General features: G+C 58.7%; 109 protein-coding genes and 2 tRNA genes (2 of these 111 only partly in view). 73 read left to right on the forward strand and 38 right to left on the reverse strand.

The window, feature by feature from the left end; genetic code table 11:
* Positions 1-1,001: the 5' portion of an ABC transporter substrate-binding protein gene (locus tag V8G57_RS01815; protein ID WP_342827946.1), read on the reverse strand. 112 nt of this gene lie to the left of the window's left edge; only the first 1,001 of its 1,113 coding nucleotides appear in the window; its start codon is at positions 999-1,001; the stop codon falls past the left edge of the window.
* A 161-nt stretch (positions 1,002-1,162) separates the two neighbouring features.
* Here V8G57_RS01815 and V8G57_RS01820 point away from each other — a divergent pair, with 161 nt between their 5' ends.
* The 4 genes from V8G57_RS01820 to V8G57_RS01835 all read left to right on the forward strand — a co-directional run bounded on the left by V8G57_RS01820 (position 1,163) and on the right by V8G57_RS01835 (position 4,566).
* Positions 1,163-1,624: a hypothetical protein gene (locus V8G57_RS01820; RefSeq protein ID WP_342827947.1), complete on the forward strand. Its 462-nt coding sequence runs from the start codon at positions 1,163-1,165 to the stop codon at positions 1,622-1,624.
* A gap of 253 nt (positions 1,625-1,877) precedes the next feature.
* A complete protein-coding gene (locus V8G57_RS01825; protein ID WP_092392150.1) occupies positions 1,878-2,645 on the forward strand; it encodes a GNAT family N-acetyltransferase in 768 nt (255 codons plus the stop codon).
* On the forward strand, positions 2,642-3,526 hold the full coding sequence (locus tag V8G57_RS01830; protein WP_092392152.1) for a UDP-2,3-diacylglucosamine diphosphatase: 885 nt from the start codon (positions 2,642-2,644) through the stop codon (positions 3,524-3,526). The genes V8G57_RS01825 and V8G57_RS01830 overlap by 4 nt, the downstream gene beginning before the upstream one ends.
* On the forward strand, positions 3,508-4,566 hold the full coding sequence (locus V8G57_RS01835; RefSeq protein ID WP_092392154.1) for a glycosyltransferase family 4 protein: 1,059 nt from the start codon (positions 3,508-3,510) through the stop codon (positions 4,564-4,566). The genes V8G57_RS01830 and V8G57_RS01835 overlap by 19 nt, the downstream gene beginning before the upstream one ends.
* Before the next feature lie 119 nt (positions 4,567-4,685).
* Here the strand turns inward: V8G57_RS01835 and V8G57_RS01840 are convergent, their stop codons facing one another.
* Positions 4,686-5,498 (reverse strand): outer membrane protein assembly factor BamD, encoded by an 813-nt coding sequence (locus V8G57_RS01840; protein ID WP_092392156.1) that lies wholly within the window; start codon positions 5,496-5,498, stop codon positions 4,686-4,688.
* A 56-nt stretch (positions 5,499-5,554) separates the two neighbouring features.
* Here V8G57_RS01840 and V8G57_RS01845 point away from each other — a divergent pair, with 56 nt between their 5' ends.
* A complete protein-coding gene (locus V8G57_RS01845) occupies positions 5,555-6,595 on the forward strand; it encodes an RluA family pseudouridine synthase (RefSeq protein ID WP_092392158.1) in 1,041 nt (346 codons plus the stop codon).
* Between the two features lie 46 nt (positions 6,596-6,641).
* A complete protein-coding gene (gene pgeF, locus V8G57_RS01850; protein ID WP_342827948.1) occupies positions 6,642-7,409 on the forward strand; it encodes a peptidoglycan editing factor PgeF in 768 nt (255 codons plus the stop codon).
* A gap of 10 nt (positions 7,410-7,419) precedes the next feature.
* On the opposite strand, the gene V8G57_RS01855 is transcribed toward pgeF, so the two are convergent.
* Entirely contained in the window at positions 7,420-7,686 is a 267-nt protein-coding gene (locus tag V8G57_RS01855) for a hypothetical protein (RefSeq protein ID WP_092392162.1), read from the reverse strand.
* A 67-nt stretch (positions 7,687-7,753) separates the two neighbouring features.
* Here V8G57_RS01855 and phaC point away from each other — a divergent pair, with 67 nt between their 5' ends.
* From phaC to V8G57_RS01885, 6 genes are all read left to right on the forward strand, one after another.
* A complete protein-coding gene (gene phaC, locus V8G57_RS01860) occupies positions 7,754-9,532 on the forward strand; it encodes a class I poly(R)-hydroxyalkanoic acid synthase (protein WP_342827949.1) in 1,779 nt (592 codons plus the stop codon).
* Between the two features lie 82 nt (positions 9,533-9,614).
* Positions 9,615-10,355 carry a 3-ketoacyl-ACP reductase gene (locus V8G57_RS01865; protein ID WP_092392166.1) on the forward strand — a complete coding sequence of 247 codons (741 nt, stop codon included), beginning with the start codon at positions 9,615-9,617 and terminating at the stop codon, positions 10,353-10,355.
* A 185-nt stretch (positions 10,356-10,540) separates the two neighbouring features.
* Positions 10,541-11,104, forward strand: a complete 564-nt coding sequence (gene phaR, locus V8G57_RS01870; RefSeq protein ID WP_014005763.1) for a polyhydroxyalkanoate synthesis repressor PhaR — start codon at positions 10,541-10,543, stop codon at positions 11,102-11,104.
* 101 nt (positions 11,105-11,205) lie between these two features.
* Positions 11,206-12,597 carry a 30S ribosomal protein S12 methylthiotransferase RimO gene (gene rimO, locus V8G57_RS01875; RefSeq protein ID WP_342828055.1) on the forward strand — a complete coding sequence of 464 codons (1,392 nt, stop codon included), beginning with the start codon at positions 11,206-11,208 and terminating at the stop codon, positions 12,595-12,597.
* The gene (locus V8G57_RS01880; protein ID WP_342827950.1) at positions 12,594-13,031 is read left to right on the forward strand and encodes a hypothetical protein; all 438 of its coding nucleotides are present in this window, start codon (positions 12,594-12,596) and stop codon (positions 13,029-13,031) included. The genes rimO and V8G57_RS01880 overlap by 4 nt, the downstream gene beginning before the upstream one ends.
* 14 nt (positions 13,032-13,045) lie before the next feature.
* On the forward strand, positions 13,046-14,209 hold the full coding sequence (locus V8G57_RS01885; RefSeq protein ID WP_342827951.1) for a cystathionine beta-lyase: 1,164 nt from the start codon (positions 13,046-13,048) through the stop codon (positions 14,207-14,209).
* Between the two features lie 97 nt (positions 14,210-14,306).
* Here V8G57_RS01885 and V8G57_RS01890 read toward each other — a convergent pair whose 3' ends face one another.
* The 4 genes from V8G57_RS01890 to mfd are packed head-to-tail and all read right to left on the reverse strand — an operon-like array spanning position 14,307 to position 19,608.
* Complete coding sequence (locus V8G57_RS01890; protein ID WP_342827952.1) at positions 14,307-14,861, reverse strand: GNAT family N-acetyltransferase; 555 nt, start codon at positions 14,859-14,861, stop codon at positions 14,307-14,309.
* Positions 14,858-15,220 carry a DUF4870 family protein gene (locus V8G57_RS01895; RefSeq protein WP_092392172.1) on the reverse strand — a complete coding sequence of 121 codons (363 nt, stop codon included), beginning with the start codon at positions 15,218-15,220 and terminating at the stop codon, positions 14,858-14,860. Before V8G57_RS01895 ends, V8G57_RS01890 begins: the two co-directional genes overlap by 4 nt.
* 42 nt (positions 15,221-15,262) lie before the next feature.
* The gene (serB, locus tag V8G57_RS01900; RefSeq protein WP_342827953.1) at positions 15,263-16,120 is read right to left on the reverse strand and encodes a phosphoserine phosphatase SerB; all 858 of its coding nucleotides are present in this window, start codon (positions 16,118-16,120) and stop codon (positions 15,263-15,265) included.
* 50 nt (positions 16,121-16,170) lie between these two features.
* Positions 16,171-19,608 carry a transcription-repair coupling factor gene (gene mfd, locus V8G57_RS01905; RefSeq protein ID WP_342827954.1) on the reverse strand — a complete coding sequence of 1,146 codons (3,438 nt, stop codon included), beginning with the start codon at positions 19,606-19,608 and terminating at the stop codon, positions 16,171-16,173.
* Between the two features lie 134 nt (positions 19,609-19,742).
* Between mfd and ispD the strand changes: the two genes are divergently transcribed.
* On the forward strand, positions 19,743-20,441 hold the full coding sequence (gene ispD / locus V8G57_RS01910) for a 2-C-methyl-D-erythritol 4-phosphate cytidylyltransferase (RefSeq protein ID WP_342827955.1): 699 nt from the start codon (positions 19,743-19,745) through the stop codon (positions 20,439-20,441).
* A 25-nt stretch (positions 20,442-20,466) separates the two neighbouring features.
* On the forward strand, positions 20,467-20,952 hold the full coding sequence (gene ispF / locus V8G57_RS01915) for a 2-C-methyl-D-erythritol 2,4-cyclodiphosphate synthase (RefSeq protein WP_342827956.1): 486 nt from the start codon (positions 20,467-20,469) through the stop codon (positions 20,950-20,952).
* Between the two features lie 89 nt (positions 20,953-21,041).
* Here ispF and V8G57_RS01920 read toward each other — a convergent pair whose 3' ends face one another.
* Both V8G57_RS01920 and ompR read right to left on the reverse strand, forming a co-directional pair.
* A complete protein-coding gene (locus V8G57_RS01920; RefSeq protein ID WP_342828056.1) occupies positions 21,042-22,382 on the reverse strand; it encodes a sensor histidine kinase in 1,341 nt (446 codons plus the stop codon).
* Between the two features lie 46 nt (positions 22,383-22,428).
* Positions 22,429-23,184, reverse strand: coding sequence for an osmolarity response regulator transcription factor OmpR (gene ompR, locus V8G57_RS01925; RefSeq protein WP_092392704.1), 756 nt, complete (start codon positions 23,182-23,184; stop codon positions 22,429-22,431).
* Positions 23,185-23,354: 170 nt separating this feature from the next.
* Between ompR and V8G57_RS01930 the strand changes: the two genes are divergently transcribed.
* Positions 23,355-23,645, forward strand: a complete 291-nt coding sequence (locus V8G57_RS01930) for a hypothetical protein (RefSeq protein ID WP_144736194.1) — start codon at positions 23,355-23,357, stop codon at positions 23,643-23,645.
* Positions 23,646-23,841: 196 nt separating this feature from the next.
* Here V8G57_RS01930 and V8G57_RS01935 read toward each other — a convergent pair.
* A tRNA-Arg gene (locus V8G57_RS01935) sits at positions 23,842-23,918 on the reverse strand.
* A 281-nt stretch (positions 23,919-24,199) separates the two neighbouring features.
* Here V8G57_RS01935 and V8G57_RS01940 point away from each other — a divergent pair.
* The 5 genes from V8G57_RS01940 (at position 24,200) to V8G57_RS01960 (ending at position 28,608) form a co-directional block, all read left to right on the forward strand.
* Entirely contained in the window at positions 24,200-24,742 is a 543-nt protein-coding gene (locus tag V8G57_RS01940; RefSeq protein ID WP_342827957.1) for an iron transporter, read from the forward strand.
* 50 nt (positions 24,743-24,792) lie between these two features.
* On the forward strand, positions 24,793-25,125 hold the full coding sequence (locus V8G57_RS01945; protein WP_342828057.1) for a cupredoxin domain-containing protein: 333 nt from the start codon (positions 24,793-24,795) through the stop codon (positions 25,123-25,125).
* Between the two features lie 45 nt (positions 25,126-25,170).
* Complete coding sequence (locus V8G57_RS01950) at positions 25,171-26,001, forward strand: FTR1 family iron permease (protein ID WP_342827958.1); 831 nt, start codon at positions 25,171-25,173, stop codon at positions 25,999-26,001.
* A gap of 61 nt (positions 26,002-26,062) precedes the next feature.
* Complete coding sequence (locus tag V8G57_RS01955; protein ID WP_342828058.1) at positions 26,063-27,415, forward strand: 4Fe-4S binding protein; 1,353 nt, start codon at positions 26,063-26,065, stop codon at positions 27,413-27,415.
* 173 nt (positions 27,416-27,588) lie between these two features.
* The gene (locus V8G57_RS01960; RefSeq protein ID WP_342827959.1) at positions 27,589-28,608 is read left to right on the forward strand and encodes a bile acid:sodium symporter family protein; all 1,020 of its coding nucleotides are present in this window, start codon (positions 27,589-27,591) and stop codon (positions 28,606-28,608) included.
* 12 nt (positions 28,609-28,620) lie between these two features.
* Here the strand turns inward: V8G57_RS01960 and V8G57_RS01965 are convergent, their stop codons facing one another.
* The 3 genes from V8G57_RS01965 to V8G57_RS01975 all read right to left on the reverse strand — a co-directional run bounded on the left by V8G57_RS01965 (position 28,621) and on the right by V8G57_RS01975 (position 32,817).
* Entirely contained in the window at positions 28,621-29,670 is a 1,050-nt protein-coding gene (locus V8G57_RS01965) for an NADP(H)-dependent aldo-keto reductase (protein ID WP_342827960.1), read from the reverse strand.
* A 174-nt stretch (positions 29,671-29,844) separates the two neighbouring features.
* Positions 29,845-31,137, reverse strand: coding sequence for an MFS transporter (locus tag V8G57_RS01970; RefSeq protein ID WP_342827961.1), 1,293 nt, complete (start codon positions 31,135-31,137; stop codon positions 29,845-29,847).
* Positions 31,138-31,227: 90 nt separating this feature from the next.
* On the reverse strand, positions 31,228-32,817 hold the full coding sequence (locus V8G57_RS01975) for an ABC transporter substrate-binding protein (protein ID WP_342827962.1): 1,590 nt from the start codon (positions 32,815-32,817) through the stop codon (positions 31,228-31,230).
* A gap of 341 nt (positions 32,818-33,158) precedes the next feature.
* Here V8G57_RS01975 and V8G57_RS01980 point away from each other — a divergent pair, with 341 nt between their 5' ends.
* From V8G57_RS01980 to V8G57_RS02030, 11 genes are all read left to right on the forward strand, one after another.
* On the forward strand, positions 33,159-33,362 hold the full coding sequence (locus tag V8G57_RS01980) for a cold-shock protein (protein ID WP_014005790.1): 204 nt from the start codon (positions 33,159-33,161) through the stop codon (positions 33,360-33,362).
* A 272-nt stretch (positions 33,363-33,634) separates the two neighbouring features.
* Positions 33,635-34,792, forward strand: coding sequence for an ABC transporter substrate-binding protein (locus V8G57_RS01985; protein WP_092392198.1), 1,158 nt, complete (start codon positions 33,635-33,637; stop codon positions 34,790-34,792).
* A 142-nt stretch (positions 34,793-34,934) separates the two neighbouring features.
* Positions 34,935-35,825, forward strand: a complete 891-nt coding sequence (locus tag V8G57_RS01990) for a branched-chain amino acid ABC transporter permease (protein WP_092392200.1) — start codon at positions 34,935-34,937, stop codon at positions 35,823-35,825.
* 2 nt (positions 35,826-35,827) lie between these two features.
* Positions 35,828-37,810, forward strand: coding sequence for a branched-chain amino acid ABC transporter ATP-binding protein/permease (locus V8G57_RS01995; RefSeq protein WP_092392202.1), 1,983 nt, complete (start codon positions 35,828-35,830; stop codon positions 37,808-37,810).
* Position 37,811: 1 nt separating this feature from the next.
* Positions 37,812-38,537, forward strand: a complete 726-nt coding sequence (locus V8G57_RS02000) for an ABC transporter ATP-binding protein (protein WP_342827963.1) — start codon at positions 37,812-37,814, stop codon at positions 38,535-38,537.
* A 191-nt stretch (positions 38,538-38,728) separates the two neighbouring features.
* Positions 38,729-39,514: an N-acyl amino acid synthase FeeM domain-containing protein gene (locus V8G57_RS02005; protein ID WP_342827964.1), complete on the forward strand. Its 786-nt coding sequence runs from the start codon at positions 38,729-38,731 to the stop codon at positions 39,512-39,514.
* 138 nt (positions 39,515-39,652) lie between these two features.
* The gene (locus V8G57_RS02010; protein WP_342827965.1) at positions 39,653-42,640 is read left to right on the forward strand and encodes a putative bifunctional diguanylate cyclase/phosphodiesterase; all 2,988 of its coding nucleotides are present in this window, start codon (positions 39,653-39,655) and stop codon (positions 42,638-42,640) included.
* 45 nt (positions 42,641-42,685) lie between these two features.
* Positions 42,686-43,285 carry a LysE/ArgO family amino acid transporter gene (locus V8G57_RS02015; RefSeq protein WP_342827966.1) on the forward strand — a complete coding sequence of 200 codons (600 nt, stop codon included), beginning with the start codon at positions 42,686-42,688 and terminating at the stop codon, positions 43,283-43,285.
* Positions 43,286-43,365: 80 nt separating this feature from the next.
* The gene (locus V8G57_RS02020; protein WP_092392710.1) at positions 43,366-43,677 is read left to right on the forward strand and encodes a Dabb family protein; all 312 of its coding nucleotides are present in this window, start codon (positions 43,366-43,368) and stop codon (positions 43,675-43,677) included.
* A gap of 9 nt (positions 43,678-43,686) precedes the next feature.
* Positions 43,687-44,115 (forward strand): PaaI family thioesterase, encoded by a 429-nt coding sequence (locus V8G57_RS02025; protein ID WP_092392212.1) that lies wholly within the window; start codon positions 43,687-43,689, stop codon positions 44,113-44,115.
* Between the two features lie 22 nt (positions 44,116-44,137).
* A complete protein-coding gene (locus V8G57_RS02030; protein WP_186450412.1) occupies positions 44,138-44,563 on the forward strand; it encodes a GNAT family N-acetyltransferase in 426 nt (141 codons plus the stop codon).
* Positions 44,564-44,567: 4 nt separating this feature from the next.
* On the opposite strand, the gene V8G57_RS02035 is transcribed toward V8G57_RS02030, so the two are convergent.
* Genes V8G57_RS02035 through ygfZ form a run of 4 tightly spaced genes read right to left on the reverse strand, consistent with a single transcriptional unit; the run spans position 44,568 to position 48,161 of the window.
* A complete protein-coding gene (locus V8G57_RS02035; protein ID WP_342827968.1) occupies positions 44,568-45,995 on the reverse strand; it encodes a CoA transferase in 1,428 nt (475 codons plus the stop codon).
* Positions 45,996-46,037: 42 nt separating this feature from the next.
* On the reverse strand, positions 46,038-46,829 hold the full coding sequence (locus tag V8G57_RS02040; protein ID WP_342827969.1) for an NRDE family protein: 792 nt from the start codon (positions 46,827-46,829) through the stop codon (positions 46,038-46,040).
* On the reverse strand, positions 46,820-47,113 hold the full coding sequence (locus V8G57_RS02045; RefSeq protein ID WP_092392218.1) for a DUF4936 family protein: 294 nt from the start codon (positions 47,111-47,113) through the stop codon (positions 46,820-46,822). Before V8G57_RS02045 ends, V8G57_RS02040 begins: the two co-directional genes overlap by 10 nt.
* A 7-nt stretch (positions 47,114-47,120) precedes the next feature.
* A complete protein-coding gene (gene ygfZ / locus V8G57_RS02050) occupies positions 47,121-48,161 on the reverse strand; it encodes a CAF17-like 4Fe-4S cluster assembly/insertion protein YgfZ (protein WP_342827970.1) in 1,041 nt (346 codons plus the stop codon).
* Positions 48,162-48,257: 96 nt separating this feature from the next.
* Here ygfZ and mltG point away from each other — a divergent pair, with 96 nt between their 5' ends.
* The 15 genes from mltG (at position 48,258) to V8G57_RS02125 (ending at position 69,458) form a co-directional block, all read left to right on the forward strand.
* Entirely contained in the window at positions 48,258-49,265 is a 1,008-nt protein-coding gene (gene mltG, locus V8G57_RS02055; RefSeq protein WP_342827971.1) for an endolytic transglycosylase MltG, read from the forward strand.
* Between the two features lie 79 nt (positions 49,266-49,344).
* The gene (tmk, locus tag V8G57_RS02060) at positions 49,345-49,971 is read left to right on the forward strand and encodes a dTMP kinase (RefSeq protein WP_342827972.1); all 627 of its coding nucleotides are present in this window, start codon (positions 49,345-49,347) and stop codon (positions 49,969-49,971) included.
* Positions 49,968-51,011: a DNA polymerase III subunit delta' gene (locus V8G57_RS02065; RefSeq protein WP_092392226.1), complete on the forward strand. Its 1,044-nt coding sequence runs from the start codon at positions 49,968-49,970 to the stop codon at positions 51,009-51,011. Before tmk ends, V8G57_RS02065 begins: the two co-directional genes overlap by 4 nt.
* A 20-nt stretch (positions 51,012-51,031) precedes the next feature.
* Entirely contained in the window at positions 51,032-51,412 is a 381-nt protein-coding gene (locus V8G57_RS02070) for a PilZ domain-containing protein (protein WP_092392228.1), read from the forward strand.
* Positions 51,413-51,437: 25 nt separating this feature from the next.
* Entirely contained in the window at positions 51,438-51,959 is a 522-nt protein-coding gene (locus tag V8G57_RS02075) for a GNAT family N-acetyltransferase (RefSeq protein WP_342827973.1), read from the forward strand.
* A gap of 80 nt (positions 51,960-52,039) precedes the next feature.
* Positions 52,040-52,624, forward strand: coding sequence for an RdgB/HAM1 family non-canonical purine NTP pyrophosphatase (rdgB, locus tag V8G57_RS02080; RefSeq protein ID WP_342827974.1), 585 nt, complete (start codon positions 52,040-52,042; stop codon positions 52,622-52,624).
* Complete coding sequence (hemW, locus tag V8G57_RS02085; protein ID WP_342827975.1) at positions 52,621-53,877, forward strand: radical SAM family heme chaperone HemW; 1,257 nt, start codon at positions 52,621-52,623, stop codon at positions 53,875-53,877. The genes rdgB and hemW overlap by 4 nt, the downstream gene beginning before the upstream one ends.
* A 92-nt stretch (positions 53,878-53,969) precedes the next feature.
* Positions 53,970-54,059: transfer RNA gene (locus tag V8G57_RS02090), tRNA-Ser, on the forward strand.
* Positions 54,060-54,498: 439 nt separating this feature from the next.
* Positions 54,499-57,144 carry a two-partner secretion domain-containing protein gene (locus V8G57_RS02095; RefSeq protein ID WP_342827976.1) on the forward strand — a complete coding sequence of 882 codons (2,646 nt, stop codon included), beginning with the start codon at positions 54,499-54,501 and terminating at the stop codon, positions 57,142-57,144.
* A 6-nt stretch (positions 57,145-57,150) separates the two neighbouring features.
* Positions 57,151-58,938, forward strand: coding sequence for a ShlB/FhaC/HecB family hemolysin secretion/activation protein (locus tag V8G57_RS02100; RefSeq protein ID WP_342827977.1), 1,788 nt, complete (start codon positions 57,151-57,153; stop codon positions 58,936-58,938).
* Between the two features lie 33 nt (positions 58,939-58,971).
* On the forward strand, positions 58,972-59,862 hold the full coding sequence (locus V8G57_RS02105) for a peptidyl-prolyl cis-trans isomerase (RefSeq protein WP_342827978.1): 891 nt from the start codon (positions 58,972-58,974) through the stop codon (positions 59,860-59,862).
* A 15-nt stretch (positions 59,863-59,877) separates the two neighbouring features.
* Entirely contained in the window at positions 59,878-60,048 is a 171-nt protein-coding gene (locus V8G57_RS02110; RefSeq protein ID WP_342827979.1) for a hypothetical protein, read from the forward strand.
* Between the two features lie 54 nt (positions 60,049-60,102).
* The gene (locus V8G57_RS02115) at positions 60,103-60,231 is read left to right on the forward strand and encodes a hypothetical protein (RefSeq protein WP_342827980.1); all 129 of its coding nucleotides are present in this window, start codon (positions 60,103-60,105) and stop codon (positions 60,229-60,231) included.
* Positions 60,232-60,348: 117 nt separating this feature from the next.
* Positions 60,349-68,793 carry a two-partner secretion domain-containing protein gene (locus V8G57_RS02120; protein ID WP_342827981.1) on the forward strand — a complete coding sequence of 2,815 codons (8,445 nt, stop codon included), beginning with the start codon at positions 60,349-60,351 and terminating at the stop codon, positions 68,791-68,793.
* A complete protein-coding gene (locus V8G57_RS02125) occupies positions 68,790-69,458 on the forward strand; it encodes a hypothetical protein (RefSeq protein WP_342827982.1) in 669 nt (222 codons plus the stop codon). Before V8G57_RS02120 ends, V8G57_RS02125 begins: the two co-directional genes overlap by 4 nt.
* A 776-nt stretch (positions 69,459-70,234) precedes the next feature.
* On the opposite strand, the gene V8G57_RS02130 is transcribed toward V8G57_RS02125, so the two are convergent.
* The 5 genes from V8G57_RS02130 to V8G57_RS02150 form a co-directional block, all read right to left on the reverse strand.
* Entirely contained in the window at positions 70,235-70,987 is a 753-nt protein-coding gene (locus V8G57_RS02130; protein WP_342827983.1) for a DUF2894 domain-containing protein, read from the reverse strand.
* The gene (locus tag V8G57_RS02135; RefSeq protein WP_342827984.1) at positions 70,980-71,630 is read right to left on the reverse strand and encodes an OmpA family protein; all 651 of its coding nucleotides are present in this window, start codon (positions 71,628-71,630) and stop codon (positions 70,980-70,982) included. Before V8G57_RS02135 ends, V8G57_RS02130 begins: the two co-directional genes overlap by 8 nt.
* Positions 71,630-73,798, reverse strand: coding sequence for a DUF802 domain-containing protein (locus V8G57_RS02140; RefSeq protein ID WP_342827985.1), 2,169 nt, complete (start codon positions 73,796-73,798; stop codon positions 71,630-71,632). Before V8G57_RS02140 ends, V8G57_RS02135 begins: the two co-directional genes overlap by 1 nt.
* On the reverse strand, positions 73,795-74,541 hold the full coding sequence (locus tag V8G57_RS02145) for a DUF3348 domain-containing protein (RefSeq protein ID WP_342827986.1): 747 nt from the start codon (positions 74,539-74,541) through the stop codon (positions 73,795-73,797). The genes V8G57_RS02140 and V8G57_RS02145 overlap by 4 nt, the downstream gene beginning before the upstream one ends.
* Before the next feature lie 480 nt (positions 74,542-75,021).
* Positions 75,022-75,402: a hypothetical protein gene (locus tag V8G57_RS02150; RefSeq protein WP_342827987.1), complete on the reverse strand. Its 381-nt coding sequence runs from the start codon at positions 75,400-75,402 to the stop codon at positions 75,022-75,024.
* A gap of 227 nt (positions 75,403-75,629) precedes the next feature.
* Between V8G57_RS02150 and V8G57_RS02155 the strand changes: the two genes are divergently transcribed.
* Together V8G57_RS02155 and V8G57_RS02160 are read left to right on the forward strand one after the other, a co-directional pair.
* Positions 75,630-75,914: an HU family DNA-binding protein gene (locus tag V8G57_RS02155; protein ID WP_342827988.1), complete on the forward strand. Its 285-nt coding sequence runs from the start codon at positions 75,630-75,632 to the stop codon at positions 75,912-75,914.
* A gap of 56 nt (positions 75,915-75,970) precedes the next feature.
* The gene (locus tag V8G57_RS02160) at positions 75,971-76,726 is read left to right on the forward strand and encodes a septal ring lytic transglycosylase RlpA family protein (RefSeq protein WP_342827989.1); all 756 of its coding nucleotides are present in this window, start codon (positions 75,971-75,973) and stop codon (positions 76,724-76,726) included.
* 61 nt (positions 76,727-76,787) lie between these two features.
* On the opposite strand, the gene V8G57_RS02165 is transcribed toward V8G57_RS02160, so the two are convergent.
* Positions 76,788-77,033, reverse strand: coding sequence for a GlsB/YeaQ/YmgE family stress response membrane protein (locus V8G57_RS02165; protein ID WP_342827990.1), 246 nt, complete (start codon positions 77,031-77,033; stop codon positions 76,788-76,790).
* Positions 77,034-77,279: 246 nt separating this feature from the next.
* Between V8G57_RS02165 and V8G57_RS02170 the strand changes: the two genes are divergently transcribed.
* From V8G57_RS02170 to V8G57_RS02210, 9 genes are all read left to right on the forward strand, one after another.
* Entirely contained in the window at positions 77,280-77,582 is a 303-nt protein-coding gene (locus tag V8G57_RS02170) for a hypothetical protein (RefSeq protein WP_342827991.1), read from the forward strand.
* A 100-nt stretch (positions 77,583-77,682) separates the two neighbouring features.
* Positions 77,683-78,369, forward strand: coding sequence for a YiaD family glycine zipper/OmpA-like lipoprotein (locus tag V8G57_RS02175; RefSeq protein ID WP_342827992.1), 687 nt, complete (start codon positions 77,683-77,685; stop codon positions 78,367-78,369).
* A 108-nt stretch (positions 78,370-78,477) separates the two neighbouring features.
* The gene (locus tag V8G57_RS02180) at positions 78,478-78,630 is read left to right on the forward strand and encodes a hypothetical protein (RefSeq protein WP_342827993.1); all 153 of its coding nucleotides are present in this window, start codon (positions 78,478-78,480) and stop codon (positions 78,628-78,630) included.
* A gap of 174 nt (positions 78,631-78,804) precedes the next feature.
* Positions 78,805-79,119 (forward strand): D-Ala-D-Ala carboxypeptidase family metallohydrolase, encoded by a 315-nt coding sequence (locus tag V8G57_RS02185; RefSeq protein ID WP_342827994.1) that lies wholly within the window; start codon positions 78,805-78,807, stop codon positions 79,117-79,119.
* A 42-nt stretch (positions 79,120-79,161) separates the two neighbouring features.
* Entirely contained in the window at positions 79,162-79,650 is a 489-nt protein-coding gene (locus V8G57_RS02190; RefSeq protein WP_342827995.1) for a hypothetical protein, read from the forward strand.
* A gap of 72 nt (positions 79,651-79,722) precedes the next feature.
* Positions 79,723-80,406, forward strand: coding sequence for a TetR/AcrR family transcriptional regulator (locus V8G57_RS02195; protein WP_342827996.1), 684 nt, complete (start codon positions 79,723-79,725; stop codon positions 80,404-80,406).
* Between the two features lie 57 nt (positions 80,407-80,463).
* Positions 80,464-81,252: a MipA/OmpV family protein gene (locus V8G57_RS02200; protein ID WP_342827997.1), complete on the forward strand. Its 789-nt coding sequence runs from the start codon at positions 80,464-80,466 to the stop codon at positions 81,250-81,252.
* A 258-nt stretch (positions 81,253-81,510) separates the two neighbouring features.
* Positions 81,511-82,176: a DUF3313 domain-containing protein gene (locus tag V8G57_RS02205; RefSeq protein WP_342827998.1), complete on the forward strand. Its 666-nt coding sequence runs from the start codon at positions 81,511-81,513 to the stop codon at positions 82,174-82,176.
* A 484-nt stretch (positions 82,177-82,660) separates the two neighbouring features.
* The gene (locus V8G57_RS02210) at positions 82,661-83,239 is read left to right on the forward strand and encodes a hypothetical protein (protein ID WP_342827999.1); all 579 of its coding nucleotides are present in this window, start codon (positions 82,661-82,663) and stop codon (positions 83,237-83,239) included.
* Positions 83,240-83,441: 202 nt separating this feature from the next.
* Here the strand turns inward: V8G57_RS02210 and V8G57_RS02215 are convergent, their stop codons facing one another.
* The 5 genes from V8G57_RS02215 to V8G57_RS02235 form a co-directional block, all read right to left on the reverse strand.
* The gene (locus tag V8G57_RS02215) at positions 83,442-84,092 is read right to left on the reverse strand and encodes a glycoside hydrolase family 19 protein (protein ID WP_342828000.1); all 651 of its coding nucleotides are present in this window, start codon (positions 84,090-84,092) and stop codon (positions 83,442-83,444) included.
* Positions 84,093-84,159: 67 nt separating this feature from the next.
* Positions 84,160-84,741: a DUF2589 domain-containing protein gene (locus V8G57_RS02220; protein ID WP_092392716.1), complete on the reverse strand. Its 582-nt coding sequence runs from the start codon at positions 84,739-84,741 to the stop codon at positions 84,160-84,162.
* 352 nt (positions 84,742-85,093) lie between these two features.
* Positions 85,094-85,633: a hypothetical protein gene (locus V8G57_RS02225; RefSeq protein ID WP_342828001.1), complete on the reverse strand. Its 540-nt coding sequence runs from the start codon at positions 85,631-85,633 to the stop codon at positions 85,094-85,096.
* 2 nt (positions 85,634-85,635) lie between these two features.
* On the reverse strand, positions 85,636-85,872 hold the full coding sequence (locus tag V8G57_RS02230; protein WP_342828002.1) for a hypothetical protein: 237 nt from the start codon (positions 85,870-85,872) through the stop codon (positions 85,636-85,638).
* 48 nt (positions 85,873-85,920) lie between these two features.
* Positions 85,921-86,442 carry a DUF2589 domain-containing protein gene (locus tag V8G57_RS02235; RefSeq protein ID WP_092392244.1) on the reverse strand — a complete coding sequence of 174 codons (522 nt, stop codon included), beginning with the start codon at positions 86,440-86,442 and terminating at the stop codon, positions 85,921-85,923.
* Positions 86,443-86,693: 251 nt separating this feature from the next.
* Here V8G57_RS02235 and V8G57_RS02240 point away from each other — a divergent pair, with 251 nt between their 5' ends.
* The 5 genes from V8G57_RS02240 (at position 86,694) to V8G57_RS02260 (ending at position 91,996) form a co-directional block, all read left to right on the forward strand.
* Positions 86,694-87,554 (forward strand): hypothetical protein, encoded by an 861-nt coding sequence (locus V8G57_RS02240; RefSeq protein WP_342828003.1) that lies wholly within the window; start codon positions 86,694-86,696, stop codon positions 87,552-87,554.
* Between the two features lie 93 nt (positions 87,555-87,647).
* Complete coding sequence (locus tag V8G57_RS02245) at positions 87,648-88,889, forward strand: TAXI family TRAP transporter solute-binding subunit (protein ID WP_342828004.1); 1,242 nt, start codon at positions 87,648-87,650, stop codon at positions 88,887-88,889.
* 53 nt (positions 88,890-88,942) lie between these two features.
* Positions 88,943-89,749, forward strand: coding sequence for a methyltransferase domain-containing protein (locus V8G57_RS02250; protein ID WP_342828005.1), 807 nt, complete (start codon positions 88,943-88,945; stop codon positions 89,747-89,749).
* A 101-nt stretch (positions 89,750-89,850) separates the two neighbouring features.
* Positions 89,851-91,368 carry a transporter substrate-binding domain-containing protein gene (locus V8G57_RS02255; RefSeq protein ID WP_342828006.1) on the forward strand — a complete coding sequence of 506 codons (1,518 nt, stop codon included), beginning with the start codon at positions 89,851-89,853 and terminating at the stop codon, positions 91,366-91,368.
* On the forward strand, positions 91,355-91,996 hold the full coding sequence (locus V8G57_RS02260) for a polar amino acid ABC transporter permease (protein WP_342828007.1): 642 nt from the start codon (positions 91,355-91,357) through the stop codon (positions 91,994-91,996). The genes V8G57_RS02255 and V8G57_RS02260 overlap by 14 nt, the downstream gene beginning before the upstream one ends.
* Positions 91,997-92,130: 134 nt before the next feature.
* Here the strand turns inward: V8G57_RS02260 and V8G57_RS02265 are convergent, their stop codons facing one another.
* The gene (locus V8G57_RS02265) at positions 92,131-92,718 is read right to left on the reverse strand and encodes a hypothetical protein (RefSeq protein WP_139219963.1); all 588 of its coding nucleotides are present in this window, start codon (positions 92,716-92,718) and stop codon (positions 92,131-92,133) included.
* Between the two features lie 120 nt (positions 92,719-92,838).
* Here V8G57_RS02265 and V8G57_RS02270 point away from each other — a divergent pair, with 120 nt between their 5' ends.
* The 4 genes from V8G57_RS02270 to V8G57_RS02285 all read left to right on the forward strand — a co-directional run bounded on the left by V8G57_RS02270 (position 92,839) and on the right by V8G57_RS02285 (position 97,860).
* Positions 92,839-92,979, forward strand: a complete 141-nt coding sequence (locus V8G57_RS02270) for a hypothetical protein (protein WP_175500840.1) — start codon at positions 92,839-92,841, stop codon at positions 92,977-92,979.
* A 246-nt stretch (positions 92,980-93,225) separates the two neighbouring features.
* The gene (locus V8G57_RS02275; protein WP_139219964.1) at positions 93,226-93,753 is read left to right on the forward strand and encodes a winged helix-turn-helix domain-containing protein; all 528 of its coding nucleotides are present in this window, start codon (positions 93,226-93,228) and stop codon (positions 93,751-93,753) included.
* A gap of 244 nt (positions 93,754-93,997) precedes the next feature.
* Positions 93,998-96,415, forward strand: a complete 2,418-nt coding sequence (locus V8G57_RS02280; protein WP_342828008.1) for an alkaline phosphatase family protein — start codon at positions 93,998-94,000, stop codon at positions 96,413-96,415.
* 152 nt (positions 96,416-96,567) lie between these two features.
* Positions 96,568-97,860, forward strand: coding sequence for a cytochrome-c peroxidase (locus V8G57_RS02285; protein ID WP_342828009.1), 1,293 nt, complete (start codon positions 96,568-96,570; stop codon positions 97,858-97,860).
* Positions 97,861-97,905: 45 nt separating this feature from the next.
* Here V8G57_RS02285 and V8G57_RS02290 read toward each other — a convergent pair whose 3' ends face one another.
* Entirely contained in the window at positions 97,906-98,424 is a 519-nt protein-coding gene (locus V8G57_RS02290; RefSeq protein ID WP_342828010.1) for a thermonuclease family protein, read from the reverse strand.
* Between the two features lie 59 nt (positions 98,425-98,483).
* Between V8G57_RS02290 and V8G57_RS02295 the strand changes: the two genes are divergently transcribed.
* On the forward strand, positions 98,484-99,173 hold the full coding sequence (locus V8G57_RS02295) for a haloacid dehalogenase type II (protein ID WP_092392264.1): 690 nt from the start codon (positions 98,484-98,486) through the stop codon (positions 99,171-99,173).
* Between the two features lie 6 nt (positions 99,174-99,179).
* Here the strand turns inward: V8G57_RS02295 and V8G57_RS02300 are convergent, their stop codons facing one another.
* On the reverse strand, positions 99,180-100,934 hold the full coding sequence (locus V8G57_RS02300) for a chloride channel protein (protein WP_342828011.1): 1,755 nt from the start codon (positions 100,932-100,934) through the stop codon (positions 99,180-99,182).
* Between the two features lie 10 nt (positions 100,935-100,944).
* On the reverse strand, positions 100,945-101,352 hold the full coding sequence (locus V8G57_RS02305; RefSeq protein ID WP_092392268.1) for a MarR family winged helix-turn-helix transcriptional regulator: 408 nt from the start codon (positions 101,350-101,352) through the stop codon (positions 100,945-100,947).
* Positions 101,353-101,497: 145 nt separating this feature from the next.
* Between V8G57_RS02305 and V8G57_RS02310 the strand changes: the two genes are divergently transcribed.
* The 5 genes from V8G57_RS02310 (at position 101,498) to V8G57_RS02330 (ending at position 104,877) form a co-directional block, all read left to right on the forward strand.
* Positions 101,498-102,091, forward strand: coding sequence for a YdeI/OmpD-associated family protein (locus tag V8G57_RS02310; protein WP_092392270.1), 594 nt, complete (start codon positions 101,498-101,500; stop codon positions 102,089-102,091).
* Positions 102,092-102,255: 164 nt separating this feature from the next.
* Positions 102,256-102,789 (forward strand): sigma-70 family RNA polymerase sigma factor, encoded by a 534-nt coding sequence (locus V8G57_RS02315; protein WP_092392272.1) that lies wholly within the window; start codon positions 102,256-102,258, stop codon positions 102,787-102,789.
* Positions 102,786-103,541: an anti-sigma factor family protein gene (locus tag V8G57_RS02320; protein WP_342828020.1), complete on the forward strand. Its 756-nt coding sequence runs from the start codon at positions 102,786-102,788 to the stop codon at positions 103,539-103,541. The genes V8G57_RS02315 and V8G57_RS02320 overlap by 4 nt, the downstream gene beginning before the upstream one ends.
* Before the next feature lie 267 nt (positions 103,542-103,808).
* On the forward strand, positions 103,809-104,141 hold the full coding sequence (locus V8G57_RS02325) for a hypothetical protein (protein WP_342828021.1): 333 nt from the start codon (positions 103,809-103,811) through the stop codon (positions 104,139-104,141).
* 121 nt (positions 104,142-104,262) lie between these two features.
* On the forward strand, positions 104,263-104,877 hold the full coding sequence (locus V8G57_RS02330) for a glutathione S-transferase (RefSeq protein WP_092392279.1): 615 nt from the start codon (positions 104,263-104,265) through the stop codon (positions 104,875-104,877).
* 38 nt (positions 104,878-104,915) lie between these two features.
* On the opposite strand, the gene V8G57_RS02335 is transcribed toward V8G57_RS02330, so the two are convergent.
* The 3 genes from V8G57_RS02335 to V8G57_RS02345 all read right to left on the reverse strand — a co-directional run bounded on the left by V8G57_RS02335 (position 104,916) and on the right by V8G57_RS02345 (position 106,997).
* Entirely contained in the window at positions 104,916-105,059 is a 144-nt protein-coding gene (locus tag V8G57_RS02335; RefSeq protein WP_175500841.1) for a hypothetical protein, read from the reverse strand.
* 22 nt (positions 105,060-105,081) lie between these two features.
* Positions 105,082-105,438 carry a hypothetical protein gene (locus V8G57_RS02340; RefSeq protein ID WP_139219965.1) on the reverse strand — a complete coding sequence of 119 codons (357 nt, stop codon included), beginning with the start codon at positions 105,436-105,438 and terminating at the stop codon, positions 105,082-105,084.
* Positions 105,439-105,605: 167 nt separating this feature from the next.
* The gene (locus V8G57_RS02345; RefSeq protein ID WP_342828023.1) at positions 105,606-106,997 is read right to left on the reverse strand and encodes an MFS transporter; all 1,392 of its coding nucleotides are present in this window, start codon (positions 106,995-106,997) and stop codon (positions 105,606-105,608) included.
* Positions 106,998-107,123: 126 nt separating this feature from the next.
* On the opposite strand from V8G57_RS02345, the gene V8G57_RS02350 reads away from it, so the two are divergent.
* The gene (locus V8G57_RS02350) at positions 107,124-107,990 is read left to right on the forward strand and encodes a LysR family transcriptional regulator (RefSeq protein WP_342828024.1); all 867 of its coding nucleotides are present in this window, start codon (positions 107,124-107,126) and stop codon (positions 107,988-107,990) included.
* A 22-nt stretch (positions 107,991-108,012) separates the two neighbouring features.
* On the opposite strand, the gene V8G57_RS02355 is transcribed toward V8G57_RS02350, so the two are convergent.
* The 3 genes in view from V8G57_RS02355 to V8G57_RS02365 are tightly spaced (each overlapping or abutting the next) and all read right to left on the reverse strand, a layout consistent with a single transcriptional unit that may run on beyond the window.
* Entirely contained in the window at positions 108,013-109,095 is a 1,083-nt protein-coding gene (locus tag V8G57_RS02355) for a lipocalin-like domain-containing protein (RefSeq protein ID WP_342828026.1), read from the reverse strand.
* The gene (locus tag V8G57_RS02360) at positions 109,095-111,668 is read right to left on the reverse strand and encodes an FtsX-like permease family protein (RefSeq protein WP_342828028.1); all 2,574 of its coding nucleotides are present in this window, start codon (positions 111,666-111,668) and stop codon (positions 109,095-109,097) included. The genes V8G57_RS02355 and V8G57_RS02360 overlap by 1 nt, the downstream gene beginning before the upstream one ends.
* Positions 111,665-112,252: the 3' portion of an ABC transporter ATP-binding protein gene (locus V8G57_RS02365; RefSeq protein ID WP_254784852.1), read on the reverse strand. It continues 114 nt past the right edge of the window; only the last 588 of its 702 coding nucleotides appear in the window; its start codon lies beyond the right edge, outside the window; its stop codon occupies positions 111,665-111,667. The genes V8G57_RS02360 and V8G57_RS02365 overlap by 4 nt, the downstream gene beginning before the upstream one ends.

The following is a 112,252-nucleotide window of genomic DNA, read 5'->3' on the forward strand; positions in this document are numbered from 1 at the left end:
CCGGGAATGGCGTATTCGGCCTGGCCGGCGGCGCGTTTGCCGGCCGGCAGCAGGCGCAGCCATGATTTTGCCGCGGTAAATCCTTCCAGCGTCAATGCCGATACCGGCTCGTCGCGATACTTCCGCATCATGTTCAAATGTTCCAGCTGTATCGACGAGCTGCCGATGTTGGGGTTCGGGACGACTTGCGAGAACACCGTCCACTCCACGGCCTTGCCACCCGCCAGCTGGCGCAGCGTGGTCAGGTTGGTGAGGGACGAGCCGGCGACGAAGGTTTGCGGCGCCAGCTTGCGGAATTCTTTCAGGAATACCCCGGCATTCACGGTATCGGCGATCATGATCACGAACCCCGGTTTGGCGCTGGCCAGCTGCGCTGTTTCGCTGCGCATCCTGGCGAGATCGTTGCCGAGGTGGACCGTGCCGCTGAGCCTGATGCCGCTTTCCTTCATCTGTTCGGCCAGGCGCTGGTAAGCGTCGGCGGTGGCGGCCGATTCCTGGTACACCACGCCGACGTCCTTGATGCCGAGCTTGTCGAAATGGGAAAATATATGGCGGATTTCCTGCTGGTAGCTGGGCCGCCAGAACAGGATTTTGGCATCTTTCCGGTAATCGGCGCCGGCCAGCGGCGCGTACAGCGTCAGGCCGCTGCGCTTGAATTCGGCGGAATCCAGCACGGCCCGGGTGACATCGTCGCCGACGCCGCCGAACAGGTAAGAGACGTGGGCCTGGGTGATCAGTTCGGCGACCGCTTTCACCGCCTGGTCGGCCTGGCCGCGGTCGTCGCGCACCAGGTACTGGATGCGGCGGCCGTTGATCCCGCCTTTGGCGTTGAGCACGTCGAAATAGGTCTTGATGCCCGCCACATAATCGCGTCCGAGGTCGGCATTGGGGCCGGACAGGTCGATGGCCTGGCCGACCACGATGGCGTCGGCCGCCGCATTCGCCAGCAGCGGCAGGCACAGCGCAAGGCCGGCCAGATACTTGCACAAAAAGCGTTTCAAGTTTAAGTTCATCGGAAAGTCGAAATATGGCGGAGGAGGAGTCGCGATTCTGGTTGTAAATTGTGACGGCTTGATGAATTTGTTGTGTTTGTTGAAGCTGTTCTTGCCGACGATGGAATAATTGTATATATTATTTATACGATTTAATTTTGGAGAGTTGAATGGTTACCAGTAAAATTGTGAAACGTGTCGTCAAAAAGCCGGTTGCAGCGCCAAAAACCGTTGCCAAGGCCAAGCCTGTTGCGCGTCCAGCTGCCAAGCCGGCGGCAAAGCCTGCTGCCAAGCCAGTAGTGAAGGCAGCCGCAAAGCCTTTGCCTAAGCCCTTGCTGGCTACCAAGCCGGTTGCAGCCAAGCCTGCGCCAAGCATCAAGTCGCTGCCGGATTTGAAGGGCAAGGTAAAGAAAGCCAAGCTGGTGCGCGACAGCTTCACCATGCCGGCCGATGAATACCAGGTGCTGGGCGACGTCAAGAAAACATTCTTGAAAGCCGGCCTGGAAGTGAAGAAGAGCGAGCTGCTGCGGGTCGGCGTTGCCTTGATCCGCGAACTGGGCCTAGCCAACCTGAAGCTGGCCGTGGCCAGCCTGCCGCCGGTGAAGGCGGGCCGTCCGAAGAAGGAAAAATAAGACAGCCCGGCCGTACTGCGCAGTGCGCTGAACGGGGTCCGGATTTGTGCGATGGCGAAAGCCGGCGTGCAAATCCGGACCCCGTTTGCCTATGGGCGGCATGTGCGCGGCCTATCGAAAAACGGCGGCATCCAGATCGTTTCGATTGCATTTTCGACACTGTTGCTATGTCATAAAACCGAAATAAACCTGTCATTTTCTTGAAGTAATCCGTGGTTAGGCTTGTCATCGTCACAATCAGAAAGGACGATGAATGCAACTACTAACGAATCCTGGCGAAGCAAGTACGAGTGTTTCCAAGTTGACGGTTAGTCTTGCCAGTACGCCGGAAGAAGTACGCGAAGTGCAGCGTCTGCGCTATAAGGTTTTTATCGAGACGATGGGCTTGTCCGCGCTGGCCAATGCGGATGGCCTGGACAGCGATGAATTCGACTCTTATTGCGATCACCTGATCGTGCGCGACACCAACACCTTGCGCGTGGTTGGCACCTATCGCGTCATGAGCCCGCATGCGGCAAGAAGCATGGGGCGTTATTACTCGGAACAGGAATTCGACCTCGGTCGCCTCGACAACCTGCGCAGCAGCATTGCCGAAGCCGGGCGCGCCTGCATCGATCCCGAATACCGCAGCGGCAGCGTCATCATGCTGCTGTGGGCCGGCCTGGCGGCCTTCATGCGGCGCGAACGCTGCGACTACCTGATGGGCTGCGCCAGCGTCAGCCTGGCCGACGGCGGGCACAACGCCGCGGCCTTGTACCACAGCCTGGAGCCGGGCAATTTCGCTCCGGCGGAATACCGGGTCACGCCGCATGTGCCGTTTCCGGTCCATGAGCGTGAAGCCGGCCATGTGGCGCAGATGCCGCCGCTGCTGAAAGGCTATCTGCGCAGCGGCGCCTGGGTCTGCGGCGACCCGGCCTGGGATCCCGATTTTCACTCCGCCGATTTTTTCCTGCTGCTGCCCTTGTCCAAGCTGGACCAGCGCTATGCGCGCCACTATCTTAAAGAAACGAGGGCGACATGAAACCAGGTGAACAGTTTCTGGAAGCTGCGTTGTTTGGCGCAAATTCCGGCGCCGGCGTTAGCGCCGGCGCCGGCGCCAAGCGAGATCCGATCCGCTTTCGCACCATCTGGATTTCCGATGTCCACCTGGGAACCACCGGCTGCCAGGCTGCTCGCCTGCTGGAGTTTTTACGCGCGACCGAGTCGGACACCCTGTACCTGGTCGGCGACATCATCGACGGCTGGCAGCTGAAGCGCCGCTGGTACTGGGACCAGGTCCACAACAACGTAGTGCAAACGGTGCTGAAAAAAGCGCGCAAGGGAACCGAGGTGATTTTTGTGCCCGGCAACCATGACGAGGCTGTGCGCCAATTCATCGATCTGGACTTCGGCGGTATCCGGATTCGCGATGAATTGGTGCATACCACCGCGCAGGGGAAACGCATGCTGGTGCTGCACGGCGACCGTTTCGACGGCGTGATCGCCTGCGCCAAATGGCTGGCGTACGTGGGCGACAGCCTGTACACCGTGATCCTGAAATTCAACCAATGGTTCAACGGCTGGCGCGCACGCGCCGGCCTGCCTTACTGGTCGCTCTCGCAATACCTGAAGCTGAAGGTGAAAAACGCCGTGAACTACATTTCTTCATTTGAAGATGCCTTGGCGGCGGAAGCGCAGAAGAAGGGCCTGGACGGCGTCATTTGCGGCCATATCCACAAGCCGGAAATCCGCGACATCAACGGCATCACCTATTGCAACGACGGCGACTGGGTGGAAAGCCTGTCGGCGCTGGTGGAAGAAGCCAGCGGCGAATTGCGCCTGGTGACCTGGCAGGAAATCATGCAGCAAAAGAATCCAGTGTCCGGCAAGAAGGTTAAAGAATTATGCGAATTGCCATCGTAACGGACGCCGGGCAATCGCAGATCAACGGGGTAGTCAATACTTTGCGCGCCACCAGCGCATGCTTGCGCCATAACGGCCACGAAGTGCTGCTGCTGAGCCCCGACGATTTCCCGACTTTCGCCTGTCCCACCTATCCGGAAATCCGCCTGGCGCACAAGCCTTATGCCAGGATCGCGGCCAGCCTGAAGGCGTTTGGGCCCGACTGCATCCATATCTCGACCGAAGGGCCGATGGGCCTGGCCGCCAGGCGTTTCTGCCTGCGCCAGGGAATAGGCTTTACGACCGCCTACCATACCCGTTTCCCCGAGTACCTGAGCGCGCGTTCGATCCTGCCCAAGGCGCTGACCTACCGCTGGCTGCGCTGGTTCCACGGTCCTTCGAAAGCGGTGATGGTGCCGACGCCGCATGTGCTCAAGGAGCTGGAGCAGCGCGGCTTCCGCCATCTGGTGTTGTGGGGCCGAGGGGTGGATACCGAACGTTTCAAGCCGGTCGACGAGGACCACGCTTGCATCGTCCGCCCTTTGTACCTCTACGTCGGCAGGGTGGCGGTGGAAAAGAACATCGAGTCGTTCCTGCAGGTTGACCTGCCGGGCAGCAAATGGGTGATCGGCGACGGCCCGCTGCGCGAAGAGCTGCAGCAGCGCTATCCGGATGTGCAGTTCCTGGGCGCCAAGCCGCACCATGAGCTCACCTCGTATTACAACTGCGCCGACGTGATGGTGTTTCCCAGCCATACCGATACCTTCGGGCTGGTCATGGTCGAAGCCATGGCATGCGGGGTGCCGGTCGCCGCTTATCCGGTCGCCGGTCCGCTCGATGTGGTGGCGCACGGGCGCTCCGGGATACTGGACGAGGACTTGACCTCGGCTTGCCAGCGGGCCCTGGCGCTAGACCGGCGCGAGGTGCGGGAACATGCGCTGGAATATTCCTGGGAGTACGCCACGCAGCAGTTCCAGCAGCATCTGTTTCAGATCCATGGGGTGAAAGCGCGTCCCAATAATCTGCTGGCCGGCAGGTCGCGTCCCGCTTCCGGCCTTTGACAAGCCAAGCCGTTCAGGCAAGCAAGACTACTGGCTGGCGCGTGGCGACAAGCATAGCCTCAAAATAAAATGCCCCGCTTGGAAGAACGGGGCATTTTTATTTAGTGCGAGCCTGCCTGTTACCAGAATTTCCACCAAGGCGCTTTTACTACCTTGGTGCTGTCGGTGCCGGTACCGCCGACATACTTGCTGTTCGGGTAGGTTTTCTTCAGCACGCGCTCAGCGTCGTCATGCAATTGCGTCAGGCCCAGGGCTTCGTAAGACTGCACCATGATATGCAGCGCTTCTTCCACCGCCGGCGCATCGCGATATTGCTGGATGGCGCTTTGCGCGCGGTCGGCAGCCGCCACATACGCGCCGCGGCGGTAATAGTAGCTGGCGACGTGGACGTCATACTGCGCCAGCGCATTCACCAGGTATTTCATGCGCGCCAGCGAATCGGGGGCGTAGGTGCTCTCGGGGAAGCGGACCACCACCTGCTTGAAGGCGTCGAATGCATCGCGCGCCGCTTTCGGATCGCGCTCGGTGGCGTCCTCGCTCGACAGGAAGTCGAAAATGCTGATCTTGTCGTTGAAGTTGACCAGGCCGCGCAGGTAGTACATGTAGTCTACGTTAGGGTGGTTCGGATGCAGCTTGATGAAGCGGTCAATTGCCGCCAGCGCCTCAGGCTGTTCGCCTTGCCGGTAGTGGGCATAGGCGATATCCATCTGCGCCTGTTGCGCGTAGGTGCCGAACGGATAACGCGATTCCAGCTTTTCAAAGTACTTAATTGCCTTATCGTAGCCGCCGCTGTTCATTTCATCCTTGGCCTCCGAGTATAATCGGGGGGCGGACCAGTTTGCGGTTTCATCGACTTTGTCTGGCAATAAGCCACACGCAGATAAGGATAGAGCGAATGCGACAGCAGCTAGTTTTAAGAGTCTTTTTTGCATAGTGGTTTGCAAGATTGCGCGTATTTACGTGTATTAACAACGATTGATTATAGCTGATGGGACTTCAAGTGATGTCATTTACCAAGCCAAATTTGGCTGAAAGTCTGCCTGACGCTGATTTAGAGGCCGATATCGACTATGTCGACGACGGCGACGCGGCTACTGCCAGCGCGCCGATAGTACTGCAATTGACACCGGATGTGTGCGGCACGCGCCTGGATAAAGTAGTTTCAACCCTGGTGCCGCAATATTCGCGCAGCCGCATCCAGCAATGGATCGAAGCCGGGCACGTTACCGTCGACGGCAAGCCGGGCACCACCAAGATGACCACCTACGGCGATGAAACCGTGGTGGTGCTGCCGCAGCCGGCGCCCGACGAAAAGGCGTTCACGCCGGAAGACATGGCGCTGGATGTGGTTTACGAAGATGCGGCAATCATTGTCATCAACAAGCCGGCCGGCCTGGTGGTGCATCCCGCCGCCGGCAACTGGTCAGGAACCTTGCTCAACGGCCTGCTGTTCCGCTGGCCGGCATTGGCAGGAGTGCCGCGCGCCGGCATCGTGCATCGCCTGGACAAGGACACCAGCGGCCTGATGGTGGTCGCCAAGACGCTGGAAGCGCAGACCGACCTGGTGCGCCAGCTGCAGGCCCGTACCGTCAAGCGCCAGTACCTGGCGCTGGTGTGGGGCACGCCGCAGCTGAACGGAACCGTGGACAGTCCCATGGCGCGCCATCCGCGCGACCGCATCAAGATGGCGGTATCCGACAGCCTGATCGCCAAGCCCGCCATCACCCACTACCAGCGGCTGGCGACCGGCCTGCTGGAGCGGCGTCCGGTCAGTCTCATGGGTTGTCGCCTGGAAACTGGGCGTACCCACCAGATCCGCGTCCACATGCAGTCGCTCGGGTTTTCGCTGGTGGGCGACGCCTTGTACGGCAAACAACACCTGATGCCGGCTTTCCCGCGCCAGGCCCTGCAGGCGTCGCGCCTGGGCCTGATCCATCCGAGCACGGGTAAGGCTTGCGAGTGGCATGCGCCGCTGCCGGAGGATTTCGCCGCGCTGCTGGTGCGCGCCGGCATGAGCGTGCCGGAATGACGGTCGCGGTTTTGTGGACTAAACGGAAAGAAGGAGCCTTCGGCGCATGCAATTGATCATTCCGGACTGGCCTGGATTGCCGCCGAATATTGGCGCTTTTGCCACCTTGCGCGGCGGCGGCGCCAGCCAGGGGCCGTATGACGACGGCAACGGCGGCGGCGGCCTGAACCTTGGAAGCCATGTCGGCGACCTGCTGCCCACGGTCGAATCCAACCGTGCGCAACTGGATGTCTTGCTGCCGGCGTCGCCGCTGTGGCTGGCGCAAGTCCACGGCCATCATGTGGTCGACGCCGGCGCTGCCGTCGCCGGCGTCGAAGCGGATGCCGCCATTGCCACCCGGGCCGGCGTAGTGTGCGCAATACAGACCGCCGATTGCCTGCCGGTCTTGTTTGCCGATATGAACGGCGCCGTGGTCGGCGCCGCGCATGCCGGCTGGCGCGGACTGCAGGGCGGGGTGCTGCAAAATACCGTGGCGCGCATGCGTGCCGCCGGCGCCGGGCCGATTGCCGCCTGGCTGGGCGCGGCCATCGGCCCCGAACGGTTCGAGGTCGGCGCCGATGTGTTGGCGGCATTCGCCGACGCGGCGCCGGCTGGCCAGGCAAGGCAGCAGGCCGAAGCCTGCTTTGCGCCGATCGCACAGCGGCCGGGCAAATACCTGGCCGACATTTATCAGCTGGCGCGGCTTGCGCTGCGCGAGGCAGATGTGCAGAATGTTTACGGTGGCGGATTGTGCACGGTCAGCGACAGGAATTTTTATTCCTACCGCCGCGACCATGTGACCGGCCGCATGGCTTCGCTGATCTGGCTGAAATGACCGGCGTCGCTTATGGTTTGGCTGATTCCGGTTTTTCTTGCGAAGCAGGTGTCTCGGCGGTTGCGGCGGCGGCAGCTTTTTGCTGTGCCGCCAGCCTGTTAGAATTTTCAGTGCGCTGACGATTTCTCTTGCGTTTCGGCGTGCCCATCAGGTATAAAACAATTGTCAAAGGAAAAACACCGTACAGTAAAAAAGTCATCACGCCGGCAACTGGAGTAGCCTCTGTAATTGCCATCATGAAGACAACGTAAATCCATGCGATGGCGACGATATGCATTTGGTTCCTGCTCTAGAGTCAATCCGATAAAAGATACACGAAAATAAGCCAAAACAACGGTCACCGCATGAATACGCCTAATTTTTCCGTCTTCGATCCTGCCGCATTGTCGCAACTCTCGCAGCAATTCAGTCAAGCCTTCAATCCCCAGTTCCTCCAGCAGCTCGGCCATATAGCCGACCCCGGCATGTTCCTCGGCTTCAATCCAGCCGCGCAAAACCAGAACGGCGCGGCGGGTTTCGGCGAGCTCGGCATTTCGCTCGATCCGGCGGTGCTGGAAAAGCTGCAGGCGGAATACACGGAGCAGTTGTCCGCGCTGTGGAAGGACATGCTGGCAGCGCGCATACCGGCCATCGCCGACCGCCGTTTCAGCGCCGCGGCCTGGCATGACAATCCGCTGCATGCCTTCAATGCGGCGGCCTACCTGCTCAATGCCCACTTCCTGAACGCGATGGTCGAAGCGCTGGATGCGCCGCCCAAGCTCAAGCGCAAGATCGGCTTTACCGTACAGCAGATGATCGACGCCATGGCGCCTTCCAATTTCCTGGCGACCAATCCGGCGGCGCAGCAGAAAATTGTCGAAACCCATGGTGAAAGCCTGACCAAGGGCATCGCCCAGATGATCGCGGACATGCACAAGGGCCGGGTGTCGCAGACCGACGAGTCGGCATTCGAGGTCGGCAAGGACGTGGCCACCACCGAAGGCGCCGTGGTATTTGAAAACGACCTGTTCCAGCTGATCCAGTACACGCCGCTGACCGCCAAGGTGTACCAGCGGCCGCTGCTGATCGTGCCGCCTTGCATCAACAAATTCTATATCCTCGACCTGCAGCCGCAGAACTCGCTGGTGCGCTATGCGGTGGAGCAGGGGCACAGCGTGTTCCTGGTTTCCTGGCGCAACGCCGATGAATCGCTGGCGCATGCGACCTGGGACCAGTACATCGTCGATGGCGCAATCCGCGCGATCCAGGCGGTGCAGGAGATCAGCGGCCAGGACAAGATCAACACGCTCGGTTTCTGCGTCGGCGGCACGATCCTGTCGACGGCCCTGGCAAAGCTGGCGGCGGAAAAAAACAATCCGGTCGCCAGCCTGACCTTGCTCACTGCTTTCCTGGATTTCAGCGACACCGGCATCCTCGACGTATACATCGACGACCTGCAGATCCGCATGCGGGAACAGGCCATCGGCCAGGGCGGCCTGATGCCTGGACGTGAATTCGGTTCTGCGTTTTCCAGCTTGCGTCCCAACGACCTGCTGTGGAATTATGTCGAATCGAACTACCTGAAAGGCGAGCAGCCGACGCCTTTCGATCTGCTGTACTGGAATGCCGACAGCACCAATTTGCCGGGGCCGATGTTTTGCTACTACCTGCGCCACATGTACCTGGACAATTCGCTGAAGGAGGCCGGCACGCTGACGGTAGGCGGACAAAAGATCGACCTCGGCAAGATCGATGCGCCGGCTTTCATCTATGCCTCGCGCGACGATCATATCGTGCCCTGGACCTCAGCCTATGCCTCGGTTTCCCTGCTCAATCCCGGGAAGCCGAAACAGAACCGCTTCGTGCTCGGCGCTTCCGGCCACATCGCCGGCGTGATCAATCCGCCGGCAAAGAAGAAGCGAAGTTATTGGACCGGCAACGCCGCCGGCAAGGCAGGCGCCGTGGATGCCGAAGCATGGATGGCGGCGGCGGTTGAACATCCAGGCAGCTGGTGGACCGAATGGACCGGATTTTTATCCGAACATGCAGGAAAACAAGTGGCCGCGCCGCGCAAATTGGGAAATACTCAGTACAGCGTCATCGAACCTGCGCCGGGACGGTATGTCAAAGTCAGGGCAGAATAAAACACAGCGGGAAGACTGTCGGGGAAGTTGTAGTCACGAAGCAGATGGATTTTTTGAATCGTTTTTTTGAAGGAGACAAGAGATGGCAAAGCGAATCGTTTATGTGACAGGGGGAATGGGCGGCATCGGTACCCCAATTTGTACTCGTCTTTGCACAGATGGTTTTACCGTGGTAGCCGGCTGCGGGCCGAATTCCACGCGCAAGGATAAATGGCTGGCCGACATGCGCGCCAAGGGTTTCGATATCCATGCTTCGGAAGGCAACGTCTCCAACTGGGAATCGACCAAGGCAGCGTTCGACAAGGTCAAGGCGGAAGTCGGCGAAGTCGATATCCTGATCAATAACGCCGGCATTACCCGCGACGGCCAGTTCCGCAAGATGTCCAAGGCAGACTGGGATGCGGTCATCGACACTAACCTGAATTCGCTGTTCAACGTCACCAAGCAGGTCATCGACGGCATGGCGGACCGCGGCTGGGGACGGATTGTCAATATTTCATCGGTCAACGGCCAGAAGGGCCAGTTCGGCCAGACCAATTACTCGACCGCAAAAGCCGGCATCCACGGCTTTACCATGGCGCTGGCGCAGGAAGTGGCGACCAAGGGCGTTACCGTCAATACCGTGTCGCCGGGTTATGTCGGCACCGACATGGTGCGGTCGATCCGCCCGGACGTGCTGGAAAAAATCGTTGCCGGGATCCCGGTAAAACGCCTGGGCGAACCGGAAGAAATCGCTTCCATCATCTCCTGGATCGTGTCGGAAGAGGGCGGCTACGCCACCGGTTCCGACTTCTCGCTGAACGGCGGCCTGCATATGGGCTGATGCGGTTTCCCGCATGGATTGCGAATCCATGCGGGATATTGCACACGCTTGTTTGTACTGCAATGCAATAAAACTCCCTGCACTGTCTTTGCACATGCATATAATGAAGATGTACTGTAGCAAAACGTCGATTGCTAAAGTAACAAATATAAAATGCGTTATGGGCGCAGCAACCTGGGACTGAAATGACTACACCAAAAAAAATGTCTGAACGTTTGATCAAGAAGTATCCGAATCGTCGCCTCTACGATACGCAAACCAGTTCATACATTACCCTGACGGACGTCAAGCAGCTGGTGCTGGACAACGAAGAGTTCGTTGTGCTGGACGCCAAGACCGAGGACGACCTGACGCGCAGCATCCTGCTGCAGATCATCCTGGAAGAAGAGTCGAACGGCACGCCCATGTTTTCCAGCGCGGCGCTGTCGCAGATCATCCGCTACTACGGCCACGCCATGCAGGGCATGATGGGTTCTTACCTGGAAAAGAACATCCAGGCGTTCATCGATATCCAGAACAAGCTCACCGAGAATTCCAAGGGTTTTTACGAAGGCAAGCCTTTCAGCCCGGAAATGTGGGCGCAGTTCATGAATGTCCAGGGGCCGATGATGCAGGGAATGATGAGCAACTACATCGAACAGAGCAAAGGCCTGTTCATCCAGATGCAGGAGCAGATGCAAAACCAGACCAAGAACATGTTCGGCACTTTCCCGTTTGCACCGCCGCCGCCGGACAAGACAAAAAAATAATCATTGAGCAAGCCCCGCGGCAGGTTTTTACGAACCTTGCAGGGTAACCATGGCGGTGGAAGGGGTACAATAGCGACTTTGCTTTGACCCCATCTCCCGCCATGTCCAACGTCATCTCCGCCGCGCCAGCTGCACCGGCTGCACTAGCCGCCGCCCCTAAAGTCGGTTTTGTATCCCTTGGTTGTCCCAAGGCGCTGGTCGATTCCGAACAGATCCTGACCCAGCTGCGCGCGGAAGGTTATGAAACTGCCAAGTCGTACCAAGGCGCCGACCTTGTAATCGTCAATACCTGCGGTTTTATTGATGCCGCAGTGCAAGAGTCGCTGGACGCCATCGGCGAAGCGCTGAGCGAAAACGGCAAGGTCATCGTGACCGGCTGCCTGGGCGCCAAGAAGGATGCCGACGGCGACGACATCATCCAGAAGATCCACCCGAAGGTGCTGGAAGTGACCGGCCCGCATGCGGTCGGCGAAGTCATGTTTGCCGTGCACAAGCACCTGCCCAAGCCGCACGCGCCGTTCTTCGACCTGTTGCCGCCGCAGGGCGTCAAGCTGACGCCCAAGCATTTCGCTTACCTGAAAATATCGGAAGGCTGTAACCATCGTTGCAGTTTTTGCATCATCCCGTCGATGCGCGGCGACCTGGTGTCGCGCCCGATCGCCGACGTCATGCTGGAAGCCGAGAACCTGTTCAAGGCCGGCGTCAAGGAACTGCTGGTGATTTCGCAAGATACCAGCGCCTACGGCGTCGACGTCAAGTTCCGCATGGGTTTCTGGAACGGCAAGCCGGTCAAGACCCACATGACGCAGCTGGTCACGGCGCTGGGCGAACTGGCGGCCCAGTACGGCGCCTGGGTGCGCCTGCACTACGTTTATCCTTACCCGCACGTCGACCAGATCATCCCGCTGATGGCCGAAGGCAAGGTGCTGCCATACCTTGACGTGCCGCTGCAGCATGCCCATCCCGATGTGCTGAAGCGCATGAAACGCCCGGCCAGCGGCGAAAAGAATATCGAGCGGATCCAGGCCTGGCGCGCGATGTGCCCGGACCTGACCATCCGCTCCACGTTTATCGCCGGTTTTCCCGGCGAAACCGACGCCGAGTTCGAATACCTGCTGGATTTCCTGAAAGAGGCGGAAATCGACCGCCTCGGCTGCTTCGCCTATTCGCCGGTGGAAGGCGCCACTGCCAACGCCCTGGACAATCCGGTGCCGGAAGAACTGCGCGAAGAGCGCCGCGGCCGCGTGATGCAGCTGCAGGAGGAAATTTCCAAGAAACGCCTGCAAGCCAAGGTCGGCAAGACCATGCGCGTGCTGATCGATTCGGTCGACCGCAACGGCGGCGTCGGCCGCTCCAGCGCCGATGCGCCGGAAATCGACGGCGTGGTGTACGTCAAGCCGCCGTATGAACCGCACAAGAAGCTGGTGGTCGGCGAGTTTGTCGACGTCACCATCACCGCCTCCGATGCGCACGATTTGTGGGCCGCTGCATGACGGCAGGGAAGGTTGCTGTTGCGCTGACCTTGCTGGCTGGTTTTGCCGCCGCCCCGGTGCTGGCGGATAATCGAAATGCTGCTGGCGCGCCGGTAACCGCGGTTGCGGCGCAAGACCGGTTCGCCACGCCGCTGACCTTGCGCGGCACGCTGGGCGATGCGCAGATCGAAATGCATTTGCAGCAGAAACCGGATCCGAGCGAAGGCATCCAGGGCAGTTATGTGATTGCCGGCCAATCCGCTAAAATCCTGCTGGCAGGCGAATCGGACAATGCCGATATCCTCATGGAAGAATCCGTCAACGGCAAGGATGTTTCCGGCGAGTGGGCTGGCAAACTTGTCGGCAATACTTTCAGCGGCACCTGGTCCACTACCGACGATGCGGTGACCAAGCCTTTCGCCTTGACTGTCCAGGCTCCCAGAGCCGTCAAATAAAACCATCATTGAACATGGCAAAGAAGAATCCTCAAACCGCATTGATGCACAGCGACTACACCGCGCCGGCAGGTTTTGACGCTTTTCCGGTAGCGATCCACCACGCCTCCACCGTGCTGTTCAAGAATGTCGCGGCAATGCGCGCGCGCGAGTGGCAGGAAAAGAACAGTTATACCTACGGCCTGCACGGCACGCCGACTTCCTTCACGCTGGAAGCGCGCTTGGCGGAAATCGAGGGCGGCCAGCATTGCCTGCTGGCGCCTAGCGGGCTGGCGGCGATCACCATGGTCGACCTGGCCTTGCTGAAGAGCGGCGACGACGTGCTGTTGCCGGACAATGTGTACAACCCGAATCGCGAGCTGGGCAACTGGCTGTCCAAGGATTTCGGCATTACCGCTCGCTATTACGATCCGATGGCCGGCGCCGGCATCGCTGGCCTGATCCAGCCGAACACCCGCCTGGTCTGGACCGAGGCGCCGGGTTCGGTATCGATGGAAGTGCCGGACCTGCCCGCCATCTGCGCCGCGGCGCACGCCAAGGGCGTGCTGGTGGCGATAGACAATACCTGGTCGGCCGGCCTGGCGTTGCGCGCTTTTGACCTGGGCGTTGACATCGTGATGCAGGCGCTGACCAAATACCAGTCGGGCGGATCGGATGTGCTGATGGGCGCCGTGGTCACCCGGGATCCGGCCTTGAACCAGAAGCTGCAGCTCGCGCATATGCGGCTCGGTTTCGGCGTCGGCATGGATGACGCTTACCTCGTCTTGCGCAGCCTGCCGACCATGAAACTGCGCTTCGACGCGCACGACGCCGGCGCGCGCACGGTTGCCGCCTGGCTGCAGCAGCAGGCGCAGATCAGCCGGGTATTGCATCCGGCTTTTGCGGACTGCCCGGGACATGAAAACTGGAAGCGCGATTTCACCGGCGCGGGCGGCCTGTTTTCGGTGCTGTTCGATGCCCGCTATAGCGAAGAGCAGACCGACTGTTTCGTCGACAGCCTGAAACTGTTCAAGATCGGCTATAGCTGGGGCGGCGCCAACAGCCTGTGCGTTCCTTACCGGATCCAGGGCATGCGCAAGAACTGGCAAGACCAGGGCACGCTGGTGCGCTTCAATATCGGCCTGGAAGATCCGCAGGACCTGATTGCCGATATCGAGCAAGCTTTCAACCTGATGTAATGCTGTACGTGGCTAGGCCGCGACGATTTCAGCGAGCAAAAAAAATGCCGATCCAGACAGATCGGCTTTTTTTTCGCCTGCAGCTTGGGCCTGTAGTTCAGGTCAGCTGCTGACGCATATAAACGGCAGCGCCCTGATTTCCTTGCACTTGATAGCTGGCCAGGTTTTCCCTGGCGGGAGATGGCAGTGATTCTACAGCGGCATAACCTAGCGTTTCCCAGAATACCTGCGACCGTTGCACCGACACCAGCGCACTCCAGCCTAAACCATCTGCGCGCGCCTTTTCCAGTGCGGCGGCCGCCAGGGCATTGGCTGCCCGCCGGCCGCGCGCATCCGGTGCAACGGCCAGGTCATGCAGGTACAGGCAGTCGGGCGCCGCGGGAATCGTGAAGGGATGATCCAGCGCGGTGACGGCGTCCTTGCTTGAAGGGTAGCTGAACAGATAGGCGCCGGCGCCTTGCCCTGGTCCTGACCATATCCAGCAAGTCGCCGGGGTCAGGGCGAGGCGGGCGCGGAACACGGCTTCCGATTCCTGCATCGGTTCCGGATAGGATTCCGCCTGGATCCGCATGACGGCAGGAATGTCGCGATCAGACATCGCCCGCACCGCGCCATGGCTTGCCGCCGGCTGTTTTTTGCTAGATGGAGTCAAGCAGGCATTGCCTTGTTGTCATTCAAATCCACCAGGCCCTTGATCAGGCGATAGCCCTTCCACAGCCAGGCAATGCCCCAGACGGCGAAAGCCAGCGGGATGCCAAGCACGGTCAGGAACAGGGCGCCGCCGACCACCATCCACAGCAGATACCACCAGAACGAGCGGATTTGCCAGTTGTGGTGGCTGTACACAAAGGTGTCGGCCGCATCCGAGCGTTTGACATAGTTGATGATCAGGGGGATCCAGGACAGCGCTCCCAGGGAAAACAGCAGGCTGGCGGCATGAAACAGGTAGAGCCACCAGGCGAGATTTTTCTCGGAATGCAGCTTGCTATCGAAGACTAGTTCTTGGGCCATGACTGTCCTTTACGTTAAAAGAGGCGCTGGATTCTTCAGGAATTACGCCAATATAGGCAAGATGCCATCCAAACCGACAAAATTCAAGGCCACGCTCGCTTGCGCGCGCACCACAGGCTTGGCGCGGAAGGCTACCGACAGGCCGGCGATCTTCATCATGGCCAGGTCGTTGGCGCCGTCGCCCATGACAATCGCCTGGCTTGGCGCGATGCCCAGCTCGGCGCAAACGCGTTCGACCGTCGATTTTTTCTCCTCGGCGTTGACGATGCCGCCCAGCACTTTCCCGGTCAGCTTGCCGTCGACGATTTCCAGCACGTTGGAATGGCTGTAATCGAGTCCGAGAGCGGCCTTCATGTGATCGGTGAAGAACGTGAAGCCGCCCGACACCAGCAAGGTCTTGAGGCCGGCCGCCTTGACTGCCGCCAGCATGGTTTCCGCGCCTGGCGACAACTGCAGCCGTTCGTCCAGCACTCGTTGCAGCGCCGACGCATCCAGGCCTTTGAGCAAGGCCACGCGCCGGGTCAGGCTTTCATTGAATTCCAGCTCGCCGCGCATCGCCGCTTCGGTAATCGCCGAGACTTGCGGCTTCAAGCCTTGCATGTCGGCGATTTCATCGATGCATTCGATCGTGATCAGGGTCGAATCCATGTCCATCGCCAGCAACTTGAAATCATCCAGTTTCGGCGCCGCCGGCAGCCAGGCGCAGTCGATCCGGGCGCCGTAGCAGGCGGCGTCGATCAGCGTCTTCAGGTTTTCGGAATAGTCGACGCCGTCGCAACGCCAGGCATGGCGGCCGGCGCTGCTGATATCGGCCGCGGCAACGCCGGCCAGGTTGGCGATACGGTCGATGGCACTGCTGGTGCTACGTTCTGCGCCCAGGCTCTGCAAGATGAGATTCATGTGTCTGGTTTGGTTTCAGGAAAATTCAAATAAACGGATAGCGTACAAGATCATCCCGCCAAGGCCTTGATGGTGGCCTTGACCTGGATCAGGCGCGCCGCCAGGTCCGGCATGTTGACGGTGATGCGCAATTTGTCCTGGCCGTTGAGCTTGATATGGCGGTTCTTCTGGATCAGGTCGATGATGCGCATGGCGTCGATCGGCGGATTCGGCACGAACTGCAGCAGCGCCGAGTCAGTATGCGCATCGATCTTGACGATGCCTATCGATTTCGCGGCGATCCGCAAGCGATGGGTTTCGACCAAGGCCTTGGCCGGATCCGGCAGCTTGCCGAAGCGGTCGATCAATTCTTCCTGCAGGTCGTCGATCTTGTCCTGGCCGTCGCAATTGGCCAGCCGCTTGTAGATCGACAGCCGCTCGTGGACGTCGCCGCAATAATCGTTGGGCAGCAGGGCCGGCACGTGCAGGTTGATTTCGGTGGTGCTCGAAAGCGGCGCCGCCAAATCCGGCTCCTTGCCGTTCTTCAATGAGCGTACGGCTTCGTTGAGCATGTCGGAATACAGCTGGAAACCGATCTCGTGCATTTCGCCTGACTGGTTATCGCCCAGCACTTCGCCGGCGCCGCGGATTTCCAGGTCGTGCATGGCCAGGTAGAAACCGCTGCCGAGTTCTTCCATCTGCTGGATCGCATCCAGCCGGCGCTGCGCCAGCTTGGTCAGGCCCTGGACGTCATGCACCAGCAGGTAGGCGTATGCCTGGTGGTGCGAACGGCCGACGCGGCCGCGCAACTGGTGCAACTGCGCCAGGCCGAACTTGTCGGCGCGGTGCATGATGATGGTGTTGGCGGTAGGGACGTCGATGCCGGTTTCGATAATGGTGGTGCAGAGCAGGATGTTGAAACGCTGGGCCACGAAATCGCGCATGACTTTTTCCAGGTCGCGTTCATGCATCTGGCCGTGGGCAATGGCGATGCGCGCTTCCGGCAGCAGCGCTTCCAGCATCGCCTTGCGGTTCTGGATGGTTTCGACTTCATTGTGCAGGAAGTAGACCTGGCCGCCGCGCTTCAATTCGCGCAGGCAGGCTTCGCGGATCGTCGATTCGCCCTCGCTGCGGACGAAGGTCTTGATCGCCAGGCGCTTTTGCGGCGCGGTGGCGATGATCGAGAATTCGCGCAAGCCTTCCAGCGCCATGCCCAAGGTACGGGGGATCGGCGTTGCGGTCAGCGTCAAGACGTCGACTTCGGCGCGCAGCGCCTTGAGCGTTTCTTTCTGGCGAACGCCGAAGCGGTGTTCCTCGTCGATGATGACCAGCCCCAGGCGCGAAAACTTGATATCGTCGGACAGCAGTTTATGGGTGCCGATCACGATATCCAGGGTGCCGTCGGCCATGCCCTTGATCGCCTGCGTGACTTCCTTGCCGCTGCGGAAGCGCGACAGCTCCGCAATCTTTACCGGCCAGTCGGCGAAACGGTCGGCGAAGGTTTGCGCGTGCTGTTCCGCCAGCAAGGTGGTCGGCGCCAGGATCGCGACCTGCTTGCCGCCGAGCACGGCGACAAAGGCGGCGCGCAGCGCGACCTCGGTCTTGCCGAAGCCGACGTCGCCGCAGATCAGGCGATCCATCGGCTTGCCGCTGGTCATGTCCTTGATCACGGCATTGATGGCGGCAGCCTGGTCGGCGGTTTCTTCAAAGCCGAAACTTTCAGAAAAAGCCTCGTAGTCGTGCGCTGAATATTCGAACGCATGGCCTTGGCGCAAGGCGCGCCGCGCATACAGGTTCAACAGTTCGGCGGCGGTGTCGCGTACTTGCTGCGCAGCCTTGCGCTTGGCTTTTTCCCACTGGCCGGAGCCGAGCGCATGCAGCGGCGCATCTTCCGGCGAGGCGCCGGAGTAGCGCGAAATCACATGCAGCTGGGATACCGGCACGTAAAGCTTGGTGTCCTTGGCGTATTCCAGGTGCAGGAATTCGGTTTCGCCTTCGCCCAGGTCCATGCTGAGCAAGCCCATGTAGCGGCCGATGCCATGGTTGATGTGCACCACCGGATCGCCGATCTTGAGTTCGGACAGGTCGCGCACCATGGATTCGACCTGGGTGACGCCTTCCTGTTTTTTCTTGCCGATGCGGCGGCCGGAGCCGGCATACAGTTCGGTTTCCGTGATGAATGTGAATTGCGGCAATTCAAAGCCGGCATGCAAGGGCGCCACGCCCAGCATCAGTTTTTTGTCCGACGTGGTGAAGTCGGCGTAACCGTCGCACAGCGCCAGCGGCAGGTCGTATTCGTTGAAATACTGTTGCAAGGTTTCGCGGCGGCCATTCGATTCGGCGCAGATCATCACGCGCCGCTCGCTTTGCAGCAGGTAGGCGCGCAGGTTGGTCAGCGGGTCGTCGATGCGGCGGTTGACGGCGATATTCGGGATGGGCGCCGACAGTTCGGAAGCGGCGTCGCTGTGCTGGATCACCCAGCGGCCGTAAGGCTTGGCCAGGCTGAAAAAATTCTCGTCGGTCAGGAACAGCGCTTCCGGCGCCAGCAAAGGGCGCTCGCGGTCCGACTTCAGGAATCTGTAGCGTGACTGGGTGTCGCTCCAGAAACGCTGGATGGCGCCGTCGATATCGCCGACCAGGGCAAACATGGCGGTGTCCGGCAGGTACTCGAACAACGTCGCGGTGTCTTCGAAAAACAGCGGCAGGTAATACTCGATGCCGGCCGAGGCGATGCCGTTGCCGATGTCCTTGTAGATCGTGGAGCGCGACGGGTCGCCTTCGAACACTTCGCGCCAGCGGCTGCGGAAAACCGAGCGCGCCGCTTCGTCCATCGGGAATTCGCGGCCCGGCAGCAGCCTGACTTCTCTCACCGGATACATCGAACGCTGGGTGTCGGCGTCGAATGTGCGTATGGTTTCGATGGCGTCGCCGAACAGGTCGAGCCGGTACGGCAGCACGGATCCCATCGGGAAAATGTCGATCAGGCCGCCGCGCACCGAATATTCGCCGGGCGACATGACCTGGTTGACATGGCTGTAGCCGGCCAGGGTCAGCTGCGATTTCAGGCGCGCTTCATCCAGCGTCTCGCCTTGCTTGAAAAAGAAGGTGTAGCCTGCCAGGAAGGACGGTGGCGCCATCTTGACCAGGGCGGTGGTAGCGGGAACCAGCAGCACGTCGCATTGGCCGCTCTGCACCTCGTACAAGGTCGCCAGCCGCTCCGACACCAGGTCCTGGTGCGGCGAGAAGGCGTCGTAGGGCAGGGTTTCCCAGTCCGGCAGCAAGTGGCAGCGCAAGCCGTTGGGTTCGTCGCCGGCCTGGAACCAGGGGATTTCGGTGCGCAGCCGCTGGCCGTCGGTGGCGTCGGCCACGATCACCACCAGCATCCTTTGCTGCGCCTTGAGCGCCAGCGCGGCTTGCGCCAATGCATAGGCATCGGCCGAGCCGTGCAGGGCCGGCAAGACAAAACGGGATGCCGGCCTGGGCAGCAATTTTTCTAGATCAAAGGACATTGGGGCCTATTGTGCAAGCCTGCAAGCGTGTCGATAGTGGTCAAAAAAAGCCACAATACGCCTGATTTGACAGTTAAAATTCAGAGCCGCATTATAAACCACTGCCCTTAAACCGGATTCCCCCGAGATTGTGCATGAATTCATCCCGCTATTTTGCCCTGATTCCTGCCGCCGGCATCGGTGCCCGCATAGGCGCGGATATCCCTAAGCAATATATGCCGCTGGCTGGCCAGCCGATGCTGATGCATGTGCTGGACACGTTTGCCGCTGCCGGCGCAATCAGCCACGTGTTTGTCGTAGTCAGCGCCGATGACGGTTATATCGCCGACCTGATGGCGGCGGCGCCGCATCTGCAAGGACGGGTAACACTGTTGTTCCACGGCGGCGCCACGCGCCGGGACTCGGTGTTGAACGGCCTGCAAGCGATCCGCGAAGAGGTTGGCGACGACGACTGGGTGCTGGTGCATGACGCCGCCCGGCCGGGCCTGACCTGCGCCCTGATCGAGCGCCTGGTTGAAACCCTGCGCGACGACCTGGTTGGCGGTTTGCTGGCGTTGCCGGTGGTCGATACCCTGAAACGCGGCGACCAGAACGCACGCGTGGCCCAAACCGTGGAGCGCGCCGAACTGTGGGCGGCGCAGACGCCGCAAATGTTCCGCTACGGCCTGCTGCTGCGCGCCCTGACCCTGGCTGAAGCGGTTACCGACGAAGCCAGCGCGGTGGAGCAGCTGGGCCTGCAGCCGCGCCTGGTCGAGGGCAGTCCGCGCAATTTCAAGGTGACCTTGCCGCACGACGTGGCGCTGGCAGAGATGTTTCTAAAGGAAAAATTTTGAAGTCACCGAATTTGAAGGAGCACACATGAGCCAGCAGTTCCGCATCGGCCAAGGCTACGATTGCCACGCCTTGCAGGCTGGCCGGCCATTGATCATTGGCGGCGTGACGATTCCGCATAAAACCGGCCTGCTGGGACATTCGGATGCCGACGTGCTGCTGCACGCGGTCATCGACGCCTTGTTTGGCGCGGCGGCCCTGGGCGATATCGGCCGCCATTTTTCGGATACGGATGCGCAGTTTGCCGGCGCCGACTCCCGCAAGCTGCTGCGCGAAGCGGTACGGCTGATCGGGGACGCCGGCTACGTCGTCGGCAATATCGACTCGACCATCATCGCCCAGGCGCCGAAAATGGCGCCGCATATTCCACAGATGGTGGCGCATATCGCCGCCGATTGTGGGATTGCGGTCAACCAGGTCAATGTAAAGGCCAAGACCAATGAAAAGCTGGGTTACCTGGGCAGGGAAGAAGGGATTGCGGCGGAAGCGGTGGCTCTGCTGCTTGCGCGCTAGCCTGGGTGTAATAAACCTTTGGTTTTCAATAAACCCTAGGTTTTCAATAAACCCTAGGTTTTCAATAAACCCTAGGTTTTCAATAAACCCTAGGTTTTCAGCTGCAGCTCGATCTGGGTAGCCAGGCCGCCGCCTTCGCGGTTGCTCACGCGCAGCTTGCCGCCGTGCTGCTTGACGATGCGGCTGACGATCGCCAGCCCGAGGCCGGAACCGTTGGCTTGCCCGCGCGCCACGTCGAGCCGGGTGAACGGCCGCAGCAGGCGGTCTATCTCGCTGTCCGGCACGCCGTCGCCGTGGTCGGAAATGTTCAGGATGACCTTGTCGCCGCGGATCTGGCAGCTGATGTCGACCTTGGCGCAATCGTCGCCTTCTTTCTTGCCGTAGCGGCGCGAATTTTCTATCAGGTTGTTGAACACGCGCCGGAGTTCAGTTTCGTTGCCGGAAACGTGGACATTTGGCGTGATGATGGTCTGGATCCGGATGTCGGCATGGCGCGTAGCGGTTTGCACCACATTGTCGATCAGCGCGCTGAGGTCGATTTTTTCGAAGCTGCTGGTATCGGTCGGTTTTGCGTAGTGCAGGAACTGGCCGATGATGCCGTCCATCTGCGCCAGGTCGGATTGCATGCCGGTGCGCGCATCGTCGGACAGGTTCGCCATTTCCACTTCCAGCAGCATGCGCGCCAGCGGTGTGCGCAAATCGTGGGAAATGCCGGCCAGGATGATCGCCCGGTCCGACTCGATGCGCTGCAGGTCGCTCACCATCTGGTTGAAGCTGCGGTTGGCTTCTTCGATTTCAGTCGGGCCGGTTTCGGGCAGCGGCTCAGGCTGCAGCCCTTTGGCCACCGCGCGGGTGGCGGCGGTGAGGCGCGACAGCGGCTGGTTGATCAGGGTCGAAATGAACATCGCGCCCAGCAGCGACAGTACCAGTGCGACGCTGCCCCACTGCAGCCATTGCACACCCGAGCTGCGCTCGACCCGTTCGCTGTCGAGCATCAGCCAGTATTCGTCGCTGTCGATCTTGAAGCTGATCCAGAAGCCGCCGATGTCATTGACCTTGGAAGAAAACCTGGTCTGGTTGCCGAGCCTGGCGCGGACTTCCCGTTCCAGGTCGGGCATCAGGGCGTTGTCGGGCGGCGGCTCGATCCGGTCGGTATCTTCCAGCGGATAAATCCGGATGCCTTCATTGCTGGCCAGGTCGAACAGCAGTTCGCTGCGCAGGTCCGGCGCCGAATGGGTGAGGGCGGCGCGGGTAATGGTGACGATGGAGATGATCTGCGCGGCGATCTGCTGCGCGCGCGGGCCGCGCTCGACGATCTTGAAGCTGGCGACCCAAGTCACCATGCTGACCGTGATCAGGAAGGCGATCATGAAAAAGGTCCGCCACATCAGACCGCTTTTCAGCCAGGCCAGCCGGTGCGGAGTTACCATGTGGCCGGGCGTTGGCGAGGGAAGGACGATGCCGCGCAGACTGGCATCAGCGCGGTTGGCCTTCTGGGATAAAGACATAGCCGAGCCCCCATACGGTCTGGATGTAGAGCGGGCTGGCGGGATCCGGTTCGATCAGCTTGCGCAGGCGCGAAATCTGGACATCCAGGCTGCGGTCGAACACTTCGTATTCGCGGCCGCGCGCCAGTTCCATCAGCTTCTCGCGCGACAGCGGCTGCCGCGCGTGCCGCGCAAACACCTTGAGCACCGAGAATTCGCCGGTGGTGAGCGGGATCGATTCGCCGTTCTTTTTCAGCGTACGTGTGCCGAGGTCAAGGATGAATTCGCCGAACTCGAAAGACTGCGGCGTTTCCGATGGCGCGCCCGGCAGCTCGTCCGGCCCTTTGCGGCGCAGCACCGCGCCGATGCGCGCCACCAGTTCGCGCGGGTTGAATGGTTTGGGCAGGTAGTCGTCGGCGCCCATTTCCAGTCCGACGATGCGATCCACGTCTTCACCTTTAGCGGTCAGCATGATGATCGGCGTCTGGTCGCCGGCGCCGCGCAGGCGGCGGCAGATCGCCAGGCCGTCTTCGCCCGGCAGCATCAGGTCCAGCACCAGCAGGTCGTAACGCTCGCGTATCCACAGCTTGTTCATGGCCTGCGCGTTCTCCGCGGTGACTACCTGGAAGCCTTGTTCCGTCAGGTATCGCCGCAGCAGGTCGCGCAACCGGATGTCGTCGTCGACCACCAGGATTTTATGTTGATGGGCGCTGCTTGTTTGGTTTGAGGTGTTGATCGTATTCATGGTCATATGGTAACGTCAGAGTGCGCATCAAAAATACAGTTAAGACCCATGGATTACAAAGTGTTACACACTTTACTAAAAACGTCTTATGCCGGTTCATAGGGAAGCTTACACTTAATTCGTGATGATTAAGCCTTAACCGTAGTCCTGAATTCACAGAAGAAGTCCATATGATGACGATGTTCCGGAAAATCAGTGTCTGTTTATTGTTGCTGTCGGCAATGATGAGCGCCTCTGCACGTTCCGACCGTATGCCTGACGACCGCGGCGGCGACCGTCGCGCGCCGCCTCCTTCACAGTATGAACCGCGGCGCGGCCAGGCGCCGGATGAGCAATGGCAGAATCGCGGACGCGGCTCGGATCCCAATGAGGGACGCGGCCGGATGTCGCCGGACGAGCGGCGCGCCTTGCGCCAGCAGATCGACAGGGCCGGCCGGGATATTTATCCGCAGCGGCGCTGATATCGGCAAACAGGAAATGCCAGCTTGATGGCGCAGAGAACCGGTGATGAAGATCGCCGGTTTTTTATTGGGCGCTGCTTTTCTAAAATGGAGGGCAGGGGAAGGGAATGCCTGACGCAGTTTTGCGGGCAAATGAAAACCGGAGACGTAAACCAGAAAGGGGTTGCAAGATTTCTCTTGCAACCCCTCGTAATACTGGTGCGGCTGGCAGGAATCGAACCCACGACCCCTTGGTTCGTAGCCAAGTACTCTATCCAGCTGAGCTACAGCCGCGAAAAACAAAATTATATATTAGCTTTGTTAATTTTGGAAGAGGGAAATATCGTAAAACCTGATATTTCTTCTCGCTTACAGAGGTAAAACACTTTTTCTGCTTGCTCTCAACCAAGTCCGCTACTATGCCACAGACATTGTGTAATGGGAAGCTTTATTTGTGTTTTAGCTCAGGCTTTTTCGATTCCTTTTACTCCTCGCACCAGAGGGCGCAGCCGATTTCATCGAATGATATAATCAAACAATAATCATTATCATTTATATTGCGAAAGGTTGATTACATGAGTGTGAAATTGCTTACGGCGGCCGCGCTTGTTTCTCTTGGGTTTGCCGGCGCCGCAATGGCAGCCGAGTATCCGATCGGCAAGCAGCAGATCATGAACGGCCTGGAAATCGCTGCTGTATACCTGCAGCCGATCAAGATGGAGCCGGAAGGCATGATGCGCAAGGCGGAACTGTCTGACATCCACGTCGAAGCCGATATCCGCGCCGTCAAAGATAATCCGAACGGTTTTGCCGAAGGCGACTGGATGCCGAACCTGGTGATCTCCTACGAATTCACCAAGGCCGGTTCGAACCAGGTGATCAAGGGCGACATGATGCCGATGGTGGCCAGCGACGGTCCGCACTACGGCGATAACGTCAAGCTGGCAGGGCCGGGAAAATACACATTGAAAATGATCATTTCGCCGCCGTCGGCTAATGCCAGCGCGCATTTCGGCCGCCACGTGGACAAGGAAACCGGCGTCGGCGCCTGGTTCAAGCCGTTCACCGTGGTCAACGAATTCACCTTCGCCGGCGTCGGTAAAAAGGGCGGATATTAATGCAGGAGAAATGCGCACCCATGAAATTCTTGTCGCAGGCCGCGGCCAACATGGCGGGCAAAACACGCGGCTTATTGGGCGTCGGCCTGCTGCTGGCGGCAACGGTTTCGTTGGCTGCCGATCTGCCGACCTTCAAGCTGGAAATGAAGGACGGCGTCCTGAATCCGGCGCGGATCGCGGTTCCTGCCGGCCAGAAAATAAAAATCGAGATCCACAACACCGGGCAGTCGGCGGTGGAGTTTGAAAGCGTCCAGCTGCGCAAGGAAAAAGTGCTGGCGCCGGGCGCGCAGTCGTTCGTGGTGATTGCCCCGCTGCAGCCGGGCGAATACAAGTTCTTCGACGACTTCCATACGCAGGCGCAGGGTGCGATTGTCGCTAAATAAGAGGCCGCCGGCGGCGGTTGCAATAGTTTGATGGAGTAACAAGCGATGGGTCAGGTTTTGTTCATAGTCTGGCGCGAGAGCGTCGAGGCTTTGCTGGTAGTCGGTATCTTGCACGCGTGGCTGAAGAACGGCGGCGATGCTGCGCGCCGCGGCTTGCCGTATCTGTGGAGTGGCGTCGGCGTCGGCGTCCTCGGCGCGATCGGCCTGGGCGCGGCGCTGCTGGGTTTCAGCGAGCTGCTGTCGGGCGACGCCCAGGATTACTTCCAGATCGTCATGGTGATACTGGCAGCCATATTGATCGTGCAGATGGTGTTCTGGATGCGCAAGCACGGCCGCACGCTCAAGCGCGAAATGGAAACCTCGCTCAGCGCCAACCTGCAAAGCGCCAACTGGTGGGGCGTATTCGCGCTGGCGGCATTGGCGATCGCGCGCGAGGGCAGCGAAACCGTGATATTTCTTTACGGACTGGGGCTGGCGGACAAGGGCGATTCGGCCGGCGCAATGGTGCTGGCGGCGGCGCTCGGTTTTGCGCTGGCGTTCCTGACCTTCTATCTGCTGCAGCTCGGCGGCAAGATTTTCTCCTGGCGCCGTTTCTTCCAGGTCACTGAAATCATCTTGCTGTTCCTCGCCGCAGGCCTGCTGCTGACCGGCGTCGAACGCCTGATGTCGCTGGATATCATCCCGACGCTGGTCGACCCGGTCTGGGATAGTTCACGCCTGCTCGACGACACCACATCATTCGGCAACCTGGTTTCCACGCTGACCGGCTATCGCGCGCAGCCTGCGCTGATGAGCTTGCTGGTGTATGTGGCATATTGGGTGTGCGTATTGTTATTCCTTAAACGAGCCAGGCCGCAGCCGATCCCAGCTAAATAAACCAATGAATACTTGTGCCATTCCTCAAACGCAAACACGCCTCTCCCGCACCGCTGACTGGATGCGGGACCATGCGAAACTGATTCGCTGGGTGCAGTGGGGGATTGTGCTGGTGTACGGTTTCCTGATCCTGGTGCCGATCTTCTTGCCGTTGCCGGACGAGACCGCGCACATCTGGTCGAACCTGACCCTGGTCGCGCAATTCGCTTTCTGGGGCATCTGGTGGCCGTTCGTGCTGATCAGCATGGTGCTGATGGGGCGGGTCTGGTGCGGCGTGCTGTGCCCGGAAGGCGCGCTGACCGAGTTCGCCAGCCGCCATGGGCTCGGCAAAGCCATCCCGCACTGGATGCGCTGGGGCGGCTGGCCGTTCGTGGCGTTTGCGCTGACCACCATCTACGGCCAGATGGTGAGCGTGTATCAATATCCTAAAGCGGTGCTGCTGGTGCTGGGCGGTTCTACCGCCGGCGCCATCGTGGTGGGCTACCTGTATGGCCGCGACAAGCGTGTCTGGTGCAAATACCTGTGTCCGGTGAACGGCGTGTTCGGCCTGCTGGCCAAGCTGGCGCCGTTTCACTATAAAGTCAATGAAACCGCCTGGCGCGCTTCGTACGGCACCCACAGCCACACGCAAGGGCGCACCGTGATTCCTGTCAATTGCGCGCCGCTGGTGCCGTTGCGGGCCATGAAGGGCGCTTCCGACTGCCATATGTGCGGCCGTTGCAGCGGCCATCGCGACGCCATCGAACTGAGCTGGCGCGCGCCGGCCGAGGAAATCGTCGCGCATGGCGAGCAGCACAACAACCTGTGGGAAAGCGCCCTGGCCTTGTACGGCCTGATGGGGATCGCCATCGGCGCCTTCCACTGGTCGGCCAGCCCTTGGTTTGTGCAGGTCAAGCAAGCCATTGCGACCTGGCTGATCGACCGCGACATCATGTGGCCTTTCGATACCAGTGCGCCGTGGTGGGTGTTCACCAATTATCCGGCGCAGAACGATGTCTTCAGCTGGCTCGACGGCAGCCTGGTGGTCGCCTATATCCTCACCACCGGCCTGGTGCTTGGCACCGCGCTCACAGTATTGTTCGCGCTGGGCAGCCGTGCGCTTGGCAACTGGGACCGCAAGCGTTTCAACCACCTGGTGCAGTCCACCATCCCGCTGGCCGGCTGCGGCGTATTCGTCGGCTTGTCGGCCACCACCGTCAGCCTGCTGCGCGGCGAACACTTGCCGGTATTCTGGGCCAACGACTTGCGCGCCATCCTCCTGATCGCGACCACCTTGTGGAGCGTCTGGCTGGCCTGGCGCGTCACCGGCCGTTATACGGCTTCGCCGGTGCGCCGCCTGGCGAGCATGGCGCCGGTGATCGCCGGCCTGGCGCTGGTCAACTTTGCCTGGCTGCTGATGTTCTGGTTGTGGTGAATTCCCATCATTTGCCGGAATTTTGTCACGTACTGATCGATGGGCAGGTGGTTAGTGCGTAAAATGAGGGTTGTTGTCCCGTCTATATTTATCTTGCCGTTCTCCTCCACAGGGGTACGGCGACGGCGGCGGGGAAGCTTTCTTCAACTCTACGCGACTCTGCGTTTCTTATCATGGTCCGCCCACGCTTTTTACCCGACAACTTCACGTTGTTGCTGGTTACTACGGTTCTTGTCGCCAGTCTTTTCCCGGCCAAGGGCCAGGTCGCGGTCTCTTTCAACCTGATTACCACGCTGGCCATCGGCTTGCTGTTTTTCCTGCACGGCGCCAAGCTGTCGCGCGAAGCGGTGGTGCAAGGGGCGCTGCACTGGCGCTTGCACCTGACGGTGCTGCTGGCCACTTTTGCACTGTTTCCGCTGCTCGGGCTGGTGTTCAAGCCGCTGCTGCTGCCGCTGGTGACGCCTGACTTGTATCTCGGGATCCTGTTCCTGTGCACCTTGCCGTCCACCGTGCAATCCTCGATCGCCTTTACCTCGGTGGCGCGCGGCAATGTGCCGGCCGCCGTGTGCAGCGCATCCGCATCCAACCTGCTTGGCATTTTCCTGACCCCGGTGCTGGTCGGCCTGCTGGTGGTGACGCACAGCCAGGGCAAGGGTTCTTTCGACTCCATCCTGAATATCGTGATGCAGCTGCTGCTGCCATTTGTCGCCGGCCAGATCGCCCGCCGCTGGATCTGCAAATGGCTGGACAAGCACAAGATCATCCTGAAGATGGTGGACCAGGGCTCGATCCTGCTGGTGGTCTACACCGCCTTCAGCGAGGCCGTGGTGCAGGGTCTATGGCATGAGCTGCCGCCGCTGTCGCTGGTCGGCCTGATGCTGGTGGTGATGCTGCTGCTGTTCGTGATGCTGACCATCGCCACGCTGGCCAGCCGCCGCCTGGGCTTCAACAAGGAGGACGAAATCACGATCGTGTTCTGCGGTTCCAAGAAAAGCCTGGCGAGCGGCGTGCCGATGGCGAAAGTCTTGTTTGCCGGGCACACCGTCGGCATGATCGTCTTGCCCTTGATGCTGTTCCACCAGGTCCAGCTGATGGTGTGCGCGGTGCTGGCGAAACGCTATGCTGCGCGTCCGGTTGAAATCGTCGCCGGCGGCCCGGCGCCGGTCTGGTCTGACGTCAGCCCCGAGGACTGAGGCTGCTTTTATTCAGGGGGCTGGATTAGGCTGGCGCACGTGGATTGCTTCGATCTCGCGCAAGATATCGTCATTCAGGATGAGGTTGACGCTGTCGAGATTGCTTTGCAATTGCCCTAGCGTGGTGGCGCCGATGATATTGCTGGTCAGGAAACCGCGGCTGTTGACGAACGCCAGCGCCATCTGTGCCGGATCCAATCCGTGTTTTTTGGCCAGCGCAACGTAGTCGCCGACCACCCGGTTGACTTGCGGATTGGTATAGCGGCTGAAACGTTCAAACAAAGTCAGGCGGCCGCCGGCGGGCCGCGCGCCGTCCAGGTATTTTCCCGAAAGTACGCCAAAAGCCAGCGGCGAATACGCCAGCAGCCCGACCTGTTCACGGAACGCAAATTCCGAATGGCCGATTTCAAACGTGCGGTTGAGCAGGCTGTACGGATTCTGGATGCTGGCCACGCGCGGCAAATCGAATTTCTCCGAAGCCCGCAGAAACTCTGAAATACCCCATGGCGTTTCGTTCGAAATCCCGATTTGGCGCACTTTGCCGGCCTTGATGAAGTCCGCCAGGATGGCCAGCGTTTCTTCGATCGGCACTGTATCTTCGTCTGGAATATGGCTGTAGTTCAGGGTGCCGAAACAATTCACGCTGCGGTCCGGCCAATGCAGCTGGTACAGGTCGACGTAGTCCGTCTGCAGGCGTTCCAGGCTGCCGTGCAGGGCTTCCGTCAATCCCTTGCGGTCGAAATTGTTGATGCCGCCGCGCACATGGCGCGGGTTGTGCGGCTTGCGCGCCGGGCCGGTAGCCTTGGTGGCGATCATGACTTCGCTGCGCTTGCCGGATTTTTTCAGCCAGCTGCCGATATAACGTTCGGTCGAACCCTGGGTCTCGGCACGCGGCGGCACCGGATACATTTCAGCGGTGTCGATCAGGTTGACGCCATGCGCCAGCGCCAGGTCGATCTGCGCATGCGCTTCTGCTTCCGAATTTTGTTCGCCCCAGGTCATGGTGCCGAGCGTAATCAGGCTGACCTTGAGCTTGCTGTGTCCGAGTTCACGATATTGCATTGTCGCTTCCTTTGCGGCGGGCGCTAAAAATTGGTGATGACGATATGACGACCAGGACCGCCGGTGTGCGGCAGCCGCCGATCCACGCCTGGGTGCAGGGGAATTGCCGCGTGCTGCCGAGGGCTAAGAGTATAGCTGGATCGCCGTTTCGCTGCAGGCCGCGGCAGCCCGCAGTCAAGTAGCTGTTGGGGTTGCCGGCGACGGCGGGTGGTTCGGCGGATGCGGGGCCGCAGCCGGACTGGTCAGTTTGTCGAGGCCGAACAGGGTAGGGAACAAGCGTATCCACAGCAGCACCACGACCACCGTGCCGACGCCGCCCAGCAGCACCGCCGGCACCGGTCCCAGCCATGCCGCGGTGACGCCGGATTCGAATTCGCCCAGCTGGTTGGAAGTGCCGATGAAAACCGAATTGACGGCGCTGACGCGGCCGCGCATATGGTCCGGCGTTTCCAGCTGCACGAAAGAAGAACGCACCACCACGCTGATCATGTCGGAAGCGCCGAGCACAACCAGCGCCGCCAGCGACAAGACGAACGAACGGGACAGGGCAAACACGATAGTCGCCAGGCCAAACACGGCAACCGCAATGAACATGCTGCGGCCGACACGCCGGCTCAGCGGCCGCCGCGCCAGGAAGATCGCCGTCGACAGCGCTCCCACCGCCGGCGCCGAGCGCAGCAGGCCGAGGCCGAGCGGGCCGGTGGCGAGGATGTCATGCGCATAGATCGGCAGCAAGGCGGTGGCGCCGCCCAGCAGCACAGCGAACAAGTCGAGCGATATGGCGCCGAGGATCGCAGGCCGGCTCTTGATGAATGCAATCCCCGCCAGCAATGAACTGAGGGTGGCCGGTTCGCGCCGCGGCAACGCGCTTTCGATCCGGATCAGCGACACCAGCAGGCTGGCGCCGATGAACAGTGCGCTGCTGGTGGTGTACACCGCGCTTGGCCCCAGCACATAAATGAAGCCGCCCAACGCCGGGCCGATGATCACCGCCGTTTGCGTGGCCGATGCCGCCCAGGCGACGGCGCGCGGCAGCAGGCGTGCAGGCACCAGGCCGGGAACCAGCGCTTGCAATGTCGGCGATTCAAAGGCATGGGTCGCGCCGATCACAAACACGATGGCGAAAATGGCCTCCTTGTCGAGCCAGCCGTAGATGCTGCCGATGGCCAGCGCCGCCGCGGCCACGCCCTTGATGAACAGGCAGATGCGGGCGATCTTGCGGCGGTCGTAACGGTCGGCGACATGGCCGACCAGCAACGCCAGGAACAGGGCGGGCAGGAATTGCACCAGGCCCACCATGCCGAGGTCAAAAGCGCTATGCGTGAGTTGATACACTTGCCAGCCGACGGCGACGATCTGCATCTGGTTGGCGATGGTGGAGGCAACGCGCGCGCCCCAGAACAGCGTAAACGGGCGATGGCTCAGGACGGATTCGGATGCTGGACTGGCTGGGGCGGGGGCGGTCATGTGGCGTAGGAAAATCGGGGCAAGGCCATAGAATATGCTTTTCCCATAAAAAAAGCCGCTATCTGCAGCGGCTTTTTTCATGCGTGTGGCTTATTCGGGATGGAACTGGTGGGCGAAAGTAAATTCGTCGGTACGCGGCGTGTATTTGAGGCCCTTGCGCAGCGCCCATGTCGCGTACTGATGATATAGCGGGATCAGTGCGTAATCGTTGAGCGCCACCACGGCGCCCTGGCGCGCGAAATCCTCACGCTGTTTCTGGTCGACCGAACCCAATGACGATTGCACCAGCTGGTCCAGTTTCGGATTGGTGTATTTGCCCCAGTTCCATGAACCCCAGCCGGTATCGGGATTGGTGGTGCCGAGCAGGGTGCGCAAACCGAAATCGCCGGCCAGCGTGCCCCAGCCCAGCAAGGCGGCGCTGTACTCGCCCGCACGCGCCTTGCCGAAGTAGACTGCCAGCGGCAGCGTCTCGACCTTGGCCTGGATCCCGACCCGGTTCAGGAATTGGGCAACGGTCTGCACCACGCGCTCATCGTTGATGTAGCGGTTGTTCGGGCCATGCAGCGTAATCCCGAAGCCGTTGGGATAGCCGGCCGCCGCCAGCAGTTTCTTGGCGCCTTCAGGATCGTATTTTTCCACTTTCAGCGTATCGGCATAACCCAGGATGCCGGGCGCGATGATGTTCGATGCCGGCACCGCCAGTCCTTCCAGGGTGCGGTCAACCAAAGCCTGGCGGTTGATGGCCTTGGAAATCGCCTGGCGCACGCGCGCGTCTTTCAGCGGATTCTTGTCCAGCGGTTTGCCGGCCTTGTCGGTAATGTCCGGCGATTTGTCGCGCGACTGGTCCAGGGTCCAGAAGATAGTGCGCCAGGAAATCTTTTGCGCCAGCTTGAACTGCGGGTTGGTTTTCAGTTTGGCGAGGTCGGCCGGCGGTACGTTTTCGATGGCGTCGACTTCACCCGCCAGCAAGGCGGCCAGGCGGGCGCCGTCAGAGGTCAGGATGCGGAAGGTGACCTTGTCCCAGGCCGCTTTCTCGCCCCAGTAAGCATCGTTGCGCACCAGCTCGATACGGTCGCCGCGCTTGAAGCTGGCGAACTTGAAGGGGCCGGTGCCGACCAGCGCCTTGCCGCTGTTGAAATCGTCGGTGGTGGCGTTTTGCGCGGCTTTCTTGGAAACGATGAAGATGGTGCTGACATCCAGCGCCAGCGGCCCGTAAGGCGTGGCGGTTTTGAGGCGGACGGTATAGGGATCGACGGCCTGTTTGCTGACGATCTGTTTGGTGTAGCTGGTGAACGGCCCGGGGCTGTTGGTCAGCGTCGCGGGGCGGTCCAGCGAAAATACAACATCTTCCGCGGTCAGTTCGGAGCCATCGCTGAATTTGACGCCGCGGCGCAGCTTGAATTCCCAGGTGAGCGGATCAATTGCCGTCCAGGAAGTAGCCAGGCCCGGAATCAGGCGCCCGTTCGGGTCGACATTGACCAGCGCATCGAACAGGTGCGACGACAGCGAGATGTTCGGCGCAATGTTGTTGAAGTGGGGGTCAAGGGTCGAGACATCGGCAAACAGGCCGATTTTCAGGTCCGCAGCGTGGCTTGGCGCGGCGCTGAGCGCTACCGAGGCCAACGCGCCAAGGCCGGCAAAAGCCAGGCTCAGTATTTTCTTTCTTGAAAGCTGGAACATGCGATCTCCCAATCGTGATGAATAAGGCAAAAGCTGATTCTATGGGCGCTCACATAATTATCAAAACACAATAATTGCTTCCTGTTATGTGTTTTAGTTATATAGGGTAAAATGGGCGTCCCGAATCGCTGGCCCGGAACGGCAGATTGCGCAATCAAAAACGCAACTCTTTCCCTCGACGCAACTTTTATTTACGCCCCCGGTGTTTTAAATAAAATTATCGGTTATAATGCGACATCGTTTAAGATTCGAGCTAGTAGTGCAGTATTAGTCTGTCATTTCTTTCTTGCTTCAAACGATCTAACGGGCGACAGCCCAACTTAACTGAAATAGGAAATGTAATGGCAACTGGTATCGTAAAGTGGTTCAATGATTCGAAGGGTTTTGGTTTTATTACTCCTGACGAAGGTGGTGAAGATCTGTTCGCGCACTTCTCCGCAATCAATTCTTCCGGCTTCAAGTCGCTGCAAGAGAACCAACGTGTTTCTTTCGAAGTTACTGCCGGCCCAAAGGGCAAGCAAGCTTCGAACATCCAAGCTATCTAATATTAGATACGGCTTACTCAGTTGAAATAAACTGAGCATCGCAAAAATCCCTGGCTTGCCGGGGATTTTTTTCGTCTGTAGCAAACGCAGCGGCGACTATATAAAAGCGGAAAGAGGCGCCTTGTCAGGAAGCTGTAAGGGTGGCCTGAAATGCTGGGGTCGTCTGTATACCAGATGGCGGATATTGCAGTATGCTGGATCACCTTTTACTTAAGACAGCGCATTGGCGTCGATGCTGATGCCCATCCATATAAAAACACGGAGGAGACGACATGAATACAATAATCAAAACATGTGTGGCAGCGGCATTGGTCAGCTGGTCGCTGGCGGCAGGAGCGGCAGAGCCGATCAAGATCGGCGTCACGGGACCATTTACCGGCGGCTCCGCGCCGATGGGCGTATCGATGCGCGACGGCGTCAAGCTGGCGGTGGCGGACATCAACGCCAAGGGCGGCGTGCTGGGACGCCAGCTGCAGCTGGTCGAGCGCGACGATGAAGCCAAGAATGAACGCGGAGTCCAGGTCGCGCAGGAACTGATCAACAAGGAAAAAGTGGTCGGCACGGTCGGCTTCATCAACACCGGCGTCGCCCTGGCGTCGCAGCGCTTCTACCAGGAAGCCAAGATCCCGGTCATGAACAACGTCGCCACCGGCAGCATCATCACCAAGCAGTTCGTGGCGCCGGACCAGAAGGATAACTACATATTCCGCACCTCGGCCAACGACACCATCCAGTCGGCGATGATCGTCGACGAAGCCGTAGTGCGTCAAAAACACACCAAGGTGGCAATCCTGGCCGACTCCACCAATTACGGCCAGCTCGGCCGCGAAGACCTGGAACGTGCTTTGGCCGCCAAGGGCATCAAACCGGTCGCCGTTGAAAAATACAACCTGAAAGATGTGGACATGACGGCGCAGCTGCTGAAGGCCAAGCAGGGCGGCGCCGAGGTGGTGCTGACTTACGGCATCGGCCCGGAGCTGGCGCAGATCGCCAACGGCATGGAAAAGCTCAACTGGAAAGTGCCCCTCATCGGCAGCTGGACCTTGTCGATGGGGAATTTCATCGATAACGCCGGCAAGAACGGCGACGGCGCGCGCATGCCGCAAACCTTCATCCAGGATGGCAGTACAGCCAAGCGCAAGGCCTTCATCGAAGCCTATCAGAAAGCCTACAAGATCGACCGCATGCCGTCCCCCGTGTCAGCTGCGCAAGGCTATGACTCGCTCTACCTGCTGGCGGCGGCAATCAAGCAGGCTGGCAGCACCGACGGCGTCAAGGTGCGTGAAGCATTGGAAAACCTGAACGGCACGGTGGAAGGCGTGGTCACCAGCTACACCAAGCCGTATAGCCACGACGACCATGAAGCGATCAAGCCAAATATGGTGGTGATCGGCGAAGTCAAGAACGGCCGGGTGGTATTGGCCAAGTGATAGGAAGCCGGAGCGCAGCACTGCCGCGTTCCGGCGATACATCCGTTTAAGCGACATCGGTCCAGCCTGAGCAGGTATACAGGCTGGATTTGTTTCGTCAAACGGCAGCGTTACTTTGCCATTTGTCTCTTGGGTCCATATCATGGAAATTCTGCTGCAACTCGTCTTCAGCGGCATCGCGCTAGGCATGATCTACGCGGTGATCGCTTTCGGTTATCAACTTACGTTCGCCACCTCCGGCACCCTCAACTTCGGCCAGGGTGAAGCGCTCATGCTGGGCGCGCTGGTGGGCCTCAGCCTGGTCGGCAATATCCATGGCGGCCCTTACCTGAACTATTGGTTGATGATCCCGGTGGTGATCGTGTTCGGCGCGCTGCAAGGCGTGGTGGTCGAATGGATAGGGGTGCGCCCGGCGCTCAAGATCAAATCGGAATTCGGCTGGATCATGTCGACCATCGCGCTGGCGATCATCTTCAAGAACGTCGCTGAAAACATCTGGGGCAAGGACGACCTGACTTTTCCTTCGCCCTTGTCGTCGACGCCGTTCCAGGTATTCGGCGCCAACGTCCAGCCGATGCAGGTGGTGGTGGTGCTGGGCGCGCTGGCGATGATGCTGGCGGTCGAGTTCTTCAACCGCAAATCGATTTACGGCAAGGCAGTGGTGGCGACTTCCAACGACCGCGATGCGGCCGGCCTGATGGGCATCAACACCAGCATGGTGATTACATTTTCCTACGCGTTGTCGTCGGCCACGGCAGCGTTTGCCGGCGTGCTGGTGGCGCCGCTGACCTTGACCGGCGCCACGATGGGCGCGGCGCTCGGGCTGAAAGCTTTTGCGGTGGCGATCATCGGCGGCCTGACTTCGGGCATGGGGGCGGTAGTCGGCGGCCTGATCCTGGGCATCGCCGAGACGCTGACCGGGTTCTATATCTCCACCGGCTACAAGGAGGTGCCGGGGCTGCTGTTGCTGTTGCTGGTGCTGGCTGTCAAGCCGGCCGGCCTGTTCGGCAAGACCGCCATCAAGAAGGTGTGAATATGAATAAAAAAATATTTGCACTGGCTATCGCCGGCATCCTGGTGCTGCTGGCGTTTCCCCAGGTTTTCCCGAATCCGTACTACATCCACCTGGCTGAAACCATCCTGATCTACGCCATCCTGTTGTTCGGGCTGGACATCGTGGTCGGCTACACCGGCCAGGTTTCGCTGGGACATGCCGGCCTGTTCGGCATCGGTTCCTATACGACCGGCGTGCTGGTGTTCAAGCTCGGCTGGCCGTTTCTGGTTGCAGCCCCGGCCAGCCTGGCGGTGACCGCCATCTTCGGCGCCGTCCTGGCGCTGCCGGCGCTGCGGGTGACGGGACCTTACCTGGCCATGGTCACGCTGGCGTTCGGCACCATCATCCAGATCCTGATCAATGAGATGAGCTTCCTGACGGAAGGGCCGATGGGGATCAAGTTGAACAAGCCGAGCTTCTTCGGCCATCGCCTCGACGAGGTGGAGTATTTCTACCTGGTGGCGGCGCTGATGGTGTTGTCGCTGATCGTCGTGCACAGGATCCTCAAGTCGCACCTGGGGCGTGCCTTCCAGGCGCTGCGCGATAGTCCGATCGCTTCCGATTGCATGGGGGTTTCGGTGTATCGCTACAAGGTGTACGCGTTTGTGATCAGCGCCGCGCTGGCTGGCCTGGCGGGCAGCCTGTATGCGTATTCGGAGGAATACATTTCGCCGAATACCTATAACTTCGAATTGACCATCCTGTTCCTGCTGGCGGTCATCATGGGCGGGCGCAAGAGCCGCACCGGCTCGTTGATCGGGGCCTTGATCGTGGTCATGCTGCCGAGCCTGCTGGCGGATATTGAACTGTTCCGCCAGATCGCCACGGCTGCTGCCGTGATCGCAGTGCTGGCGACCGCTTTCCTGCTCTGGAAAAAACGCATGACCTTGCGCGAAGTGGCGGTGCCGGTGGTGGCGACGGTCGGCATGGCGGTGTTTTCCTATAAGCTGGAAAGCATCACCGACTGGCGTTTGACGGTGTTTGGACTGATGACGCTGTTTGTCGTGTATTACCTGCAGGACGGCATCGTCGGTTTTGCCCGCAGCTTGCTGGGCCAGAGGATACCTGCCCGCAGCGAACCGGCCAGCGTGGCCGCCAGTCCTGAGCAGGCGTGGGCTTCGGCCGGCGGCAGCGTTGCAGCCGGCGCCACCTTGCTGAGCGGCCAGAAGATATTGATGCAGTTCGGCGGCCTCAAGGCGCTCAACGACGTCAACCTGGATATCGTCAAAGGCAGCGTGCATGGCTTGATCGGGCCGAACGGTTCGGGCAAGAGCACCATGATGAATGTGCTGACCGGCATCTACAAGCCGACTGCCGGCAAGGTTGAATTCAACGGCAAGACCATTTCCGGTTCGACGCCGGCGGCCATAGCGCTGGGCGGCGTCGCCCGCACTTTCCAGAATGTGCAGCTGTTCGGTGAAATGACCGCCACTGAAAACGTGCTGGTCGGCCTGCACCACACCTTCCGCAGCAATGTGCTGGACGTGATCTTCCATACCCCGCGGTACCGGCGCGAGGAACTGGCGGCGCGCCAGCGTGCCGCCGGCATCCTGCAGTTCGTCGGGCTGAGCGGGCTGGCGGCCGAAGAGGCGCGCAACCTGCCTTACGGCAAGCAGCGCCTGCTGGAGATCGGCCGCGCGCTCGGGCTGAATCCGGAACTGCTGCTGCTGGACGAACCGGCGGCGGGATTGACCGCGCCCGACATCAAGGAACTGATCGCGATCATCCACAAGATCCGGCAGCACGGCATCACGATCATCCTGATCGAACATCACATGGATGTCGTCATGTCGATTTCCGATACCGTGACGGTGCTGGACTTCGGCCAGAAAATCGCCGAAGGCAAGCCGGCCTCGGTGCAAAGCGATCCCAAGGTGATTGAAGCCTATCTCGGCGGCACCGCCGGCGAAGCCGCTGACGATGCCGGCAGCGCGCCGTCCACTTCCAACGCAGCGGGGTCATAAGATGCTCACGATTTCCAATTTGCATGCAGCGTATGGCAAGGTTGAAGTACTGCACGGCATTTCACTGGAGGTGCCGAAAGGCAAGGTGGTAACGCTGATCGGCTCCAACGGCGCCGGCAAGACCACCACCATGCGCGCCATCTCAGGCATGATCAAGGCCAAGTCCGGCAACGTCACCCTGGCCGGGGTCGACGTTACCGGCCTGCCGTCGCACAAGATAGCGCGTGCCGGCCTGGCGCATTCGCCGGAAGGGCGCCGCGTGTTCGCCACCATGAGCGTGGTCGACAACCTGTTGCTGGGCGCATTCCCGCGGTTCACCCGCTTGCGTCCACGCGGCGACATCAAGCACGACCTGGAACAGGCGCTGGAACTGTTTCCGCGCCTGAAAGAACGCCAGGGCCAGCTGGCCGGCACCTTGTCCGGCGGCGAGCAGCAGATGCTGGCGATGGCGCGCGCGGTCATGCTCAATCCGGAAGTGATCCTGCTGGACGAGCCCTCGATGGGCCTGGCGCCGATCCTGGTGGAAGAAGTGTTCCGCATCATTTCCCGACTCAAGGAGCAGGGCGTGACGATGCTGCTGGTCGAGCAGTTTGCCGCCGCGGCGCTGAATGTCGCCGATTACGGTTATGTGCTGGAGAATGGGCGGATTTCAGTGCACGGGCCGGCAGAGAAGCTCAAGAGCGATCCAGCTGTGAGAGCTGCTTACCTAGGTGGCGGACAGCACTGAATGGGGTAATTTTATTGCCTTGCGGAAATTATTTAAGGAGATTTGCCGTTTTGCGTTAACCAATAACCACTATGCTTGAGATGGCGGGTAGGGTTTAGTTTTCTAGAGTGCCCCGAACGTGAGAATCTGAGAGTGCCGTGATGCAGCATGCATAACTCGGTCGACTTTCTTTCAACTTCGGGAGCACTAAAATGACACAAAATCAGCAAATCACCAAGGCAAGTCAAATACCCGCCGGCATGATGGCCAGGCTGTCACCTCGGCGTAGGGCTTCTCTCCAGGTGCGGCCAGAGGAGCGTTTGCCGTTCACGATCAGGATCGCGGATGACGAGCAAGCGTTGCGCAAGGCGGTTGACATGCGGCGCGCCGCCTATGGTCGCCATTTGCCCGAGCTGGCAAAAAAAATGGGCATGGCTGAAGCGGCCGATATGGCGCAAGGGGCAATCGTCCTGTTGGCGGAATCCAAACTTGACGGTTCCTGTCTCGGTACCATACGGATTCAGACCAACCGTTTCCAGCCTCTGGCGCTTGAACAAACAGTGACTTTGCCAGCGTGGCTGCAAGGGCGGCACCTGGCCGAGGCAACGCGCCTGGGGGTGGCCGACGGTCAGGTCGGGAAAGTGGTCAAGAGCCTGTTATTCAAGGCGTATTTCCAGTACTGCTTTGCAAACGATATCGACTGGATGGTAATTACCGCACGTTCACCGCTGGACCGGCAATATACCGCGATGCTGTTTCAAGATGTCTATCCAGGACTGGGCTTCATACCGATGATTCATGTGGGGAATCTGCCGCACCGGATACTGGCATTCGAGGTTGATACGGTAGAGCCGCGCTGGAAGGCTGTCAACCACCCCTTGTACCAGTTAATTTTCGAGCTGGATCATCCCGACCTGGTTCTGGCTACGCCACAAACGCAACATGAGGGTGGAGGCGAGCAGGATGGAAATTTTCAGGAAGTCTGGCACAGACCCTAAATCGATGCGCAACTTCTGCTTGGTAATCGTCCGCTGGTGCGACAGAAGAGGGTAACATTGGAATCGGAAAAAAGTTGCCGTATTTTTACGGTACATTATTATAAAACCCCCTTCCCCTACATTTACGGATAGATGCCTATGTGGTTGTTCCATGCGGATGCGGCGAAAGACCGCGTAACAGCTTCAGGCACTCTGGACCGCTTGGTGTTTTATTTTTCAGTGGGTTTGCTGCCGCTGCTGATCATCGTGCTGACGGTGATCGGCTTCCTGACGCTCGATCATCCGTATCTGCAGCAAGGGCCGGCGCCGCTGCAGCTCCATGTCTTGAGCGACCCGGAGCAGCAGCTGACGCCCGCCCAGGCATTCCGGCAACTCGCTGAAATGCCGTTGCAGGAGCATTTCGACACGCATTTACTAGAAACACCGTTCTGGTTTTCATTCGTGGTGCCGGCGCCAGCGACAGACGGGCGCAGCGAAATTGAACTCTCGTCGCGTCATGCGCAAGACGCCATTTGCTGGGAAGGTGCCGGCGAACGCTGGCTAGGCAGTTCAAAACGTGACCAGGCGCCGGGCAAAGAGCAGGGTCGGATGAGGATTGAAAAAACAGGTTTCATCCTGTCTCTGGATGCCGGCACGCAGCAGTTGACCATACTCTGCAAGGGCAGTTTTTCCGGTCCGGCGCGGATTGCGGCTCAACGCTGGACGGTACACGACTTCGTCCTTTCACAGAACAAGTTCTATCGCAGCATCGGTTTGCTGGAAGGCGGGCTGCTGATGCTGACCATGTTCGTGCTGGTGGCGGCAATGATCAACCGCGAGTGGATGTATGTGCTGTTTGCCGTCTGGTTGTTGGGCAATCTTCGCCTTGGCGCCAATTCGATGGGCTGGGACGCCCACTGGCTGATGCTGACCATTCCCAACGAATGGCTAGGCCTGGTGCGCAAACTGACCTTTGCGACCTATTACATCGTCACTTTCACCTTGTTCCACATGTTGTTTACCGCAGAGCTGAAGAGGATCAATTTTCCGCGGGTAGAGCGCTTAGGGCAATACCTGGGGGTACCCTTGTTCGTCGCTGCCGTGACCTTGTCTTACAGCCGTTTCCTTCCGGTGCTGTGGTCATGCGCGGTAGTCGGCATAGCGGTGCTGCTTTTCCTGCTGGTGCGCATCCTGATAGTCACCCGCACGCGCGCTGCGTTCTGGTATTGCGCCTCGATGGTGGTGGTGCTGTTTGCGCGGGTAGACGAGGTGATAGGTGCCGCATTCGGCATTCGCACCTTGGACCAGGTGCCGAACAATGCGATTGCTGCGCTGCTGTCGAGCTTGATGGCGGCCTTCGCTTTTGCCGAACAAATGCGTACTGGCAAGCGCGAGCTAGCCATGGTCCAGGCTGAATTGCGCACTACTTATGAGGTCACGCCAATCGGTTTGTTTACATTGGCGGCCGACGGCAGTTTTGTACGTAGCAACCTGGCCTTGGAAAAAATCCTGGGGCGGGACAGCAGCGATCAGCGCGAAAAAAAATGGGACGATTATTTCGAACCCGGCGCTCGCGAGAAGCTGTTGCAGGTTGTTTCGGGCAATGGCGGCAACGAAGCAGAACTGCGCGGAATCACCGGTCCCGATGGCCACGCTAATTTCTACCTGGTGACAGCCACTTTCGCCAACGGCCGCATCGAAGGATCGCTGCAGGACATTACCGACCGCTCCCAGGCGGTCGAGCGTCTGCGGTTTTTTGCCGAGCACGATCCGCTGACCGGCGTCCTCAACCGGCGCGGCATCGAAATCATGCTGGAGCAGGCGATCGAGCGCCAGGCCGGCGACAGGCCGCTGGCCTTGGCTTATCTTGACCTTGACCGCTTCAAGCTGATCAACGACCTGTTCGGCCACCAGTCCGGCGACGAGGTTCTGAAACAGCTATGTTTCCGGGTGCAGCAGCTGCTGGACGGCGACTGCCATATCGGCCGCATCGGCGGCGACGAATTCATCATCCTGTTCCGGGACGTCGAGATCGGCGCGGCAACCGCCATCTGCAGCAAGATCATCCAGAAAATCAGCTACCAGTCGTATAACATCGGCGCTCGCGCATTCCAGGTAAAGGGGTCGATAGGACTGATTGAAGTCGATGCCGGCATGCGCGTGCAAGACGCCATCTCTGCCGCCGACCGCGCCTGCCGCGAAGCCAAGCGGGCCCACAACGAACATATCGTGGTGTACCAGAAAAATGCGCCGGTGTTCCGCGAGCGGCTGGAAGAACTGAGCCTGATCGAAAGGCTGGGCGGCGAATTCCTGCCGGTCGGCCTGTTTGTCGAGATGCAGCCGATCATGTCGCTGCGCGAACCGGAAGCCTCGCTCAATTTTGAGGTGTTGCTGCGGCTGCGCGACGCCGACAACAAGGTAGTGCCGGCCACCAAGGTGATTGCGGCGGCGGAAGAAAACGGCAACATCGCCGTGATCGACCGCTGGGTCATGAGCACGGTGCTGGAGTGGCTGGCGCAGCACCAGGCGCAACTGCCGCTGACAAAATTCGTTTGCGTGAATTTGAGCGGAGCCTCGCTCAACGACGAAAAATTCATCCAGGATATTTTTGTGATACTCGGCAGGCATCCGCAAGTGGTGCCGATGTTATGCATCGAAATCACGGAAAGCGTGGCGCTGCATGACCTGGAGCATACCAGCCGTATCATCCAGCGCTTGCAGGCGTTGGGCGCCAAGATCGCGCTGGACGATTTCGGCGCCGGCTATACCTCGTTTACCTATCTGAAGAGCTTGTCGGCCGATGCCTTGAAAATAGACGGCGCCTTCATCCAAAGCATGAACCAGCATCCGGCCAACGAAGCGATCGTTGAAGCCATCGTTGAGCTGGCGCGCAACCTGGGCATGAAGAGCATCGCCGAATGGGTGGAGGACTGCGCCATGATCGAAGCGCTGGCGAAGCTGGGCGTCGACTATGTGCAAGGTTACGTAGTGGCCAAGCCGCAGTCGCCGCAAGCGATACTGGAAGCCAGTTCCGCCGCCAGCTTCATCACCGATCCGGCCCTGGCGCGTTTCGTGGCGAGCCGGCGGGTCGATGGCCGGCCGTGGGTTGAAGCAGGAGATGGCTTTCCGCCCTCGGGTTTGCATTAAGCGGCAAGACGCCGATGTTATGATTACAATTTTCATGAAGTATCTATGAACGCTGCAATCTCCGGTTTTTCCCTCGGTCTTTCGCTTATCCTCGCCATCGGCGCACAAAATGCCTTTGTCCTCAAACAGGGACTCAAGCGCGAACATGTTTTCCTGGTCTGCCTGACTTGCGCGGCGTCCGACGCCGTCCTGATACTGCTGGGCGTGATGGGCCTGGGCATCATCATCGAGCAGGCGCCATGGCTGATGCCCGTCATGCGCTACGGCGGCGCGGCTTTCCTTTTGGTGTATGGCGCCAGGAGCTTCATCGCCGCCTGGCGCTCGTCGGACGTGCTGCTGCAGGCCGCGCATGTGAAAGGAGCGCTGCTGCCGACCTTGCTGACCTGCGCTGCGCTGACCTGGCTCAATCCGCACGTTTACCTGGATACGGTGCTGCTGATCGGTTCGATCTCGACCCAGTTTCCCGAGCAAAAAGGCTTGTTCGCCGCAGGCGCGATGCTGTCGTCGTTTGTCTTCTTTTTCTCACTGGGGTATGCCGCCGCCTGGCTCCGGCCGATCTTCGCCAGGCCGATGTCGTGGCGCGTGCTGGAAGTCATTGTCGGCATCACGATGTGGGCCATCGCCTACAAGCTGCTGAGCGAATAGGCTTGCCGGCCGGCCGCGCAGGTAAAATAGCGGCTGGCGCCGGGATTGCGCCATTTATTCATTACCGGACAAAGAACATCATGAGCGCGACACTGAAACACATCGTATTCTGGAAATTGAAAGAGCATGCCGAAGGCGCCGACAAGGCCAGCAACGCCTTGCAGCTGAAAGCCTTGCTGGACAGCTGCGCCGGCATCGTGCCAGGCATGCTCAGGTTCGAAGCTGCAATCGCCCAGCCCGGGCTGGAGGCGACTTACGACGTGGTGCTCAATTCCGAGTTCGCCTCGGCGGCGGCGCTGGAGGCTTACCAGAACCATCCGACCCATGTGGCGATCAAGCCTTTTGTCGGCGCAGTGCGGGAATCGCGCCAATGCATGGATTACCTGAGCTGACTGGCGGCCATGTTTCCTTCCCATGTTTTTCCTATCGATAATCCATTCCTGACCTACCTCGGCGTCGAGTTCGTGGCGATGGGCGAGGGCGCGGCCGAACTGGCCTTGACCTTGCAGCCGCATCACATGAACAGCTGGCAGGTGACCCACGGCGGCGTGTCGATGACCATGCTGGACGTGGTCATGGCCCTGGCCGGCCGTTCGCTCTATCCGCAGGCGGAAGCGGCGGTCACGGTGGAAATGAAAACCAGCTTCCTGCAACCTGCCGGGCAAACCGGCGCGCGTATTGTCGCCAAGGGCCGCGCCTTCCATCGTTCCACCACCATGTGTTTTTGCGACGCCGAGCTGTGGCACGGCGAGCAGCTGGTGGCGAAGGCGATGGGTACATTCAAATATCTCAGGCACCATCGCGCTGCACTGAAAATCAAGGCGGGCTGAGGCAGGCATGAACAATAAAGACATGAAAATTCATCTGACAGTGGATGTCTGGGCGGCGCAGAAAGCCGACGCCCGCGCAGTGCGTTTCGACGTCTTCGTGATTGAACAGAAGATCCCGGTCGAGCTGGAGTGGGACGACATGGACGAACACTGCCTGCATGCCGTCGCCTATGACGCGGCCGGCCATGCCATAGGCACCGGCCGCTTGCTGCCGGACGGCCACATCGGCCGCATGGCGGTGCGTGCAGCCGGGCGCGGCAAGGGGGTAGGCGCCGCCATCCTGAAAGCTTTGATGGCCCAGGCGCGGCAGCGCGGCGACGCCGAGGTGGTGCTGAATGCCCAGACCCAGGCCGAAGCGTTTTACGGACGCTACGGGTTCAGCCGCGACGGCGAGGAATATTACGAAGCAGGGATTGCGCACATCTGCATGCGCCACGTATTTAGCTGAACAGTCACCAGCTCGGCGCGTCGCTGCCTAACGGCACGGACGGCCGGCTCCAGTGCGCCGGCGTCAGCGACAGCTTTCCTGCATGGCTCACGGCGGTCAGGCGGCCAAAGCCGGAAGCGCTGTGCTCCAGCAGATCCTGGATCTGCTCGAATTCGACATCTGCCGTCGCCAGCCCATTCTCGATCCGTCCAAGCTGGCGCAGCCAATGGCCGGTCTGCGCCAGCGATATCCGCACATGCCAGCTGCCGCCCTCGGTGACGCGGCGCGCCAGCGCCGTGATGGCGCCGGCTGCCATCAGATAACCGGCGGCATGGTCCAGCACCTGCATCGGCAGCGGTTTCGGTTTGTCGCTGTGCGCGGCCTGCGCTTCGGCGTGGTTGAAGCCGCTGGCGGTCTGCACCAGCGAATCGAAACCGCGGCGTTCGGCCCACGGTCCGGCATGGCCATACGCCGACAGCGATACATAGACGATGCCCGGATGTTTTTTTGCCGCCGCTTCGGGGCCAAACCCCAAGGCGTCGAGGCCGCCCGGACGGTAGCCTTGCACGAAAATATCGGTGTCGTGCAGCAGGCGGCTCAGGATCCGATGATCGTCGGCCTGGCGCAAGTCGAGCTGGCATGAGCGTTTGCCGCGTCCGGTGTCGATCACCAGCGGGCCGATCGCCGGCAGTTGCGGCGCCGTCACCAGCATGACGTCGGCGCCATGCGCGGCCAGCGTGCGGCCGCAGACCGGTCCGGCGATGATGCGGGTCAGGTCGAGCACGCGCACGCCGTCCAGCGGCCGCTGCGCGACCGGCGCCGGCAGTGCGCGCGGCGGCGCATCGCCGATCTTTTCTATGGTCAGCAACGGCAGCGCTTGCACCGCCTGTCCTTGCGGATGGCGGTCCCATTCCTCGAACGAACGCATGGCGGTGACTACCAGGCCGGTAGCGGCCGCGGCTTCCTCGAAATCCTCCGCGCTCCAGCTTTGCAGCGCCTGCTGCACGCTCTCGACCGTATGCTGGCATTGCAGCAGCCTGAGCACGCCGTCGCGGTGATGCGGAAAATTGGTGTGCAGGCGCAGCCATTTGCCGTCGCCGCAACGATAGGTGCCGGCGATCTTGTCCCAGATTTCGTCGCTGCGGGCATCATTGACCCGGAAATAGCGTTCGCTGCGGAACTCGGCCGCGGCGTGGCGCATGTCGACACTGACCTGTTGCTGCTGCTGGCTGCGCAAGTACCACAGCTGCGCCGCCGACAAGGCCGCCGCCGCAATGCTGGCCTGGGCCGCGGTGCCGACTGCGAACGACGATGGCAGCACCGGGTCGCTGCCGCTCAGCGACAGCTGCGACAGCGCACCCTGCGGCTGGCCGAGGGTGCGCCACAGCTGCTGTACGACATCAGATGGGGCCAGCGCCGCTGGCGATGAGTTCGGACTGGATGGCGACAACATGTTCTGCTCCTGTATTAGCGACGCGCGGCCCCGCCGGACATGTCAGCGCGAACAGCGGGATTCAGACGGCGATGAAGTATGCGTGTGTATTTGCGAAGAAGGGCAAAACGGCGGCGCCACTCTTTCATGCAGCATGGCGCTGCCGTTAGCCTTGATCCTGACCAGGGTCGAAGCGCGCGTGCCGTAGTCCGGAGACTGGATAAATACCGCCGACAACACGCGCTCCAGTTCAATGCCGACGCCGGTGGACGGCAAGCGGCAATCGCCGGCGCGGGTGGTGTCGCTCAGCATGTCGAAGAAACAGGCGTCGGGCGCTCCCTGGCACAGCAGGCTGGCGAACTGCGCCTTGGTGCGGACCACCTTGGGCCAGCAGCCGTCCAGCGAAGCGTTCGACAGGCCGTAGATGCCGGCCGGCAGAGGCTGGCCGTTGCGGACGTCTTCTTGGTGCTTGTTCGAAAACCAGATCAGTTCCTTGCCATCGCCGACCAGCAGGTTGAAGCCGTTGTATTTTTCCGCATCGCCGGAAATTCCGGCAATGTACTCAGCCGCCGTCTTTTGGCCGCCGAGGAAATCCGACACCAGCGTGCCGCGGGTGGGCGCATCGGTGCGCCGTTCCGCCGGCGCGCGTACATTGGTGATGGCGGCAAAACGGCCGCTGCGGGTGATGCCGATCCAGGTGCCGCCGTCCTGCAGGTCGCGGCCGGCGTAGATGCCGGGCCGGTCTTCCCACCAGCCGGCGGGCGCGGTCGGGCGCGCATAGAATTCATCGCGGTTGGCGGCGGCTATCAGAGGGGAGCCAGGAATCACTTGCCACGCAAAAACGATCAAGCACATGATGAAATATTCACAAAAAATTCAGTATGACGGGGACCATCGATCAAGGCGGCGAGGCCATGCTCGGCAACCGCCTGATCGATAATTTTCGTAAAATCCGGCGGCACCGAAGAATACACCTCCATCCAGGTGTGATGTTCATCCTTGATTTCGGGACTACGTTTGAGGGCGGTGGCGATCTGGTATTGCAGCGACAGCCCGGCTTGCATTTTCGCTGCCGCCTGGTCGAACTGCTGAGCGTTGCCGGCGGCCACGCGGTAATAGATGTAGAGATCGGAGCTCATCTTGCGCTTACGCCGGCAGTTCAGCGTCAGTGACATCGACGATGGAGTAGGGCAGCGCCTGGAACTGCAGTTGCGCGCCGCTGGCCGAGCCCAGGTGGACCGTGCCGTTTTCCAAGGCTGCCAGCTTGATCTCCAGCAGGCAGCGGCTGCTGCCGGCGCTGTCGGCTTCGGCGTTGACGACCATGCCGCAGGGCTGGTCCGGATCGGCGCTGGAAAAGACTTCGGCGCCGGCGGCGATGCCGGTCGCGGCGACGCTGGCCAGTACCGCGCGGCGCTTGAGCTTGCCCAGGTACTGGCTGCGCGCGACAATTTCCTGTCCCGGATAGCAGCCTTTCTTGAAATTGACGCCGCCGATCACTTCAAAATTGATCATTTGCGGCACAAACTGTTCTTGCGTCGGCAACGTGATTTGCGCCACGCCGGCCAGGATATCGCCCAGGCGCCAGGCTGACGCGGCAACCGGCTGCAAGCTCTTGCTCAGCTGCGGCCAGGCGGCGATTGCGTGCGCGGGACTGGCGATCCATTGATAACGTGGGGCGGAACCTGCATCGGCGACCCGGATCAACGTGCCGTGCTGGTTGTCGATCTTGGCATAGGGTTCAGCCGGCAGAGCAGGGAACCAGGGCGCCAGCGCGGCGCCGGCGGCATTGCCGGCGAGGCCGAGGATGACTTGCGCATCGGACACGTCGGCCAGCTTGGCCTTGGCGCGCATGACAAACATCTGCAGGCGCTTCTGGATCGCCGCCTGCAAGCTGCGCGGCAACTGCAGCAGGATGCTGTCGCCGCTCTTCCACATCAGGAAGGTTGCCAGCAAGCGTCCTTTCGGCGAGCAATAGCCGGCCAGCCGGGCTTGTCCGGCAGCAAGGTTCTGGACATCGCTGGTCAGCTGTGTGTGCAGGAAACCGGCGGCGTCTTCGCCGGTGAGCGCGATCAGGCCCAGGTCGGCCAGCGGCGCCACGAAGGATGCGCCGGCAGCAGCCGTCGCAGGAAGCGCATCGAATGCTTGCTGCCGTGAAAAATCCAGCCAGGTACTTGTTATTTCATTCATAAATTGTAGGCATTCCCTAAACAGCGATTATCATATTGGGTTGATTATAGAGTTGTCGCAAAAAAAGCGTTGGAGTCGGCCAATTTTGCGAGATGCATGAAAACCATTCGGAGCGGACCGGTCTTGTTTAAAAAACTATTGTTGAGCGTGATCTTGCTGGGCGGCGCGGCCGCCGGCGGCGTGGCTTACTGGGCGCAGCAAGCGATTTTCGAAGCCGGTCCGGCGCGGCCGTTCACAATCAAGCCGGGCAGCACCCTGGCGAGTTCGGCGCAGCAGATTGACGAAGCCGGGGTGGGCGTCAATCCCCAGCTGCTGGAATTGCTGGCAAGGGCGACCGGCAAGGGCGGCAAGCTGAAAGCCGGCAGTTACGAGCTGAAACCTGGCACCACGCCGCTGCGCCTGATAACGCAGCTGGTGCGCGGCGAGTTTGCGCAGGAATCGCTGACCGTGATCGAAGGCTGGACATTTCGCCAGATGCGCCAGGCGGTAGCGGCGCAGCCAGCGCTGAAACACGACACAGCGGCGCTGTCCGATGCCGAACTGCTGGCAAAAATCACGCCCGACTTCAGCACGCCGGAAGGATTATTCTTTCCTGACACTTATCTGTTTGCCAAAGGATCGAGCGACCTGCAGGTATACAAGCAGGCGCACGGCCTGCTGATCAAGCGCCTTAACCAGAGCTGGGAGGGGCGCGACGCTGCGCTGCCTTACAAGACGCCGTATGAAGCCCTGATCATGGCTTCGATCGTGGAAAAGGAGACCGGCAGGCGCGCAGACCGCAGCACGATTGCCGGCGTATTCATCAACCGCCTCAAGATCGGCATGCTGCTGCAGACCGATCCGACCGTGATCTACGGCATGGGCGAGCAATACCAGGGCGCCATCCGCAAGCGCGACCTGACCACCGATACGCCTTACAACACATACACTCGCGCCGGCTTGCCGCCGACGCCGATCGCCTTGCCCGGCGCGGAATCAATCAGCGCGGCGATGCACCCGGCGCAGACCGACGCCCTGTATTTTGTCGCCAGGGGCGACGGCAGCAGCCATTTCTCGAACAACCTGGGCGAACATAACCAGGCGGTCAATCAATATCAGCGATAATCGGGACATTCGGGATATTCGATAACATTAGACAAGATTCGCCGCTACTCACAGCAGCGGCAACCCAACAGACAAGGCAATGGCAAAATTCATCACATTTGAAGGCATAGACGGCGCCGGCAAGTCGACCCACATCGGTTTTGTCGCCGACCTGCTGCGCGCGCAGGGCTTGCAGGTGGTTACCACCCGCGAACCGGGCGGCACGGCGCTGGGCGAGGCGTTGCGCGAAGTATTGCTGCATCAGAAAATGCACCTGGAAACCGAAGCGATGCTGATGTTCGCCGCCCGCCGCGAGCACCTGGCGCAAGTGATAGAACCGGCGCTGGCGCGCGGCGACTGGGTGATTTCAGACCGGTTTACCGACGCCTCTTTCGCCTACCAGGGCGGCGGCCGGCAATTGCCGCTGGCCAAGCTGGAAGCGCTGGAGCAATGGGTGCACCCGCATTTGCAGCCAGACCTGACCTTGCTGTTCGATGTGCCGCTGGAAGTGGCGCGGGCGCGCCTGGATGCGAGCCGCACGCTGGACAAGTTCGAGCAGGAAAAGGCCGCTTTCTTCGCCGCCACGCGCGCCGAATACCTGCGCCGCGCTACGCAGTATCCCGAGCGTTTCCGCGTCATCGATGCGACCCGGACGATTGCTGAAGTCCGGCAGGAACTGACGCAAATCATTTCAAGCCTGTCAGGCAAGCAAAGCGGAAAGCAATGAGCAATTCCTTGTTCCCGTGGCAGGACGGCGTCTGGCAGCAGCTGCAGCAAATGCGTGCACGCCTGCCGCACGCGATCCTGTTCCATGGCGCCGAAGGCATAGGCAAGACCGCGTTCGCCGAGCAGTTCGCGCAGTCGCTGCTGTGCGAGCAGCCGCAGGCCGACGGCCATGCATGCGGCGTTTGCGGCTCCTGCGGCTGGTTCATGCAGTACAACCACCCCGATTACCGGCGCGTGCGGCCGGAAATCCTGGACGGCGAGGATGCGGCCGAGGGCGATGGCGCAGATGGCGAGGCCGGCGACGGCAAAAAGACCGCCAAGTCAGCCAAGGCGCCATCCAAGGAAATCAAGATCGACCAGATCCGCGCCTTGTCCGGCTTCATGAATATCTCCACCCACAGGCAGGGACAGCGGGTGGTCCTGCTGTATCCGGCGGAAGCGCTGAATACCGCTGCCGCCAACGCCTTGTTGAAGACGCTGGAAGAGCCGCCGCCGAATACGGTGTTCCTGCTCAGTTCGAACAGCCTGGACCGGCTGCTGCCGACCATCTTGTCGCGCTGTCGCAAATTCGCCATGCCGCTGCCGTCGCGCGAACAGGCCATGGCCTGGCTGCGGCAGCAGGAGGTCAAGGATGCCGATGTCTGGCTGGCCGAGCAGGGCGGCGCGCCGCTGACGGCTTATGCGCAGTCGCAAAGCGAAGGACGCGAGCTGATCGACGAGTTTTTGCAGCATTTGACCAGGCCCGGCATAGACGGCGCCCTGAAATGCGCCGAGCATTTGCAGAAAACCCCGGTCGCCGAGCTGGTGGCCTGGCAGCAGCGCTGGCTGTACGATCTGTTTTCCTTTAAATTAAGCGGCACAATCCGGTATTATCCTCGTTATGAAAAGGCGCTTGCAGGATTGGCCGCCAAAGTCGAAACCGGCGCCTTGCTGCGGGCGCTGAAAAGCAGCAACGAGCGCCGCGCAATCGCAGAACACCCGTTGTCGGCGCGTCTCTTCATTGAAGACATGCTGCTGGACTACGCCGCAATGTTTGCTTGAATTTTGCTTATAGGACGAAGATGGCTGAAAACACCACAATCCCGGCTGAACCGGTCAAACTAACCCGGCCATCGGTCTTGTCGCTGGTGATCAAGGAAAAATCGGCCTTGTATGCGGCATACATGCCGTTCCTGACCAACGGCGGCATCTTTGTGCCGACCAACAAGAGCTATCACCTGGGCGACGAGATCTACCTGATCCTGAGCCTGATGGACGACGGCACCAAATATCCGATCGCCGCCAAGGTGGCCTGGATCACGCCCAAGAACGCCAATAACAACAAGGCGCAAGGGGTAGGCGTGCATTTCCCGGACGACGACAGCGGCCAGCGCCTGCGCAAGCGGATCGAAGAAGTGCTCGGCTCGGCGCTCGGTTCTGCGCGTCCCACTCATACCTATTAAGGCTGGCCCAGCCAGCAGCATCTCGATGAACCAAACGAACTACAGTTTCAGGATCGCCGGCCAGCAGGATTTGCCGGCGATCGTTGCCATCTACAACAGCACCGTCGCCTCGCGCGAAGTCACCGCCGATACCGAACCGGTCACGCTCGCCTCGCGCCAAGCCTGGTTCGACCATCACAACGCCGAACGCCGGCCGTTGTGGGTGGTGGAACAGCAGGGCGCGGACGGCCAGCCGGCCATCCTGGGCTGGCTGTCGTATTCCGATTTCTATGGCCGCCCGGCTTATGCCGGCACCGCCGAGCTGTCGATCTATATCCATGAAGACGCGCGCGGCAAGGGCATGGGCCGCTATCTGCTGGGGCTGGCGATCGAGCGTGCCCCGAGCCTGGGCGTGCACACCTTGCTTGGTTTCGTTTTTGGCCACAACCAGCCTAGCCTGAAACTGTTCGATGCCTTCGGTTTCGAGCGCTGGGCCAATATGCCGCGCGTCGCCACGCTGGACGGCATCGAGCGCGACCTGGTGATCCTGGGCAAGCGCGTCGCCTGATCCGTTTTAGCTGCGGGTCCGACGTCAATTCCTGCCGGTGCTAAAGTACCGGCTTTCTCCTATCTTGTTTCGAGTTGCTCATGTCACGCACCCTGGTCCTGGCCTCCAATAATGCCGGTAAATTGAAAGAATTCGGCGCTTTGCTGGCGCAGATCGATTTCGAGGTCCGTCCGCAAGGCGAATTCGATGTTCCGGAAGCGGAAGAGCCGTACCTGACCTTTATCGAAAACGCCCTTGCCAAGGCACGCCACGCCTCCCGCCTGACCGGCTTGCCGGCGCTGGCCGACGACTCCGGCGTCTGCGTCAACGCCTTGGGCGGCGCGCCCGGCGTATTGTCGGCGCGTTACGCCGGCGAGCCGAAATCGGACGCGGAAAACAATCGCAAGCTGGTTGCCGACCTGGCGCCGCATGCCGACAAATCGGCCTATTATTATTGCGTGCTGGTGTTCGTGCGCCATGCCGACGATCCGCAGCCGGTGATCGCCGACGGCCGCTGGAACGGTGTCATCATCGATCAGCCGCGCGGCGCCGGCGGTTTCGGCTACGACCCGTATTTCCTGCTGCCGGAGCAGGGCAAGACCGCGGCTGAATTCAGCGCCGCCGAAAAAAACGCCGTCTCGCACCGCGGCCAGGCATTGCGCGCGCTGGTAGAAAAATTACGATGATCCCGATCAAACCCATAGGCATGCCTGGACAGGCCAAGAGCCCAGCCGGCGACAAGCCGTCGGCAGCGGCCCAGGCGGCGCTGGCGTATCTGCAGCCGGGCGCGCTCAGCCTGAGCGCCTTGCCGCCGCTGTCCCTGTACATTCACTTCCCGTGGTGCGTGAAAAAATGCCCGTATTGCGATTTCAATTCGCATGAAGCCAAAGGCGGTTTTCCTGAAGAGGAATACCTGGCGGCCTTGCGCGCCGACCTGGAAGCGGCGCTGCCGCTGATCTGGGGCCGCAAGATCTATACGATCTTTATCGGCGGCGGCACGCCCAGCCTGATGTCGGCAGCCGGGCTGGACCGCCTGATGTCGGATGTGCGCTCCCTGCTGCCGCTGGACGGCGCAGCGGAAATCACGATGGAAGCCAATCCTGGCACCTTCGAGGTGGAAAAATTCAAGGCCTACCGCAACAGCGGCATCAACCGCCTGTCTATCGGGATCCAGAGCTTCAACGGCCGCCATTTGCAGGCCCTGGGTCGGATCCACGACGACGGCGAAGCGCGCCGCGCAGTCGAGATCGCCCATGCGACTTTCGATAATTTCAATCTCGACCTGATGTATGCCTTGCCGTCGCAAACGCTGGCAGAGGCACAGCAGGATGTGGCTACCGCCATCGGCTTTGCGCCGCCGCACCTGTCGCTCTATCACCTGACGCTGGAACCGAACACCTATTTCGCCAAGTATCCGCCGGCAGTGCCCGACGACGACGCCAGTGCCGAAATGCAAGACATGATCAGCGCCCACACCAGCGCCGCCGGCTACGGACATTACGAAGTGTCGGCCTACGCCCAGGCTGGCCGCCAGGCGCGCCACAACCTGAACTACTGGCAGTTCGGCGATTACCTCGGCATCGGCGCCGGCGCCCACTCCAAACTGTCGTTCCCGCACCGCGTGATCCGCCAGATGCGCTACAAGCAGCCCAAGGCTTACCTGGAACACAGCCGGCTCGGCAATGTGGTGCAGGAAGAAACCGAAATCGGCCGCGACGACCTGGGTTTTGAGTTCATGCTCAATGCACTGCGCCTGAACAACGGTTTCGAGGTGAACCTGTTCAGCGAGCGTACCGGGCTGGCGCTCAACTCGATAGAGAAATCCCTGAACCAGGCCGAGGCCAAGGGTTTGCTGTACCGCGATCACAAGATCATCCGGCCGACCGAGCTGGGGCGGCGCTTCCTGAATGATTTGCAGCAGGTGTTCCTGCTGGATTGAGCGGTTTTCCTCGTAAAGTCAGGCGAATTCCAGGAAAAAGCGTGTCCGGTATCGTTAATTTTCTGCAAAATGGGTATAATTACGACCTCTCAGGAAGTGTGGCCGAGTGGTTGAAGGCACTAGTCTTGAAAACTAGCGACGGTTTATCCCGTTCGTGAGTTCGAATCTCACCGCTTCCGCCAGATATTTTCATTAACCCCTTGATGTTTAAGGGGTTTTTGTTTTTCTGAGCGTCTTGGTATGCCATCTCTATTTGGCTCGGATTAATCGGCATTGGCATCGCATGGACGGTGGCAGGCCGCCTCTGCGTTATTTTTACCTCTACCGTCCCTTCTGCAGAAACCGAACTCACTTGTATTACCGATTGCCAGAATCCATCTCAATGTAGCTACGTCAATTTGATTTTTCGCGTTCGAGTGCGCGGAGGGCGTACATCGTATGTGGCGATTCGTAATCGGTTCTTGCGTGTGCTCGGAGAATGAAATTTTGCCCTTTTGATGCCAATTAACCACAAATGTGTCAAAGATTGCAAAGTAGACCATGTTTCATGGAATTTCCGTAGGTAAACATGATGCCGTTTTGTAAAATCGCGCTTCGGGGAAATAATAAAGAAGGCAACACATGGGGAAGCATGGGGAGTTCACGAACGGCCATCAGGTCATCGTGATCGGAACGGCGTGCCGGAAACCGCTCGCGCTGTTGATCAGTCTGTGGCTGGGTACGTCAGGATCGGGCTGGGCGGCGGGCATTGTCAGCGATGGCGGTACAGCCACTACGGTCAGCACGGCCGCCAACGGCAGGCAAACCGTCAATATTGCTCCCGCAATTTCAGGTGTTTCTAACAACACCTACAATCAATTCAATGTAGGCCGAGCTGGCGCCAGTCTCAACAATGTCGGCATCAACGCCCGCAATATCGTCAACCAGGTCACCAGCACCAATCCCAGTCTGATCCAGGGCGACATTACTGTCCTGGGGCCACGTGCCAACGTCATTTTGGCCAATCCTAACGGGATCACAGTGAATGGGGGATCGTTCGTCAATACGGGCAACGTGGCCCTGACCACGGGGCGGGTAACGTTCAATGATTTCATCCCGGCTCCGGGCCTGACCCAGCGCAATATCGTTCTCAATACGAATCAGGGCCAGATCGTCATCGGCCCGGAAGGCCTGAGCGGCGCCATGCTCAACCTGGAATTGATCACCAAGAATCTGATGGTCAACGGCCCCGTCACTAATTCTTTCAGCGGCAGTTCCGCCGGGATCAGGGCCATCGTTGGCGACAGCCATGCCGAGATCGATAGCAGCGTGTCTCCGACCGACAATCTGACGCCGTGGATCAGCTATACCTCCCCGAATACCAAGAACCCGATCACCGCCATCGACATTACTCCGCTGGGCAGTCTGACTGCAGGCCGGGTCGAATTGATCGTCACCGACCAGGGGGCGGGCGTGCATCATGCCGGCGCGATGTACGCCAATGTCGGTGATTTCTCGGTATCAGCCAGTGGCGATATCCAGATTGCGGGCGGCACGATTGCTGCAATCGGCAACCTGATCGTCGCCGCGCCTGGGCTGAGCACGACAAGCGGCGTCAACGGCAAGCCGTCGCTGAGCGCTGGCGGCAATGTCGATGTGCGTTCGACTTCGATCCAACTGGCGAATACCATGGTGAGCGCCGGCAGTCCAACCATCACGCAAGCCGGCGACATCCTGCTTGGCGTCCAAGGCAACGCCACCACAACTGATACAACAATCGCCAACAGCAATTTGACCGCGACCGGCGGCATTGGCGTGTTTAACCAGGGGCATGCGCTGCAAGTCAACGCCAGCACCATGAATGCGCAGCAGAATGTGCTGCTGAACGCCGATAACATCAATCTGGCGTCGGGTTGGAATGGACAGACGGCAGCGCCAACACAAGTGAACTCAAGCAGCGGCATTGTCACCGTTACCTCGCCCGGCGCATTGTACATGTCCGGTGCTCAGATCAATGGTACGGCGGGAAGTGTCGTCAATGTCTCCAATCTGACCCTGACGGCTTTGCACAGCCCCGATGGCAGCACCTTGCAACGGGCCGCTCTGCAATCGACCGGCGGCGCAGTGACCGTCAAGGCGACCGGGTCGATCAGTATCACCGGCGCGGACCTGCTGGCAACGACCGATATCGCCACCAATAGCGCCGGCTTTACGCTGCAAAACGATGGCGCCGCGCGCTCGACCGTCGTTGCCACTAACGGTGGCGTGGTCGTCAATAGCAGCGCGGACATTCTCAATAGCGGCAGCCTGATTCAAGGAAATGTGCGCAACGTTGCCAATAACGCTTCGCTAGGGGCGGTCACGCTGACAGCCGGCGGCAATATCCTGAATGAATCGCCGGACGCAAATGCGCTGGCTGCTGTATTTGGCGTGAATGACGATGTGAACTTGCAAGCCAAGGGCAATATCGAAAACCACTATGGCCGTATCCTGACAAACAACGCGCTGCACATCGCAGCGTTGGGTGACGTCAGCAACATCGTCGACAAGCAGGCCGGCAGCAATAATGAACAGCCACAGACCAGCCAGAGCCAAGGCACACGCTGGCTGATTTTCACTAAAAGCAGCAATAATTTTTCTGTCGATTACGGCCAGTTGGACCGCCCGGATCAGCTCTCTTATTTAGTGTCGTATGCAGGGACTACGATCAGTGGCAGAAATGTATTGAATCTGGGCGGCGTGATTCTGGCCAACAGTAACAGCGACATCACGATCAACGCGGCCCAATCGTTCCAGAATTCAGCGCTGTTTTCCGGGCAGGCCCAGTTCCAGCGAAGCTGCCTGTTTGTTTGCCATGGCAGCGCATCGAGTACGGTGCAAAGCGTCGGCGGCAACATCAGCGCCGGCAACAATATCCAGATTACGGCAGGGACCACCGCCAGCAATATCGGCGGCACCGTCACCGCATCAGGCGGGAATTTGACCGTGACCGCTCCGACCGTCCTGGCGCAGGGTGTACTCGGCTACCGCGCCTATGAACAGTCGCGCGGCTTCAAATCCTGGTTCGGCGACACCTGGGCACGGTTGTATGCGATGGATGTCGGCGGCAGCTGGATGGCCAATGTCGGCAAGATCGTCATCAACGGTCAAGAGGTCATTGACGGCGGCTCGTTCAGCGGCGCCGGCGGCGTCACCGCGACAGGCGGCGTGCTGACTTTAAAGAATCCGCAAAATGATCCGGTCACGATTAACCGTCATCTCGGCTTGATCAGCTGGTTGTGGCACTAAGGGTAAATGATGCGAACCAGTTTTACTCCGCGTTTGCGGTCCACGACGCTGACGGTAGCCTTGTTTTTGATCGGTTCTGCCGCCGCGCAGCAGGCCTGGGCGCAGCAAACACCACGGATTGAACAGGATCCGGGGCAGCGTCTGCTGCAGGAACAGAAAGATCGCGAGCGTGAGCGTGCTTTGAATCAGCCGCCGCCGCAAATCACGGTTGAGCAGCCGCCACTGCAAACGCTGCCAGTCGGTGTCGATATCGAATCGCTGCCGGATACCGAGCCGACCTTTAAAATCGACCATATCGAGCTGGTCGGCAATTCCGTGCTGCCGGCGGCGATAGTGGAAGAGATTACCCGGCCATTCATCGACAAGCATCTGGGCAGCAATCGCATCAATTTATTGTTGCGCCGCTTGACCGAAGCGTTTGTGGCGCGCGGATTGATCACCACGCGTGCCTATCTCGGTCAACAGAATCTCAAGGACGGCAAGCTGATCATCACCGTCATCCCCGGCAAGATCGAAAAAATCACCCTCAACGGTCAACCATTATCGACCGCGCAAGGCTATGCCAGCCCCAGTCCGCTGCAGGGAGGCGGCTGGCTGACCGACCGCGGTGTCTTGCTGGCCGTGCCGACCGCTGTCGGCGAAACGCTCAATTTGACCGATCTGGAACAGGGTGTCGACCAAATCAATCGCCTGCGCCGCAACAAGGCGGAAATGCAGATCCTGCCGGGCACCACGCCTGGCAGTTCGATCGTCGCGCTGAACAATCCGCCCGGAGACCGCTTCTGGTACAACGTCGGCGTCGATAACTATGGCAGCAACCAGACCGGCCTGGTGCGCACCAATCTGAGCGCCGAGGCCGACAACTTGCTCGGCCTGCAAGAGATGTTCTCGCTCAGCTACAGCGGCAGCCTCGATACCAATGCCTTGGTTGGTTCTATCACACTGCCGGTTGGCTACAGCACCTTCAGCTATACCGGTGCGATTTCCGAATACCAGAACCTGGTCGGCAATACGGCGCTCCTGTACGGCAACACGACCAGCCACACTTTCGGCTGGAATTATGTGTTGTCGCGCAGCCAGGCCGTCAAAAATGCGCTGGATGTCACCTTATCGCGGCGTAAGGTCGCGCGCAATGTGAATGACCTTGACCTGGATCCGCAGAGACTCACCGTATTGCGCATCGCTGCCAATACCTTGCATCGTTTTGCCTTTAACGAGCAGCAGGCAAGCTGGACACTGGACATCGGCCTGTCGCAAGGTCTGCACGCGCTGGATGCCAGTACGGATGCCTCGGATATCAAGAGCGGCGATGCCCATAGCCAGTTTACCAAGCTCGATACCACGGCGACCCTGTCGCTACCTCTCGGCAAGCTGGGCGCCGCTGCATGGAACTGGCGTGCGCAATTGAATGCGCAGTGGAGCAAGCAAGCGTTGTTTGGCTCAGAGCAGATTTTTGCCGGCGGCATGTCGTCGGTGCGGGGCTTTCAGGATAACAGCGGCACCAGCGGCGATCGCGGCCTGACATTACGCAACGACGTGGCCTGGGTCAATGCGCCGGAGTTCGCCGGCATTCACGTCGAGCCCTATGTGTTCCTGGACGCCGGCCGCACCGAGTTGATCGCACAGAGGGCTTGGCAGCAACTGATCGGCACCGGCTTCGGCGCGCGGTTGCAGGCCATGATTGGCAAACAACGCTTTACAGGCGAAGTGCTGTTGGCGCGTGCCTTGTTACAACCGGATAATTCACCGCCTAAAAACACCTTGTTACTTGCCAGTCTGAACTGGTCATATTGAGTTTTTTGTTATGCAAAGCAAAGAGGAAATGCCATGTCTTATGCAACCACATATCGCCAACTGCAACCCTTACTCATCGCGTGCAGCCTCGCTGCTGCTGTCGTCACGCCAGCGGCCTATGCGCAAACAGCCGCCGCGCCAGTGACTGCTCCAGTGGCTGCGAGCAGCCTTGCACCAGGCGTGATCGCCAAGGTCAATAACGTCGCCATCACCGATGCGCAATTGCAGCGCGCTATTCAACAATCCGGGTTGCCCGACAGTCCGAATTTGCGCGCCGCATTGAAAAATCAATTGATATCCCGCGAACTGTTCCGCCAGGACGCAGAAAAAACGCACGCTTATGACAATCGGCCAGAAGTTAAACAAGCCGTGCAAGAAGCCAAGGACGCGGCGATCACCCAACTGTATTTGCGCGATGTCATCAAGCCCGCAGCGGTCACCGAGCAGCAAGTGAGGGCGCAGTTCGACAGCATTGTCGCCAGTCTGGGGGATAAGGAATACAAGTCGCGTTTGATTCAAGTGGGCGATGCTGCTGCCGCAGCTGACGTGTTGACCAAGCTGAAGGCCGGAGCCGATTTCGCCCAACTGGCGCAGCAAGCCAGCCTGGCGCAAAACAAAGTACGCGGCGGCGAACTGGATTGGATCAGTTTCAAGACGCCGGCCCAGGAAGGGCATACACAGAATCTGCCATTGCCGATTGCGCAGGCGCTGACCGCTTTGCCGGCCGGCGGGGTGACATCGACGCCGGTGAACTGGAATAACACCTACTTCATTCTGAAATTGGAGCAGGTGCGCCCGACGCAGGTGCCGAAATATGATGACGTGAAAGCCGTGTTGCGTCAGCAGCAGGAAGCGGCCGCTTTAGAAAAAGCGACAGTCAGCGTTGTGAGCGGCCTGGTGAAAAAAGCCAAGATCGAGCAGTAGTAGAGGAGTGGGGGCATGACCGCTATGAAGAAAGACGACCCAACCGGTCTACGTGGGGTGATTTGTCATCACTTAACAAATGGTGACAATCATTGGCCGTGGTCCATAGGCAACGAATTGCAAACGATTGAAAAATCGGCGGCTGATGGTGGAACTTCCCTCGTGTTGCCGGACGGCGCTTTGTAAAATGGTTTTTCAGCAAGAATAATGCCGCGCCACTCCAGTAGCAGGGGAAAAAATTTGAAAACCTATTTCGTCTTGGTGGCCTTGTCGTGCATCCCGCTGCTGCGCTTGCTGGTGCTGGACCTTTATCAGCGCTGCGGCGCACGGCTGAACGAATTGGTTCGCAAGCCAACGATTCAAAACTAGCAGCTCCTCATCACAGAGCAGCCAGCGCTGTACGGACAGTGTTGATGGGCAGTCGTATTTGCCCGGCAAGCACGGTCTCAACAATATTGCATCAATAAAAATAAATCAGGGAATGTTATGAATCGCTCGCTCCGTCAATTGCTGTCCCGTCTCGATCAATCGCATCTGTCCACCGCATTACGCCTTGAACTGCCAGTTGATCGATCGGAAGCGATGGCGCAGAGCATGCTTGGCTTATCGCAAGACGGAGCGCCCCAAGTGCGGTTATGGCAGCGGGTAGTTGCCGCGGCGGTCGCAATGACATTGTGGCTGGCGCCTTTGCAGGTGACCTGGCAAAACGCGACGCAATCGGCGGGTCAATTGGCGGTCAGCGCGGAGCTGCAGCAGGCGAGGAACGCAACGGTTGACTGGCAATTTTTTGCAGGGCAGTTGAAACAGGACGTACTGGAAGCACAGCACAGCGGCAACTGGGGGCCGCTGCAAGCGCAGCTGGAACAGCATCTCCCCGGGATGACGCGCGCGCTCATGGCGCAGATGGAAACGGCCTTGCCGTCGGTGCAATTTGGACTGCACAGCGCCATGGCTGCGCCGATCACCGACCCCAATGCGCCGATCCGGTTTCAGCCCCAAGTCACCAGCAGCACCGGTCCTGGCGGTAATGTACCCGTGGTGAATATCACGCAGCCGAACGCCAATGGCATCTCGTTGAATCAATACAGTGCCTTTAATGTTGACGCTGTCGGCCTGATTTTAAATAACAGCTTGACCGCAGGTGGCAGTTTGTTGGGTGGGAATGTCGCCGCCAATCCATTCTTGAATGGCCGCACGGCGACCCAGATTATCAACCAGGTCACCAGCCAGGGCGGTCCAAGCAATATCTTTGGCACCATTGAGGTGTTTGGCGCTCCAGCTTCAGTGATCGTGGTCAATCCGAATGGCGTGAACTGCACGAGCTGCGGTTTTGTCAACGCTCCGCATATCACTCTGACCACAGGCATGCCGCAGTTTCTGAGCGGCCCGGGCGGCAGTGTCACCTCTTTCGACAATGCCGCCGCGCTGTCTTATGACGTGCAGGGCGGCCGGATTCAGATCGAAGGCTTGCCGGGCGCAAACGGCACTCCGGGGAGCGGTATCGAAGGTACTGTCGGCTCGATCGATCTGATCGCCGGCAGCATCGGCATCAATGCGCCGTTGTATGCTGGTCAGCAAATTAATCTGATCAGCGGCCAGCAGGTTGTGGCTCAGTCGCAGTCGGGACAGGGCAGGGCTGGCAGCGACTATCAGGTCAGCAGCAATGGTCCCAATACCGCCGCCAGCAATACTTCTGCACAAAACGCCCTGCAGATCGACGCCAGCGCCTTCGGCGCGATGACGGCGGGGCAGATCAAGGTGATCGGCACCAGCCAAGGGCTCGGCGTGCGCAACGATGGCACGTTGACTTCCAGCGTCGGCGCACTATCGATCGACGCCAATGGCGATGTCCGGGTCGGCACCACCTACGGCAAAAGCACTGTCGACATCACGTCGACCGGCAATGTCACGGCCAACGGCGACAGCCTGGGCGAACAGGGACTCAATATTGGCGCCAACGGCAATGTGCAAGTCAACGGCAGCATGCAGTCTCATCAGAACGTCAACCTGCAGGCGGGTGGCAATATTACCGGCACCGGCGGGGCGGTGGCCGACAACAGCATTACGGCTACAGCTGGCAACTCGATTAACCTGGGCGGTACAGTCCAGGCCGGCAATGCGCTGAACTTGACCGCGCAGGGACACGACGGCACCGGTGACATTATCCTGGGTGGCAGCGTTACCGCACCCAACCAGACCGCGATCAATGCAGCACGCGATATCACCATTGACGGCAGCATCACCAGCGCCACCACATTGGCGCTGGCCGCAACCCGTAACCTGACCATCAACGGCACGGCGGGATCGGTCGGCGACTTGAGTCTGCAAGGCAAGCAGGGCAGTGTCACGACCGCGGGCAACGTGATCAGTTCGAGTGGCAACGTCAACGTCTTGGCGAACACGGATGCGAATCTGGGTGGCCAGGTCTATGCGGCGCAAAGCGCGCAATTGCAAAGCCAGAACGGCAGCATCACTGTCGGCGGTACGCTGGCAGCGCAGCAGCAGGTGAATGCGACCGCAGCGAACAACGTTACTTTGGGCGGCAGCACGCAATCCGGCGGTAATGCAAGCATCACGGCAACCAACGGCAGTGTCGCACTCAACGGCGACCTGACTTCCGGCGGCGCGGCGCAAGTGCAAGCGGGGCAAAACATCACCGGCACGGGCAAGCTGACGGCGCTCACCGATACGGCCTTGACGGCAGGTCAGGCGATCGCGATTGGCGGCCAGCTGCAAACGGGCGGTAACCTGACTGCGACCGCCGGCCAAAATGTATCGTTCGCAGCGGTCACCGCTGGCGGCAATACTGGCGGCAGCGCCAATCTGCAAGGTGCCAACGTCACCTTGTCGGGACCAACGACAGTCGGCAATGCCAGCGGCGGCAATTTGACGATTGCTGCCAGCCAGGACGCCACCTTGGGTGGACAGACCCAGACCACGGGCACATTGCAAGTTGCGGCCGGTCGTGATATCGCGGTCAATGGCGGCACGCTGTCGAATGGCGCGACGACCTTGAACGCGACGCGCAACCTGGGTGTCGGCGGTACGGTCATCGCTTTGGGCGACACCGGCCTGACTGCACAAACCGGCACGTTGAGCACGACCGGCAGCGTGCTGGCCTTGTCCGGACTGAATGCCGCCTCCGGCGGCGATTTGACCCTCGGCGGCCAGGTCTACGCACAAAACGCGGCCGTTCTGCAAAGCCAGCACGGCAATCTGACCGTCGCCGGCGACGTCAATGCGCAAGACAGCTTGCAGGCGACTGCAGCGAATAACGTCACCTTGGGCGGCAATACCCAGGTCGGCAAAGACACGACGATCACAGCGACAAACGGCAATCTGAATCTGGCGGGTAACCTGGCCGGCCACGGCGCCGGTACATTGACTGCCGGCGGCAGCATTGCTGGTGCAGGCAATACCCAGTTTACGAACGACGCCCAACTGACGGCCGCCAAGGATATCGCACTGGCCGGCACGGTCGGCGTGGGCGGCAATCTGAACGCAACCGCCGGCAACGGCCTGGGCATGGGGGCGACCACGGTGTTGGGCAATGCGACGCTGGCCGCCACGCAGGGCAATGTCGCCCTGAACGGCGCGACGACGACGGGGGGGAGTCTGCAAGCTAGCGCGGGTACCGATCTGGTGGCTGCCGGCGCCGTCAATAGCCTGCAAAACATCAGTCTGAACGCTGGCCGTAACTTGACCACGCAAAGCACCGTCGGCGCAAGCAGCAATCTGACTGCCAGTGCCGGCCAGGCGCTGGCATTGAATGGCGTCACCACCAGCCTGGGCAATGCGACCCTGAGCGGATCCAGCATTGCGACCGGCGGCGACTTGAATGTCGGCGGCACCTTGCAAGCCGCCGCGCGAAACAACCTCAATTTGACAGGCGGCTTGCTGACAGTTGGCCGGGACGCCAATCTAACCGGCGCTGACGTCACGCTGGGCGGCGTAGCGAGCGCCACCAGCATCACGGCAGCCAATCCGCATCCGGTGAATGCAATCGGCGGCAACCTGACAGCGACCGCGAGCAACAGTGTCACGACCGACAACGTCGGTGTCGTCAAGGGCAATGCGACCTTGAACGGCGCCAATAGCGTGACCAATAACGGTAACTGGCTGGCGGCAGGGGATGTCAACGTCGCCACGCAGCAGGCCATCAACAGCGCCGGTGCGGCCCTGCAATCGTTGGGCACCGCTACTATCAACGCGACCAATCTGACCAATGCGGGCACGGTGTATGGCGTGAACACCAATGTCAATGCCGCCAATAGCATCGTCAACAACAATGGCGCATTGCTGGCGCGCGACAATTTAAATTTGGTGACCAATACCTTCGCGGCGAATCAAGGCGGTTTGTTGTTCGCGGGCGACACCAGCGCCGTATCGACGGCGCCGCCGGGTTCGGGCAATGTCAGCCTGACCGTCAATGGCGGAGCAGGCAGCTTTAATAATGCCGGCGGCCAGATCCTGGCGTCGAATAACGTGACCTTGAAGTTGCCAAATCAAAGTATCGATCCGACTGCGGCGAGCTTCGGCGCCGTCGACCTGAACGGCACCTTGACCCTGATTGCGAATACGATCAATGTGAACGGCAACTGGAACTTGCCGGGATCGGGCTTGAACCTGCAGGCGGTCAACGGGTTGACCAACAGCGGCACGATCCAGAAATCCGGCGATATCGCCATCAGCGCCGCTTCCTTTACCAACAGCGGCAGCGTCATTTCAGGCAACGATGTGACCTTGAATGGCGTTGTCGCCAACCAGGCCGGCGGGGTGATTCACGCCGACCGCGATGTCAACCTGGGCGGTACCGTCACCAACGCCGGTAAAGTGGAGGCGGTGCGCGACGTCAATCTGTCCGGCGCCAGCTATGACAACACAGGCGGCACCACCACGGCCAACCGCGACGTGAATGCCACACTGGCAGGCAGCCTGACCAATGTCGGCAGCAGCATCACGGCTGCCAACAACGTCAACATCAACGCCGCGTCGGTCAATAATGATCGCGCAGCGCCTGTAGATCTGCAAAACGTCACCACCACCGTCAGCGACCCGGCCTTGTTGTTGTCGACCGTGATCGGCACCGACCCGGTCCTCGTCTCCGACGGCAACTCCAATGGCACGAATGGTCCGACCTGGATTTATGTCCCGCAAAACGTCACCCTGGGGGACTTGAGTCCCAATTTGACCACGGGCACGGTCAAGGCGACCGGGCTCGGCCCGATCGGCCCCGGTGGTACCGCGTACTTTGCTGGCGACAATCCTCAATACCTCTACAGTGGCCCGTCAGTCACGCAGATACTGGCCTTGCCGACGGTGCAAACGACAGTGCAAAGCCAGACCAACGGTCAGCAGGGCCTGATCACCGCCGGCAACCAGGCCAGCATTACCGCCAATAGCCTGTCCAATCGCGGCAGCACCATCAGCGGCAACAATGTGGTGTTGAACGTGCAGAGTCTGGACAACGGTCGTTCCGATACGATCATCACTTCCAAAACCACCACCTCGGTCAACCAGGCCGAACTCAGCAATTTCATGGCGCAGGTGATCGCGATGGGCACGACTATTGTCGGCGATGCCAGTCCGCCTTGCCCGGGTGAAGCGCAGGGCGGTTGCACCTCGAATGTCCAGCCATTGACGCTGACGCCGATCCCGGCTGCCAGCATCGTGGCGCCGAGCACCGGCGGCACCACCACGGCACTGGGCGTGCGCGGGCAGATTGTGGCGAATCAGGATGTGAGCATCAGCGGCGGCAATCTGGTCAATGCCGGCAATATCGTCGCAGGCCGGGATATCACCTTCAATGTGGCAGGCCTGACCAACCAGGGCGAGAATAGTTACAGCGTCCTGACGCAAGGCACGCTGGTAGTGGCAAACGGCGACAACTTCAATCCCTTGTCGCAGAGCGTCGCCATGGCACAAGATCCGGCGACGATCGTGGCCGGCCGTAACCTGGCGATCAATGCCGGAAGCGTCGTCAACAACAATGCCAACCTGGCTGCCCTGAGCAACGTCACCATTACCAGCCCGGGCACGGTCAGCAATCAGTCCGGTTCGATCCAGGCGACCAATGGCGACGTCAGCATCAATGCAGCGACCTTGAATAACGTGCGCAGCGGCGGCACCGTGGGTGTGCAGTCGCGCCAGACCACGTTTGCCGGGCAAACCGTCGCCGACCTGAACCAGGACTTCTTCGGCGTCACAGAGCAAGCCGAAACGTCGCAGGCGGGCGTCATCAATGGCGCGCGTAATGTGACGATCAACAGCGCCACCTTGAATAACACCGGCAGCCTGATCAATGCCGGGCAAAACGCCAATATCACGGTCACCAGCGCCCTGAACAACAATGCCGATGTATTGGCGGTGACCAGTTATCACAGCCATGTCGAAAACCATTGCAGCCTGGGCTCATGCGACCATGTTCGCGAAAACGATCCGGTCAACAACAATACACCGAATCAATCCAACAGTATCATCCAGGCCGCCGACAGCCTGAACGTCAATGGCCAGGGCGGTCAGTACGCCGCATTGCAGAACACCGGCACTATTACTGGTTACCAAGTCAATCTGACCGGCAGCAACATCACCAACGGTTATACCAATCCGCAAGTCATGACGCCGGCAGGTTCTACGCCGAAAAACGTCATTCCGCTGGGCCCGATCGGTGTGCCAACTACAGCGACCAACGCCCAGAATGGGGCCAACCAGGCTGCCGGCGCAGTGGGCGCTACGGGACAGGTAAATGCCAATCCCAATGTGGGACCGCAGGCACCGGTGCCGACCACAACTGCCAATGGCAGCAACGGTAGCGGCAGCACCGCAACGGGGGCGATCGGCAGCCAGGGTTTCGCGACGGCGCCGACCTCGACTGTCGGTAACGGCAATTTCCATTTTACGGCCGGAACACCTGCGGGGCAGAGCGGTTTGCCGACGCAGGCTAGTACCAATGATCCAAAATATGTGATCACCAATCCGGCCAGCAGTGTGCTGGGTGGATTGACGCCGCAGGTGTTACTGAACAATCTGCCCTCGGCATTGCAGCCGAATGGCAATGTGCCGTTCTACTTCGATCCCTTTACCGAAAGTCAGCAGCTGCAACAGGCTGCATTGGCCCAGACCGGCAATGCCAGTTTTGTGAGTGGTGTGCAATGGGATAGTAAAACGCAGGTCAGCCTGGCCGATCAGCAAAAGGCGGTCCTGTACAGCAACGCGATCAACTACGCGACGCAGAACAATATCCAGTTGGGGCAAGCGCTGTCGCAACAGCAAATCAACGAGCTGAATGCGCCGATGCTGTGGTACGTCGAACAAACCGTGCCAGATCCGAGCTGCACTGCGACCGGAACATCACAGTGTGGCACGATCAATGCACTGATGCCGCAGGTCTATTTACCGCAAGCCACGCAAGGTGCGTTGGCAGGTGGTGTCATTCAAGGTAACCAAGTCACCCTAACGGCAACCGGCACCGGTGACACTGATCATCCAAACGGCACTGTCACCAATACCGGTTACATCAGTGCCCAGCAATTGATCATCAATGCGCAACAGCTCAATAATGAAGCGCGTAATGCCGACATCGGTGTACAGACGATACGCACCGACAAGCAAGGCTATACAAAACTGACTGGCGACGCTGTACAGCCGGGAGGCTTCCTCTCAGCCGCCAGTTATCAGTTCAATGTTGATCGTGTCAACAGTATTAGTGGTCAGTTCCAGCAACTTAATGCTGATGGCACCGTAAATCAGGCCGGTAGCCAGGCTTTGCTGGACAGTCTGCAACGCCAACTTGATGGTGGCTTTACTCAAAGTACTGCACAAGATCATATACAACAGGAATGGGTGCAGACCAAGAAGGCAGATTCGACAGCCACGATCATAATCATAGTAGCGGCGGTTGCATTAGCGATTGTTACTGCCGGCGCTGCGGCCGCAGCCGTTGGGGCGATGCAGCAAGCAGCCGCTGTGAGCATGCTTGATGCGGTTGCTGCAGGGGCGACCTTTACGGAGGCAGCCGCAGCTGGTGGCATTATGGCTGGTTCAGCTTTTGCTGTAGGTGGTGCCGCCAATTTAGCTATAGCTGGGGCACTGGGAGCTATGGCGTCTAGCACGGTGACGCAATTGGGATTCACGGGAACACTTAATGCTGGAGATATTTTGAAATCTGGTGTGGCAGGTGCTATCGGTGGTGCTGTGACGGGAGCATATGGAAGTACTTACGACGCCAGCCGATTGCTGGCGACAACTGCTGCAGGATGTGCGAGTGCTGAGTTGAGTGGGGGAGATTGCAAGAGTGGGGCTGTGAGTGGTTTTGCGACAGCAAGCATAGCGTGGGCTGCGGATGCTATGCGGCAAAGTCAGGTTGTATCCTCTCAGCAATTTGCGGGAGTTTCTGATTCTAACGATCCAACTGGAAAGTTGATTTCAAATGCTACTGGTCCTAGTGTTGGCGTAGATGGGGACGGATACAAAATAGCTGGAACTCGAGTTAGTTTCGATGACCTGAAAAAGTATGGGAGAGTTGACGTAAATTCTGACGGGACATGGACTTTTACAGGAATAGGCACTAACCCAGAATCGTCTGCACCGTGGACGCTCCAGGAAGCATTAACGAAAGAGGGTGGACTCACTGGGGGTGCGCAAGGATTGCCTGGGACGCTCAAAAATATTCCATACCAAGCTGGAAGTTTTTTCGATAAATTGCTTGAATCATTTGCTGGAACCCACGATTTCTTGGGGAGTGGTTTCTACGATCAACAAGGGAATTTGCAGGCTAATTTGACAAGTTTTCAGCGCAAATGGTTTGAAATGCAGACTATTGTTGATATTCCCATTGCGGCACCATTTGCAGTATCCACACTTTTGAATCAATATGGAGTGAATATTGATATCCTTAAAAATCAAATTAATAACGCCGAGAAAAAACCATGATTTTCAATAGCGAGATAAGTGCTTTATATTTTCTTCGGGAAAATATATTGTTAAAAATAAAATCGGGGATTTTATTACTTCTTTGTACTGGTTGTACTTTTCAAAATGTTAGATATTTATCGATAACTAATCCAGAAACGAAAACAGAGGAAACAGGAACTGTTAGTGGCATTAGAGGAAGTGAGACTACATTTAAAAGATCTGGGGTGACCGTAAATATAGAATCCAATAGCGTTAGTTCAGGAAAGAATCTAAGAGTCACTCTTTCCTCAGACGGCGCGCATAGTGCGATTGTTAACGCAGATTGTTTGTTTGTTGAAAAAAATACTGGATGTGTTAAGTCTAATGTGAATTATTACTATAGCTTGTTTCGAGATGACCAAGAGTGGAAATTGAAAACACACAGCCAGAACGGAACTAGTTATACAAAGGTGGAGTCACGAAAGACCCCTTCAGTTGATCTAAATTTCAAATATGTTTTTATTGATAATTGGAAAAAAGGGACTCCGATTTATACTTTTCTTGTTGCCGTAGATGTGCCACCAAATGCGAAGTATCTCAATTTAAAAATTACACCAATAAAAATTGATGGTGTCGATGTGGATTTTCCCGAGATTAAGTTAAATACGATCGAAACGGTAACTTCTACTCCCATTATTTATTAGGACGTGTTGACATTCAGAAAAGAAATTTTTCGATAGTTGTCACAAAATCCTGTTAACTTTCTGCTGATAACTCAAACTCCTCAAATTTAGTCAATTCGAGGGGGGGTATCTGCTTTATGCCGGAGATTTTCCGAGCACGATATCCGCATTCAGTGGATCCCCGTCTCTCCGCCTGTAACAATAGTAGGGCCCGAACAGCCCACGAGCGACATGAAAGAGCTAAATGGACGGAAAATCAAAGAACAAAGACGGGACATGGAATCACGAGGCATTGCAAACAGAGCATAGAGTGCTTGTCAATTCTGGGAGCCTCGCACCAATCCGTACGCTAGCCACCAAATATGCCGTTTCTGTCACGACGATTAAAATGGCTCTGGCCGAAAATAATGCAGTGGGACTAAACGACAATTTCCCGATTCCGAACAGTCGCGACCCATTTCGGCGCTGCCGAATTTAATTTTTGGACTGATTTGATGGTGGGTCCTAAGCGTCGTGGATGGACGCGAATGACGATCGAAATGATGCAAGTGATCGTGCTCGGTCGCGGCGGGTGTTCGTTTGCGTGCTGAATTGACCCATTCCGTTTGACCCTCCCGCCATTAAAGCCAGGGTCAGGTCTTGCAATGCCACATTTCATGTTCTAGCGGCAAAGCCTGGGGCAGATACCGTCTTGAGTAGTAAACCCGTTCGTCAAATGATGTGTCATTGCAAGACCTGCCCCTGGTTTTCTTGACGCAAGCTACTCGCTCTTTGGAATGATGGAGAATTTGCGCACTTCATTGCGCTTTATTTTTTCCCGCCTTCGCTACCTGGCGTTTTTTGGGCTTGTCCAATTTTTCTTTCTCGCATTGATCGAGACATAACAAGGTATCCGCGTAAGACATGAACCGGTTAAGATAATCGGGTGAGATATCGCGCATCAATGCCAGTGAGCGCAGCACCAGCATGTGGGAATTAATCGGTCCGGCATTTTTCGGAGCTTGCTCAAGTGCTTGCGCCATCTGTTTGTCGACGCTCAGTTTTGACCAGGTATCTCTGAAATTCCGTATGGTTTTCAGTTCGGAGCGCGCTCCGACATTTCCCTCCAAACGCGCATCGGCATTTTCCGGAGAATGTTGCTCAAGTTGGCGCACCAGTGCGCTCAAAGATGCGCATTGTTCGCGGGTCTGCAGAGTAGTGATAAATCGTCGTAATTCTTTGAAATTGCCTGTGGCAAAAAGTCGCTGCAGATCGTCGGCCGCATGCGGATATTGCTGCATACTGCGGGCGACGGTTTCCTTGGCATCGCCTTGGGCCAAATCAAAGCGCTCTTTAAACGCCGTCAGCGCTTGCGCCAGCTTGGCATCGAGCATGCGTTTGACGCTCGCCCGATGCGCTATTGCGCGTTTGGCCAGCGCTTCAATATAGTGCAGGCGCACGGGGTCGAACTGGTCCGCGCCTGCTGTGCGCAGGGAAGCGATCAGTGTGTTGAAATCAGGGGATGAATCCAGTGGCGCATCCGTGATTTCCCTGCGATCCGCTTCATTCATGGGACGGCGTTTTTGCGTGGGAGGTTTTCGGTACGGGCGCCATTTCCACGCGCCGGTTTTGCGCGCGCGCGGTATCATCGGTGTTGGGCCTTACCGGCTGCTCGGCACCAAACGCTGCCGCAAATACCATGGAAGGTGGCATCCCTTCGTCGATCAAGGTGCGGGTAACTGTCAACGCGCGCTGGGCCGATAACTCCCAGTTGTCGGCGAAGGGGCCGCCGCGTATGGACTTGTTGTCGGTAAACCCGCTCACCATCAGCAGTTCATCGCGTGCCGTCAGATAAGCCCGTAGCGGGGTGACAAGGCTATTTAATAGTTGCCGACCTTCAGGCTGCAACTGGTTCGAATTGAGTGCGAACAGTACCTGGCCACTGATGCCAATACGCCCGTTGTTTAGCGTGATGCGCCCCGATGCCAGCGGAATCGCGAGAGCTTTTTCCAGGCTCATGCGGCGCTGCTCCTCGACCTGGCGCTTTTTCACTTCGTCTTGCAGGTGCGATGTCAACTCCATTTGAACACTCACCACGCCGACCAATATCAGCACAAAAGCGCCCAGCAAGCCTGACATCAGGTCGCCAAAAACGGCCCAGACCGGCGCCGTGTGTTCCATGCCGGCGTCGCTGTCATCCACGCTGTTATGCATTATTTGACCTCGTCAGCCAACAAAGCTTGCTTGGCCGGGAACTGGCGCAGCTCTTCAAAAATTTCTTTTTGCGACATCATGCTCAAGTCGATGATTTCACGCGCCTGGGCGACGTAATAGGCGAGTTGTTCGTCGCTTCTCAGCATGGATTTGTCCATCGCGCCTTCAATGCGCTGCAGGTTGGCGATCAGCTTTTCATTGGCCTCATTGAACGAGTGCACGGCAAAACCGAAGGCTTCACTCAGGCTCGATACGTCGACAGCGCTGCTGGTGACATGCGCGGCAATGTCGGAGAGTTTTGCGGTCTCGACGGCGACATTGTCTGAAAACGCACTGCCGGCAGCATTGAGCGCCACCGCGGAGGAAGCCACCAGGGAGTCGATCACGGCGCGCTGTTCAACGGAAGCATGATTGATCGCATTGAGCAGGGCATTGAGTGTCTCCATGATGCGGCTGCGTTCCTCCAGCAGCTCGTTGTCGCGCGCAACGCTGGTGGAGATTTCCTGGCGCAATTGTCCAATGACTTCCGCCGCGGCGCGCGGGGCTTCCGAGGCCGTTTGTATGAGTCGCGTGATCGGTTCTTCCAGCGCGGTGCCCAGCGTGGTCAAATGACTTGTCAGCGCAGTTTGCAACTGGCCCAGCCGTTCAACCGCCGCATTGCCACGCAAGACTTCTTCCTCTTTGAGCGCGCTCAGTTCGGTACGCAACACCCCGGCCAGTTGATTCATGCGTTCGCTGTGCTGCTCGATCCATTGCGCTTCGGAGGCGATGCGGGATCGCATCAATTCTTCAGCGCCAGCGATCAAGCGCGTTGTTTCGGCTAGCGTATTGCTGGCGCTGGTCTGCGCATGTTCGGTGATGTGTTGCGCGGTCTGAGTCAAGGTGTCGCAAATTTGCTGCTGCTGAGTAAGCGTTTGCGTGCTCGCTTGTTGCAATTCGTGAGCGAGCGCCGCCGCCATGGCTTCTAACGATTGCGTCCACGCCTGCTGCCGCTGTTTGTCGCGCTCTGCCTGATTGGTCTGCAGGTTGGCGTAGGTCTCTCCAACCTTAGTTACGAGGGCGCCTGAACGCTGCTCGAATGTTTCGTTGAATGCGTCCAGTGAACGGCCCAAGCCGGTGACCATGCTGCTACTTGCCTGTTCGTGGCTCCTGAGCGCCGCCGTCCAGGTTTCGGCTACGGTGGCGGCGGTAACGCTGAACCGTGCAGAAAGTCCGTCAAGTTGCGTCTGCGCCGCATCGGCCACACGCTCGTGCATCAACTTCGCTTCACTTGCGATCCCGCTCATCGCCGCCTCGACCACGGGTTTGATACTTTCGCCGGCAGCATGCGCGCTCTGGCTCAAGCTCTCGCGCAGGGATTGATCTACTGCGGATGCCAGATCGGTGTACACGCCTTTGACATTGCTGTGAAATTCCTCCTGATTGCTGAGTAAGCGCTGATTCAGCTGTTGGCTCGTGGCCTCCATTTGCACCATCATCGCCTGCAATTTATCGACTACCTGAGGCAAGGCCTGAGATTGCAACTGCAGCGCCTTGAAGGTTTCCTGACGCTGATGTGTGAGTGAAAAGCGGCGCAATACCGTCGCAATCCTGGTGTCCAGTAGCTGCGCCGCCAGCATTCTTTCGCGTCGGCAGAGCGCCGACATCAGGCCCAGCATCGCAGATGCGGCAACCCCTGCTACCGAGGTGCCGAACGCCAGCCCCAATCCCTTGATCGGCACGGACAGTGCAGAGCGGATCGCCTCAAGATCGGTGGTTTTTTCCAATGCAAACACTGCGCCGTTGAGGGTGACGACCATTCCCAAAAACGTGCCCAGCATCCCCAGCATCACCAGCAGCCCGACCAGATAAGGCGTGAGGGCGGGGCCGGGCAAGCCGACACGCTCGCCCTCGATGCGCAAACGCACGGAGTTTTGTAGTGAATTATGCACGCGGTCGAGCCAGCCGCCGAGTTCCGGCAGGTTTTCAGGAATTGCCGCCAGCGCGGCTGCCAATGTGGATGTCGCCCGACGAAACTGACGTAGTTCGAACGCTCCGAACACATAGACTACGCCAATGACAGCCGTCATCGCCAGCGCCAGAAAACTGGAGTGGATAAATCCGACTCCCATCCAAACGACTCCAAGTGCGCCCAAGATGAAGGCGACTGTAAATAAATATCTATTCATTGCGTATCTTTGTTATTGAATGCTTCGAGGAGACCCATCGCCGGTTGTAAGCGAAGCTCCATTTCAGCCAGCAGCAGCATTTGCATGTCATTGGAAAAACGCGCCAGCCAGGTTCCGGCTTGCGTCCAACTGGCAGAGTTGTCTGCCTGCTGAGTATCAACCAGCATCTGCTGATGTGTTTTGTACAATTGCTCGAAACGTTTTTTAAGAAGCACCGGCACCTTCGAGAGCAATTTACTCTCGCGATCGCGCAGTATTCCTTCGAGCGCCGCGTCCAGGTCGGCAAGCTTTTTGAGCCTTGGCGACACCTTTGCAAGCGCTTCCCGGACATTGACCCGCAGGGGCTGAATGCGCAATTCCATGTCCCGTTGATGCGTATCATAGAACCGGCGATACGGTGCGTAGGCCGCCGCAAGGTCCATCGGCAGTTCGATGTGCGTCTTGTCCAAGTTAAGCGAGCAGCTTTTCATGATCGAATTGATCAAGCTAGTCTGTATCCGGTGGAATTCGATACCGACCTCAGCGCCCAGGGGAAGTTGCACTTCGTGCTGCATTTTCGGCAGACTCGTAATGCTGTCGCTGTGCACAGCAGATAGGGTGATTGCGTCGGTAAAATGAATCCACAGGCCTAGTTTTTCTGCAAACGCATTCTCGGGCTCGGCAGCATCCACAATGGCCAAGTCAGCGAGACAACGAATTAATTTTGAACTGTGGAAATTTGTACGCAGTGATACTCGCGTCATATGCAGTGCAATCAAAATCGAAAAAAGCAGGAAGGCTAGCAGTTCGCGCAGCTATTCGCATAAACACACGTTTTGGTCCTGCTCCAGCAAATCCGAGCTACTTTCTGTGGACATTTTATGGCGCACGTAACCTTGTAATTATATCGTGGAGGAGTAGGAAACTCAAACAAGTAGGAAATGCAAGCTGTGCTTCCGCATGAAGATGCGTGCTGCGTAAGCCTTTCCGGCTGAGCCTTATGGCGGAACCCCCAGCAATGATGCACGCTCCGCGGTATCCCACGTGGCAAGGTTGCGGACATTTTTAAGACTGATTTTTTGGTATGATTCTTTTGAGTAATACGAGGTCTTGCCATTCAAGACGGTATCTGACTCTGGTTTTTCGATCGGCCATTTTTTTGATCGACTTATGATTTGGCCGGCGATGTAAAAAAGGCCCTGCAATGCTGCAGGGCCTTTTTTCATATCAGTGAATTTTTATGGTTATGCTGCTTTTTTCGCGGTAGCAGCAGCTGGTTGTTTGTGATGTTTCTTTGCATGCTTTTTATGTGAATGGACTGTCGCTGGCTTGTCATTGACCACGGCCTTCTGAGCAGGAGTAGGAGTACTCGCTGGCAAGGTGCCAACGCTAGCTGGCAAAGCACCAAGGGAAGATGTTTTGGCATCTACTTTAGCGGCAGCCGCTGACGTTACATTGTTTGCGGTGTTCGTGGCTGCCGTTTTAGCGGTTGTGGTTGCCGAGGTTTTAGCTGCGTCGACTGCACCATTGGCCATTGTATTGACGTCGGCTTTGGCCGGCATTTGCGCATATGCAGTGCCGATGGCAAAAGTTGCGATAGCGACGGCGGAGATCAGCTTTTTCATGGTGTATCCATCCTTTGATATTTATATGCAGGCATTTCCTGCATGCTCCAGTAACGTGAGCGGTGGGAATGTGTTGACGCAACAATGTAAACAATTGAAAAATCTCCTTTTTGATCAGCGTTCCTTCATCGCATTGCAATAGACTGTGCGTCAAATTATGACGCTCAATTTAATGGGCATAAATTGCTTGCATTTATAAATCGCAATTTTTTAAAGGGAGTAACGCGATGAACAAAACTGAATTGATCGACGCCATTGCTGCGGATGCAGAAATCTCGAAAGTCGGTGCGCAACGCGTATTGGATTCCGTCATTAACCAAGTGGTCAAGGCGGTGACCAAAGACGATACGGTGCAATTGATCGGATTCGGTTCGTTTTCCGCAGGCAAGCGTGCCGCACGCGTTGGCCGCAATCCACGTACGGGCGAAGAGATTAAGATTGCTGCCGCCAAAACTGTGAAATTTGCAGCCGGTAAGGGATTCAAAGATACCGTGAATAAAAAGAAGAAATAATGTCAGGTCAGCCTCTTGATAGTACTCCAGGGGCTTGCTCGTTTTGGCCGCCATTCATGATTGTCGGCTTTCTCATTTCATTTCTGGTCGCTTGTGCCGTCATCCCCGCCAGGGCTGACACGATCTCGGTCCCACTTTCCGTACAGGGAGTCTCAGTGTCGGAAGATGTGCCGGGAATCGACAAGCCGTCTCCTGATTCGGACGCCGTCTCTCATTCGTCTTTTTCCGGCGAATCGATATCGCCGTCAGCGCCTGATATATCCAATGGTCGGTACCTGCTGCCCGAGCAAGCAGTACCGTCCAATCAAAATTTTCATCTTGATGAGGGTATGCACCTGCGCTCCGATGTCGGCACCATTGCCCAGCGTGGCACAGCCTCTTGGTATGGTCCGGGCTTTCATGGTCGCAAATCGGCGGACGGAGAACGCTTCAATATGTATTCGATGACTGCGGCGCATCCGAGTCTGCCGCTGCTCAGTTGGATACTGGTGCGTAATATCCGCAACAACAAGGTAGCGTTGCTCAAGGTGACCGATCGCGGGCCGTATCGTGGAAAACGAATTCTCGATGTCTCCTACGCTGCGGCGAAACAGCTAGGTTTTATCCATAGCGGTATGGCGCAGGTCGAAGTTCGTCAGTTGTCGCAGAGTGAGGTCAGTTGGGTGCGTCGCCAACTCGATGAGGGAGTCAATATATTGACCCAAGAAGACTCCAGTTCATCGCTAAGGAGCGGCGATGAATCGGCAGTTAAAGTACAGCAGGCGATTCAACCAGAGGATAAATATTCGAATCGGTCAGATCTTCAAAAATAGTGGGAAAACCCACAGTCATGCGGGTATTCCAAAAGAATTAAACTTCAACCCCGCCATTCATTCAAGCGCGTTTGATAAGCCGCAGAATAAATAGCAAGATGATTGCTCCTGCGGTAGCAGTGATGATTGATCCGATAATCCCGCTGCCGATGTGAATGCCTAATACGCCAGCTAACCAGCCACCGATAAAACCGCCGACGATGCCGACGATGATGTCGACCAGCACGCCGAAGCCGCCGCCCTTCATTACAACTCCCGCCAGCCATCCGGCGATTGCGCCAACTATCAACCAAACGATAAGACCCATATTGTTCCTTTTTAAATTGATTATGGTCGAACTACACAGCCACAATAGCGTAAAACGTCATGCTGGAAAAAGCATATCGTGAGCGGAAAGCGTTAACAATTGTGTCTTCTTCCGATATCTGGGATGACTCAGTCAACTGGAGTACTCCTCCTCTCGTTTTGGATGGACTGGACAAATGATTAGCCGTATGTTTTTTTGCGGCTGTTTTCCAGGAACATTCTTATAACGATTTTCTGGAGTAACGCTATGAAATTTTCCCTTGCCGCAACGGCAGTTATGAGTCTTGGAATTGCTCTTTCCAGCGGAGCGCAAGCCGTCAATGTTGGCATCAATATTGGCGTACCTGCTCCAGTGGTTGTCGCTCCGGCCCCAGTGATTGTGGCAGGCTGGCATGGAGATCGTTACTACGACGGTCACCGATACTGGGAGCGGCGTGAATGGGAAGAGCATCAACGTCATCATGGGGATCACGATAGGGACCGCCGCGGGGATCGTGATGAGGATGGTCGTCATTGCCCGCCAGGACATCAGAAAAAAGGCGAGTGTTGAAGATCCCTTCGGCACAGCTCATGACGACATGAGCCATAAATTTTCCAAAAATTAGAAACAAGCTGCATCAACACATTCATTTCATAGTAGAGGATAGATCATGAATCAATTCAAAATAGGCGCTCTGGTTTTGGCCGTTACCGTGACAGCAACTGGCTGCGCTGATATGTCCGAGACGCAAAAGGGAACTGCAATGGGGGCTGGGGCCGGCGCTGTGCTGGGCGGCCTTGTAGGCGGCATTGCTGGCCCTGGCGGCGCCAAACGGACGGCTATCGGCGCCGGGATTGGTGCGGCAATCGGTGCGGTAGGCGGCAATATCTGGTCGAACCGCATGGAAGCTCAGAAGAAGGCCATGGAGCAGGCAACTCAGGGAACTGGCGTGCAAGTCAGTCAGACAGCTGACAACCGTTTGAAGGTGAACATTCCTGCGGATACCGGCTTCGCTACCGGTAAGGCAGACCTCAATCCGACTTTGCGTCCGGTTCTGGACCAGTTGGCATCCAGCCTGGCCCAAAATCCTGCGGCCCTGGTTGAAGTCTATGGGCACACAGACAATACCGGCAACGATGCTATCAATGGCCCGCTGTCACGCCAGCGCGCACAAAATGTCAGCAACTACCTGAGTAGCCGCGGCGTTGCGTCAAATCGTATCACGTCGGACGGTCTGGGTTCGAGCCAGCCTCTGGTCGCCAACGACACGGCGGCCAATCGTGCCATTAATCGTCGCGCCGAAATTTACGTCAGAGAGCAAACACCTCCGCAGCAAGCGCCGCAAGCTGCACGCTAGTCTCGGCGCAAGAGCAAATATGGCGGCTTGTCTTACTTGGTCGGCATACAAGCCAAAGTTGGTATCTTGAACGAAATCCAGTCCTTGATGACTGGATTTTGTTTTGGTATGGGAAATTCCCACATTCGTGACGTGCGCAGCGGCGGCACCGTGAGTGTGCAGTCGCGCCAGACCACGTTTGCCGGGCAAACCGTCGCCGACCTGAACCAGAACTTCTTCGGCGTCACAGAGCAAGCCGAAACGTCGCAGGCGTGCGCGTAATGTGACGATCAACAGCGCCACCTTGAATAAAGCCAAGGTCAGGTCTTGCAATGCCACATTTCATGTTCTGGCAGCAAAGCCAGGGTCAGATGCCGTCTCGAATAGTAAGCCTGTTCGTCAAATAATGTGTCATTGCAAGACCTGACCCTGGCTTTCCTCTGACCCTGGCTTTCCTTGGAGCTGGTACGCGTCCTGGTTGGTAAGCCAATCTTCGTATCGAGTGGCTATCGTTCACCAGCGGTGAACAGGATTGTTGGTGGTGCCAGCAACGGCGCGCATGTGTTGGGCTTGGCGGCAGACATACATTGCTCCGGCGTCACGCCGAAACAACTCGCCAATGCCATCAAAGTCAGTGGTATCGCCTTTGATCAGCTCATATATGAAGGCACTTGGGTACATATTGGCCTATCGGACGGAACGCCGCGTCAACAGGTACTGACAGCCGTATTTGATAACGGCAGGGCATCGTACCTAGTGGGGATTGCATGAATCTCTTGACCACTATCTTGCTTGCCGGCGTGGGTTCGGTGGTTGACGTTAATTTCAGCTGCCGCAGTGTTCGGCACCATCGTCTATAACAAGGGCAGGCAGGTAGAAGGGGAGAAGCACATTGCTTATCTCGCTGATCAGTCCGCACGGACCCTCAAGATCGCCAAGGCGCAACAGATGGTCGTGACGCAAACACAGATCAAGTATGTCGACCGCATTAAAACCATTATCGGAAAGGGAGAAACAATTGAAAAGCAAGTGCCGATCTACATCACACAAGCGGATAACGCTCGCTTTGCTGTCAATATCGGCTTTGTGCGCTTGTACGACGCCGCCTGGTCAGGTGAGGATCCCGGACCTGCCGTCGATTCTGACCGAGAACCCGCCGGCGTTTCGTTTGCTCAGGTCGCTGCCGTTGACGCCCACAATGCCACCAGTTGCAGGGCCAGCCGAGAATTGGCGTTAGGGCTACGCGAACATTACATGCGTCTGCAAGTGGCCACAAATCCTATATTAGGAATAGTAAATTAATTCCAAACGCCTATTGACCATAACGAAACGATACGGTATCGTTTCGTTATGGACTGACGAATGGAGTTACAGATGGTAAGAGTAAAAACAGAGGCGCGTCGCCAAAATTTTCTGGCTGCCGCCCGAGATGTGTTCCAAGAGATGGGGTTTGACCATGCCTCGATGGATGAGATCGCAGCGCGCGTGGGGAGCTCGAAGGCGACGCTGTACCGCTACTTCGACTCGAAGGAAACTTTGTTCATGGAGCTGGTCCAAAGCTCAGCTAACGCGCAGGGCGGCGACATGATGGCTATGCTGCACCAGAGCGGTGGTGCGGCACCCGACCTGGAATTGACGTCGGAAGTGGCGGTGCCCAACCCGATGCTCGACCCCGGCGAGGACGTGGAAAGCACGCTCACGAAATTCGGCCGCTACATCCTGAAGAACTTCCATACCCCCAAATCGCTAGGCGTCCGACGCATGATGATTGCTGCGGCGGTGAATCCAGAAATAGGCAAGACGTATTACGAGCAGGGGCCGGCGCGCGCGACGCAGTATCTGGCGAACTATTTCGCTAACATCATCAAGGCCGGCAAAGTGCGTGATGCCGATCCGCATGTGATGGCTTGCCACTTCTACGGACTACTCCAGTCCGAGGTACACCAGGTGGGTCTACTCAATGTACTTACCACGCTGGACGACGAGCGCATCGCCGCCACCGTGGAGCGCGCGATGGACGTGTTTCTACGTGCGTACGGACTCCCGCCAAAGATTTAATTTCTCTCATATTTTCCACTTTTTCCCCATTTTTTTGCGCAGCAGAAAGGATATTCCATGCCCCAAATTTCCCGCTTTTCCTTGAGGTACAACCGTTCCTGTTCAGCGACGATCGTCGCGCTTGCAAGCGTCTTGGTTTGGGGGTCGGCATCGGCGCAGACCGCCAGCACCGATGCCTCGACATGGACATTGGGCGGCGGTGTGTCGGTGATCAAAAAAGGCTATCGCGACATCGACAGAGATGTGCTCCCGCTGCCGCTGATCTCATACGAAAGCAAGTGGATCAGTGCCTCGGTTCCAACCCTGGATGTGAAACTCAATTCGAATGAGAATCTGTCGATGCGCTTGCGGGCGCGATATGCGGGTGATGGATATGACACAGACGATTCGCCGTTCCTGGCCGGTATGGACGATCGCAAGGGCAGCATATGGATCGGTGGTGCCGTGATCTGGCGTCCGCAGTTCGCTAACTTGTCGGCCGAGGTGCTGCACGATGTATCCGGGTATAGCAAAGGTGTCCGCGCCAAGTTACAGGTAAATCGCCGCTTTGCATTTGGCACCTTTGGCGTCACACCAAGGCTGGGAGTCGAATGGGTCGACAGCAAGTATGTCGATTACTACTATGGCGTGAAGACTTCGGAAGTACGTGCGGGACGCGGCTTCTATCAGGGCAACTCCACCGCGAACATCGAGGCGGGTGTCAGGTTGGACTACAGCATCGCGCGTCGCCACACCGTGTTCTTTGATGTGCGCTCCTCCCGCTTCGGGAGCGCGATCAAAGACAGTCCGCTGGTCGATCAATCCAGTGAAACTGGCGTAAGTCTCGGCTATATCTATCGTTTCTAACCAGGTCCCCGCCATGAATTTTTCCGCTTATTCGTGCTGGTCGCGATTATCGTTAATACCAGCGCATGCGAGAGTCGCCCCATCAAGTCTAAAGCGGAGCCGGCAGCTGTTGCGGCGTCTAATCAAACGGGCGTCAACGATCTCCCAATGCATAAAGCCATTCTTTTGGGTGTCATCGAGTAAATCATTACCGCAATTATTAATACCAACACTAGGTGACGACAAACGTCTTCCGGAAAAATCTGAAAAGGAATTGAAATGTACGTATCCGTCAAGGCGAGTCGCCTGGCAATAATTGCAGTGTCCTGCATAGCACTTACGGCTTGTAGCACCACGCAACCGAATTCGTACTCAGGAATCTCGTCGTCATCGAAGCTGATGCCGAATCAGAACAACGATACCGGACGTGTTCCGTATAGCTATTCGACCCCTGTGGAATGGCGGAAATACAACGCGATCATCATTGATCCGGTCGCGATTTACCGGGGACCGGATCAGCAATTCGGGGACATGGCAGACAAAGACAAGGATGCTCTTGCTAGTTACATGCAGACCAAGTTCACTGAAAAGCTGGCGCCCCGTTTCACGCTCACCCGCAACCCGGCTCCAAACACACTGCGCCTTAAACTGACGCTGACCGGCGCCGAGACCAATACCCCGGTGCTGGCGACACTGTCACGATTTGATATCTTCGCGGGTATCTACAACGGGGTGCAAAACGCGCGTGACCGGGAAGGAACGCTGACAGGCTCTGTCATCTATGCGGTCGAGGTCTACGATGCGACTAGCGACCGCCTGCTTAGCGCCTTCGTTACTAAGCAATATCCTCGTCCTTGGAGCTTGGGGGCCAGCATGGGATCGTTAGCGGCCTCGAAAGCCGGCATCGAAAAAGGTGCGGATGCGCTGGCTGACCATCTGAAATGATGTCAAACCAGGAGGTTGCGGCGTCGACTTCAGGTGCTGACTGTCAATACCTGATCGCTTGCGGATTCGAATTTCGAAAAATGAGAGCAAAGGGGGCGCGCATTTTGACTCGAAATCGTTTCCGCATTCAATGGAAGAATGGCTTAAATAAAGGGCGCAAAGCCTGGGGAAATTCCCGGTTTGCGGAAATGATTTCTACCTAAGTAATTGATTTCATTTGAATATTCCTTAGACTTGAAAACTAGCGACGGTTTATCCCGTTCGTGAGTTCGAATCTCACCGCTTTCGCCAGATATTCCCATTAACCCCTTGATGCTTAAGGGGTGTTTGTTTTTCTGGCTGCTCTGGTATGCCATTCGACATGCCATCTTTGCCTGGAACGGATTGGATGCGCCTGGGTAGGCAGGGCGATTGGAGTCGTGAAATATCCCTGTCATATCTTTCGGCTATCGTCGATGTTTAAATCCAATCTGGATAACTTTGTATGACAGCGTCGCGACCTTACTCATTGTCCGCAGTTTTCATCAAGACCGCAAAAGGCCGCGAGGAAATTGCGCAGCGCACATTTGGTTTGTCGTCCCGTCAGCGCAGCGTTCTCATCGTGATGGATGGCACCAAGAATTTGGGCGCGCTCAAGGGAGTGATGCCGCAGAATGAATTGGACGATATCGTTTCTGTCCTCTCAACACATCTTTTTATTACTTTGTACGAGGCAGAACCCAAAAAGGTGCAAGAGATTCCTGTTGCGAAATCTTTTAGGCCTGCTCAGTTTTCTGCGCAGGAATCAATCGATGTTACGCCGCGACGAGTAGAAAACGCGCTGACTCAAGACGATACTGAAATCAGGGAAATTAAAGATTTTATGACCACCACGGCGCACACGTATCTAGGTCTGCTTGCCGCTGACGTCATTCAACAGATTGAACGCGCTAAAACATCCACCTCACTGAGGGCAGTCGTTGGGCAGTGGCATATGGCCTTGCGCAGCTCCAAGCACGGGAACCGGTTTGCCGGTCCATATCTTGAACAAGTCACTGCGGCTTTGGCAGCGAATGAAGGGTAGCTATTCTAGTGAACTCTGAAGGGTGCATAAAAGGAACCTGACCCTGGTTTTCAACGGAGAAGCGTATTTCCAGTTCGTGAAGAAAGTTGCGCCTACCCAGCTGCGCACTGAGCACCATCGACATTCGCATTGCATCAAGGCGACAGCGATATGTTCGTTCGTCGCTGCCGCCAAGCGTAAGGCCACTCCGTAAATCCACCGGCTATCCGAGCGCAAGGACTTGCGTTGCCTTGTTCCAATAGTCCAATCGCGATTGCAAACCTATATCGCCGCCGTTGATGCGTCGGCAGATCTTGATGAAATCATCCCTGGCATTGCCGTTCGGCTTGAGATCGGCAAGCTCATTCAGTCCTGCCGTGGCCCAATACCAGGCTGCTGAACGCGCTGCGCCTGCCGGTTCTTGCAATAATTCCGGTTGCGCCAGCAGGTCCAGTTTTAATGCCTTGCCACAGCGTTCATAGTTGTCGCGTCCGGTCAGTTGAATCAAGCCGCGGCCGCGATATTTCCAGCCGTCGCCGCTGGCTTCGTCGCCATTTCCAAGTCGATTGGCGTAAACGTTGCTAGCCAGTTTTTCCGGATTGCTGGCATATTGGAGCGCGACGCTGTCGGTCGGAAAGCGGTGCGGCCATACCTGGCGCAGCCGTACAGACGAGTAGTTGAGATTCTCCGACAGGACTTTCAACTGTGCCGATTCGTGCAGGATTTGCGCAAGGAATGCCGCCTGGCGATATGTGTTGTCGATTGACCATTCTGTGAGTGCGGCGTTGATGGGATCGAGCCAAAGAGTGACTCGGGAATTGTCAGCTGCGGTGTCCAGCAAGCTGGCAAGCTGTTCTTGGGAGATGGCAGGCATAGTGTCCTCTGAAAGAAAAACAAGCAAATCCGTGCACAGATTCACTTGCTTGAAGTCGCATTAAAATTTACGGACCGACAGCGACAGCTGGCTTGGTGCCATTGGATCTAGGCTGGATGGACGATTGCAGAATGTCCAGTACCCGTGCCAGGCCTTCCGGCATGCCGTTATCTTCAGCCAAGACTTCCACGTGGTATTTGGCGGAATTGTCGGATGAGCGGGTGTTTTCCTTGTGGGTTGCAACCGAACCTTCGACGTGCACCGTGGCGCTGAACATGCCCCAGCCGAACTTCATGTCGGCCGACATTTTGGCCGATGCATCGGTGGATTCCTTGGAGGCGAAAGAAGACTTCACTTCCATGTCAAAGGTGATATCCACCTTGGTGATCGACAGCGCCGGCACCTTGACGATTGCCAGCAAAGGCACATCCAGAGAAACGCTTTCTTCAATCGTTTTGGTGGCGTCATTGGGATCGGCGATCGGCCGGGTGAACGCAAAGTGCGCCGTGCGCGTCGCGCCTACGCCATTTGGATCATTCGCAGCCGGCGGCAGAAAGCCGATGTACTTAATAAAATTGGCAGTAGCGTTCGCCAACTTGATTTGGGCATCGCAAGCGGCAGTCAATGGGCTGCCAATCAGGTCGCCCATCGGCAAGCCCTTGAACTGAGACGCCATATCGATAAGATCAGACATTGTTTACTCCTTTAGAAATGACCCAGACGGGTCTGAAAAAAGCCATGCTGCAAAACCGCAGCCTGGCGCCGAGTCGCGCATGACGCGCTCAGGACAATCTTAGGATTGGCAAACAATGAGTTCGTGACATTTCCTGTCGTATCGGCTGGGTGGCGCGCGAAGTGAGCAGGGGAATGGAGAAGGGGATTGGAGTTGTAGAAAAGTTGAGCCGGATTTTTTAAGCAAAAAAAATGACGGAATCTACCGTCATTAAATTGACATCCTACCGACTCCAGGATCGTTGTAATGCAACAGGCGGTCGCTACATTTATTCAATCTTGCGGATCCAGAATTTGCGCCACATTTTCTGCGACGAACGCCACCAGGAAGTGTCCGGAATCAGGCTGGAAAATTTTGACTGCTGATCCTCCGTTAGCAGAAAGATCCAATTTCGACGACTGCGTTTCGGCCGCATCGCTTTACCCGGACCTAGCGCCAGATTGGTCCCATCTTTGGCGACCTGAATTTCCAGATGCTTCAGTACGTGGGGATGGCGTATTTTCTGCCACCAGTTCGGCGTCTGGAGCATGAGCACCACTTGAGATTCCTTGTCGAATTTCCTGGTCGTCAGGTAACAGGGCAGGCTGAAAATAAAATCCTGCAAGCTATAGCCGTGATTCCTGTGGAATTTATCGTAGGGGATGGTTAGCAGTTCGTATGTCGCCTGATGCGGCAGGCGATACGAAAATACTTGCGTTGCATCTGCGCCTTTCTGTTCAGAGATAGCAGGCAAGTCGCGGTTGACTTGTTCAAATACGCGGGACAGCTCAGCACAAAACACATCCAGCGTTAAGGTGATGGCCGTCATGCTCAGTCCAGATGCAGCGGCTTGCGCGCAAAGCCAAGGTGGTACACGGCGTATTGCAGCACCACCTGATGCTCGCCGATGTTATACAAGCCGAAGCATTTTTCCACATTGAGGATAAAGCCGCGCGGCGTGCCGCTTAAACAGCGGTTAACCAGATCCATGGCTTCCTGGACTTCGGCCTCGGTGCGGATGTTTTGCGGGTTGTCGTTGCCAACCACGATGCGTTTGATAAAACGCATTTCAGTTAAACGAAAGCGATCCATACTCACGTTGCACTCCTTTTTTGATTACTCCTGCACCAGTCCGGTTGGACCCTGTTCTTTCACCACATCGTTGAGCAGGCGCGCCAGCCCGTCCGATTTTTCCGTGGCCTGCAGTTTCAATTTGATGTGCGCTATATTCCTGTCCCGGGAGCCGTTATTTGCGCTGGCAGGGCTGACCATGAGCCCGGCCTTTCTGCCCGCCGGCGCCGCCATGCCGGTCTGACTCATGATGGATTCGTTGTGGCCGCTGCGATCCTGCTCTTCAAACGCGCCCAGTTCCATGTCCAGATCAATCTCTGCCTCGCCGATGATGAGCGAACTGTGCGGCACCAGCGACAGCAAAGGCAGGCGGTAATGCAACATGTCACCGGGCTTGGCGGTGCTGTGTACCGCCGGTAACTTGAGCTCGATGGTGGTGGGTTGCTTATCATCAGTAAAGAAAGACGCAATGTTTGCTACCTGTGCTTTTTCCACCATGTGCTGTGCATTCATGATGGATCCGGCAATCGCAAGCACCATATCTTCCAGGCTGGTTAAATTGGCCATGACTACTCCAGTTTGTTGTAGGGTTTGTGAATCGGCCGCGACTCTGTTCTGCCGGGTTCAGACGCAAGCATACGAATCTGTGCAATCCCTCTTCTAACCATTTCTGACCATTTTCCTGAGGCCGCAGAAGCAGCAGATTTGGTCAGGAATGGCGTTGTTTTCCCCCTTTAATCTGTGATTCATGACGTTTTCTCTGCCGTGCAAACGAGCGGCGTCATTGATTTTTCCATCAACTTAAAAGGGGTATCTCCATGAAGTCAACGTCAGGAAATCGCACCGTCAGGGTGCTGCAGCAATGCATGTTTGCGATGTTTTTTTTGCTTGCAAGCCAGTCTTCATTTGCGGCGGGAAAAACTTCCGGCCTCATCCACCTTCCGATTGATGGGCGTCCTCCGATTCCAACGGCAATCAACTGGTCGGCGGAGCTGCTCAATGCCGCCAATGCCGCACTGGCCGCAAAAAATCCGCCGGCTGCAGCAATGCCCAGCGCGACAACCTGGGTTGGAACCAACTTTTCCAGGCACCACATCATTCCGCAACAGTATTTGCAGGCGCTGGTTGGCCTCAGCCAGGCAGCGGATAGCGACATAGCGGATACAGACGCAAACAAGCTGGCCCTGCAAGCCGCACTTAGAAAAATCCGCTACCCGAGTGCGGCCCCTTTACTGACGGGCATGGTATGGGCGCCGGTCAATCTGTTTGAAGGTCCCGTCGGATTTCTGCGCAGCGATGAGCCGGGCAATGATTTTGAACTCAACAAGCCGCGCAGTTTCGACGAAAAGCGCTGGAATGCGTTGCGGAACGTGGTGGATGTCATGACAGTCCTGGAATTCAGCAACCAGGGCACCGAATTCACTGTGTCAGCGCAGACTCTGAATGCAAGGGGAGGACTGGCTAAACTGACGGCTGCGGTGGTGGATCTGGCTAAATATACACAGGCAAACCCAGTTCCTATTCATCGCTTTGCCAATGCCGACTGGGTCGATGGCCGCAGCCTGTCTGCCATCAACCTGCAAGATCTGGTGGGATTTTCCAACAGTCTGATAGTCACCGATTCGCTGGTGGCCAGCAAGAAGAACGCCTATCGCCTGAAGCTCAAGAACGAGCGTTGATTTCTGCGAACGGCGGCACACAAAAGCGACGCCCCGCTTTTGTGTGCATTCCGATCTTCTTTTACTTTCTGTATTCCTGCGCGGATTCTATTTATGCAAAAAGATATGTTGCGGCTTGCGCGGCTGCTGCTTTGCCTCGGCCTGATTTTCATTATGCTCTACGCCACGTTCAGCGCCGTTCCTTCGCGTCGGATCAGGATCGCCGCTGGTCCGGAGGACGGCAGTTTTTATGCGATGGCGCTTCAGTATAAAAAGATACTGGAGAAAAAATCCTATCGGGTTGACATTGTCTCTTTTCAAAACACAGATGAAATTTCCGCCGAGGTGGCGGACAGCACAAAACATATTGATATCGGTTTCGTAGCAAACGATCTGCAGGGTAAAAGCCAGGCTAGCCTGATATCTCTTGGAGAGATTCAACTGCAACCCATTTTCATTTTCGTAAACCGGAAAGTGGAAACGGAAAGGAGCATTCTGTCGCTCGCCGACCTGCGCGGTTTAAGCCTGGTTCTTCCTCCCGAAAAGAGCGTCACCAGCCAGACCTTGCTGAGCATGTTCGCGGCATACGGCATAGACCAACGCAATACGCTTATCCGCTTTCTTCCTTTGAATATCGGGGTCGCCCGGCTTGCCCGCGAAGAATTTGACGGCGGCCTGTTTATCTTGGGCGCCGAGAGCGAGTTGATGGCAGAACTGGGAAAGAACAAGAAATTTGTTCTGGTGGAGCTGACGCAGCAATCGGCCATCGTAAAGAAATTTCCCTTTTTGCAGAAAGTAACTCTGCCGAACGGCATCTTTGATCTGAAAGGGAAAATTCCAAGTGGCGATGTCAAGCTGTTGGCGGCGAATATCTCAGTAGTTGCTCAAAAAAAATTACCGCCGGCCACAACTTATGCATTGCTGGAGGCGATGCGAGAAGTGCATCGCAACAGTAACTACGTCAGCAATGCAGACGAATTCCCTAAATATCGCGGCACTGCGATCCAGACCAATGATCTGGTCAGCGACTTCTACCGCAACGGCACACCCTGGATTTTTTCCACCTTCCCGATAGCAATTGCCAGCATCCTCGATGCCTACCTGGCGCCGCTTCTGGGGCTTTGGTTCGTGCTCAGCATATACAGGGTTTTTATTCAGTTTGAAAAAATTCGCAGTCTGACTTTGTTTTTTCTGGCCCATCTGCTGATTTTCTGGACGCGATGGCATATCAGGAATGGCCGGCCTTTATCCGCACGCGTTCGATTTTTTCTGGAAAAAATCGAATCCGCAATAAAGAGGGAGGAGCGGGGCCTGCCTGTGTTGCTGGCGGAAATAAGACATATCAAACAGCTTTAGCACGCAGCGAATCATTGTCGCTTTCCACGTCAATCCACGCAGGAGACCATGCCATGTCCATAGATGCGAACGATATAAGCAGAACAATGCAAGAAACTTATGATCATTATTTCCTAAGCGATGGATATCGTCGACGCTATCCCGAACCTAATGTCGCAACCATGACGTATTTGCTGGAAAAAGGATTGGCCGAAGTCGACCAGATCCTTGATTTCGGTTGTGGAAATGGCCGATATTCGTTGGCCTTGCTGGAAAAGTCGCAGGCCCATCTAACCGCCTACGATATTTCTGCTGCTTCTTTGACTGAGTTCGAATCCCGGCTGCGAACCACGTCTCACCGCGAGCGCGTTACTTTTGTGTATGGCGATCTGGATGGCTTGAACAGATACGCCTGCTACGATGCAATTCTCATGTTGTTTGGCGTCTTGTCGCACGTGGTCGAACGCAATTTGCGGCTTGAGACTTTGCATAAAATGCGCAGTCTGATTCGGGCCGATGGAAAATTGATTTTATCTGTTCCTTCAATCTTCCGGCGCAGACCTTGGGAATTGTTCAAATACGGGCTGGCTCGAACTCTGGGCCATGCCCGGCCGCCGCATGATGAAGCGGGCAATATCTGCTTCACGAGGCGCATCCAGGGGCGCAACCTGACGTTCTTCTATCATCTCTACTCATTGCGTACCTTATGCGAAGAGTTGGCTGAGGCTGGATTTGCGATCAGCGAGTGGCAGCCGGAAAGTGTGTTTCCTGAGTGGCTGGTAACGCAATCCAGTTTGATGCGTTGTCTCGACCGGCGCCTGTGCTCCTGGATTCCGGCTGAACTTGGCTATGGCATGCGAGTGCTGGCCAATCCTGTATGAAACCGGGCAGGAGAATCCGGCGATCGGGATGGCAAATAGGCTGCGCTTGTTTACTTGTATTCGTTCTCATGTTCGTTGCCGCTGCGCATGCCGAAAGTCGCATGGATTTAATCAAAAAACGCGGTGTGCTGATCGTGGGAGTCAAGACGGATTACCCGCCTTTTGGGATGTTATCGCCGGATGCAACGCTCCAGGGTTTTGAGCATGACTTGGCAGAAGATCTGGCGCGGGGCCTAGGCGTCGCCCTGCGCAAAGTGGCGGTGACTGGGGCTAACCGCTTGCAGGTACTGGATGAAGGCGGAATAGATCTGACGATCGCGACTTTAGGCGATACCTACGCACGGAGGCAGATTGCCGATTTGATAGAGCCCAACTACTACTCTTCCGGCGTAACGTTAATGACGCGGCCGGACAGCAAGCTAGACACCTGGGCCGACGTGCGGGGGCAAAAGGTATGCGCCACCCAAGGCAGTTACTTCAACCGCGCAATGGCTACCCGCTATCTGCTGGATTTGCAGATATTTGCAAATGGCCGCGACGCCAAACTGGCAGTGCGCGACGGCCGTTGCGCCGGCTGGCTGTTTGATAACACAGCGATCGCGGGCGATTTATTGTCAGATGAGTGGAAATACTACAAAACCAAACTGCGCCCGCAGCTTCTGACGCCATGGGCCATAGCTATTGCGCGCTCTGAAAAAGGCGGTGCATTGGAGCGCTTCATCGGCGATACCGTCGCGCAATGGCATCGGCGCGGCATTTTGCTTGAACTGGAAAAGAAATGGCGCCTGCCGCCTTCCATTTTTTTGACCGAGATGCATACCTTGTGGAATGAGAAAGATGAAAAGGGCGCATTCGTTTGCCGGCGTTTGCCGGACGGCCAATGGCCGGTAGTTTGCCGTAACCCTATCTTCATCACATCAACTGAAACCACAGGCTTGCGTCAATTCGGATTGCTGGTCAAAGAAAAAACCGGCGTCAATCTCACCTTCATTTACGACGACTATGAGCGTGATCAATTTATCCGTGCTTTATTCACCACGTTGGCGCTCACGGCTTCTTGCGTATTCGGCAGCCTGGTTAGCGGCATGATCTTCGCGCTGGCCATAGAGCAGAGGATTCCGCTGCTCAGTCAATTTTTAAAAGGTTTTACTTTAATTGGCAGAATGACCCCGCCTCTGTTGCAGATTTACGTGCTGGCATTTGGAATAGGCAGCGTACTGGCAGCCAACTGGGGGATACAGCTGAACTCCTTCCTGATTGTCGTGCTGTGCCTGTGCTGGTACACCGGATCAGGTATTTTGCACATTCTGGAAAATGCCAGCGACAAAGAACGTTTGCGAGATCCCGGCTTTCGGCTGAACTTAGGTACTTTACGAGCAATCGCGAGTCGCTGTTCGACATCGATATTGGCGTCCCTGGTGAATGTGAGCAAAGCCACCATGATGGCCAGTGCTGTTGCAGTGCCTGAACTGTTGTCGGTGTCCACTTCAATTATCGCTGAGCACGGAACGGTGGCAACGATGATGAATACATTGATGCTGTTATTCCTGGTTCTGGTGTTCGTGGTGCTGCGTCTGTTGCAACGGGTAGAGCGGAGGTGGTGCCATGGGATGGATTGAAATCACGAGAAATCTGCTTGAGTGGACTCCCTTTTTGGCAATTGGCTTTATGTGGAATATCCTGATTTCCGTGCTCGCATTGGGTATTGGCGCGGCCTGCGGCGGCCTGCTGGTTCTGTTACGGCTGTCCCGCCATCGGAAGCTGGCTCTTGCAGGAGCCAGCTTGACCGAATTCATGCGTAATGTGCCGACATTTGTATTCCAGTTTTATCTGATGTTCATGCTGCCGGAATCATTGATGTTGCCATTTTCTACTATCAACCTGTCTTTTCCTTCCTGGCTGAAAGCGGCGTTGGCGCTGGCATTGGCCGTGGCGGGTTTTGTTTCAGATAATTTGCTCAGTGCGATACAGGCATGGCGCAACGAAAGATTTCAGAACGCACTGCTTTTTATCCCTAATTTGTGTAATTTCTTTGTGATTATTATCATGGCGTCCTCCACCGCCTCGGTGATAGGCGTGTCGGAATTGGTCAGCCGCTGCAACACAGTCATCAACGCCAGCGGAACGACACAGATCATGTTATGGGTTTACCTGTATGCGATGATCTGGTTCTTTTTGTTTTGTTATATGGTGACGGCGGCCATCAATAAATTCAGTTCCGGCATGTTGCGCCGTATAAGTATTTAACTGGAATTTTCGCTAAAAGTAGAAAAGGCGGGCATCGGATCGGACGATCCGATTGCCCGCCTGCGATGGATCTCATGCGATGCGTCAGGAGGATGAAGCAGCGGGATTCAGGGCGCCCCGAAAAGGCGCCGGCATTAACTGAGTCCTGGCAGATAGTGCGTCAGCTTATCGTAGCCGTTGTCTTTCAGTGCCCTGACGGCATCAGCCCCTTTCTTTCCCCATGTCAGGACATCTCCATTGGCGTCAACATATACCCAGTGCAACAGGCCGTATCGATAGTTGCCTTGGTTGTCTCTTTTCCCCAGGCCGTAAATCGCGTTTTTATACGGTAGCGGCTTATCGAGATTCAAGGCGTTGGTGGTTGCTGTCGTCGCATGAAAATCATAGTTCAAGAAGCCCAGGTCTTTGCACAGCAGGCTGACGGCCGCTGCGGTCATCGCAATTCCCACCTGTTCATCCATTGCATGGTTGCCACGCATCTTATCCGTGACTTCTTTGAGGCTTTTATAGGCAAACACTGCCCCGAAAACCTTTGAAAAGTCCAGTAGTTCTGCTGACCGGTCTGCATGATTTCTGCAGAAATTCTCGATCAGAGGGAACAACGTCCCATAGGTGTCAGCCGCGAGATTGCCTCCCGGCTTGTGGTTCAGGTTGGCGGCCTGAACGGCTGCGACAAAACCGCACACTCCCCAGTTATTCTGATTCAGTTCTTCGCTTTTCATAATCATTCCTTTTCATGTGGGCGTATATGGCGTTGAGCCATATACTTAAACGGACCACCGCTTAATCAATAGAAGGCGGCCGCACGGAATCTTTTTCGCTTTCGTGCCCAGCGTGTCGGCATGAAAACCTCAAAGATCATGAAAAGAGTAATCTCGGCATTTGCCTGGAAAATGATGATTCCTGACATGGGCAAAGCGCTGACTGGAATGCGCAAAGGAGAGAGTGACAGTAGTGGGGCAGCTCGCTGGCAGGGCGAATGATTCACAGAATTGGATGCAAATATGCCCGTTGATCGGGCAAACGAGATACGGGATTTTCAGGCCATCATGGCGATGAATTTACATTCAGGGCGGACCTGCCTGTGTTACGGATGCATTAGCAACAGCGTTTCCCATCCGTGGATCATCATGTTTCTAAAAAAATATGGAAAATGTCATGAATTGTCATGATAACAGTATTTCCATGAACCAACATATGGCTATGAATCTACTTTGTTGGGGCAAAAAATGATGACGTTGCTTCTCCTGAACGATGACACTCGGGATAAAAATGAGATCTGCGATTTTTTCAGCAGCGCCGGTTATCAGATCAATTGGAGCGAAACATCGGCTACCTTTCTGGCCGGACAAAGCCTGAGGGAACAAAATAAATCCATCACCATCCTTCAAATAGATCACACGCATCCATTCCCCCCCGACATAGCCAACCTGACCCAGGGCCTCATGGTGCCTTGGCGCCTGTCCTTGCATCAGCGGACCTTGACTGCGCCAAACAACAACAAGATCAAACTTACCAGCCTTGAATTTACATTGATCAAAACCTTCGCCCTGCTGGAAAAAGGCGAGGTGGCGTCCAGGAAGAAGATTATTGACGAATTTGGCGAGCACTATTTGAGCTACGATCAAAACCGGCTGGACACCATGATCATGCGCTTACGCAAGAAAATCAGACATGGACTGGGACTGACACTGCCCTTAAATACGGTGAGGGTGCGCGGATTCAGCTTTGACGATCTACTCATCCTCGATCACTAAGATGCTGCAATCCGTGACATCTTCATAGCTTGCCTTTTATTTTCCGAACACAACACACTAAATCATCCGGCGCAATGGAACGCTCATTCTAAACAAGCGGTCTGTTGCTTTTTTCAGCTTCGGAAATTCCTGACATCAGGCAGTCACATTTCCTCGTGAGAATGCGGGTTTATCCAGATGCAGCCGCCTGTGGCGCCCATGCACTCTGGCCTGAATCTGACAATCATCCAATCACGGGATAACCATGAAACTTCGTTCCTTGGCGCTGGCATGCGCAACGCTAGCCTATCTGAGCGGCTGCAGCGGTGGCGGCGGAAATGCGCTCGGCGCTGGCGGCGCCACGGTAAACGGCGTTGCGGCGAGCGGTAAAGCGCTGGCTGGCGTCAATGTAACCATCACCGACAGCAGCGGCCAGAACGTACAGACGGCGCTAACCGACGCCAGCGGCAAATTCACGCTGACGCTGAAAGGCAGCGCGCCTTTTATCCTGACCGCGCCGTTTAACGACGCCGATGGCAGCGCCGCCACATTGTCTGCTGTCATCAATCCGAGCTCGACCCAGGTGGGGACCGTGCAAGCCAACCTGAATCCTCTGACCTCGCTGGTGACCCAGCGTGTGCTCGGCCTGATCCCGAACGGCAGCCCGAGCGCAGCGCAAATCAGCGCTGCTAAAATCAGCTCAGCCAGCATAGCGCAGGCAGTCAGTGACGTCTCCTTGCCGCTGCAGCCTTTGTTTACTGCGCTTGGCGTGCCTGCCAGCGAGACCGGCGATCCGATAGGCAGCACCGCCTACCAGGCGATTGCAAGCGATCCGCTCGATAATCTGTTCGAGCTGGCGCACTTTACCGTACATACCGGCCAGGTCGCGGTCGGCGCCGACGCCAATCGCGCAGTCCTGACGATCCCGGCCAGCGGCAGCGTCAGCGGCGCATTGCCGGCGAGCGCGATCCAGTCGCTGGTGGCGCTGAACAACGGCCCGACCACCACCCCGATCCAGAACGTCATCGTGATCGTCGGCGAAAACCAGACCTTCGATGCGGTATTCGGCGCTTATCAGCCGCCGCAAGGGCAGACCGTAAAGAATTTGCTGTCGCAAGGGATCATCAACGCCGACGGCACTCCCGGTCCGAACTTCAGCCTGGCGCTGCAAAACCAGGGGGCTAGCCAGACTGCCTATACGCTTAACCCGGCCCGCGCCGGCGCTTACGCTACCCTGCCGCAACCGACCGCAATCGGCGAACTCAGCCCGCCGACCTTCCAGAATCCGGGCGGCGTGCCGGATACCCGTTTCCCGGCAAACCTGCCGAACGGCCCGTTCCAGCTGACCAAATATGTGGCTTACGGCACCGCCAACAGCGCGCTGACCGGCGATCCGGTGCATCGCTTCTTCCAGATGTGGCAGCAAACCGGCGGCGACAATGCCAAGCTGGATATGTTTACCTGGGTCGCCGCCACCGTCGGCCAGGGCGGCGACACCACCGGCATCACACCGAGCAATCCGGGGCAGGGCGGCGAGCTGATGAGCTTCCTTAACATGAACACCGGCGATGCGCCTTTCTTCAAATCGCTGGCGCAGCAATATGCGTTGAGCGACAACTATCACCAGAGCATCATGGGCGGCACCGGCGCCAACTTCTTCAGCATCGCTACCGGCGACCTGCCGTATTTCAACAGCGGCGGCGCGGTTGGCGTGCCGCCGGCGAACCAGATCGAGAATCCGAATCCGCTGGCGCAAACTCCCAATTTCTATTCACAGGACGGCTACCAGGGCGGCTCCTACGTCAACTGTTCCGATGCGGGCCAGCCTGGCGTCGGCGCCATCCTGAATTTCCTTGTTGGCAAGAAGGTCAAGAGCAATTGCGAGGCCGGCAAATACTACCTGGTCAATAATTACAATCCGGGCTACGACATGAACGGCAATGTGCAGCCTATCGGTCCCAACAATTACAACTACCCGCCGCAAACCGTGCCCACCATCGCTGAAGGCCTGTCCAAGAAAAACGTCGGCTGGAAGTGGTATACGGGCGCTCGCGAAACAGCCGACGTCACCGCCGACGCCGCGGCCCTTGGTTTCCCGGTGTCGGTGACGCAAGGCGCCCAATACAACGCCATCGGCGATCCGCTGGTCGCGTCCAGCAACATCATGAACAGCAGCCTGAAATCGAACCTGGCAGGCCTCACCACCTTCTACAGCGACATCGCCAAGGGCAGCTTGCCTGCGGTTTCGTTCGTGGTGCCAAAGAACCTCGACAGCGGCCACCCCGGCTATTCAGCACCGGCGCGCTACGAGGCATTCCTGCAAGACCTGATCGCCAAGGTCAAGGCGAACCCGACGCTGTGGGCGCATACCGCGATCCTGGTCACTACCGATGAAGGCGGCGGCCACTTCGACACCGGCTACATCCAGAACGTCGACTTCTTCGGCGACGGCCCGCGCATCCCGTTCCTGGTAGTGTCGCCTTACGCCCGCACCGGCTTCATCGACCACACCTACTACGATCACTCATCGGTGCTGAAATTCATCGAGCGCAACTGGCGCCTGGCGCCGCTGTCGCCCCGCAGCCGCGACAACCTGCCCAACCCGGTCAGCCTCGCCGCCGACCAGTACCGCCCGGTCAACACCACCGCCATCGGTGACCTGATGGCAATGTTCAACTTCTGACCTGAAAAAATTAGGGTCAGAGTTGAATTAAAAAATGAGGGTCAGAGTCAAATATTTCCTCAAATAAAAATTCGACTCTGACCCTAATTTAAATGCGGTTTTATGGAAATGGGTTGAGAATCTTGGGTAACAATCGCGGCTGGCTTGTTTGCATGCGTTGGCATGGCGCTGCTGTGCTGTTTGCGGCTGCGTTGCTGGCTGGCTGTCACGATGCGGAAACGACGGCCCGGGCGGCGCATGCGGCTGGTGCGGCGCCGGCTGCGCCTAAACCGGCGCTGAAAATGTGGGTGCGTTATCCTGAGCCGCCGGCTGCGCTGAGTACTGCGGCGAGTTTGGGGAAGCAGATATTCTTCGATTCCTCGCTGTCGGCTTCCGGCGCCATGTCTTGCGCCACCTGCCACAGTCCGGACCATGCTTACGGGCCGCCCAACGGACTGGCCGTACAGCTGGGCGGCGCCGACATGCAACGGCAAGGGACGCGCGCCGTGCCGTCCTTGCGTTACCTGGGCTTCACTCCCAAGTTTACGCGCCACTACTACGTCCCCGGTCCGGACGATACCGAGGATGAAGGTCCTACCGGCGGCTTCACCCATGATGGCGCGGTCGACTCCTTGCATGAGCAAGCGCTGATTCCGCTACTTAACCCAAACGAGATGGCCAATCCGGATCCGCAGGCGGTGGTCGCCAAGCTGCAAAAGACCGCTTATGCCGAACAGTTCCGGCAAGCCTATGGCGCCGACATCTTCCAGCGGCCGGCGGCGGCACTGGAACAGGCGACGCTGGCGCTGGAAGCATTCCAGATTGAAGACGCGAGCTTCCATCCCTATACCAGCAAATTCGATGCGGCGATGGCAGGCAACGCCGAGTTTGCGCCGGCCGAATTGCGCGGCTACGGTCTGTTCAACAATCCAAGCAAGGGCAATTGCGCCAAGTGCCACATCGACACGCCCGGGCCGGGAGGACGGCCGGCGCAATTCACCGACTTCGGTTTCCAGGCGCTGGGCGTGCCGCGTAACCTCGAGATCGCGGCGAACCGCAATCCGAAATATGCCGACCTTGGCATCTGCGGCCCCGAGCGCAAGGATATGGCGCGGGAGGCGGAATTCTGCGGCATGTTCAAATCGCCCACCTTGCGTAACGTGGCGACGCGGGCAGTCTTCTTCCACAACGGCCGTTTCCATACGCTGGAAGACATGATGCATTTTTATGTCACGCGCGACACCGATCCCGCCAGGTGGTATCCGAAGGTAAAAGGCAAACTCGCCAAGTTCGACGACCTGCCGCCGCGTTACCGCGCCAACATCGATAACCTGGACGCTCCGCTGAACCGCAAGATGGGCGAAGCGCCAGCCCTGGACGAGGAAGAAATCGGCGACCTGATCGCCTTCCTGAAAACCCTCAACGACGGCTACTCGGCCAAATCGGGCGCCGCCCGCACCGAATGAAGCAATTCAGGGATGTGCCGCCGGCGCCATCCAGCCCGCCATGTTTCAGCAGCCGTACGCCTTGCGTCCGCCAATCCATTGATAGCGGCCGCCGCGCGGGCCGACATGGCAAGCCGCGCCGCGGGAGGCGCCGTGCCGGAAACGCCAGGGCGGCACCGGATTCGCGGCTGACCACAATCCGGTCCTGTTATTGCGCGCGATTGCCTCAAGAGCCTTGAGTTCGCGGTTGCTTCGCGCAGAGGTCCAAGCCATGCCGCGCTCCACCTGGGCCCGGCCGGCATCAATACCATTGCAGCGCACGGCCGCAACGCTGCGGCCGAAACGATCGGTGGCTCGCGTGTTGTACTGGACATCCGTGCCGGCGCAGAGCTGATGCAGCGATTGCCGGGCCTGCGGGCCGAACGCCTGCCTGATTTCCGGCGCGTCGATATCGGCCAGGCGCAGCTTGATCCGGTTGCGGCCAACCTGCAGCGTCATGCTGTCGCCGTCGGCCACGCTGACAACCTGGTGCGCGTACGCGGCCAGCGGCGCGAGCAGCAGAAAAGTGGCGAGCAGTATTCTCATTTACACTGAGGCATGGGGAAGAGGAAACGACTGATCCGCCAGCTTACAGAGGAAGAACAATGAAGAATATAAGAGGTATCGTATTCGATCTCTACGGCACGCTATACGACGTGCATTCGGTCGCTGCGGCCTGCGATGCCTATCACCCGGGCCGGGGGCGCGAAATCAGCACGGCCTGGCGGCAGAAGCAGCTTGAGTACACCTGGCTGCGCAGCCTGATGGGCGACTATGCCGATTTCGAGCAGGTTACTCGCGACGCCCTGGAGTTCACATCCGGGCAGCTGCGGCTGCCGCTCGGCGAGGCCGCGCTCTCAGCGCTCTGCGCGGAATATCTCAGTATCGCGCCGTACCCGGAAGTGCCCGCAGCGCTGGCAAGGCTGCAGGCAATAGGATTGCCGCTGGCGATCCTGTCCAACGGTTCTGCCAATTCAATACGCAGCGTGGTAGAGGCGTCCGGGCTGGAGCAGCGCTTCGCGCATCTGATCAGCGCCGACAGCGTGCGTGTCTTCAAGCCGCACGACAAGGTCTACCAGCTGGCGGAGCAGCAGATGCATTGCGATCGTTCGGAACTGCTGTTCGTGTCATCAAATGCGTGGGATGCGTCGGGCGCGCGGCATTTCGGCTATCCGGTCTGCTGGATCAACCGGGCCGGCAACGCGTTTGACGAGTTGGGGCAGTCGCCCGATCATATTCTGCAGGGGTTGGACCAGCTGGCGGACCGGTTTGAAACACGACGGCCAGCGGCCTGACTGGATTCAGCTCAACAATCTTTCGCGTTTTTGCTCTTCATCGAAAAACAGCCGCGACGGCTTGATCAGGTCGCTGCGGCTGATGATGCCGACCAGGCGCCGGCTTTGCAGGTCGCTGACCACCGGCAGCCGTTCCAGGTGGTGGGTCGCCATGCGCGCGGCGACGACCCGGCAGGTTTCGGACGGCAGCGCGACCAAGGCGGCAGATTGCTCCAGGCAGGCCGGATTGAACAAGGTCGCCAGGGGATTGCTGCCGTCGGCTTGTGGGCTGAAGCTGCTGCGTTCGACCATGCCCATCAAGCCTTGGTTCATGTCGACCACCGGATAGCAGCGGTGCACCTGTTGCGTACCGAAATAGCGCTCCAGCGTTTCCGCGATGGTGAGGCTGGCGGGAATCGCCGCCACCGCATGGGTCATCACTTCATCCACATGCTGGCGCTCGAGCGGATCGACGCCGTATTCGCGATAGATGTGATAACCGCGCCGGGCGATCTTTTCCGTCATGATCGAGCGCCGCATGGTCAGCACCGTAAAGCCGTAGGCGACGCCGGTGGTGAGCAGCAGCGGCAGCAAGGCATTGGTGTCGTGGGTCAGGCCAAAGGCAAACACGGCAGCGGTCAGCGGTGCGCCCAGGACTCCGGCCAGCACCGCAGCCATGCACACCAGCGGCCACAAATGCGCATCGCCGCCCGGCAGCCACGGCGCCAGCACCGTGCCCAGGCCGGCGCCGATGATCAGCAACGGCGCCAGCACGCCGCCGGAGGTGCCGGAGCCGAGCGCAATCACCCAGATCACGGCTTTCACCAGCAGCAGGCTCAGCGCCAGCTGCAAAGCCAGGTTGCCGTTGAGCAGATCGCCGATCACGTCGTAGCCTACGCCTAGCGCCCGCGGCTCGAAATAGCCGCCTATGCCGACCGCGACGCCGCCCAGCGCCGGCCACCACATCCAGTGGATCGGCAATTTGCCGAACAGGTCCTCGACCCGGTACAAGGCAGTCGACATCAGCGCCGACAATGCGCCGCCCAGGATGCCGGCAACGACGCAGGAGAACAGGGCGCTGAGGCCGATTTCCGGTGTCTGCAAGGGAAACAGCGGACCGGCGTCCAGCAGCAGAGGCCGGGTGAATCCGGCTACGGCGCAGGCAACGATGACCGGCAGCAGGCTGCGCGGGCGCAGTTCGAACAGCAGCAGCTCCACCGCCAGCAGCACCGCGGCCACCGGCGTGCCGAACACCGCCGTCATGCCGGCTGTCGCGCCGGCCACCAGCAGGGTCTTGCGTTCGGCTGCGGTCAGGTGGAAATGCTGTGCGATCAACGAGCCGATGGCGCCGCCGGTCATGATGATCGGACCTTCGGCGCCAAACGGGCCGCCGCTGCCGATCACGATGCCGGACGACAGCGGCTTGAGGACGGCGACCTTGGCCGACATCTTGCTTTTGCCGAACAGGATCGCTTCAATCGCTTCCGGAATGCCGTGGCCGCGGATCTTGTCGGAACCGAAGCGCGCGATCAGGCCGACGATCAAGCCGCCCAGCACAGGCAGCACGATCACCCAGGCTCCGAGATGGTGGCCGGCGGGTGAACGGGTAGCGAAAGACAGTGTTTGATAGAAGAACAGGTTGGTGAACAGCCTGATCAGGTTCAGCAAGGCGTATGCCGCCAGCGTGCCGAAGCCGCCGATGACCACCGCGATCAGGGAAATCCTGAGCAGCCGCGTGTCCGCTGCGAAATCGCGCTTGTGTGAGTGCTGTGTCGATGACATGGTGGGTTTCTCAGCTATTGATGGTCGGGATGCGGAAGATGTCGGCCAGGGTATTCAATTCGGCATGGTGCAGTTCGGCCAGCTTGGCGAGGCAGCGTTCGCCGGCCGGCAGCAGGTGGATGTTCACCTGGCGGCGGTCGACTTCGCTGTTGCGGCGCTGCACCAGCTTGAGTTTTTCGCAGCGCGATATCAGCGCCACCACACTGTGGTGCTGCGACTGCAAGCGCTCGGCCAGCTCGCCGACGCTGGCCCAGTCGCGGCCAGGAGTGCCTTTTACGTGCAACAGCAGCAGGTATTGCTGCGGAGTGACGCCTTCGCTCTGCGCCGCTTCTTCGCTGAAGCGCAGGAATTTACGGAGCTGGTAACGGAATGTCGACAGCGCTTCAAAGTCTTGCTTGGAGAGGGAGGACGGTGGCATCTGGCAATTGCCGCTTTGAGCGGCAGGGTTCTTGAGAGCGGTAAATATATCACAATACGATATATATTTGCTCAAGGCCGGCCCCGGTCCGGAGAACAAGGAAATAGTAATAGAATGCAACTTCCATCAACCCAGGAAAAAGCGGATGAATCCAGGTCACGGCAAGGCAGCGGAGTTGTCGGTAGAGCTTTTCGAGCAGCAAAAGGACTGGACCGCATGGCTGAAAAAGAACCACGGCAAGTCGGCCGGGGTCTGGCTGCGGCTGGCGAAGAAAGGTGCGGAGCAGAGTTCGGTTTCCTACCAGGAGGCGCTGGAGTCGGCGCTGTGCTACGGCTGGATAGATGGCCAGAAAAAGGCCGACGATGAACACTATTGGCTGCAGAAATTCACGCCGCGCTCAGCCAGGAGCATCTGGTCCAAGATCAACCGCGACAAGGCTCTGCTGCTGGTCGAGAGCGGCCGGATGGCGCCGGCCGGGCTGAAGGAAATCGAGCGCGCCCGAGCCGACGGCCGCTGGGAAGCGGCTTATGACTCGGCCAGCAAGTCCACCGTGCCGGCCGATTTCCAGGCAGCGCTGGATGCCAGTCCGCGCGCGCTGGCGTTTTTTTCCACGCTCGACAGCGGCAATCGCTATGCGCTGCTGTTCCGGATACAGACGGCAAAGAAACCAGAGACGCGTACCAAGCGGATCCAGGATTTCACCCTGATGCTCGAAAGGCACGAGAAATTCCATCCTTGATGCCGGGCATGAAATGGACATCCTTGACCTTCAGGTCGCGATCACTTGATCGACAAAGTCCTATACCGGTGTACCCTGTGGTTTGTTCCCGGATAAATGCCTTTTTCGGGAATAAATTTTTCGCATCTGCAGTCTTGTGTTTCATGAACCCTGGAAACGCGTGAATGACAGTCCCGACAAAAAAACAGCGATTCCAAGCGAACGTGCTGCCGCACTTGAATTCCGCATTCAACCTGGCATGCTGGCTCACGCGCAGCCGCCAGGATGCGGAGGATGTGGTGCAGGAAGCGTATCTGCGCGCCTTCAAGTTCTACGACGGTTTCCATGGCGACGACAGCCGCGCCTGGCTGCTGACGATCGTGCGCAATACTTTCTACACCTGGTACCAGGATCAGCAGAAGCAGCGGCAGGAGACGGTATTTGACGAGGATGTGCATGATTTCAGCGCGGCCGGCATGGCCGACGGCAACCCGGAGCTGCTGCTGATGCAGAAAGACAGCGAGCGGCAGCTGCAGCAGGCGCTGCACGCCTTGCCCGTGGAGTTTCGCGAGGTGATGGTGATGCGCGAGCTGGAGGAACTGTCCTATAAGCAGATCGCCGCGATTGTCGGCATCCCCATCGGTACCGTAATGTCGCGCCTTGGGCGCGGCCGTAAATTGCTGGCGGCAATCCTTGCGCCGGCCAGGCAGGAGGCATGATGGATCATCAGGAAACACTGGAGCTGTTGCCGGCTTTTGCAGACCAGGAGCTCGGCATAGTGGAGATGCAGGAAGTACAGCGCCATCTTGAAAACTGCCCCGATTGCCAGCGCGAATATGCGGCGCAGCGCATCGTCAGTGCACGCTTCAAGAAGGACGCGGTTTATTTCGAGGCGCCGCTGCATCTGGCGCACCGCATCAACAGCGCTTTGCCGGCAGAAGCCGCGCGCGCAAGATCCTGGGGTTTCAACTGGATGAACCTGGGCGCGGCCATGGCAGCCGGGCTGGCGTTGGCCTGGAGCGCCGGTTTGTATCTCAACCTGCCGTCAGACCAGGACCGGCTGACTGGCGAAGTGGTGGCCAGCCATGTGCGTTCGCTGCAGGTCGACCACCTGTCGGACGTGGTTTCAAGCGACCAGCACACGGTAAAACCCTGGTTCAACGGCAAGCTCGATTTCTCCCCGCCGGTGGTGGACCTGGCGCAGCAGGGTTTTCCGCTGGTCGGCGGCCGCCTCGATTATCTCGATGGCCGGCCGGTGGCAGCGCTGGTCTATCGCCGCGCGCGGCATCCGATCAATTTGTATATCTGGCCGAGCAACGACCGCGACCAGCCGCCGCAGTTGCAAAATCATCAAGGCTACCACCTGGTGCGCTGGACCTGGGACGGCATGAGTTACTGGACGGTATCCGACCTGGCCGCCAATGACCTGCAAAACTTCGTAGGGCTGGTGCGTTCCACTGTACGGCAATAGGCCGGCATTCAGGCCAGGAAGAAATATCGCTTTTGCAACATGTTTTCCTGTCAGGGCTTTTCTTTTACGTTGACCGACAAAGTCATAACATTTTCTTGTTTGACAGATGCCTGTCCGTGGACAACAGTGAATAGGTCCGGAATCGCAATCGCGTCTGCTTGATCAGGGCGTCGCCGCGAACTTGCAGGAATATGCAAATAACTGCCACTATTGACAGTTCAAGACGGATCACCAAAAGCGTACCATCAAAGGGATGAAACGGGCCGCATGCCCGGTGCGCCGCTGTCGCGGCGGAGCCGGGTATCCGCTATTTTTCCTGCACGATCGGCACTGCTTTTCCCGCGCGGCGGGAAGTCGATGTTTTTGCCAGGCAGGGAAATCTTTATCTTTCGACATTGGGCTAAGGAGATTGCAATGGTCAGGCTGACTGAAGCTACCGTCATTTTTAAAGGACTTGCCTACGAATTCGACAGTACCGGCGAGGCCGAGGAATTCAAGAAACGCCTGGAAGCCGGCGGTGATCCGAAGCGCTATGCGGACGCATTCAAATGTATTGATATCTACGCAAGCCCGGCCAAGCGCGAGGTGGAAGAGGCCTGATGTAACCGCCTTTGCTGCTGCCGGCAACCGGTGACCGCAGCAATCTGTGCTAGGATTTCCCTCCGATAAATTCAACGCGCCGGCTGCGTGCCGCGTCGCTGAACCATCAACAGGAGAACCTATGCAGCTCATCGGCATGCTTGACTCACCCTTCGTCCGCCGCGTCTCGATTTCCTTGCAACTGCTTGGCATCCCATTCGAACACCATTCCGTCTCGGTGTTCAGCACCTTCGAACAATTCCGCCAGATCAATCCGGTCGTCAAAGCGCCGTCGCTGGTATGCGACGACGGCGAGGTGTTGATGGATTCCAGCCTTATCCTGGATTACGCGGAAGCATTGGCGGCGCCGCGCAAGAGCCTGATGCCGGCCGCCATCGGCGAGCGCCAGCATGCGCTGCGGGTGATCGGGCTGGCGTTGGCGGCATGCGAAAAAACCGTGCAGATTGTGTATGAGCGCAATTTGCGGCCGGTGGAAAAGCAGCACGAGCCATGGGTCGTCCGCGTCCAGGGCCAGTTGTTCGCGGCTTACCAGGCACTGGAGCAGGAACTGCGCAACAAGCCGCTGGAAGCCGGCAGCAAGACGATCAACCAGGCCGGGGTGAGCACCGCGGTGGCTTGGCAGTTTACGCAAATGATGCTGCCAGAAATCGTCATCGCGGCCGATTATCCGACGCTGCAGGCATACTCTGAACAGGCCGAACACCTGGCCGAGTTCATCGCCGCGCCACCGTTATAAAATCCAGGAAGCTGCTACCCGCCCGAGCCGGGCGGTTCTTATTGCGCGCGTTTGGCGCCATGGCTGGCGCCCGTATCGTCGCACCAGGACGGGCGGACATCGGGATCGTCGCATTTCAGGTTTGGATAGGCGCAGCCGGACAGCAGCGAAATCAAGACCAGTATTCCTAGTGCTGTTTTCATGGGACCCGCCTGTGGCCTGGATTTAATTCATCATGCGGCACTGCCGCTGTTCACATTTGTAAAGCTGCTGCTGTCCATCCTGGCAACTGACCTGGTAGGTCTCGACGGCGCCGGTCTTTGCGATCAGCGTTGCACCGGGCTGGGCCGGCAGGCAAGCCGTCTTGCGCGCCATGCGCTCCACGGTGTCAGACAGTTCGCCGCCTTTGCGGGCCGATGGCTGCTGCGGCACATCGATCACTTGCTCCGACGGGCTCAGCGATTCCGACAGCGATACCGGCGCCGGACTGCGTTGCGGCGGCGTGTAGCTGCGCACGTTGGGCTGCAATGCGCTGCAGCCGGCAAGAAGGATAGCGGCGAGAAATAGAAATGAATTTTTCATGCGTCTCCCATTTAGGAATGCAGCAGGGTGCTGCTGGAATCAAATGTGTTAAATGTATCATCTTTCGGTTGCGCATAACTTGGTTAAGTGTAGCCCGGGATAGCAAAAAAAAGAAACCGCAAGCCACGAAAGCGCTTGCGGTTTCGGCCAGGCCTGCCAGCCGGTAGTCAGGCTTTGCCTGGACTCGTGATATAGCGCCCGACCAGCAAGGCGGCGGCGCCGTAAGCCAGGCCGATCGCGCCGAAGGCCAGCGGAATCCGTATTTCCCAGCTCGGCGCTGCGTGCAGGATGCTGCCGATGATGGCGACCCCGACCAGCGCGCCGATCTGGCGGTTGGCGTTCAAGGCCGCGGCGGCGCTGTTGGCGTGGCTGCGTCCGGCAATCTGCATGACGGTGGTGGTCATGGCGGGTACGGCAATGCCGACGCCCCAGTTGGCGATGGCGACCGCCAGCGCGAACAGCAGGTAAGAGGTGTGCGGCCGCATGCCGGTCAGCAGCGCGGCCAGCAAAGCCGCCAGCAGCAAGCCGCCCAGCATGGGCAGGCGTGCGCCCCAGCGCGCGGTAATGCGTCCCGACAGCAGGTTCCCGATAGAAAATACGGCCATCACCGGCAGCAGCTGCAAACCGGTGTGCAAGGCGTCGGCGCCACGCGCCTGCTGCAAGAACAGGCTCAGCAGGAACAACTGGCCGAATGCGCCGAAGTTGACCAGGAAGCCGATTGCATTGGCGGCGGCAAAGCGCGGCGTGGCGAATAATGCGCGCGGCAGCAGCGGCTCTGCGCCACGCCGTTCACGCCGCACCAGCAAGGCAAGGGCGATCACCACGAGCGCCGCGGTGGCCAGGATAGGCGCCGAGGTCCAGCCGAACACCGGCCCTTCGATCAAGGTAAAACACAGGCTGGCCAGTCCCGCGATGCCAAGCGCGTGGCTGGCGGCAGGCAGCGGCCGCCAGTGCCTGGGAGCGGCAGGAATCACCTTCTGCGCCAGCACCAGGCCCAGCAAGCCGACCGGGACATTGATCAGGAACACGCTGCGCCAGCCGAAACTGTCGACCAGCACGCCGCCCACCAGCGGACCCATGGCCGCCGCCACCGCGACAATCGCCGACCAGGTGCCCAGCATGTGTGCGCGGACGCGGTCGTCTTCGTAAGTGTGGGTCAGCAGGCTCAGGGAGCTGGGCATGAACAAGGCCGAGCCGACGCCCTGCAGCATGCGGGCGGCGATCAGGGTATTGCCGTCGGGCGCCGCGCCGCACAGCAGCGAACCGAGCATGAACACCACCAGCCCGCTCAGGTAGATAGTCTTGGCGCCGTAGCGGTCCGCCAGCGCGCCGCCGACCAGCAGCAGGGCGGCAAAGGTCAGCGTATAGCCGTCCACCACCCACACCAGGCCGCTCAGCGGCACCGACAGGTTGTGCGCGATATCGGACAAGGCGACATTGACGGCGGTAACGTCCAGCATCGCCATCACGAAACCGATCGCCAGCGTCAGCAGCGGCAGCAAACCGCCGGGTGCCGTGCGGGCAGCGCTGGCGGCGGGGATGGGGCATTGAGCTGACATGGTCTGTTTCTCCTGTGATGTGGCGGCATTGGTCGGCAAGGCTCTATGGTAGTCCGCCCAGTTGATGTAATAAATCCGTATAATTTCATTGGTCTGATGCAAAAATGCATCGCCAAGGAGAGCTTTATGGATTGGGACAACGCCCGGATTTTCCTCGGCATATACCGCGCCGGCACGCTGCGCGGCGCCGCGGCGCTGCTGCAGGTGGACCAGGCCACCGCCGGCCGCCGCCTGAACGCCATGGAGCAGGTTTTGGGCGCGCGCCTGTTCTTGCGCACCCCGACCGGCTACGTGCCGACCCCGGCCGGCGAGCTGGCGTTTGCCGCGGCGGAGCGGATGGAGCACGCCGCCGACCAGCTGCAGCGGCAGATGCAGGGCATTGACGATCGTCTATCCGGCGTGGTGCGGCTGGCAGCGACCGATACCATGGGCAAGCATTTCCTGATGGTCGCCATGCAGCGGCTGCATGCGGTGCATCCGGATATCCGGGTGGTGCTGAGCACCTCCACCCAGGTGTCGAACCTGACCCGGCGCGAAGCGGACCTGGCGGTGCGCACCATACGTCCCAGCAGCCCGGACCTGATCTCGCGCCACCTGACGCGCCGTGAAGTCGGCCTGTATGCGGCAAAAAGCTACCTGAAACTGCGTGGCGAACCGCAGCCCGATACGGCGCTGGCCGGCCATGACCTGGTGATCTACCAGCGCAGCATTTCACCCTCCCAAGGGGTGGCCTTGTGCGGCGAAGCTATCGGCAACGCCAAGGTGGCGATGGAAGTCAATTCCGGCCTGATGATGATCGAAGCGGTGCGCGCCGGACTCGGCATCGGCGAACTGCCGACCCACATGGCCGACGGCGATCCGCTGCTGGCGCGGATCTGGCCGCAGCGCGCCGAAGCCTACGACATCTGGCTGGTGCTGCACGGCGACCTGAACCGTACGGCGCGGGTGCGGGCGGTGGCGGATGCGATTGTCGAAGTCTGCGGCGAAATGTGACGCCGCCGCAAAAACCGGGTGCCTAGAATTTCAATGCCTTGAGATAACCGGTCAATTCCAGGTAGCCGCGCCCGACGCGCCGGCCGTTGCGGTTGACGGTCACAGCGCCTTCCCAATACACCGATCCGGTCGACAGCCGCGAATCGAGTTCCTGGTCATCCTGCAAAGGCGCCAGCGACCATTCGGCGGCGCCGGCATGCAGCACCTGCTGCACCGGATAACTGGCGTCGGTGCGCGGCGAACGCCAGCTGCGCTGCGGCTGGAAGCTGACCTGCCCGGGCGCGAACTGGGTAACCTTGCCATCGGCGTCGCGCAGTGCGGCGTGCGCCCACAGCTTGCTGCCGTCGCGGCTGCGGATCTGGAACGCCATCAAGGCTGAACCGTCATCCAGGTTGGCGCCCAGCCAGTCCCAGCCGACAGCGTCGGCGTCCAGCACGCTGGTGGACCATTCGTGATCGAGCCAGGCGCTGCCGCTGACTTCTTGCGCACGGCCGGCGCGCACCAGCTTGCCGCTGACCTGCAGCTGCGGCTCGCTATAGTAATAGCTGGCTTGCGCGGCTTGCGGTCCCTTGCGCGAATAGCCGTGGTCGCCTTGCAGCATGGGCGGCTGGACGGGTTTGAGGCTGAGCTGCAGGGTGAATTCATCGGCGGCGATGCTGGCCTGGTAGCTGTCGTCGGCGTTGCGCAGCAAGCGCCAGTCATCCACGGCGACATCGGTGTTGCCTTCCTTGGCATAGGCCAGGCCGAAACCGGCGCGCGCGCTTTTTTGCGCATGCAGGAGTTTGCCCAGGCTGGGATCCGACAGCGCCGCATGGGCGATGATCAGCTGGCTAGGGGCAAAGGCGCTCGGATTGGCGCGGTCGTGCTCGGTGGCGGAACGGAAGAAGGTGACCTGGAAACCGATCGGCTTGCCGTCCGGTGTGGCCAGCCAGCCGGTGGCGTACCACCATTCGGTGCGGAAATCGGGGTGGGCGCCGCTGTCCTGCGGCAGCGCCAGCTGCCGTTCCGGCGTCACTTGCGCGAAGCGCGGCGGCGCAGCGAATTGCGGCGGCGCCGCCAGCAACAGGACGCTCAGCAGCCAAAAACGGCAACAGCGAAAAAACATCACCAATCCTCCCGTACCGAATGCAGCACATCGACGGACACGGCGCGCAAGCCCGCCAGCAACGCCGTGGCGCCGGCCGACAGCAGCAGCAACAGCGCCACCGCCGCCAGTTCTTGCCATGGCATGTGCAGCTCCATGGTCCAGTGAAACGATTGCGGATTGACGATGAATACCAGGATCAGGCTGATGGCCCAGCCCAGCAGGAAACCGACCAGCATCCCCAGCGCGGTCAGCAAACCGCCTTCCAGCGCCAGCATGGACAGGACCTGGCGCCGCGTGACGCCGACATGGCGCAGCATGCCGAACTCGCGCGCCCGCGCCAGGGTCTGGGCGGAAAAGGTGGCCGCCACGCCAAACAGGCCGATCACGATGGCGACGATTTCCAGCAGATAAGTGACGGCAAAGCTGCGGTCGAAAATCTTCAGCGTCTGCGCGCGGATTTCGCCCGGCTGGGAAATCTCCAGCGCGGCGCCGAACGGCAATTGGCGCAGTGCGCTGATCACCGCGCCGGGATCGGCATCGCGCTGCAGCCTGAGCGCGGCGTCGGTGACTTCGGTGTCGCCGCTCAATCGCTGGTAATCCGCAAGGCGCAGCTGGATTGCTCCCGATTGCCGCGCATAGTCGCGCCAGACGCCGGCCACCGTAAAGCGGTAAGGACGGTTCGCCAGCGGCAGCGTGACCTGCTGTCCCAAGCGATAGCCATACAGGTCGACCATGGCTTCCGAGACCCAGATCGGCAAGCTGCCGGCGGCAATCGCGCCGGCCGGCAGCAGCGGACCGACGATGGGCAGCGCGCGGGCCGGATCGGCGGCGTCGATGCGGCGTGCGATCAGTATCACCGGCGGCCGCGCCGGATCCAGCGTGAGCGTCGAGGTGCGCAGGAAATCGGCGCGCGCCACGCCTGGAACGGCCGCCAGCAAGCGCTGTTCGGCAGGCTGCATGGCGCCGGTTTCGCCGCTGACGGCGGAACGCGCATACAGGTCCGCCGACAGCAATTGCTGCATCCAGTCGTCAACCGATATGCGGAAACTGGCGACCATGATCGCCATCGCCACGATCAGGCTGAAGCTGGACAGCACGCCGCCGAGCGCAATCGAGGCTTGCCCCGGCACGTTGGCCAGGCGCGCCAGCACCAGGGTCGTGAGCACGCCATGGCGGCGCCCCAGGCTGAATCTTTGCAGCGCAGAGAATGCCAGCGCCGCCACCCGCGGCATCAGCGTGATGCCGCCGACCAGCAGCAGCGCCACCGCGATGTAACCAAACACAGGCAAGCCGAACAGCGGCGGCAGCTGCGTCAGCAGCGCTCCCAGCAGCAGGCAGGCCAGCGCCGGCCAGGGTGTCGCCAGCGGCGCCAGCGCGGTTTCTTCGCTGCCGGATTTGAGCGCCGCCGCCGGATGCGCCCGCGACGCTTCCAGCGCCGGCGCCAGGCTGCCGAGCAAGGCGATGCCGCTGCCGAGCGCAAAAAAAACCAGCGCCGCCGGCAGGTCGAACTGCACGCTGGCCTGCACGCCGCGGAAATAGCCGCCGCCGAGGTCGCCGCCAAAAAAATGCAAGGCGGCGGCCGCCAGCGCGTATCCCAGCGCCAATCCAAGCAGCGCCCCGAGACAGCCCAGCAAAGCGCCTTCCAGCAATACCTGGCGCAGCAACTGGGCGCGCCGCCATCCGAGCACACGCAACAAGGCAAACTGCGAACGGCGCCGGATCACCGACAGCGCCTGGGTCGAGAACACCAGGAACGCGCCGGTGAAGAGCGCCACCAGGGCCAGTACATTCAGGTTGATGCGGTAGGCGCGCGACATGTTGTTATTGCTGCTCTCTTGGTCCTGGCCTGCCGATACCTGCAAATGCGGCGGCAATTCGGCCTGCAGCGCGCGCCTGAACGCTTCGCGGTTGACGCCCGGCTGCAGCTTGAGGTCTATGCGCGAGAGCTGGCCGATGCGTCCGAAGCGCCATTGGGCGGCGCCGATATCCATTACCGCGATCCGCTGCCCGGCGCGGGCGCCCGCCAGGCCGCCGGCCACCCGCAGGCTGACGCTGGCGGTGCCGTTGCGCAGCGCCAGCATCTGGCCCGGCCGCACCTGCAGCCATTGCTGGGCTGCCGGCGACAGGAAGATGGCGTCGTCGGCCAGGGTGTCGAACGGACTGCCGGAGTCGGCCATGCCGATCAGATCGGGCGTGATGCGGGCGGCGCGGAAGGTGTCGATGCCAAGCACTTTCAGCGCGCCGGTCTTGCCCGGCAGCGTGACGTTGAGCTCCAGCACCGGGCTGGCTATCGCCACGCCTTGCCGTTTTGCCAGTTGGGGATAGACGGCTTCGTCGACGGTCCCCTGCACGCCGCGCAGCTGCAGGTCGGACTGGCCGGACAAGCTCCTGGCGGCGGCCGAGAATTCGTTGAAGGCGGCGCCGTTGATCAGGTCTACCGCATAGCCGAGCGCGACGCCGAGCGCGATGGCGGCAATCGCCACCAGCGCGCGCACCGGGTGGGCGCGCAATTCGCCCAGCAGCAGCCAGCGCGCCAAGGTGCGCAGCGGATTGCCGGCGCCGGCGGCAGCTGTAGCGGCGGCAGGCGTCATTGCTTCAGCGGCTGCAAACCGTCTGCGCTCATGACCAGGATCCGGTCGGCGCTGGCGGCTGCGGCGGCGGAATGGGTCACCATGATGGCGGAGGCGCCGTTGGCCTTGATTTCCTGGCGCAGCAGGGCCAGCACTTCATGCGCGGTATCCGGGTCGAGGTTGCCGGTCGGCTCGTCGGCCAGGATCAGCTTGGGGCGATGCACCAGGGCGCGCGCAATCGCCACCCTTTGCATTTCGCCGCCCGACAGCTGGCGCGGGAAGTCGTTGCCGCGGCCCGCCAGGCCGACCGCCGCCAGCAGTTCCAGCGCGCGTTCCTGCGGCGCGCCGTTGAGCAGCAAGGGCAGGGCGACGTTCTGCTGCAAGGTCAGGTGCGGCAATACATGGAAGGCCTGGAAAATGAAACCGAGTTTCTGCCGGCGCAGCAAGGTGGCGGCGTCGTCGTCCAGGCTCGACATGCTGACACCGTCGATCAGTATCATGCCGCTGTTGGCGCTGTCGAGGCCGGCAATCAGGTTGAGCAAGGTCGATTTGCCGACGCCGGAGTCGCCCATGATGGCGACGTATTCGCCGGCCGCCAGCGCAAA

The sequence above is a fragment of the Collimonas rhizosphaerae genome, assembly GCF_038896935.1.
Taxonomy (GTDB): Bacteria; Pseudomonadota; Gammaproteobacteria; order Burkholderiales; family Burkholderiaceae_D; genus Collimonas; species Collimonas rhizosphaerae.

Excerpts from the sequence above, each read along its gene's own strand:
- V8G57_RS01820 (WP_342827947.1), top strand. The coding sequence starts at position 1,163 with ATGGTTACCAGTAAAATTGTGAAACGTGTCGTCAAAAAGCCGGTTGCA.
- V8G57_RS01825 (WP_092392150.1), top strand. The coding sequence starts at position 1,878 with ATGCAACTACTAACGAATCCTGGCGAAGCAAGTACGAGTGTTTCCAAG.
- V8G57_RS01830 (WP_092392152.1), top strand. The coding sequence starts at position 2,642 with ATGAAACCAGGTGAACAGTTTCTGGAAGCTGCGTTGTTTGGCGCAAAT.
- V8G57_RS01835 (WP_092392154.1), top strand. The coding sequence starts at position 3,508 with ATGCGAATTGCCATCGTAACGGACGCCGGGCAATCGCAGATCAACGGG.
- V8G57_RS01840 (WP_092392156.1), bottom strand. The coding sequence starts at position 5,498 with ATGCAAAAAAGACTCTTAAAACTAGCTGCTGTCGCATTCGCTCTATCC.
- V8G57_RS01845 (WP_092392158.1), top strand. The coding sequence starts at position 5,555 with ATGGGACTTCAAGTGATGTCATTTACCAAGCCAAATTTGGCTGAAAGT.
- pgeF (WP_342827948.1), top strand. The coding sequence starts at position 6,642 with ATGCAATTGATCATTCCGGACTGGCCTGGATTGCCGCCGAATATTGGC.
- V8G57_RS01855 (WP_092392162.1), bottom strand. The coding sequence starts at position 7,686 with ATGCATATCGTCGCCATCGCATGGATTTACGTTGTCTTCATGATGGCA.
- phaC (WP_342827949.1), top strand. The coding sequence starts at position 7,754 with ATGAATACGCCTAATTTTTCCGTCTTCGATCCTGCCGCATTGTCGCAA.
- V8G57_RS01865 (WP_092392166.1), top strand. The coding sequence starts at position 9,615 with ATGGCAAAGCGAATCGTTTATGTGACAGGGGGAATGGGCGGCATCGGT.
- phaR (WP_014005763.1), top strand. The coding sequence starts at position 10,541 with ATGACTACACCAAAAAAAATGTCTGAACGTTTGATCAAGAAGTATCCG.
- rimO (WP_342828055.1), top strand. The coding sequence starts at position 11,206 with ATGTCCAACGTCATCTCCGCCGCGCCAGCTGCACCGGCTGCACTAGCC.
- V8G57_RS01880 (WP_342827950.1), top strand. The coding sequence starts at position 12,594 with ATGACGGCAGGGAAGGTTGCTGTTGCGCTGACCTTGCTGGCTGGTTTT.
- V8G57_RS01885 (WP_342827951.1), top strand. The coding sequence starts at position 13,046 with ATGGCAAAGAAGAATCCTCAAACCGCATTGATGCACAGCGACTACACC.
- V8G57_RS01895 (WP_092392172.1), bottom strand. The coding sequence starts at position 15,220 with ATGGCCCAAGAACTAGTCTTCGATAGCAAGCTGCATTCCGAGAAAAAT.
- serB (WP_342827953.1), bottom strand. The coding sequence starts at position 16,120 with ATGAATCTCATCTTGCAGAGCCTGGGCGCAGAACGTAGCACCAGCAGT.
- mfd (WP_342827954.1), bottom strand. The coding sequence starts at position 19,608 with ATGTCCTTTGATCTAGAAAAATTGCTGCCCAGGCCGGCATCCCGTTTT.
- ispD (WP_342827955.1), top strand. The coding sequence starts at position 19,743 with ATGAATTCATCCCGCTATTTTGCCCTGATTCCTGCCGCCGGCATCGGT.
- ispF (WP_342827956.1), top strand. The coding sequence starts at position 20,467 with ATGAGCCAGCAGTTCCGCATCGGCCAAGGCTACGATTGCCACGCCTTG.
- V8G57_RS01920 (WP_342828056.1), bottom strand. The coding sequence starts at position 22,382 with ATGGTAACTCCGCACCGGCTGGCCTGGCTGAAAAGCGGTCTGATGTGG.
- ompR (WP_092392704.1), bottom strand. The coding sequence starts at position 23,184 with ATGAATACGATCAACACCTCAAACCAAACAAGCAGCGCCCATCAACAT.
- V8G57_RS01930 (WP_144736194.1), top strand. The coding sequence starts at position 23,355 with ATGATGACGATGTTCCGGAAAATCAGTGTCTGTTTATTGTTGCTGTCG.
- V8G57_RS01940 (WP_342827957.1), top strand. The coding sequence starts at position 24,200 with ATGAGTGTGAAATTGCTTACGGCGGCCGCGCTTGTTTCTCTTGGGTTT.
- V8G57_RS01945 (WP_342828057.1), top strand. The coding sequence starts at position 24,793 with ATGGCGGGCAAAACACGCGGCTTATTGGGCGTCGGCCTGCTGCTGGCG.
- V8G57_RS01950 (WP_342827958.1), top strand. The coding sequence starts at position 25,171 with ATGGGTCAGGTTTTGTTCATAGTCTGGCGCGAGAGCGTCGAGGCTTTG.
- V8G57_RS01955 (WP_342828058.1), top strand. The coding sequence starts at position 26,063 with ATGCGGGACCATGCGAAACTGATTCGCTGGGTGCAGTGGGGGATTGTG.
- V8G57_RS01960 (WP_342827959.1), top strand. The coding sequence starts at position 27,589 with ATGGTCCGCCCACGCTTTTTACCCGACAACTTCACGTTGTTGCTGGTT.
- V8G57_RS01965 (WP_342827960.1), bottom strand. The coding sequence starts at position 29,670 with ATGCAATATCGTGAACTCGGACACAGCAAGCTCAAGGTCAGCCTGATT.
- V8G57_RS01970 (WP_342827961.1), bottom strand. The coding sequence starts at position 31,137 with ATGACCGCCCCCGCCCCAGCCAGTCCAGCATCCGAATCCGTCCTGAGC.
- V8G57_RS01975 (WP_342827962.1), bottom strand. The coding sequence starts at position 32,817 with ATGTTCCAGCTTTCAAGAAAGAAAATACTGAGCCTGGCTTTTGCCGGC.
- V8G57_RS01980 (WP_014005790.1), top strand. The coding sequence starts at position 33,159 with ATGGCAACTGGTATCGTAAAGTGGTTCAATGATTCGAAGGGTTTTGGT.
- V8G57_RS01985 (WP_092392198.1), top strand. The coding sequence starts at position 33,635 with ATGAATACAATAATCAAAACATGTGTGGCAGCGGCATTGGTCAGCTGG.
- V8G57_RS01990 (WP_092392200.1), top strand. The coding sequence starts at position 34,935 with ATGGAAATTCTGCTGCAACTCGTCTTCAGCGGCATCGCGCTAGGCATG.
- V8G57_RS01995 (WP_092392202.1), top strand. The coding sequence starts at position 35,828 with ATGAATAAAAAAATATTTGCACTGGCTATCGCCGGCATCCTGGTGCTG.
- V8G57_RS02000 (WP_342827963.1), top strand. The coding sequence starts at position 37,812 with ATGCTCACGATTTCCAATTTGCATGCAGCGTATGGCAAGGTTGAAGTA.
- V8G57_RS02005 (WP_342827964.1), top strand. The coding sequence starts at position 38,729 with ATGACACAAAATCAGCAAATCACCAAGGCAAGTCAAATACCCGCCGGC.
- V8G57_RS02010 (WP_342827965.1), top strand. The coding sequence starts at position 39,653 with ATGTGGTTGTTCCATGCGGATGCGGCGAAAGACCGCGTAACAGCTTCA.
- V8G57_RS02015 (WP_342827966.1), top strand. The coding sequence starts at position 42,686 with ATGAACGCTGCAATCTCCGGTTTTTCCCTCGGTCTTTCGCTTATCCTC.
- V8G57_RS02020 (WP_092392710.1), top strand. The coding sequence starts at position 43,366 with ATGAGCGCGACACTGAAACACATCGTATTCTGGAAATTGAAAGAGCAT.
- V8G57_RS02025 (WP_092392212.1), top strand. The coding sequence starts at position 43,687 with ATGTTTCCTTCCCATGTTTTTCCTATCGATAATCCATTCCTGACCTAC.
- V8G57_RS02030 (WP_186450412.1), top strand. The coding sequence starts at position 44,138 with ATGAAAATTCATCTGACAGTGGATGTCTGGGCGGCGCAGAAAGCCGAC.
- V8G57_RS02035 (WP_342827968.1), bottom strand. The coding sequence starts at position 45,995 with ATGTTGTCGCCATCCAGTCCGAACTCATCGCCAGCGGCGCTGGCCCCA.
- V8G57_RS02040 (WP_342827969.1), bottom strand. The coding sequence starts at position 46,829 with ATGTGCTTGATCGTTTTTGCGTGGCAAGTGATTCCTGGCTCCCCTCTG.
- V8G57_RS02045 (WP_092392218.1), bottom strand. The coding sequence starts at position 47,113 with ATGAGCTCCGATCTCTACATCTATTACCGCGTGGCCGCCGGCAACGCT.
- ygfZ (WP_342827970.1), bottom strand. The coding sequence starts at position 48,161 with ATGAATGAAATAACAAGTACCTGGCTGGATTTTTCACGGCAGCAAGCA.
- mltG (WP_342827971.1), top strand. The coding sequence starts at position 48,258 with ATGAAAACCATTCGGAGCGGACCGGTCTTGTTTAAAAAACTATTGTTG.
- tmk (WP_342827972.1), top strand. The coding sequence starts at position 49,345 with ATGGCAAAATTCATCACATTTGAAGGCATAGACGGCGCCGGCAAGTCG.
- V8G57_RS02065 (WP_092392226.1), top strand. The coding sequence starts at position 49,968 with ATGAGCAATTCCTTGTTCCCGTGGCAGGACGGCGTCTGGCAGCAGCTG.
- V8G57_RS02070 (WP_092392228.1), top strand. The coding sequence starts at position 51,032 with ATGGCTGAAAACACCACAATCCCGGCTGAACCGGTCAAACTAACCCGG.
- V8G57_RS02075 (WP_342827973.1), top strand. The coding sequence starts at position 51,438 with ATGAACCAAACGAACTACAGTTTCAGGATCGCCGGCCAGCAGGATTTG.
- rdgB (WP_342827974.1), top strand. The coding sequence starts at position 52,040 with ATGTCACGCACCCTGGTCCTGGCCTCCAATAATGCCGGTAAATTGAAA.
- hemW (WP_342827975.1), top strand. The coding sequence starts at position 52,621 with ATGATCCCGATCAAACCCATAGGCATGCCTGGACAGGCCAAGAGCCCA.
- V8G57_RS02095 (WP_342827976.1), top strand. The coding sequence starts at position 54,499 with ATGGGGAAGCATGGGGAGTTCACGAACGGCCATCAGGTCATCGTGATC.
- V8G57_RS02100 (WP_342827977.1), top strand. The coding sequence starts at position 57,151 with ATGATGCGAACCAGTTTTACTCCGCGTTTGCGGTCCACGACGCTGACG.
- V8G57_RS02105 (WP_342827978.1), top strand. The coding sequence starts at position 58,972 with ATGTCTTATGCAACCACATATCGCCAACTGCAACCCTTACTCATCGCG.
- V8G57_RS02110 (WP_342827979.1), top strand. The coding sequence starts at position 59,878 with ATGACCGCTATGAAGAAAGACGACCCAACCGGTCTACGTGGGGTGATT.
- V8G57_RS02120 (WP_342827981.1), top strand. The coding sequence starts at position 60,349 with ATGAATCGCTCGCTCCGTCAATTGCTGTCCCGTCTCGATCAATCGCAT.
- V8G57_RS02125 (WP_342827982.1), top strand. The coding sequence starts at position 68,790 with ATGATTTTCAATAGCGAGATAAGTGCTTTATATTTTCTTCGGGAAAAT.
- V8G57_RS02130 (WP_342827983.1), bottom strand. The coding sequence starts at position 70,987 with ATGAATGAAGCGGATCGCAGGGAAATCACGGATGCGCCACTGGATTCA.
- V8G57_RS02135 (WP_342827984.1), bottom strand. The coding sequence starts at position 71,630 with ATGCATAACAGCGTGGATGACAGCGACGCCGGCATGGAACACACGGCG.
- V8G57_RS02140 (WP_342827985.1), bottom strand. The coding sequence starts at position 73,798 with ATGAATAGATATTTATTTACAGTCGCCTTCATCTTGGGCGCACTTGGA.
- V8G57_RS02145 (WP_342827986.1), bottom strand. The coding sequence starts at position 74,541 with ATGACGCGAGTATCACTGCGTACAAATTTCCACAGTTCAAAATTAATT.
- V8G57_RS02150 (WP_342827987.1), bottom strand. The coding sequence starts at position 75,402 with ATGAAAAAGCTGATCTCCGCCGTCGCTATCGCAACTTTTGCCATCGGC.
- V8G57_RS02155 (WP_342827988.1), top strand. The coding sequence starts at position 75,630 with ATGAACAAAACTGAATTGATCGACGCCATTGCTGCGGATGCAGAAATC.
- V8G57_RS02160 (WP_342827989.1), top strand. The coding sequence starts at position 75,971 with ATGATTGTCGGCTTTCTCATTTCATTTCTGGTCGCTTGTGCCGTCATC.
- V8G57_RS02165 (WP_342827990.1), bottom strand. The coding sequence starts at position 77,033 with ATGGGTCTTATCGTTTGGTTGATAGTTGGCGCAATCGCCGGATGGCTG.
- V8G57_RS02170 (WP_342827991.1), top strand. The coding sequence starts at position 77,280 with ATGAAATTTTCCCTTGCCGCAACGGCAGTTATGAGTCTTGGAATTGCT.
- V8G57_RS02175 (WP_342827992.1), top strand. The coding sequence starts at position 77,683 with ATGAATCAATTCAAAATAGGCGCTCTGGTTTTGGCCGTTACCGTGACA.
- V8G57_RS02180 (WP_342827993.1), top strand. The coding sequence starts at position 78,478 with ATGGGAAATTCCCACATTCGTGACGTGCGCAGCGGCGGCACCGTGAGT.
- V8G57_RS02195 (WP_342827996.1), top strand. The coding sequence starts at position 79,723 with ATGGTAAGAGTAAAAACAGAGGCGCGTCGCCAAAATTTTCTGGCTGCC.
- V8G57_RS02200 (WP_342827997.1), top strand. The coding sequence starts at position 80,464 with ATGCCCCAAATTTCCCGCTTTTCCTTGAGGTACAACCGTTCCTGTTCA.
- V8G57_RS02205 (WP_342827998.1), top strand. The coding sequence starts at position 81,511 with ATGTACGTATCCGTCAAGGCGAGTCGCCTGGCAATAATTGCAGTGTCC.
- V8G57_RS02210 (WP_342827999.1), top strand. The coding sequence starts at position 82,661 with ATGACAGCGTCGCGACCTTACTCATTGTCCGCAGTTTTCATCAAGACC.
- V8G57_RS02215 (WP_342828000.1), bottom strand. The coding sequence starts at position 84,092 with ATGCCTGCCATCTCCCAAGAACAGCTTGCCAGCTTGCTGGACACCGCA.
- V8G57_RS02220 (WP_092392716.1), bottom strand. The coding sequence starts at position 84,741 with ATGGGCGACCTGATTGGCAGCCCATTGACTGCCGCTTGCGATGCCCAA.
- V8G57_RS02225 (WP_342828001.1), bottom strand. The coding sequence starts at position 85,633 with ATGACGGCCATCACCTTAACGCTGGATGTGTTTTGTGCTGAGCTGTCC.
- V8G57_RS02230 (WP_342828002.1), bottom strand. The coding sequence starts at position 85,872 with ATGCGTTTTATCAAACGCATCGTGGTTGGCAACGACAACCCGCAAAAC.
- V8G57_RS02235 (WP_092392244.1), bottom strand. The coding sequence starts at position 86,442 with ATGGCCAATTTAACCAGCCTGGAAGATATGGTGCTTGCGATTGCCGGA.
- V8G57_RS02240 (WP_342828003.1), top strand. The coding sequence starts at position 86,694 with ATGAAGTCAACGTCAGGAAATCGCACCGTCAGGGTGCTGCAGCAATGC.
- V8G57_RS02245 (WP_342828004.1), top strand. The coding sequence starts at position 87,648 with ATGCAAAAAGATATGTTGCGGCTTGCGCGGCTGCTGCTTTGCCTCGGC.
- V8G57_RS02250 (WP_342828005.1), top strand. The coding sequence starts at position 88,943 with ATGTCCATAGATGCGAACGATATAAGCAGAACAATGCAAGAAACTTAT.
- V8G57_RS02255 (WP_342828006.1), top strand. The coding sequence starts at position 89,851 with ATGGATTTAATCAAAAAACGCGGTGTGCTGATCGTGGGAGTCAAGACG.
- V8G57_RS02260 (WP_342828007.1), top strand. The coding sequence starts at position 91,355 with ATGGGATGGATTGAAATCACGAGAAATCTGCTTGAGTGGACTCCCTTT.
- V8G57_RS02265 (WP_139219963.1), bottom strand. The coding sequence starts at position 92,718 with ATGAAAAGCGAAGAACTGAATCAGAATAACTGGGGAGTGTGCGGTTTT.
- V8G57_RS02270 (WP_175500840.1), top strand. The coding sequence starts at position 92,839 with ATGAAAACCTCAAAGATCATGAAAAGAGTAATCTCGGCATTTGCCTGG.
- V8G57_RS02275 (WP_139219964.1), top strand. The coding sequence starts at position 93,226 with ATGATGACGTTGCTTCTCCTGAACGATGACACTCGGGATAAAAATGAG.
- V8G57_RS02280 (WP_342828008.1), top strand. The coding sequence starts at position 93,998 with ATGAAACTTCGTTCCTTGGCGCTGGCATGCGCAACGCTAGCCTATCTG.
- V8G57_RS02285 (WP_342828009.1), top strand. The coding sequence starts at position 96,568 with ATGCGTTGGCATGGCGCTGCTGTGCTGTTTGCGGCTGCGTTGCTGGCT.
- V8G57_RS02290 (WP_342828010.1), bottom strand. The coding sequence starts at position 98,424 with ATGAGAATACTGCTCGCCACTTTTCTGCTGCTCGCGCCGCTGGCCGCG.
- V8G57_RS02295 (WP_092392264.1), top strand. The coding sequence starts at position 98,484 with ATGAAGAATATAAGAGGTATCGTATTCGATCTCTACGGCACGCTATAC.
- V8G57_RS02300 (WP_342828011.1), bottom strand. The coding sequence starts at position 100,934 with ATGTCATCGACACAGCACTCACACAAGCGCGATTTCGCAGCGGACACG.
- V8G57_RS02305 (WP_092392268.1), bottom strand. The coding sequence starts at position 101,352 with ATGCCACCGTCCTCCCTCTCCAAGCAAGACTTTGAAGCGCTGTCGACA.
- V8G57_RS02310 (WP_092392270.1), top strand. The coding sequence starts at position 101,498 with ATGAATCCAGGTCACGGCAAGGCAGCGGAGTTGTCGGTAGAGCTTTTC.
- V8G57_RS02315 (WP_092392272.1), top strand. The coding sequence starts at position 102,256 with ATGACAGTCCCGACAAAAAAACAGCGATTCCAAGCGAACGTGCTGCCG.
- V8G57_RS02320 (WP_342828020.1), top strand. The coding sequence starts at position 102,786 with ATGATGGATCATCAGGAAACACTGGAGCTGTTGCCGGCTTTTGCAGAC.
- V8G57_RS02325 (WP_342828021.1), top strand. The coding sequence starts at position 103,809 with ATGCCCGGTGCGCCGCTGTCGCGGCGGAGCCGGGTATCCGCTATTTTT.
- V8G57_RS02330 (WP_092392279.1), top strand. The coding sequence starts at position 104,263 with ATGCAGCTCATCGGCATGCTTGACTCACCCTTCGTCCGCCGCGTCTCG.
- V8G57_RS02335 (WP_175500841.1), bottom strand. The coding sequence starts at position 105,059 with ATGAAAACAGCACTAGGAATACTGGTCTTGATTTCGCTGCTGTCCGGC.
- V8G57_RS02340 (WP_139219965.1), bottom strand. The coding sequence starts at position 105,438 with ATGAAAAATTCATTTCTATTTCTCGCCGCTATCCTTCTTGCCGGCTGC.
- V8G57_RS02345 (WP_342828023.1), bottom strand. The coding sequence starts at position 106,997 with ATGTCAGCTCAATGCCCCATCCCCGCCGCCAGCGCTGCCCGCACGGCA.
- V8G57_RS02350 (WP_342828024.1), top strand. The coding sequence starts at position 107,124 with ATGGATTGGGACAACGCCCGGATTTTCCTCGGCATATACCGCGCCGGC.
- V8G57_RS02355 (WP_342828026.1), bottom strand. The coding sequence starts at position 109,095 with ATGTTTTTTCGCTGTTGCCGTTTTTGGCTGCTGAGCGTCCTGTTGCTG.
- V8G57_RS02360 (WP_342828028.1), bottom strand. The coding sequence starts at position 111,668 with ATGACGCCTGCCGCCGCTACAGCTGCCGCCGGCGCCGGCAATCCGCTG.